The 115,343-nt window shown below is 42.2% G+C and carries 77 protein-coding genes and 1 CRISPR repeat array (1 of these 78 running past the window's edge); of the genes, 26 read left to right on the forward strand and 51 right to left on the reverse strand.

Features of this window, described 5'->3' with window-relative positions:
• Both M23134_RS17685 and M23134_RS38385 read left to right on the forward strand, forming a co-directional pair.
• Positions 1 to 449 (forward strand): adenylate/guanylate cyclase domain-containing protein (locus M23134_RS17685; protein ID WP_045113795.1); only part of this gene is annotated, 449 nt, incomplete at its 5' end.
• Between the two features lie 755 nt (positions 450 to 1,204).
• Positions 1,205 to 4,117 carry a M4 family metallopeptidase gene (locus M23134_RS38385; protein WP_004155921.1) on the forward strand — a complete coding sequence of 971 codons (2,913 nt, stop codon included), beginning with the start codon at positions 1,205 to 1,207 and terminating at the stop codon, positions 4,115 to 4,117.
• A gap of 94 nt (positions 4,118 to 4,211) precedes the next feature.
• Here M23134_RS38385 and M23134_RS38390 read toward each other — a convergent pair whose 3' ends face one another.
• From M23134_RS38390 to M23134_RS17730, 8 genes are all read right to left on the reverse strand, one after another.
• Positions 4,212 to 5,120 carry a CPBP family intramembrane glutamic endopeptidase gene (locus M23134_RS38390; RefSeq protein WP_004155923.1) on the reverse strand — a complete coding sequence of 303 codons (909 nt, stop codon included), beginning with the start codon at positions 5,118 to 5,120 and terminating at the stop codon, positions 4,212 to 4,214.
• 41 nt (positions 5,121 to 5,161) lie between these two features.
• On the reverse strand, positions 5,162 to 6,430 hold the full coding sequence (gene ilvA, locus M23134_RS17700; RefSeq protein WP_004155924.1) for a threonine ammonia-lyase IlvA: 1,269 nt from the start codon (positions 6,428 to 6,430) through the stop codon (positions 5,162 to 5,164).
• Positions 6,431 to 6,528: 98 nt separating this feature from the next.
• Positions 6,529 to 7,599: a ketol-acid reductoisomerase gene (ilvC, locus tag M23134_RS17705; RefSeq protein WP_004155925.1), complete on the reverse strand. Its 1,071-nt coding sequence runs from the start codon at positions 7,597 to 7,599 to the stop codon at positions 6,529 to 6,531.
• A gap of 537 nt (positions 7,600 to 8,136) precedes the next feature.
• Positions 8,137 to 8,667 (reverse strand): acetolactate synthase small subunit, encoded by a 531-nt coding sequence (ilvN, locus tag M23134_RS17710; protein ID WP_004155927.1) that lies wholly within the window; start codon positions 8,665 to 8,667, stop codon positions 8,137 to 8,139.
• A gap of 246 nt (positions 8,668 to 8,913) precedes the next feature.
• Positions 8,914 to 10,659 (reverse strand): biosynthetic-type acetolactate synthase large subunit, encoded by a 1,746-nt coding sequence (gene ilvB / locus M23134_RS17715; protein WP_004155928.1) that lies wholly within the window; start codon positions 10,657 to 10,659, stop codon positions 8,914 to 8,916.
• A gap of 126 nt (positions 10,660 to 10,785) precedes the next feature.
• Entirely contained in the window at positions 10,786 to 12,462 is a 1,677-nt protein-coding gene (ilvD, locus tag M23134_RS17720) for a dihydroxy-acid dehydratase (RefSeq protein ID WP_004155931.1), read from the reverse strand.
• Positions 12,463 to 12,572: 110 nt separating this feature from the next.
• On the reverse strand, positions 12,573 to 13,460 hold the full coding sequence (locus M23134_RS17725; protein ID WP_004155933.1) for a branched-chain amino acid transaminase: 888 nt from the start codon (positions 13,458 to 13,460) through the stop codon (positions 12,573 to 12,575).
• 468 nt (positions 13,461 to 13,928) lie between these two features.
• Positions 13,929 to 15,263: a flavin monoamine oxidase family protein gene (locus tag M23134_RS17730; RefSeq protein ID WP_004155934.1), complete on the reverse strand. Its 1,335-nt coding sequence runs from the start codon at positions 15,261 to 15,263 to the stop codon at positions 13,929 to 13,931.
• Between the two features lie 54 nt (positions 15,264 to 15,317).
• Between M23134_RS17730 and M23134_RS41815 the strand changes: the two genes are divergently transcribed.
• The gene (locus M23134_RS41815) at positions 15,318 to 15,488 is read left to right on the forward strand and encodes a hypothetical protein (protein ID WP_198145040.1); all 171 of its coding nucleotides are present in this window, start codon (positions 15,318 to 15,320) and stop codon (positions 15,486 to 15,488) included.
• Between the two features lie 162 nt (positions 15,489 to 15,650).
• Complete coding sequence (locus M23134_RS17735) at positions 15,651 to 16,217, forward strand: SiaB family protein kinase (protein WP_004155941.1); 567 nt, start codon at positions 15,651 to 15,653, stop codon at positions 16,215 to 16,217.
• A 538-nt stretch (positions 16,218 to 16,755) separates the two neighbouring features.
• Here M23134_RS17735 and M23134_RS17745 read toward each other — a convergent pair.
• The gene (locus M23134_RS17745; protein WP_004155942.1) at positions 16,756 to 17,061 is read right to left on the reverse strand and encodes a hypothetical protein; all 306 of its coding nucleotides are present in this window, start codon (positions 17,059 to 17,061) and stop codon (positions 16,756 to 16,758) included.
• A gap of 36 nt (positions 17,062 to 17,097) precedes the next feature.
• On the reverse strand, positions 17,098 to 18,093 hold the full coding sequence (locus M23134_RS17750) for a CobW family GTP-binding protein (RefSeq protein WP_004155943.1): 996 nt from the start codon (positions 18,091 to 18,093) through the stop codon (positions 17,098 to 17,100).
• Positions 18,094 to 18,514: 421 nt separating this feature from the next.
• On the opposite strand from M23134_RS17750, the gene M23134_RS17755 reads away from it, so the two are divergent.
• Positions 18,515 to 24,307: a T9SS type A sorting domain-containing protein gene (locus M23134_RS17755; protein WP_082226592.1), complete on the forward strand. Its 5,793-nt coding sequence runs from the start codon at positions 18,515 to 18,517 to the stop codon at positions 24,305 to 24,307.
• Positions 24,308 to 24,789: 482 nt separating this feature from the next.
• Complete coding sequence (locus M23134_RS17760; RefSeq protein ID WP_045113797.1) at positions 24,790 to 30,588, forward strand: T9SS type A sorting domain-containing protein; 5,799 nt, start codon at positions 24,790 to 24,792, stop codon at positions 30,586 to 30,588.
• 249 nt (positions 30,589 to 30,837) lie between these two features.
• On the opposite strand, the gene M23134_RS38395 is transcribed toward M23134_RS17760, so the two are convergent.
• The gene (locus tag M23134_RS38395; RefSeq protein WP_053337321.1) at positions 30,838 to 33,423 is read right to left on the reverse strand and encodes a PAS domain-containing protein; all 2,586 of its coding nucleotides are present in this window, start codon (positions 33,421 to 33,423) and stop codon (positions 30,838 to 30,840) included.
• Positions 33,424 to 33,589: 166 nt separating this feature from the next.
• Between M23134_RS38395 and M23134_RS41210 the strand changes: the two genes are divergently transcribed.
• Positions 33,590 to 33,871 (forward strand): hypothetical protein, encoded by a 282-nt coding sequence (locus M23134_RS41210; RefSeq protein ID WP_157558530.1) that lies wholly within the window; start codon positions 33,590 to 33,592, stop codon positions 33,869 to 33,871.
• Between the two features lie 30 nt (positions 33,872 to 33,901).
• Here the strand turns inward: M23134_RS41210 and hemC are convergent, their stop codons facing one another.
• The 6 genes from hemC to M23134_RS17795 form a co-directional block, all read right to left on the reverse strand.
• A complete protein-coding gene (hemC, locus tag M23134_RS17770) occupies positions 33,902 to 34,828 on the reverse strand; it encodes a hydroxymethylbilane synthase (protein WP_004155953.1) in 927 nt (308 codons plus the stop codon).
• 260 nt (positions 34,829 to 35,088) lie between these two features.
• Entirely contained in the window at positions 35,089 to 36,219 is a 1,131-nt protein-coding gene (locus M23134_RS17775) for a DNA polymerase III subunit (RefSeq protein ID WP_004155955.1), read from the reverse strand.
• A 256-nt stretch (positions 36,220 to 36,475) separates the two neighbouring features.
• Positions 36,476 to 37,981 carry an alanine/glycine:cation symporter family protein gene (locus tag M23134_RS17780; protein WP_004155965.1) on the reverse strand — a complete coding sequence of 502 codons (1,506 nt, stop codon included), beginning with the start codon at positions 37,979 to 37,981 and terminating at the stop codon, positions 36,476 to 36,478.
• 479 nt (positions 37,982 to 38,460) lie between these two features.
• Positions 38,461 to 39,762, reverse strand: a complete 1,302-nt coding sequence (locus M23134_RS17785; RefSeq protein ID WP_004155967.1) for a hypothetical protein — start codon at positions 39,760 to 39,762, stop codon at positions 38,461 to 38,463.
• A 1-nt stretch (position 39,763) separates the two neighbouring features.
• Positions 39,764 to 40,537, reverse strand: coding sequence for a hypothetical protein (locus tag M23134_RS17790; protein WP_004155968.1), 774 nt, complete (start codon positions 40,535 to 40,537; stop codon positions 39,764 to 39,766).
• A gap of 263 nt (positions 40,538 to 40,800) precedes the next feature.
• A CRISPR array of direct repeats spans positions 40,801 to 42,824; the repeat unit is 37 nt; unit sequence CTTTAAGAGCTACTTCCATTAAAACAAGGATTGAAAC.
• A 550-nt stretch (positions 42,825 to 43,374) separates the two neighbouring features.
• Positions 43,375 to 43,755 (reverse strand): DUF6787 family protein, encoded by a 381-nt coding sequence (locus tag M23134_RS17795; RefSeq protein ID WP_004155969.1) that lies wholly within the window; start codon positions 43,753 to 43,755, stop codon positions 43,375 to 43,377.
• Positions 43,756 to 44,055: 300 nt separating this feature from the next.
• Between M23134_RS17795 and M23134_RS17800 the strand changes: the two genes are divergently transcribed.
• Positions 44,056 to 44,823 (forward strand): class I SAM-dependent methyltransferase, encoded by a 768-nt coding sequence (locus M23134_RS17800; RefSeq protein WP_004155971.1) that lies wholly within the window; start codon positions 44,056 to 44,058, stop codon positions 44,821 to 44,823.
• A 374-nt stretch (positions 44,824 to 45,197) separates the two neighbouring features.
• Here M23134_RS17800 and M23134_RS17805 read toward each other — a convergent pair whose 3' ends face one another.
• The 4 genes from M23134_RS17805 to M23134_RS39905 all read right to left on the reverse strand — a co-directional run bounded on the left by M23134_RS17805 (position 45,198) and on the right by M23134_RS39905 (position 49,469).
• Positions 45,198 to 45,593, reverse strand: coding sequence for a hypothetical protein (locus M23134_RS17805; protein ID WP_004155972.1), 396 nt, complete (start codon positions 45,591 to 45,593; stop codon positions 45,198 to 45,200).
• A gap of 154 nt (positions 45,594 to 45,747) precedes the next feature.
• Positions 45,748 to 46,899, reverse strand: coding sequence for an eCIS core domain-containing protein (locus tag M23134_RS39900; RefSeq protein WP_004155974.1), 1,152 nt, complete (start codon positions 46,897 to 46,899; stop codon positions 45,748 to 45,750).
• 160 nt (positions 46,900 to 47,059) lie between these two features.
• Positions 47,060 to 47,773 carry a hypothetical protein gene (locus M23134_RS17815; protein WP_157558531.1) on the reverse strand — a complete coding sequence of 238 codons (714 nt, stop codon included), beginning with the start codon at positions 47,771 to 47,773 and terminating at the stop codon, positions 47,060 to 47,062.
• Positions 47,766 to 49,469, reverse strand: coding sequence for an eCIS core domain-containing protein (locus tag M23134_RS39905; RefSeq protein ID WP_004155976.1), 1,704 nt, complete (start codon positions 49,467 to 49,469; stop codon positions 47,766 to 47,768). The genes M23134_RS17815 and M23134_RS39905 overlap by 8 nt, the downstream gene beginning before the upstream one ends.
• A gap of 635 nt (positions 49,470 to 50,104) precedes the next feature.
• Here M23134_RS39905 and crcB point away from each other — a divergent pair.
• Positions 50,105 to 50,476 carry a fluoride efflux transporter CrcB gene (gene crcB / locus M23134_RS17825; RefSeq protein ID WP_004155977.1) on the forward strand — a complete coding sequence of 124 codons (372 nt, stop codon included), beginning with the start codon at positions 50,105 to 50,107 and terminating at the stop codon, positions 50,474 to 50,476.
• Here crcB and M23134_RS17830 read toward each other — a convergent pair whose 3' ends face one another.
• Both M23134_RS17830 and M23134_RS17835 read right to left on the reverse strand, forming a co-directional pair.
• Positions 50,477 to 51,778, reverse strand: coding sequence for a DUF3472 domain-containing protein (locus M23134_RS17830; protein ID WP_004155978.1), 1,302 nt, complete (start codon positions 51,776 to 51,778; stop codon positions 50,477 to 50,479).
• Positions 51,779 to 51,846: 68 nt separating this feature from the next.
• Positions 51,847 to 53,076 carry a hypothetical protein gene (locus tag M23134_RS17835; RefSeq protein WP_045113799.1) on the reverse strand — a complete coding sequence of 410 codons (1,230 nt, stop codon included), beginning with the start codon at positions 53,074 to 53,076 and terminating at the stop codon, positions 51,847 to 51,849.
• Positions 53,077 to 53,814: 738 nt separating this feature from the next.
• Between M23134_RS17835 and M23134_RS17840 the strand changes: the two genes are divergently transcribed.
• Both M23134_RS17840 and M23134_RS17845 read left to right on the forward strand, forming a co-directional pair.
• Positions 53,815 to 54,552 (forward strand): hemerythrin domain-containing protein, encoded by a 738-nt coding sequence (locus M23134_RS17840; RefSeq protein ID WP_004155981.1) that lies wholly within the window; start codon positions 53,815 to 53,817, stop codon positions 54,550 to 54,552.
• Between the two features lie 723 nt (positions 54,553 to 55,275).
• Positions 55,276 to 56,769 (forward strand): M28 family peptidase, encoded by a 1,494-nt coding sequence (locus M23134_RS17845; RefSeq protein ID WP_004155982.1) that lies wholly within the window; start codon positions 55,276 to 55,278, stop codon positions 56,767 to 56,769.
• 87 nt (positions 56,770 to 56,856) lie between these two features.
• Here the strand turns inward: M23134_RS17845 and M23134_RS17850 are convergent, their stop codons facing one another.
• Both M23134_RS17850 and M23134_RS17855 read right to left on the reverse strand, forming a co-directional pair.
• Positions 56,857 to 60,849, reverse strand: coding sequence for a SpoIIE family protein phosphatase (locus M23134_RS17850; protein ID WP_004155983.1), 3,993 nt, complete (start codon positions 60,847 to 60,849; stop codon positions 56,857 to 56,859).
• 561 nt (positions 60,850 to 61,410) lie between these two features.
• A complete protein-coding gene (locus tag M23134_RS17855) occupies positions 61,411 to 61,878 on the reverse strand; it encodes an OB-fold protein (protein ID WP_004155984.1) in 468 nt (155 codons plus the stop codon).
• A gap of 430 nt (positions 61,879 to 62,308) precedes the next feature.
• Here M23134_RS17855 and M23134_RS17860 point away from each other — a divergent pair, with 430 nt between their 5' ends.
• The 3 genes from M23134_RS17860 to M23134_RS17870 all read left to right on the forward strand — a co-directional run bounded on the left by M23134_RS17860 (position 62,309) and on the right by M23134_RS17870 (position 65,803).
• Positions 62,309 to 62,863, forward strand: coding sequence for a YceI family protein (locus M23134_RS17860; RefSeq protein WP_004155986.1), 555 nt, complete (start codon positions 62,309 to 62,311; stop codon positions 62,861 to 62,863).
• Positions 62,864 to 63,336: 473 nt separating this feature from the next.
• A complete protein-coding gene (locus M23134_RS17865; protein ID WP_045113800.1) occupies positions 63,337 to 65,001 on the forward strand; it encodes a formate--tetrahydrofolate ligase in 1,665 nt (554 codons plus the stop codon).
• Between the two features lie 241 nt (positions 65,002 to 65,242).
• Positions 65,243 to 65,803 (forward strand): hypothetical protein, encoded by a 561-nt coding sequence (locus tag M23134_RS17870; protein ID WP_157558532.1) that lies wholly within the window; start codon positions 65,243 to 65,245, stop codon positions 65,801 to 65,803.
• A gap of 16 nt (positions 65,804 to 65,819) precedes the next feature.
• Here M23134_RS17870 and M23134_RS17875 read toward each other — a convergent pair whose 3' ends face one another.
• Positions 65,820 to 66,668 (reverse strand): ADP-ribosylglycohydrolase family protein, encoded by an 849-nt coding sequence (locus tag M23134_RS17875; protein WP_004155989.1) that lies wholly within the window; start codon positions 66,666 to 66,668, stop codon positions 65,820 to 65,822.
• 340 nt (positions 66,669 to 67,008) lie between these two features.
• Here M23134_RS17875 and M23134_RS38400 point away from each other — a divergent pair, with 340 nt between their 5' ends.
• On the forward strand, positions 67,009 to 68,418 hold the full coding sequence (locus M23134_RS38400; RefSeq protein WP_004155990.1) for an AraC family transcriptional regulator: 1,410 nt from the start codon (positions 67,009 to 67,011) through the stop codon (positions 68,416 to 68,418).
• A 103-nt stretch (positions 68,419 to 68,521) separates the two neighbouring features.
• Here M23134_RS38400 and M23134_RS17885 read toward each other — a convergent pair whose 3' ends face one another.
• The 12 genes from M23134_RS17885 to hisG form a co-directional block, all read right to left on the reverse strand.
• Positions 68,522 to 69,487 (reverse strand): alpha/beta fold hydrolase, encoded by a 966-nt coding sequence (locus tag M23134_RS17885; protein ID WP_004155991.1) that lies wholly within the window; start codon positions 69,485 to 69,487, stop codon positions 68,522 to 68,524.
• Between the two features lie 80 nt (positions 69,488 to 69,567).
• Entirely contained in the window at positions 69,568 to 70,257 is a 690-nt protein-coding gene (locus tag M23134_RS17890) for a helix-turn-helix transcriptional regulator (RefSeq protein WP_045113822.1), read from the reverse strand.
• A 189-nt stretch (positions 70,258 to 70,446) separates the two neighbouring features.
• On the reverse strand, positions 70,447 to 73,323 hold the full coding sequence (gene uvrA, locus M23134_RS17895; protein ID WP_004155993.1) for an excinuclease ABC subunit UvrA: 2,877 nt from the start codon (positions 73,321 to 73,323) through the stop codon (positions 70,447 to 70,449).
• Positions 73,324 to 74,082: 759 nt separating this feature from the next.
• On the reverse strand, positions 74,083 to 74,409 hold the full coding sequence (locus M23134_RS17900; RefSeq protein WP_045113802.1) for a DUF6122 family protein: 327 nt from the start codon (positions 74,407 to 74,409) through the stop codon (positions 74,083 to 74,085).
• Between the two features lie 551 nt (positions 74,410 to 74,960).
• Positions 74,961 to 76,067: a serine hydrolase domain-containing protein gene (locus M23134_RS17905; RefSeq protein WP_157558533.1), complete on the reverse strand. Its 1,107-nt coding sequence runs from the start codon at positions 76,065 to 76,067 to the stop codon at positions 74,961 to 74,963.
• A 204-nt stretch (positions 76,068 to 76,271) separates the two neighbouring features.
• Entirely contained in the window at positions 76,272 to 76,610 is a 339-nt protein-coding gene (locus M23134_RS17910) for a hypothetical protein (protein ID WP_045113803.1), read from the reverse strand.
• Between the two features lie 192 nt (positions 76,611 to 76,802).
• Positions 76,803 to 77,144, reverse strand: coding sequence for a hypothetical protein (locus M23134_RS17915; protein ID WP_004155998.1), 342 nt, complete (start codon positions 77,142 to 77,144; stop codon positions 76,803 to 76,805).
• Between the two features lie 50 nt (positions 77,145 to 77,194).
• Positions 77,195 to 77,680 (reverse strand): SixA phosphatase family protein, encoded by a 486-nt coding sequence (locus M23134_RS17920; RefSeq protein WP_004155999.1) that lies wholly within the window; start codon positions 77,678 to 77,680, stop codon positions 77,195 to 77,197.
• Between the two features lie 169 nt (positions 77,681 to 77,849).
• The gene (gene hisB, locus M23134_RS17925; RefSeq protein WP_004156000.1) at positions 77,850 to 78,971 is read right to left on the reverse strand and encodes a bifunctional histidinol-phosphatase/imidazoleglycerol-phosphate dehydratase HisB; all 1,122 of its coding nucleotides are present in this window, start codon (positions 78,969 to 78,971) and stop codon (positions 77,850 to 77,852) included.
• 267 nt (positions 78,972 to 79,238) lie between these two features.
• Positions 79,239 to 80,318 (reverse strand): histidinol-phosphate transaminase, encoded by a 1,080-nt coding sequence (hisC, locus tag M23134_RS17930; RefSeq protein WP_004156001.1) that lies wholly within the window; start codon positions 80,316 to 80,318, stop codon positions 79,239 to 79,241.
• A gap of 520 nt (positions 80,319 to 80,838) precedes the next feature.
• Positions 80,839 to 82,116: a histidinol dehydrogenase gene (gene hisD / locus M23134_RS17935; RefSeq protein ID WP_004156002.1), complete on the reverse strand. Its 1,278-nt coding sequence runs from the start codon at positions 82,114 to 82,116 to the stop codon at positions 80,839 to 80,841.
• A gap of 88 nt (positions 82,117 to 82,204) precedes the next feature.
• On the reverse strand, positions 82,205 to 83,065 hold the full coding sequence (gene hisG, locus M23134_RS17940; protein ID WP_045113804.1) for an ATP phosphoribosyltransferase: 861 nt from the start codon (positions 83,063 to 83,065) through the stop codon (positions 82,205 to 82,207).
• 242 nt (positions 83,066 to 83,307) lie between these two features.
• Between hisG and M23134_RS41215 the strand changes: the two genes are divergently transcribed.
• Positions 83,308 to 83,445 carry a hypothetical protein gene (locus tag M23134_RS41215; protein ID WP_004156004.1) on the forward strand — a complete coding sequence of 46 codons (138 nt, stop codon included), beginning with the start codon at positions 83,308 to 83,310 and terminating at the stop codon, positions 83,443 to 83,445.
• A gap of 835 nt (positions 83,446 to 84,280) precedes the next feature.
• Complete coding sequence (gene rpe / locus M23134_RS17945; protein ID WP_004156005.1) at positions 84,281 to 84,928, forward strand: ribulose-phosphate 3-epimerase; 648 nt, start codon at positions 84,281 to 84,283, stop codon at positions 84,926 to 84,928.
• Positions 84,929 to 85,001: 73 nt separating this feature from the next.
• On the opposite strand, the gene M23134_RS17950 is transcribed toward rpe, so the two are convergent.
• Both M23134_RS17950 and M23134_RS41820 read right to left on the reverse strand, forming a co-directional pair.
• Positions 85,002 to 87,095, reverse strand: coding sequence for a DUF3857 domain-containing protein (locus M23134_RS17950; RefSeq protein WP_004156006.1), 2,094 nt, complete (start codon positions 87,093 to 87,095; stop codon positions 85,002 to 85,004).
• Between the two features lie 24 nt (positions 87,096 to 87,119).
• Positions 87,120 to 87,290: a hypothetical protein gene (locus tag M23134_RS41820; RefSeq protein WP_004156007.1), complete on the reverse strand. Its 171-nt coding sequence runs from the start codon at positions 87,288 to 87,290 to the stop codon at positions 87,120 to 87,122.
• Between the two features lie 1,222 nt (positions 87,291 to 88,512).
• On the opposite strand from M23134_RS41820, the gene M23134_RS38405 reads away from it, so the two are divergent.
• From M23134_RS38405 to M23134_RS17970, 4 genes are all read left to right on the forward strand, one after another.
• The gene (locus M23134_RS38405; protein ID WP_004156010.1) at positions 88,513 to 89,094 is read left to right on the forward strand and encodes a sigma-70 family RNA polymerase sigma factor; all 582 of its coding nucleotides are present in this window, start codon (positions 88,513 to 88,515) and stop codon (positions 89,092 to 89,094) included.
• 122 nt (positions 89,095 to 89,216) lie between these two features.
• Positions 89,217 to 89,462, forward strand: coding sequence for a hypothetical protein (locus M23134_RS17960; protein ID WP_004156011.1), 246 nt, complete (start codon positions 89,217 to 89,219; stop codon positions 89,460 to 89,462).
• 42 nt (positions 89,463 to 89,504) lie between these two features.
• Entirely contained in the window at positions 89,505 to 91,874 is a 2,370-nt protein-coding gene (locus tag M23134_RS38410) for an NHL domain-containing protein (RefSeq protein ID WP_004156012.1), read from the forward strand.
• Between the two features lie 406 nt (positions 91,875 to 92,280).
• Positions 92,281 to 92,688: an NlpC/P60 family protein gene (locus M23134_RS17970; RefSeq protein ID WP_004156014.1), complete on the forward strand. Its 408-nt coding sequence runs from the start codon at positions 92,281 to 92,283 to the stop codon at positions 92,686 to 92,688.
• 331 nt (positions 92,689 to 93,019) lie between these two features.
• Here the strand turns inward: M23134_RS17970 and M23134_RS17975 are convergent, their stop codons facing one another.
• The 4 genes from M23134_RS17975 to M23134_RS17990 form a co-directional block, all read right to left on the reverse strand.
• The gene (locus M23134_RS17975; protein ID WP_002701467.1) at positions 93,020 to 94,207 is read right to left on the reverse strand and encodes an IS4 family transposase; all 1,188 of its coding nucleotides are present in this window, start codon (positions 94,205 to 94,207) and stop codon (positions 93,020 to 93,022) included.
• A gap of 353 nt (positions 94,208 to 94,560) precedes the next feature.
• Complete coding sequence (locus M23134_RS17980; protein ID WP_004156015.1) at positions 94,561 to 96,315, reverse strand: T9SS type A sorting domain-containing protein; 1,755 nt, start codon at positions 96,313 to 96,315, stop codon at positions 94,561 to 94,563.
• A 715-nt stretch (positions 96,316 to 97,030) separates the two neighbouring features.
• A complete protein-coding gene (locus M23134_RS17985; RefSeq protein WP_004156016.1) occupies positions 97,031 to 97,726 on the reverse strand; it encodes a peptidoglycan DD-metalloendopeptidase family protein in 696 nt (231 codons plus the stop codon).
• A 724-nt stretch (positions 97,727 to 98,450) separates the two neighbouring features.
• A complete protein-coding gene (locus M23134_RS17990) occupies positions 98,451 to 98,903 on the reverse strand; it encodes an Lrp/AsnC family transcriptional regulator (RefSeq protein WP_004156017.1) in 453 nt (150 codons plus the stop codon).
• A 159-nt stretch (positions 98,904 to 99,062) separates the two neighbouring features.
• Here M23134_RS17990 and M23134_RS17995 point away from each other — a divergent pair, with 159 nt between their 5' ends.
• Both M23134_RS17995 and M23134_RS18000 read left to right on the forward strand, forming a co-directional pair.
• A complete protein-coding gene (locus M23134_RS17995; protein WP_004156018.1) occupies positions 99,063 to 100,232 on the forward strand; it encodes a histidine decarboxylase in 1,170 nt (389 codons plus the stop codon).
• 250 nt (positions 100,233 to 100,482) lie between these two features.
• Entirely contained in the window at positions 100,483 to 101,277 is a 795-nt protein-coding gene (locus tag M23134_RS18000) for a M949_RS01915 family surface polysaccharide biosynthesis protein (RefSeq protein ID WP_045113807.1), read from the forward strand.
• Between the two features lie 48 nt (positions 101,278 to 101,325).
• Here the strand turns inward: M23134_RS18000 and M23134_RS18005 are convergent, their stop codons facing one another.
• Both M23134_RS18005 and M23134_RS18010 read right to left on the reverse strand, forming a co-directional pair.
• Complete coding sequence (locus tag M23134_RS18005) at positions 101,326 to 102,399, reverse strand: hypothetical protein (RefSeq protein WP_157558534.1); 1,074 nt, start codon at positions 102,397 to 102,399, stop codon at positions 101,326 to 101,328.
• 117 nt (positions 102,400 to 102,516) lie between these two features.
• Positions 102,517 to 103,665, reverse strand: a complete 1,149-nt coding sequence (locus tag M23134_RS18010; protein ID WP_004156021.1) for a hypothetical protein — start codon at positions 103,663 to 103,665, stop codon at positions 102,517 to 102,519.
• Between the two features lie 166 nt (positions 103,666 to 103,831).
• On the opposite strand from M23134_RS18010, the gene M23134_RS18015 reads away from it, so the two are divergent.
• Positions 103,832 to 104,197 (forward strand): cupin domain-containing protein, encoded by a 366-nt coding sequence (locus M23134_RS18015; RefSeq protein WP_045113808.1) that lies wholly within the window; start codon positions 103,832 to 103,834, stop codon positions 104,195 to 104,197.
• 147 nt (positions 104,198 to 104,344) lie between these two features.
• Here M23134_RS18015 and cydB read toward each other — a convergent pair whose 3' ends face one another.
• The gene (gene cydB, locus M23134_RS18020) at positions 104,345 to 105,382 is read right to left on the reverse strand and encodes a cytochrome d ubiquinol oxidase subunit II (protein ID WP_004156023.1); all 1,038 of its coding nucleotides are present in this window, start codon (positions 105,380 to 105,382) and stop codon (positions 104,345 to 104,347) included.
• Positions 105,383 to 105,574: 192 nt separating this feature from the next.
• Positions 105,575 to 106,888, reverse strand: a complete 1,314-nt coding sequence (locus tag M23134_RS18025) for a cytochrome ubiquinol oxidase subunit I (protein WP_004156024.1) — start codon at positions 106,886 to 106,888, stop codon at positions 105,575 to 105,577.
• 459 nt (positions 106,889 to 107,347) lie between these two features.
• Here M23134_RS18025 and M23134_RS38415 point away from each other — a divergent pair, with 459 nt between their 5' ends.
• Complete coding sequence (locus tag M23134_RS38415) at positions 107,348 to 108,469, forward strand: DJ-1/PfpI family protein (RefSeq protein ID WP_004156025.1); 1,122 nt, start codon at positions 107,348 to 107,350, stop codon at positions 108,467 to 108,469.
• A 73-nt stretch (positions 108,470 to 108,542) separates the two neighbouring features.
• Here M23134_RS38415 and M23134_RS18035 read toward each other — a convergent pair whose 3' ends face one another.
• From M23134_RS18035 to M23134_RS18045, 3 genes are all read right to left on the reverse strand, one after another.
• Positions 108,543 to 109,232: a DNA alkylation repair protein gene (locus M23134_RS18035; protein WP_004156026.1), complete on the reverse strand. Its 690-nt coding sequence runs from the start codon at positions 109,230 to 109,232 to the stop codon at positions 108,543 to 108,545.
• Between the two features lie 359 nt (positions 109,233 to 109,591).
• Positions 109,592 to 110,548 carry an MBL fold metallo-hydrolase gene (locus tag M23134_RS18040; RefSeq protein WP_004156027.1) on the reverse strand — a complete coding sequence of 319 codons (957 nt, stop codon included), beginning with the start codon at positions 110,546 to 110,548 and terminating at the stop codon, positions 109,592 to 109,594.
• Between the two features lie 517 nt (positions 110,549 to 111,065).
• Positions 111,066 to 113,840 carry an ATP-binding protein gene (locus M23134_RS18045; RefSeq protein ID WP_004156028.1) on the reverse strand — a complete coding sequence of 925 codons (2,775 nt, stop codon included), beginning with the start codon at positions 113,838 to 113,840 and terminating at the stop codon, positions 111,066 to 111,068.
• Between the two features lie 456 nt (positions 113,841 to 114,296).
• On the opposite strand from M23134_RS18045, the gene M23134_RS18050 reads away from it, so the two are divergent.
• Positions 114,297 to 115,343, forward strand: partial view of a hypothetical protein gene (locus M23134_RS18050; protein ID WP_004156029.1) — the start only. The gene runs 3,792 nt beyond the window's last position; only the first 1,047 of its 4,839 coding nucleotides appear in the window; it begins with the start codon at positions 114,297 to 114,299; its stop codon lies beyond the right edge, outside the window.

Here is a 115,343-nt window from a genome sequence, read left to right on the forward strand (position 1 = left end):
TGGTATACCAGAAAAACCACCGTAACCCGGTAGATGCTATATTGGCTGCCCTGGAGATGACACGTTTTATAGACGCCAAACGCACCGAAAAGGACGCCAAGGGAGAACCTTACTGGAAAGTAAGAATAGGCATCAATACAGGGTATGTAACCGCAGGAGTGGTGGGGCAAAAACGCTTTGCTTACGATGTATGGGGCGAAACTGTAAATACGGCAAAGCTGATAGAGATCAAGAGTGAGTCGGGGCAGGTAGCGGTATCACGCAATACTTATGATCTGGTCAAAGATTTGTTTGATGTAAGAGGCGGGGGAGAAGTAGAAATGAAACACAAAGAAGCTGTAGAGCGATATGTCATTACTGGCATAAAAGCTGAGTTGTCAGAAAACAACGAAGGTATCGTACCCAACGAAGTGTTTAAAGGCAAAGTAGGTGATATGGACCTTGGCTGATATAAGGTAGCAAGCTTCAAGCAACAAGTCGCAAGTCCTGAGATACCGGTGAATATCGGTGTTACACTCTTGAGCTCATCATTTATAAAGCCCTGTTCGTTCATTCGGACAGGGCTTTTTTTTGGGAGTGTTTTTGTTATATTTTCCAGTGGTACTGAGGGATTTTACCTAGGTTTATATGGCATAAAAAAAATAAAAACAATTGACATGTATTGTTAGTTATTCTTTATGTTTTGTGAATATATCTTATTTTTATTACATTTGAGAAAATTAATAAAAGTATTACTATCAAAAACAATGATCTTACTATTACCGCAGTTATTAATTATTTACAAATATATTTTTCAATAAAAATACAAGTTTAGTAATGGGTTTTTAATTGTATTTCAGTATAAAATATGGATATTTATAAGTAAACAATATAAAATTTTATATTGTTTAGCGTGAGACTTTATATTGTTTGTTTTGTGTGTTTCTGATACGGTAAGCTAATATTTGCGCTAATAAATTAAAATGTTATTTTTTAACATGAAGGTTACAAAGCACTATTACTATATTTATAGTTAAATAATTATTAAACTGCATAAAAAATTACATAAACACTCGACTATCTCCTTTGTTTACTTTTTGTATACTTAATATTTGTTCAAAACGGTCAGGTGTATACTTTAAGCTTACCCCTCAAACATTGTATTTTCCCTCTTTTTACTCACCTTTGAGCCATACCTAATTTTATAACACAATTATATTACACGATGACTAAAAAGATACATTTTTGGCTGGCAGCCATGGTTTTGCTGCTGGTTGCACCAATAGGCAATCAAGCCTATGCACAAAAGAACGAACAGCCTCCCAAGTTCAAAACTTTTAACCAACAGGCGTACCGCTCAAGTGGTGGTCAGGTCAAAACTTTGCTAAAAAGCGAGTTACGCATGACCAACAATGACCAGTTGATAAAAACCAACGCCTGGACAGACAACATTGGTTTTCAGCACATCAAATATCAGCAAGCGTACAAAGGCATCAGGGTAGCTAAATCTACTTATGCAGTACACTCGCAGAATGGCTATGTAAAGGTAATCAATGGTGATTTTTTGAAAATAGGAGACCTCAACATCACGCCATCAGTCAACAAAGGCACCGCTTTGCAAAAAGCAGTAGCAGCTACCGGGGTAAAAAACTATACCCAACTGGGCAAAGAAGAATTGGTAGTTTGCCGCGACTATATTGGCAAAGATGGCAAGGCACACTTGGCTTACCGTTTTGTGATCATCGCGCCTGAGTCTCATACTGAGGTATTTGTAGATGCGCACACAGGTAAAACATTGTTGAAAAACCCATTGCTTCGTTCTTGTTTTATCAAAGGACACAAGCACCATAAGAAGCACGCCCACCAAGTAAAAAAGTCGTTGGCTGCTCAGGGTTCTTCTATTACTTTGTATGACGGCAATCAAACCATCTTTACTCAAGCGTATAACAATGGGTATAGATTGTATGACGATGCCCGTGGCAATGGTATTCACGTAAAGAACTCTAACAATAACCAAAACTGGGATTTTAACGGGGCTACCGAGTTTGTTGACAATGACAATAACTGGACAGCGGGCGAGTGGGACAATGCCGCTAAAGATGCCGCAGGTATGTCAGCTTTTTGGGCGTATGAAAAAACTTACGACTATTTTAAAAACAACCACAACCGTAACAGTATTGACGACAATGGGCGACTATTGCGTGCCTTGGTTCATTCTGGCAACAACTGGTTCAATGCCCAATACAGCTCGGCGTATGTAATGATGCGATTTGGCGATGGCAATGGTTCTCCACTGACCACCATTGATATTACCGCCCACGAGCTTGCTCATGGGTTGACTGATTTTACTGCCGACTTGGTTTATTCTTACGAGTCGGGCGCTTTAAATGAATCGTTCAGCGATATTTTTGGGGCAGCAGTAGAGGCGGAGGCGTCTCCGAACAAAAGCCGTTGGTTGATGGGGGAAGACATTGGACACATCCGCGATATGGCGAATCCTAATGCCAAAAATCACCCTGATACTTACAAAGGTACTCATTGGTATACAGGGGCTGGCGACAATGGCGGCGTACACTATAACAGTGGTGTACTAAATCACTGGTTTCATATTTTGTCTGAGGGTAAGTCGGGTACCAACGACAACGGTGACAGCTTTGACGTAAGTGGTATTACCATTGAAAAAGCGGGTAAAGTGGCTTATCGTATGCTTTCTACTTACCTAAGTGCCAACTCTCAATATGCTGATGCCCGTGTTGCTGGTATACAGGCAGTAAAAGATTTGTACGGTGACGGCTCTAACGAAGAAATTCAAGTAACCAACGCTTTTTATGCCGTAGGTGTAGGGGCAGCTTATGACGATGGAACTCCCCCTCCTCCGGCTACTTGTGTAACGGTGTTTCCTTACGGCGAAAGCTTTGAGGCGGGTTTAGGCAAATGGACTCAGGCTACCTCTGACGACCTTAACTGGACGCGTGACAGTGGTGGAACTCCTTCAAGCAATACTGGCCCCAGTGCTGGCAGCGATGGAGACTTTTATATGTTCGTGGAGGCATCCAGCCCTAATTTTCCAAGTAAAACAGCTACTTTGGTGAGTCCTTGCTTTGACATTGCCGCACTCAACAATCCTACTTTTAGTTTCGACTACCACATGTATGGCACTCAGGTAAACAACCTAAAGTTGGAAGTAAGCACCGATGGCACCACCTGGACACAGGTTTTTACTAAGTCGGGCGACCAGGGCGACAATTGGTTGAGCGAATCAATTGACCTGACAGCTTATAAAGGAAGCAGTGTATCGCTTCGTTTTACGGCTACTACCGGTGCAGGTACTGGCAATGGATGGCAAAGCGATATTGCTATAGACAATATCAAAGTAGATGGTGACACTACAACCCCTCCGGCTACTTATTGCGTGTCCAAGGCAAACAGTGTACATTACGAACATATTGGTCAAGTAGTCTTTGGTACTATCAACAACACCTCAGATGGAGGCGATGGTTATTCTGATTTTACTGCTATGAGCACTGGTGTGGCGCTTAACTCAACCACTACCATTACTATTACACCTGCCTGGCCAAATAACATCACCTATAACGAGTCTTATGGAGTATGGATTGACTTGAACCAAGATGGTGATTTTGATGATGCAGGTGAGCAGGTATTTGCTAAGTTATCTACTAAAGATACTCCTGTATCTGGTACGATTACTATTCCAGCTTCGGCCAAACTAGGGGCAACCCGTATGAGGATATCTATGAAATACAATACTGCCCCTTCTGCTTGTGGAGAGTTTCCTTACGGCGAAACCGAAGACTACACCATCAACATTGGCGGGTCTTCTTCGGTAAGTGGTTTTACTAACGTTGCTGCCAAAAGCCTTGAGTTGAACAACGCCACGGTAGTATTTCCTAGTCCTGCTACTGAGTTTACCAACGTAAAAATAACGTTGAACCACCAGACTAAAGTGAGCATAAGTATTGTGAATGCTCAAGGTAGAGAAGTGGCTCGTCGGACTGTGGAAGGACAAGCAGGAGCAATGAATCAAAAGTTTGATGTAAAGCGCTTACCTGCGGGTATTTACCTGATGCGTGTAACCAAAGACGGAATAACAACTACCAAACGATTTATTGTTAAATAAGGTACAACTACTGAATAACTCTCAGTATTGATCAGGTCAGTGGCATTGTCGCTGGCCTGTTTTTTTTGTAATAAAAGTAGCGTACTTACCTTGCTTACCCCTCTTGCCAAAAAGCAAACAGTTCCATCATATACGCCACCCCCAAATGCAAAATGATACCCCCGTAGATAGAGCGGCTATAGTAGCTAAATATGCCTAGCAACATGCCTCCAAAAAATGAACTGGCGGTTTCGGCTACTGGCTTACCTAAATGAAAAAGACAATACAGGCTGGCGGCAAGAATGATGGCTCGAGGCCCTAAATACCTGCCAATAAGAATGATGAGAAAACCCCGAAAAAACACTTCTACAAAGACGAAATCGATGCCGTATAATGCCTCAAAAGACAACATCGGAATCCAAGCATTTATTTTGAGGTAGGCAGCCGCAAAATTAGATTTGTACATAGGGTATTGCAGCAAAAAGCCAGGAGTAGTAGATGCCCAATAAATGAACGGAGCAAAGCTTAACAGCAGTAGTAAGTAGGGCAGGGGACTAAAGTTTTTGGTAGAGAACCCGTATAAACGAGGTTCATTTTTGCGGTCGAAAAAGTACCAAATAAGGCAAACTGGCAGGGCAAAGGTGAGCACACGAAAACTGTAAACTGTCAATTGTTCGGCGATGTACTGCAGGCTAAAGGGCACTTGGGTTTTGATCCATACCCGGTGGTACACAAAGCCTTTACGAATGAGTAACATGGCCAGGGCAAGGGTGATCCAGCGCCAGAATAAATATCTTTGTTGGATGGCTTGGGCGTAAAAAAAACGTTGCCCCCAGGCTGCCAATACGATAGTGATAAAGTAGGCAGTGGCCTGAAAAATAAGCCCTTGTTGGCGCGACATATGACCAAAAGGTAGGTGAAATGCCCACATAACAAAAGCCAGCCAACTGCCCATCATCAAAAGGTAGGGCAGGTTGCCAGCTTCTTGCCAAAATTGCTTGAGATATAAAAACAGCTTTTTCATGAAAAGGTAAAAGTAGAAAAAGCGTTGGTTTGTTCCCTGTTTTACACCGCAAAACTCAATAATTCGGGTTGTTGATTGAGCAATTGGTATTGCACCTTGTTTTTTTCAAAGCGTTTGATGAGTGCAGCATAGTCTTGAGCAGTGGGTACCTCAATGCCTACCACTGCAGCGCCTTTTTCTTTGTTGTGTTTCTTGATGTATTCAAAGTGGGTAATATCGTCTTTTTCGCCCAGGGCATTGAGCAAAAATTCGCGCAAAGCGCCCGCCCGCTGAGGAAAATTGATCAGAAAATAATGTTTGAGCCCTTCGTGTAGTAATGACTTCTCCTTGATTTCTTCCATGCGGGTAATGTCGTTGTTGCTACCACTTACCACACATACCACGGTTTTGCCCTTGATCTGGTCTTTGAGCTGCTCAAGGCTGGCTATAGTGAGTGCGCCAGCAGGTTCTACTACTATAGCTTGTTGGTTATACAGCTCTAGTATGGTGGTGCATACTTTGCCTTCGGGCACCGTTTCTACCCTATCGAGCACTTGCTGGCATATTTCAAAAGTAAGCTTGCCTACTTTTTGCACCGCTGCCCCGTCTACAAACTTGTCTATGTCTGCCAGGGTTACAGGGGCGCCTTGTTCTAGCGAGCGTTGCATGGCAGGAGCACCAGCGGGCTCAATGCCCAGCAATTGGGTGTCAGGGTTGATTTGTTTGATATAACTGCCCACCCCTGAGGCAAGCCCTCCGCCACCTACGGGCATAATTACAAAATCGGGTTTTTCTGGAATATCGGCGAGTATTTCGAGTCCTACTGTGCCTTGTCCAGCTATTACCTTGGGGTCGTCAAAAGGGTGGATAAATACTTGTTTGTTTTGTTCGCAAAACGCGACCGATTCTTGGTAAGCATCATCAAATGTATCGCCACAAAGACGTACTTCTACCCATTCTTTGCCAAACATTTTTACTTGATCTATTTTTTGGCGAGGAGTAGGTGAAGGCATAAAAATAGTGCCTTTTACCTTCAGTTTTTGGCAGGCATAGGCTACTCCCTGGGCGTGATTGCCTGCACTGGCACATACAATTCCCTGCTTAAGTTCTTCTTTGCTCAGGCTACTTATTTTGTGGTAAGCCCCCCTGATTTTATAAGAGCGAACACTTTGTAAATCTTCCCTTTTCAGGTAAATTTTTGCCTGATAACGTTCCGACAGCAAATGGTTAAACATCAGTGGAGTATGGTATACCACCTCTTTGAGTACCTGATGGGCTTTTTGTATGTTTACGACCGATACCATGACATCGGTCGGATTGTCCAGTTCCATAATGGGTAGGTGTTTTTTGTTGATAGTTGATCGCCTTTTTTAAGAGTCAGGGAGGAATTACACCTGCCAGATTTCAAGCATCTGGCAGGTGTAAAAAATTACGCCTCTGTTTCTTCTTTTACCGGCTGATTTTCGGGGCGTAGTTGGCGTACTACTGCACCAGTTTTCCACATTTCCGACTCGTGAATTACAGAAAGTTCTTCTTCCAGTTTTTCTCTATAGTCAGGCTTGCTGTTGGCTTCAATCGTGATCTTTGCCTCATTGCCCGATGCCACACTTTCGTATAATTCTTCGTATACGGGTTCTACTGCTGCTTTGAATTTATCTTTCCAGTCGAGCGCACCACGTTGAGCGGTAGTAGAGCAGTTGGCATACATCCAATCCATGCCGTTTTCGGCCACCAAACGGATCAAACTTTGGGTCAATTCTTCCACTGTTTCGTTAAATGCCTCAGAAGGAGAGTGTCCCTTGCGACGCAATAGCTCGTATTGGGCTTCCATTACACCAGCAAGTGCTCCCATCAATACCCCTCTTTCTCCAGTAAGGTCGCTATATACTTCTTTCTCGAAAGTAGTTTCGAACAAGTAGCCAGAACCAATGCCTATACCCAAAGCCACTACTCTTTCTTTAGCCTTTCCGGTGGCATCCTGGTATATGGCGTAGCTTGAGTTTAAGCCTTTACCTTCTACAAACATGCGACGCAAACTGGTGCCAGAACCTTTAGGTGCCACCAACACAACATCTATATCTTTAGGAGGTACTATGCCCGTTTGTTCATGATAAGTTACCCCAAAGCCGTGCGAAAAGTACAAGGTTTTGCCAGTAGTCAAATACTTTTTAACTGTAGGCCACAAGTCAATTTGCCCGGCGTCTGACAATAAATACTGGATCACTGTACCGCGCTCAAGAGCTTCTTCTATAGAAAATAAATTTACTCCCTCTTCCCAGCCATCGGCCACGGCTTTGTCAAACGACTTAGAAGGCTTGCGTTGTCCTACAATCACATTAAAACCATTGTCGCGCAGGTTCAATGCTTGTCCTGGTCCTTGCACTCCATAGCCTATGATGGCTATAGTGTCATTTTTAAGAGTTTCTACTGCTTTAGATAATGGAAATTCTTCACGGGTAGCTACTGTTTCGTCTACACCGCCAAAATTGATTGTTGCCATAACTTTTGTACTTTATTTAGGAACTTGACAAGCCCCTTAGTTCTAAAAAATAATTTAGTTGATAGTTGATAGTTGATAGTTGATGGTTCGTAGCACCCACAGGGGCAAGTCCTTAGATACCGATGCATATCGGTGCTTCAAGTTGCGCCCTGTTTAACTGCGTTGATCTCATCACAGCAAGCTGCTGCCCCGATAAATTAGAAATATATTCGGTTCACAGGCAACTAACAAATTCATAGTGTGCTTATTTTCAGGGTTTTATGGATTTGTTAGTTAAAAAGACCATAGTTTACCGTTGTTTTCTTAATTTTTACCTAGCCGAAGGTTGAGAATGAATGTGTTGTCAATTTTGCAAATATGATAAAAAAGTCCAAGGTCCGTAGACCGTAGTTTTTAACGCCACTTGCGCTCATTCTTCATTAGCTTCGCAGAGCTCCCTCCGGTCGGTTCGTAATTTAGTCCGGAGTTGGTAGTCCGTAGACTATAGTTGTTTAGTGTCGCTTCGCGCTAATTCGTAATTCTCAAATTCGTAATTCTCTAAAGCGTCTGCCCCAACTCAGCAAGGTAAGAGCTTAGCCGTTTCATGGGCTTGGCTATAGCCACCCTGCCTGAGCGTACAAAGCTCAAAATACCGTAAGGCTTTAGTTGCTCAAACAAATCTTGAGTTTCCGATTCGTGCCCGGTTTTCTCTATTACCATAAACTCTGGCTCTACGGTGAGGATACGGGCATAATTGGCGCGGATGATTTTTTCTACTGCTTTGCTTTGCGCCAATGCCTGGGTAGATATTTTGTATAAGGCTACCTCCTGGAAAATAATATCCTCTTCATCGTAGTAAAAAGCTTTTAATACCTCTACCTGCTTTTCCAATTGTTTTACAATGCGTTTTACATTGGCCAACGTGGTGGATATTACTACCGTAAACCTAAAGATTCCTTCGGTTTCCGAAGCAGAAGTTGTCAGGCTGTCTATGTTTATTTTTCGCCTGGTAAATATGTCAGTGATTCGGTTGAGTAAACCTATATTGTCTTCGGAAAAAACCGTTACAGTAAATTGTTCTTGTTCCATTATTCATATTTAATCTTCTGAAAATCAATGAGTTAATTTTTAGAGATGAATCATTGGTTAAATAGTAGCTTGTCCTTTTACATCTGCTTATGAGCAGTATTTAAATAAATAATATTAAAATGTGCTTGCTTTGAAACAGCTGGATAACAGGAGTAATTCTACATGCTAATTTACAGCTTTTCTGTGTACACAACTGATACAAAATTAACCGTTCATCGTTATAAGTTGAGTGTTTTAAGCAAGCATTTATTCCAAACGAATATTAGATATGCTTTCTCCGGTGGGAACCATCGGAAAAACATTGGTTTCTTTTTCTACCACTACCTCCAGCAAAAATGAGCCTTGGTGCGCCAGCATATTTTGCAAACCATCTGCTAGTTGGTCTCTTTGTTCTACCCGTTGGGCGCCAATGTGAAACGATTTGGCAAGTGCCACAAAATCGGGGTTGACCATTTCGGTAAACGAATATCTTTTGTCGAAAAACAACTCTTGCCACTGGCGAACCATTCCTAAAAAACTATTATTCAGAATGATTATCTTTACGGGTATTTGGTATTGCATCAGCGTACCCAACTCTTGGGCAGTCATCTGAAACCCCCCATCGCCTATAATTGCCACTACCTCACGGTCGGAACGAGCAATTTTAGCACCCATTGCTGCAGGCAGGGCAAACCCCATGGTACCCAAACCCCCCGAAGTAATGTTGCTGTTGGGTTGGTCAAACTGGTAATAGCGACTGGCAATCATCTGATGTTGCCCTACATCGGTTACTATCACAGCTTTGCCTTTAGTTTGGTCAGACAAAGCCTGTACTACTTCCGCCATTTTTAGCTTAGGCGTGCTGGGCTGCATGGTTTTGCTTACCACTTTTTCATTTTCTACCTTTTGGCAATTATCAAACTCTTTGAGCCAATCTTGGTGAGCACGTGTTTTCACCAAAGGTAACAAGGCTTGCAAAGCTTCTTTGGCATCGCCTATGACAGGTACATCTGCTTTTACATTTTTGTCTATTTCGGCAGGGTCTATCTCTATATGTATCACCTTGGCTTGTTGGGCGTAGCGGCTTAAATCACCAGTTACCCGATCGTCAAACCTCATGCCTACAGCAATGAGTAAATCAGCCTCATTGGTCTTTACGTTGGGTCCATAGTTGCCGTGCATGCCCAAAAAGCCCACATACAGAGGATGATGGGTAGAAAACGACGACAGCCCAAGCAAGGTACTGGCTACCGGAATCCCGGTTTTTTCTACAAAAGTTTGCAAATCCTGTTCTGCTTCGGCAAGTGACACTCCCTGACCCATCAATATCATTGGCTTTTGCGCTTGATTGATGAGTTGAGCAGCTTGCAAAATCTGTCCCTGGTTAAGCTGAGGAATGGGGCGGTAGCTCCTTATTTTTTCGCATTTTTTATACTCAAAATCAAGTACACCAAACTGCGCATCTTTGGTAATGTCAATCAATACTGGTCCAGGTCGTCCGTTTTGAGCGATGTAAAATGCCTTGGCTATAGTGGCAGGTATTTCTTCGGCACGAGTCACCTGAAAATTCCACTTAGTCACTGGGTTAGAGATACCTATGATGTCGGTTTCCTGAAAAGCATCACTGCCCAGCAAGTGGCTTGCCACCTGCCCGGTGATACATACCAAAGGTGTGGAGTCTATTTGTGCATCGGCAATACCTGTGATGAGGTTAGTAGCACCTGGGCCAGAGGTAGCAAAGCAAACTCCGGCTTTTTTTGCCAAACGAGCATACCCTTGAGCCGCATGGGTAGCTCCCTGTTCATGGCGGGTCAGTATATGGTTTACCTGGTCGGTATAATGATACAAAGAATCGTATACTGGCATAATGGCGCCTCCCGGATAACCAAAAATGGTATCTACACCTTCGGCAAGCAGCGATAATATGAGCGCTTCGGCTCCGCTTACCTTTCGGGGGCTGGTATGGGATTTTTCTCCTGCTGGAGTAGCTACTTTTTGAGCTTGTGCATTCATGGGGTTTGTTGTTTTAAATTAGTTGATAGTCAGTAGTTAGTAGTCAGGAGCCTCTGAAGTCAAGAGCTATTTCTTCATTCTTAAGTAAACCAGCTCCCGACTACAGGTTATCTACTCCCGACTAGCCTATTCATCCGTTACACAGCCCTCCGAGGCCGACGAAACAGTACGGGCATATTTGCCTAAAATTCCACGGGTAAAGCGCGATTCTGGTGCTTGCCATTGGGCGCGTCGTTGGGCTATTTCTTCCTCTGATAAGTGCGCCACCATTTGGTTGTCTACCGCATCAATCGTGATTCGATCGCCATCCTTAAGCAAGGCAATCAAGCCACCTTCCTGTGCTTCAGGGCACACGTGTCCCACTACAAAACCGTGTGAACCACCCGAAAACCTACCATCTGTAATCAATGCCACGCTATTGCCCAGCCCGGCACCCATTATTGCAGAGGTAGGCTTGAGCATTTCAGGCATTCCCGGACCACCCTTGGGGCCTTCGTACCTAATGACTACCACGTGCCCAGCTTTTACTTCTCCGTCCTGAATACCTTTGATAGCCTCAAACTCTCCGTCGTACACCTTGGCAGTACCTTCAAATTTTTCTCCCTCTTTGCCCGTAATTTTAGCTACTGCCCCTTGTGTGGCCAGGTTGCCAAATAACACTTGTAAATGTCCCTGAGGTTTTAGAGGTTGGCTTATTGGGAACAGCACGTCCTGATCGTCTTTTACCGGAGCAATGTTAGCAAGATTCTCAGCAAGCGTTTTGCCCGTTACCGTCAAACAATCACCGTGTAGCAATCCCTCGTCCAGCAATAGCTTCATTACAGCAGGGGTGCCACCAATGGTGTGCAAGTCTTCCATCAAGTACTTTCCACTAGGCTTGAGATTTGCCAAATAAGGAGTTTTGTCGCTGATACGTTGAAAATCTTCCAGGCTTAGATCCACCTCAGCAGCTTTGGCAATGGCAATCATGTGCAGCACCGCATTGGTAGAGCCTCCCATGACCATGATCATTGTCAAGGCATTTTCAAAAGCTTTTTTGGTCAATATGTCGAGGGGTTTGATGTCCTCTTCGAGCAGCTTTCTCATAGCTTTGCCCGCATCTATACATTCTTGTTGTTTTTCAGGGCTTTGGGCGGGATTAGAGGCTCCATAAGGTAAGCCCAATCCAATAGCTTCTATCACTGTTGCCATCGTGTTGGCAGTATACATACCGCCACAAGCTCCTGCACCAGGGCAAGAGTTTTGGATAATTCCTTGATAATCTTCTTCATTCAAACTTCCGTTAAAACGCTGTCCGAGTGCTTCAAAGGCAGACACAATATTGAGTTTTTGACCTTTGTGACAGCCTGACCTGATGCTTCCGCCGTAAACAAGCAGTCCAGGACGGTTCAAACGCGCCAGAGCCATCATAGCTCCCGGCATGTTTTTGTCGCAACCCACTACAGCAAGTATCCCATCGTACCATTGAGCCTGCACTACAGTCTCTATCGAGTCGGCGATAATGTCGCGTGAAGGCAACGAAAAACGCATTCCTTCGGTACCGTTAGATATTCCGTCGCTTACGCCTATAGTATGGAATACCAACCCTACCAAGTCTGCTTCTTTAGTACCTTTTTTGGTTTCCAAGGCCAGATCATTGAGGTGCATGTTGCAGGTATTGCCCTCATAACCAGTACTTACTATGCCTATTTGAGGCTTGCTCATATCCTCTTTAGTAAGCCCTATGCCATACAGCATTGCTTGAGAGGCTGGTTGGGTTACATCCTGAGTAATTCGTCGGCTGTATTTGTTCAAAACTGTCATAACTCTTCGTTTGAAACTATCTGTTAGCGTGTGTTTTTTGTTAGCTGCAAGGAGCGAGCTACTGGGCATCACAGAGCCCCGGTAGCTTGAAACTTGTCCCTTGTAGCCTTTTATATAATCGTATAAGTTTGGAAGTTTTCTTTTCTTACGTGTTGTTGGTATTCTTGCTGTAGTTGATAGCCCAGCGAATCTTCCCAATGTACTGGAAAGTGATAGTCATCGATAGACTTGATGCCAGCTACTTCGCTTGCGGTTCCTGTAAAAAATGCGCTATCGGCTTGTTGGAGTGTTTCAGGTTTGCAGTGTTGTTCGAAAACTTCTATGCCGTTTTCGCGGGCAAGGTCTATGATGGTGGCGCGGGTGATGCCAGGTAAAATATTGCCCAAAGGAGGAGTGTATAATTTGCCGTCTTTTTCGTAGAAGAAATTTTGCCCTGACCCTTCGGCAACAAAACCGTTCATATCACAAAGCAAGGCTTCATCAAACCCTTTTTGTTTGGCTTCCTGGGTGGCAAGTATTGAGTTGGCGTACATTCCGCTCAATTTTACTTCCATCGGAAAAGCTTTGGGGTTGGGGCGTTGATACGACGATAACATTACGCGGCAGGTATCATCTCCAAGGTACTTTTCCCAAGCCCAAGCCATCATTACCAAGTGAGAGGTTTTGGCAGGAGCCAATGACATTTCGTCGCCCATAAATACCAGTGGACGTATATAAGCATCTTTTAACTCGTTTTTTTCTAACAAAAGATAAGCAATGTTAGTAAGCTCTTCTGTAGAATAATTGAAAGGCATGTGCATGCGTTCGGCAGATCGCTTGAGGCGCTCAAAGTGAGCTTTTGCCTTAAATATGGCGGTGCTACCTTCCAGGGTTTTATAAGCCCTTATGCCTTCGAAAACTCCATTGCCATAATGCAATGTTTGACTCTTGATACTACATTGACTATTACGGGAATTGATAAACTCACCATCGTGGAATATTATTTTGTGCCTGTTCATTTTTACGGTATTTTGTAGTGTATTATTTCTGACTTACTTATAAAAAAAAGCCTTTCTCTTCGTGAGAAAGGCTTCGTATTTTATATACGAATGCTGCTTCCTCAATTAAAGTAGAGAATAATAATAATGACTAGAATTAGTAGAGAAATACAGACGCAGTGTATCATTATATTATAATATTTTTAATATATAGTTTAAATCTATGTGATATAAAAAAAGCTGTTTTTACGTGGGTAAAAACAGCTCTTTGTTAATTTTTTGTATGTTTACAATTGACAAAGCCATTTCACCCCTGGTCGGTTAATAATGACCAGGATAATAATCAGGTTAACAATGACTAAGTAATTTTGCATTTTTCTTTGTTTGTTAAAATTTGATAGTTCTAATAACAGGGAAAAGATTCCAAGGATCAAACTTTAGTCGTAATTTTTTTTGAGAATATCAATATAGTGCAAGCGTGTGTTAATATCATTCAAAAAGTTCTATCGATTCTACGACTTCCTTCACGGCACGGTAGCCGGTTTCTAATGCCCCATGAACAGTCCCTAAATGCCCCCAGGCGTTGGTAGCTTCTCCGGCAAAGAATATTTTATCATCTATGGGTTCTGCCAAACTAATACGTTCAGGTTCGGAGTTGAGGGCAGGATAGGAGTAAGCCCCTTTAATGTATGGTTCTTTGCTCCAGTCCATAATATAGCTATCCACCAGGTTGTCGGTGGCTTTGCGTTCACCATAAAACTCGTCCAGTTCGTGCAGTGCTACATATACCGCTTGTTCGCCCAGACTACTTAGGTATTCGGCATTTTCGCCGTTGACAAAAGCAGTCAATACGTGGTCTTGTGTGTCTTTGCCTATGCCAGTAGCCCAAAACTCAGGCACTTGCCCTCCCGGAAATATAGAAACCATATCTTCTTGCCAAAACCTTTCTTTAAACTTTAGAATAATTTTCATCCCTGCATCCATGCCTATAGTATCTATAGCTTTTTGTTTTTCTTTGTCGAAGGCGGGCAAAAAAGCAATATCACCTGCCTTGAGCACGCTTAGAGGCACTGTTACAATTACTTTATTGGCTGTATACTGTCCTTTCTTGGTGTCTATCTCTATGAGTTCTTTGGTAGTATCTACCATTACCACCGGGCTATTGAGCTGCACCTTGGGCAGTACATCGGCAAAAGTGGCTTTGAGTACTTCGTTGTAACAACCATTCTTCATGGCAAAATTAGACTCACCCGAAGACCACTTTCTGTCGGCCTGTGCCATACTTAGTACTCCCAGGCGTTGGTTAGAGGTGCCATATTCGTTGCCATACCAGGCGTTGATTACGTGGTGGTATTGTTCGGGTACTTTGAGGCGTTTTATATAATCAGCCACTGACACTTCTTCGTGGTCGTACTCTTCCCAGTTTAGAGTAAATTTATCTACCCTTTCGTAGCTCTCGGCGTTTTGCATTTCTTTGAGACTAAGTACTTTATCTTCTATCTTGTAGAAGGTAGTACCGTATTTGATGGGGCTAATTACTTCTTTTTGCTGGGCTTGTATTAGTTCGTACCAGGCAGATTTTCGCCCGTGAATTTCTTCTGCCCCCAGTTCTATCGGAAAGTCTGCAAAACCCTCAAGGGCTCTTATTCGTCCGCCTATCACCTGCGAAGCTTCCAATATGGTGTATTCAATGCCGCTTTTTCCTAAGATATGCCCGGCAGTAAGTCCTGCTATTCCGGCGCCAATAATAATCACGCGTCCATCCCAGGGTTTTTCCAGTGAGAACCCGTTTTTGATGGCAGGCAAAATTTCATTTCTGTACATATATGAGTTTTTGATTACTGTTCCCAAGCTTGCCCTGAGTGCATGGATTAACCAATGACAAATGGTGACAAGCCTTGGTATTTCAATTTAAAAAATGATCATCAAAATCATAAATTATATAACAAAAACATCCTGCTGACCAGACAAGAGAGAAATCTGGTGATGTTTACTTTTCATATAAAAGATGGATGTTACGCTGCCTTAAAGTTTGGTGAGGGTGGTTAAAAAAAACATATTATATTGAATTCTTTGCTCGATCAGGAGTGGTTTGATAATTTTTTAAGGCATATTTGTTTAGAAATCGAGTCATTTTTTTTATTTTAGGAGCAACAGATACTTTCAGCTAGTTTTTTATTTACCTTAACTTTCAAGAGATACATCATACTCATGAGTTCAGAACAGGTTAAACAATACAACGAAGACCAGGATTTTGATTTTTTTGCTTATCAGGCGCAGCTTGAGCGGGAGAACCTAATGCTTTCTTACAAAGGACCTTTAACAGATGTGTTGTTGGCAGAGCTAAGCCGCGATATTAGAGAAAAACTCAAGGATAGCCGCAGGGTAGGAAAAAAAGTGTTTTCTGTTTTTATGGAGTTGACCCAAAACGTACTATATTATTCTAAAGAAGTCAACCACTTTGGCGATCGTGATAGAGTAGGTACAGTGGTTATTTTGCAATATGATGATCACTATCAGGTGATTACCGGAAACATGGTGAGGCGTGAGGCAGCTCCTTTGTTGCTCGATAAATGGAAAACAGTAACTTCTCTTGATCGTGAAGCGTTGCGTGAGTATAAACGCAAATTACGCGATGCCCCCTCAGAGGGAGAAAGCAAAGGTGCAGGTATTGGGTTGGTTCAAGTAGCGCTCACCTCCGATGATCTGGAAATGAAAATAAAACACTTAAGCAATGAGTATTCGTTTTTTGCCTTGTTTGTAAATATAAAGAAATAGATGCGTTGAATGTACTTAGGAACATGTTCGCCCCGTAAACGGGATTTCGGGCATAGCCCTCAACAATAACCCCGATAAGAAATCGGGACTTTGAAGCTGTCCGGTTTAGAATAAATTAGCTTCGCAGAGCTTGAACTTCGTTCTGCGGTTCTCATTACTGCCTTTTGTTATTTTTATTGCCCATAGCGATGCTATGGACGCAAAAATCGATGGCTAAAGCTTCGCTTTGCCGAGCTCTGCCAAAGGCTAAATGCCGCAGTCAGCTTTGAGCCTTTAACCAAAATCTGGACACCTATTTTGAACACGTTCCTTAGTGATCTTTCATAAATAATTTGAGCCATTAAAGTGTATCTATTGCCCTCATTCTTCTCAAAAAAAAAAGCTTCATAGCTTTGGCTATGCACCGTTTTTTTTGAATCGTCTGAGAACAATATATTTTCTTGAATTGGCACATCTTATTTTTTCCAGATCACTTATATAAAAGCAGGTGATGGTGTCAAAAGACTCTTTCACCTACTTTTGTATCTTTTAGTCATTTCTAAGCGTTTGTTTGTTCAGCAGGCACCAACACTTCTGTCAGTTCGCTGATATCAATCTCTTCCAACATTTCTTCTTCGTCAAATATACCTAAAGAAATAGCAAAACGGCTCAGCCTAAAATATTGGTAAGGCGCCAGGTCGTCATTGTCTATTTCGGCAAGCTTACAACCATATACTCCCCCTTGAGCCATCATTTTGGCAATTTCTACAATATGGTATTTTTTTCCCTTTTTAACCCAACGGCTGGTAGGAACTTCGTTTGGTCGGTTAGTATCATCTATACAAACCACTTCAATATTGGTCATAGCGTATGTATTATTTTTTTGCGAAACTATCTATAATTAAATTTTTGCAAAATACGACTTATCTAAGCAAGAATTGAGTCTTCGCTGCAGAATTTTTTCGTTCAAACTATTTCCTATAAAGACTATTTTACTTGTAGGTGTTTGGTTTTCATCCCAAGTGCTCCCTTCCTCAAAAACAAATTGGTTCTTCACCGATTGAAACACTACTTTTTTCTCCTTGTTGGCAAAGTGCAACACTCCCTTGATGCGATAAATACCTTTGCTTTGTACGTGCAGTAATTGATAAATCCACATTTTAAACTTGTCTTCATCAAAGGGGGCATCAAAAGAAAAACTATGTGACACCAACTGGGCATGGTGGTGCAAAAGAGGGCGTATTTGTTGGGTTTTTTGTTCTATGGTAGCAGTTTGGTGTGCTTTGATTGTCAGTAGGTCAATGCCCTCAAATTGGGCAAAAGCCCCCGCTACTACTTGGGCATACGGGTTAATTTGATTGGCAGTTTGTTGTATTTGGCTCAGCTGAGTTTCTGAGACCTGGTCTGCCTTGTTGAGCAATAATACATCAGCAAAAGCAATTTGTTGAGCGGCTACGTCATCATTACTTGCCAGGGTTGCTTCAAGGTGAGCCGCATCTACCAAACAAAGGGTGCTATCGAGCTCAAAGCGGTTTTGTACTTTCATGTCAGACACAAAAGCGGCCGCTACCCCGGCAGGATCAGCCACGCCAGTGGTCTCGATAATTAAATGGTCAAAGTCCTGAAATTTGTCTACCAAATGGCGCAACACTTTGCCTAGTTCTACATTGAGCGTACAACAAATACAACCATTGGCGAGTTCAAAAATACCGTCTCCGGCACCCACCACCAACTCATGGTCTATAGGTACTTTTCCAAACTCATTTTCTATAATAGCAAATTTGGTTTGGGGGTGTTGGGCTATCAAACGGTTGAGCAAGGTGGTTTTACCCGCTCCCAAAAATCCGGTAATAATGGTGACAGGTGTTTTGGCGTGTGTATGGTCTTTTGTAGTCATGTTTTTTGTTGTTGGTGAGTGTAAAACTACATAAACACGAGAATAGTTCATTCAATGCATTGGTTGATATAAAATGTAAGCATTGCATTAATAAGGGCTAATACTCTACTGGTTTTTGCAGGTTTTACTGTTATATTCTATTGTAAATATTACATGGTACTATTTTGTGTTATGCTTTTTCTGTGTTTAGATAAGGAAATGCTTGGTCAAAGCAGTGATTTTGGGCTTTAGTCACACCTACTTTTGTTGATTATTTATTGAATAATGAAAAAATAAATTGAATATGTAATGTGTTGATAGATAGTTTTTTATGGCTTGGATATGCCTTGGTTTTAAAATTTGTTTTCCGTTCAGAAAACCAAAGAAGTATGTATAACCAGAAGGTTTGAATAATTACATCCATTCATAACAAAACAAGAGTATGACTCAACTACAATACAATAATTCTAAGATAAGGCACAAGCATCTTTGGTTAATGCTTGCTTTTTCTTTATTTTTTGCTGCCAATACCTTTGGTCAAGTTACCTACCGCTGGACAGGAGCAGGTGATGATACGAGGTGGCATAATAAAAACAACTGGGAGGTTGTAGGACAACCAGGTTTACCTACTACCATACCCAAAGGCGATGATGATGTGATATTTGATGCCTTGCCCGGTGATGTAACCGTTTACTTTGATGAGGTAGCCACTTGTAAGACGCTCAATACACAAAACCTGGATCCGGCAAAGAAGCTGTCTTTTGCTTTTACGAGTTCATCTCCTAAAAAGATTATCATCAACGGTTCGCTGTTGTTGAATGATAACACGGTGTTTATTGACAATAATGGCACAGGTTTAGGAACAGTAGAGTTTTCTTCACAAAGCAGTGGCAACCAAATTTATTTAGGGGCAAACACCCACCATGAGGTCTCTCTTAATTTTGTTGACATAGGTACCTGGACAGTGATCAGTAATGTTCACACTACTGCTAACATTAAGGTAACCCAGGGGACTTTGAATATAGAGAGTAAAAATATTCAATGTAATGATTTTAGGTCATACTATGGAGACTCTCGTACCATCAATATGAAGAACTCGACCGTTGTTGTGAACTATTGGGTGGTGGGAAATACCCCTCAGTTGACACTGGATACTGAAGGGTCTGATCTTCATATCTTGAAGGGAGACGTTGTCAGGGTTTATATGGGGAACCATAATTATGATAAGGTCACTTTTGGAACCACACCTGATCACACGCTCCTTATTGAGATAAATTATCCTAACTTGGGGTCTGCTAAAATTAAGCAGGCAATTATGAAGTCTACGATTACTCATAGACCAGCCATCGAGTACGAAAACCTTACCCTTGAGCCAGGCGTGAGCCTTTTCCTGACTAGTAAAGCTACTTGTACCAATAGTTTTACTGCCAATGGTACTTGCGACCAACCAATCAAAGTGTACACCTATCAAGGAACCGCAGCTATTAGCACCAATGGGTTGTTTTTAAACTTGCCTAATAGTGCGGCTTTCCAGAGCAACTATATGCAAGTAGAAAAAGTAGTAGCAAGGAGCACCACCCCAGGACTGTTACCCTTTACTTTACAAAACGGGTTGAACCTTGATGAGCCTGCCAATACAGGTGCCAACGGCTGGACTTTTGTACCTCCCGTGAACAGGGACTTGCTATGGGTTGGTGGTCGAGGAAGCTCTGCAACCTATAATTGGTCGGATGTAAATAACTGGGTCTTGAAAAATAATCCTTCGCAAGCGGCGGGATGCTTACCCGGACCTACTGATCGGGTTCACTTTGATCAATCTTCTTTTGTAAATGGAGGAGATGTAGTAGTTGATTTAAACAATGCTTACTGTAGCGATATGTTATGGGACGCCAATGTAGCCAGTGCTGTCCACCGTCCAGTGTTGACACAAAGCATTAAAGACAAGAATTTATATATCTATGGGTCGTTGCAATTGGCAGCTGCTATGGATGTAGCCTTTACCAATATCATAGAGTTAAAGGGAGGAGTAGGGGCGCATACCCTTACTACCGCAGGGCTTGCCCTGAAATGTCCCATAAGAATTCATGCCGAAGGAGTGTATACTTTGCAAGACAACCTTACTTCAGAAAGCACTTTGTATTTCCGACAGGGAACCTTAAACGCGATTAATAAAACGATCAGTGTAGAAAGCATTTCGGACGGGGGAGCACAGGATCGTTTTTTGATTTCAGGTCCTCGTGCTTTCAATTTTTCGGGCTCGACCTTGAACATTAAAGATTTTCTGATTCTAGGTGGAGCAGTGAGTCCTACTACAGTAAATGCAGCTAACTCTACAATCAATATGTTCGCAACAACTGGCGCAGCAGTAGTGGGATCAGCAGTAGATGCTTTTCACGATATAATATTTCATAGCACTACCGATATTAATGCAAGTATACATGCCAAAAATACCACCACGTTTCATGACGTAACCATTCACTCTGCTAAAACTGAAATTACTGGTACCGGGTCCTATAATATCCTTGACCTTAAGGGTTCGGTAGAATTTGGTCAGAATGATGATCGTACCTATGGTGATCTGATGTTGACCAAGGGAAAGGCTTATCAGTTTGACAATACCAAAGGCAATTATAAGATTATGTCTACACACACGATCCAACGAAAGTTGACCGCTGTGGGTACTTGTGGCAGTCCTATCATTCTTGAGTCGTTGACTGATGGTACACCGATAAATTTACACTTTGCTACAGGCAGTACTTATGATGCCAGTTATTTGTCTATCAACGAAATAAATGCTACCGGCGATCAGGCTGGTTTTTTAGTGGCCACTGAAGGCTCGCTGGATGCAGATAATACTTACCCTTCTACTGGTTGGGATTTTACTAACAGCCAACCCGCCCGTACCCTGTATTGGGTAGGCGATGGAGGGAATTGGGGCGACGAGAGCCACTGGGTCACCCGCGATGCCAATGGTGCTATTAAAACCACCAATGAGTGTACACCTACGCCAAAAGATATTGTGATATTTGATGCGAACTCGTTTACAACTGCGGATCAAAAAGTAAATATGGACTTGGTGGTGGCTACTTGTCACTCCATTATTTGGAAAGATGACGTAAAGTTTCAACCTGAATGGGCAGGCGAAAATCATAACCACATCCTGAGAGTGTATGGTTCTTTTACTACTGCCGATGCCAGCAAAATGAGTGTGTCTTATACAGGATATGTATACATGTTAGGCAATGGTAGCATAGACACCAAAGGCAACGAGTTAATGATGGGCAGGTGGGTTTTTGAAAACGAACAAGCTACCTGGAATCTAAACAGTGATTGGCATGCAACCCATGTGTATTTAAATGGGGGTAGCCTCAAATCTAACAATTATGCTATGAATTTAGGGGTTTTTACTGCTGTTAGTGAAAAAAATGTGTCGTTTGACTTAGGTACATCTATGGTGACAATAAGAGGGAACTCTGGGAGCCATAGTTGGAAAATTAACAATACACAAAATAAGTTTACCCTCAAGGCTGCTCAATCTACAATAGAGCTTGCCGAAGGTGCTATAGAGATGCATGCAGGTACTGGCTTGGTGTACAACAACCTTACCTTTAGTAATAATAGAAACAACGGTGTTAAGCTATCGGCTAATCAGTCAAGTTTTAATGATGTATTATTTAAAAGCAGCACCATAACCGTTGCGGGCAATAACAATACGTTTAGATCATTGACATTGATGAAAGGTGGAACTATTGAAGGCGAGAATATATTTGACTATTTGACCCTGATAGTACAAGCAAACAGTTACTTTTTAGAAGGGGGTAAAACTCACACTGTGAACAAACGCTTGATGGTAAGAGGAAATAATTGTACGCCCATTCATTGGGAGTCTACTAGTGCTTCGCAGGCTGCATCAATCGTAATGGGTACCGATGCCATTGCCATTGTAAGGTATGTAAACATGCAAGGCTTGCATATTACCGAAAAGACCCCAAAGTTTGAGGCAATACAATGCGCCGATAATGGAATGAATGCGGGTTGGAACTTTGTGCCTTTGAGTCAGGCGATAGGTCATGGATTTGCCGACTCACAAACGATTAACCCTGGTGAAGAGGTGTGTTTATCGGTAGAAAATTTTGCCGTCATGGAAGGCGATGATTTTGTCTGGTTAAAAGATGGGGTAGAAATCAATAGTACTTCTCGCACCCTTTGTATCACCGAAGCGGGCACCTATGCTTTAAAAATAACTTATGACAATGGTTGTGAAACACAAGACGAAATTGTTATAAGTTACCCAGTAAGCCAATGCCCTTACCAAATTGGCAACGCTACTTTTAGTTGTGTAGGCGACACAGTATGTGTGTGGCTCAAGGCAAAAACCAAGGTAACTGCGGGCATCATTGGCATGGACTATTGCTTGCAATATGATGCCAGCGTAGTAGAACCCATCACCGATTTGAACTTGCCCAAAGATCGCCGTTATGAATTTGGTGAAGTGGTGACCACCAACGGTCAAGGTTTTGAGCGGGTATATATCAACTATGAAGCTGGGCAAAACCGCGTATATAGTAGTATTTATTACGAAGATATCCAAAGTTCTACTACTTCCCGTTATTTTACTGGTTCAGGCAATGTATTTTGTATCAAGTTCCGGCTAAAAACAGCGGTGACTGGACAGTTCCCGATCACAGCCTGTCAGGTGTCAGAGTCTTACGCCTTGGGCGAAGAAGATAAATGTGCCGACCCTGGAATGGTAGAAGTAACCCCAGATGTCAACAAGTTAAAAGCCCGTATTATTTACTGGAACCAGGAAGGCGGTATTCGCCCATTGGCTTACGACAACAGCGGCAACCACCTGATTACCAACATTCAAGGCAATGTAGCTACTTGTGATGCTTTATCGGTTACTGCGGTAAACACAGATATTCAAGGGTATTTTGTCTACGATAAAACTCAAGGAAGTCATGTGACGATTAAGCGAGATATTCCTGGAGATTATAATGGCCAAACTGGTACTGCCCCTGATATGATGAATATAGTGAATGGGATGGATTGTTATTATGCTGGGCTGATCACTACGTTTGACCAAAATAACACGAAAAATGGCAATAGTAATTGGACGCCAAATGCTTTCCAGATGTTGGCAGCCGATGTAAACATGAACGACAAGGTAAGAGCCAATGACATTACTTTGATTCAAAACCGCATTGTGTTGAAAATGCAGGAATACCCTCAGGTATGGAACTATGCCTATACTGCAGGCAACACTGAACAACAACCTACGCAAGCTGGGGTGTATTCGTTAGACTGGCGTTTTGTAGACGAGGCAACAGTAAATACTGCGACCGACTTTAATGCCACAGCAAACTATCCAGTATATGTAGGTAATATGGCAAGCGATGCTGGTTTTTGGCGCGACAATGCCCCTGACTTGACTACTTGCCGCCCGGTACAAGAGGGCTCAGTATGTGATGCTGGCAATACCAACAACTTGTTTTATGGCATTATGTTAGGTGATGTAGACGGAAGTTGGACTACTGGGGTGAGCAACCATTTGCGTACTACCAAAAGCGAAGGAACGCTTGCCATTGACTTGTTCAATGCTGAGGACATGGGCGATGGTGGGTATCGTATTCCGGTATATTACCGTGGAGAAGGTAAATTGCACGCGATTGACTTTAGCTTTGAGTATGATCATAGCAAAGTGCAGGTTCAGAAGGCAGATTATGCCACAGCTGGTACTAGCGCAGAGCTAAATATGCGATGGAATGCTTACCAAAACCAAAAGTTTTTGCTTACTTCTTATACTATGAAAGGGGTAAATACCCAAGATAAAGTATACTATATAGAGGTGAAAACCACTGATGGTAACTTAGACGCAAGCGCTTTCCAAAATGTAAAAGCTTACTTAAACGGTAAAGCAAGCCAAAGCAAGGTGATCGCTACGGCAGCACAACAAAATGCGTTTGCGATGGCAAACAATACCACTGTAGTTACTATGTACCCCAACCCGGCAAGCAATGTGGTTACTTTAAGCTATAGCCACCTCAGTCAAGGCATACCTCAGGTAGTGTTGAGCGACTTGAACGGGCAAAAGGTAAACATACAACCTACGGTAGACCAAAGTGGTAAAATTCAGTTTGGAGTGTCGCACGTAGTAAGAGGCCTGTACCTGGTAACGCTTTATGATGAGGCAGGTGGGGTGATTTCACGCCAGAAGCTGATGATTAAACGATAATTTACTTTGGGTAAAGAGTAATGCCAGATAAAGGCATTGATAAAAAAGGTCAGGAACTTTATGTTGCTGACCTTTTTTTGTTGACTTTTCTCTGAAAACTCCCCTTTCAACAAAAGCAATTATTTTCGCAAACATTCAAAAAGGCGAGTTCTAGGAAGAAGTTGGGGGCTTAGCAATCAACTTATTTGCAAAATACGATTTATCAAGGCAACTGTTGAGCCTTCTTCTGAGTATTTTTTTTTCCTGAATACTTTGGGGTAAGAATGGCTACCTGTGTTGTTAGCTTGAGCTTATAAGGTAAATTTAGAAGGGTAATACGGCACCTTTAAAATGCATTGGTTAGTTGTAGTAATGATTTATTATGCTGTAAATCAGTTACTTATGTTTTTGTATGTAATTTTGTCCATCGAAGAGGCAAAGAGCGGTACTATAGCTACTGAGAATACTTCTCAAGTTTTACAACAATAAAAGCTAGATTTTATATGATGCAAACTTCTAAGATTAAATTTAGGCAAAGTATAGTAATTATACTAAGCCTTGTTTGTTTTACTGTGTTCCAGGCAAACGCTCAAAGTGTCTTTTATTGGACAGGTGCTGGCAGTAATACAGCGTGGTCAAACAATCAGAACTGGTTGGAAGATGCCGATGGAGGTGGTGCTCCACAGGCAACCGCTAACGTTCCTTCACCTTTAACAGATGTAGTTTTTGATGCTGCTTATATGGTGAATAACTCTGTTGCTATTGTTAGTGGGGATATTTGTAATAGTTTAACAGCATCAGCTAATGTTAGCCTAAATATAGCTTATGCAAATTCATTGGTGATTTATGGTGATTTGATCTTAAGTGACCAGGCCATTGCTGGTGGGCAAGGAACTTTTGAGCTAAACGGCTCAGGTACTCAAGTTATCAACTTAGGTACTATCTCTCGGTCTAATCTCAATTTACAGTTAAAGAACATTGGTATAAGGCAAGTAGTTAGTGATCTTGATGTTGGGTTCATTACGCTTACAGGAGGCGCATTTATTGCGAAAAATAAAAATATCCAGTGTCGTCGCTTTTCAATATCTGGTGCAGATGGTGACATTGCCAAAACATTGAACATTGAAAATTCAAATATTACATTAAGTAATTTACACCCTGATAAAAATGCTTGGTTGGTGGGGAGCTCTAATGTGACTTTTACTTCTACTGGCTCTGTTATTACTATTGATGCTGCAACTGCTGGTGTAGGCGTAGGTAACTTGACTTACAATGAATTGGTATTGGGTAATCCAGCCAAAACAGGGGGAGTAGTAAATATAGGTGGTAATGCGACTATTAATAAAACCACTTTCAATACAAATGGGTATTTTGCTGATGGAGGTACCAATACTTTTACAAATCTTATTTTAACAGCAGGCAAAAAGTATGAAATGGCTTACTACATCAGTGGTGTGGTTATAGATAACCTTACCGCCAATGGAGTTTGTGGTGCGCCTATTAGTTGGTTAGGACAGAACAAAACAATTACTATCAATAATATTGTTTCGGCAGATTATTTTGAAGTATATAACCTGAAAGTAGATGGTACCGCAAATTTTGCTGCTATCCCTAATGTAGCGAGCCTTAATGATATTACTTTTACAGGCACTGATGTAGCTAAATATGGAAGTTGGGTATTTTCTCCCAATGCCTCTAAAAATTACCGTTGGCAAAATGCCGGGGTAAACAACCTTTGGTCAAACTCGGCTAACTGGGTTAATGTAGCCAGTGGATCATCTGACGGTTGCATACCTGATTATAATGATGTGGTTGTTTTTGATGCAACCAGTTTTCCTGGGGGTAACAATCAGGTAGAAATGGATTTGTCTGCTGCCAGTATTGGAAGCATGACCTGGAACGACAATATTACAGCCAATCCTGTATTTACAAATCCTTTGACTGAAAAGCTATTTATTAATGGCTCTTTGAAGTTTACTTCGAATATGACCATGAGTTATGGTGGAGAGATATATTTTAGTGGTGACAATACCCATACTATTGATATGGCAGGCAAGGCTTTTGACAATAGGGTATATTTTATAGGAGGAGGAACATATACATTAGAAAGTGATTTTAGTGTGGGCAATGCCAGCATTAAAAACCAAATCTATTTTAACAATGGCACCTTGAATACCAATACTGCTGGAAACTATAGCATAACTGCTTATCAGTTTTCAAGCGGTTCTTACGATTACCCACGTAACCTTTACTTAAATAATTCTCATGTGTATGTACGTAACTGGAGTGTATATGGTGGTGAAGCTAATTTACCTGCCAAGTTAACTATATACCCAGGCAATTCAACAATTCATGTAGTGAGCATGAATGCGAGTGGATCGCTTACTCGCAGGCTTGACTATCACGATGTAATACTCGAAAACTATAGCCCAGCAGATTTAACTGGCTACTCTAATTTCAATAATATTACTTCTACTGTTGAACTGGCTAAAATTTCAGGGCAAAATATCATTAATGGTACCGCTCATTTTCAACATTCAGGTGAGTTGAATGGAAGCCAAGAATTTAATCATTTGATTGTTACTAAAGGCAAAACCTATACTTTTACTAATGCTACCAGTCAAAAAATTACTGGAACATTTTCAGCATTGGGCGATTGTAGTAATCCCATTACTTTTCAATCAACAGGCACTGCTGAGATAGACTTTCAAAGCAGTACCATAAATGTTGATTATCTGCAAATTAGCCAGGTAAACGCTACCAATACGGCAAATACTGATATAGTAGTAAATAATGGGCAAAACTTAAGCGGGAGCACAGGTTGGGCATTTGCTGCTGCTACAACACGTACTTTGTATTGGGTAGGAGGCACTGGTAATTGGGGAGACAAAGACCACTGGTCATTAACTTCTGGTGGTACTTTTGGTGAATGTATTCCTACCCCTTTTGATAATGTAATATTCGATAACAACTCGTTTAGTGCTGCAGGACAGGTAGTTACACTTGACCAATCTGTGGCAAGTGTTCGTGATATTACTTGGGCTAACACAGTTACTAATCAACCTGATTGGGCAGGGGTAGCAGGTAACCAACTTACTATTTATGGGTCACTACATTTGCCAAGTCAAACTTTGATGACCTCTTCTTTTGAAAGTAAACTTATCTTTAGGGCAAGAACTGAGAACGGAGGTTTTACTCCTTCTACCATTGATATTGCTGACCAAATATTAGAAAGCAGGTTTGTAGAGTTTGAAGATGTAAATGGTGTTTGGAATTTACAAAGCGATTTTAGATTGAGCACAGCATTTCGTGCTAATACCATCATTGGTTTGTATGCAGGTGAACTCAACGTAAATACTCATACCATTAGTGCTTTTTATTTGTGGTTGTCTGAGAAAACAGTAAGTGAGCCCAAAAAATTAGACATTACCAATTCACAGGTAGAGTTAGCAGGAGTAATCAATGGGTTTTTAAGAACTCTAATTATTGCACCTAGTAATGTTACTTTAGTTACTACAGGCTCTACCATCACTTTTACAAGTGATGGAGCGGCTATGTCGCCTCGAAATCATACTTATAATATTGTTCATTTTAAAGGTAGTGGAAGCATTATTGAGAATGAGAATTCATTAATTAATGAGTTAATATTTGATGGAGGAGGCAATTTAACGGGGAAAGGTACTATTAATAAAGCTACATTTAATGGACCTGGTGCATTCACTAATCTGGCTGCACCAATACTTTATCCTGTTGATAAATATACTATTGGTGATTTGATTTTCACACCAGGCAATGATTACACATTTCAGGTGAAGTCGGGTTCCCCTGTATCTGTTACTAATAGCTGGATAGTAGCAGGATTTCCTTGTAAACGCATTATTTTGCGTTCTACTGCTACTGGGCAGCAGGCAAGCATAGAAACTGTACCCAACGTAGCAATAGTGGATGGGGAATATCTAAATATCCAAGACATTGCCGTTACTGGAAGCGCTACTTATTATGCAGGTAATTTTAGCCAGAGTGCTTTTGACCCTGCCAAAAATAACACTGGCTGGACGCAAGGCAATAGCACCAATACTAATAACAGTAATGGTGGCCTCGTTACTGGCTTGGGAGATGACCTTTTACTCAAAGCTGGTGAATTTCCTCGATGTTTAGATGCTACCTTGGCTTTTCCTCAGTTGGCAAACCAAAATATTAGTGTAAACTACCAGTGGCAAAAAGATGGGGTGGACATTGTTGCTCCTGGGGGCACTGCCTCTGCTTATTGTGTTACCGAAGCTGGGACTTACAATGTAGTAGTTACTTATACTTACAATGGTGACGAGTGTGTGGTAAATGATGAAATTGTAATTACTCTCGATGATTCTTGCCCTTACCAAATTGGCAACGCTACTTTTAGTTGTGTAGGCGACACAGTATGTGTGTGGCTCAAGGCCAAAACCAATGTAACTGCGGGTATCATTGGCATGGACTATTGCTTGCAGTACGATGCCAGCGTAGTAGAACCTATCACCGATTTGAACTTGCCCAAAGATCGCCGTTATGAATTTGGTGAAGTGGTGACTACCAACGGTCAAGGTTTTGAAGATGTATATATCAACTATGAAGCCGGGCAAAATAGAGTATACAGCAGTATTTTTTATAGAGATGCTCAAAACGCCACCAACCCCCGTTACTTTACTGGTTCGGGTAATGTCATTTGTATCAAGTTCCGACTAAAAACAGCGGTGACTGGACAGTTCCCGATTACAGCCTGTCAGGTGTCAGAGTCTTACGCCTTGGGCGAAGAAGATAAATGTGCCGACCCCGGAATGGTAGAAGTAACCCCAGATGTCAATAAGTTAAAAGCCCGTATTATTTACTGGAACCAGGAAGGCGGCATTCGTCCATTGGCTTACGACAACAGCGGCAACCACTTGATTACCAATATTCACGGCAATGTAGCCACTTGTGATACTTTATCAGCTACTACAGTAAATACCGATGCGAACGGATATTTTGTGTATGACAAAACTCAGGGAAGCCACGTGACTATCAAACGAGATATTCCGGGAGATTATAATGGCCAAACTGGTACCGCTCCTGATATGATGAATGTGGTAAATGGGATGGATTGTTATTATGCCGGGCTGATTACCACCTTTGATCAGAACAATACTGGCAATGGAAACAGCAACTGGACACCGAATGCTTTCCAGATGTTGGCAGCAGATGTAAATATGAACGACAAGGTAAGAGCCAATGACATTACTTTGATTCAAAACCGCATTGTGTTGAAAATGCAGGAATACCCTCAGGTATGGAATTATGCCTATACTGCGGGTAACACTGGGCAGCAACCCACCCAAGCCGGAGTGTATTCGTTAGACTGGCGCTTTGTAGACCAAACAACGGTAAATACGGCTGTAGATTTTAATGCCACAAATAATTATCCGGTGTATGTAGGCAATACGGCAAGTGATGCTGGTTTTTGGCGCGACAATGCCCCTGACTTGACTACTTGCCGCCCGGTACAAGAGGGTTCAGTATGTGATACTGGCAATACCAATAATTTGTTTTATGGTATTATGTTAGGCGATGTAGACGGAAGCTGGATTACCGGGGTGAGCAACCATTTGCGCACCACTAAAAGCGAAGGAACGCTTGCCATTGACTTGTTCAATTCTGAGGACATGGGTGATGGTGGGTATCGTATTCCGGTATATTACCGGGGAGAAGGTAAACTACATGCCATTGATTTTAGCTTTGAGTATGACCACCGCAAGGTGCAGGTGCAGAAAGCAGACTATGCGACCGCTGGTACCAATGCCGAAATGAAAATGCGTTGGAATGCTTACCAAAACCAAAAGTTTTTGCTTACTTCTTATACTATGAAAGGGGTAAATACCCAAGATAAAGTATACTACATAGAAGTAAAAACTACTGATGGTGACTTAGACGCAAGCGCTTTCCAAAATGTAAAAGCTTACTTAAACGGTAAAGCAAGCCAAAGCAGGGTGATCGCTACGGCAGCACAACAAAATGCGTTTGCGATGGCAAACAATACCACTGTAGTTACTATGTACCCCAACCCGGCAAGCAATGTGGTTACTTTAAGCTATAGCCACATCAGTCAAGGCACACCTCAGGTAGTGTTGAGCGACTTGAACGGGCAAAAGGTAAACATACAACCTACGGTAGACCAAAGTGGTAAAATTCAGTTTGGAGTGTCGCACATAGTAAGAGGCCTGTACCTGGTAACGCTTTATGACGGAGCAGGTGGGGTCATTTCACGTCAAAAGCTGATGATTAAGCGATAAGTGATCTTTCATAAATAATTTGAGCCATTAAAGTGTATCTATAGCCCTCATTCTTCTCAAAAAAAAGTTTCATAGCTTTGGCTATGCACCGTTTTTTTTGAATCGCCTGAGAACAATATATTTTCTTGAATTGGCACACCTTATTTTTTCCAGATCACTAATCAGCTGATTATTTAATTGTAGAGTCAAAACAAAAAAAGTCGGGCACTGTCAGTGTCCGACTTTTTTGCTTTTGAGATCTTGCACATTTTATTGAATACCTGGTTCATTGCCCAGGTTGTCCAGTATTTTTATTTGTTCTTCGAGTTCTTGAATGCGTTTTTCATAATTTACAATGCGCTTTTGCATATCGTTTTCGTGCCTTCTTAGTTTTTCTTCCGACTCTAACGACTCCAGCAACAATTGTCTTACTTTTCTTTCTGAGCTTCGAGCTTCGCTCACATCGCGCGAAAATATAGATACTCCAGTTACTTCTTGTCCTTCATCATAAATAGGGTTAAACCAGTACTCTAAATAACGGGGTTTAAAACCAAAGATCGTTTCATCTCGCAGCTCCATAAAGCTTTCGCCACCCAATGCCCTCTCATAGTACACTTTCCATTCTTCTTCGTGGCCTTTTTCTAAAAAATCGAGTATATGGGCTCCGGCTTCCAGCCTTAGTGGATGGTCTTTAAACTTTTCTTTGTATTTATCATTTACCACCAGTATTTCATAGTCTTGATTAAAAGCTACAATGGCATCTTCAGTGTTGTTAATCAGTGATTTAAGGTTACGCTCGGTTTCTTTCAACGACATTTGTGCCCGTTGTTGCTGTGAAATATCTTCTATAAAGAGCGAGGCGCCTATCACCTTGCCTTTGTGATCTTTGATAGGGTTGTAATTGAGCAAATAGAAAAACTCTTGGTTGTTCTTGATAGATTGATGCATCACCACAAATTTTTCACCCGATAACACCCGTTTGTATTCGTGCTGGTGTTTTTCAATTTCTTCTTTAGCCATGGCATCCAGCATATTGTTGCCAATATCGAGGTTTACCCCGGTTTCTATGTAGCGTTGCCGCATAGACTTGTTAATAGCGGTTACCCGGTAGCTTAGGTCAAAGGCAATCATGGCGTGGGGCGTACTATTGATGAGGGCATCGAGGTTGGCTTCTTTAGTAGCAAGCTCTTTTTGCGCTTGACGCATCACGTTTTGAGTGTCTTGCAGTTGTCGCACATTTTTACGCATAATCTCCTCTTGACGCTCCATCGTCTCTGTTTTTTCTTGCGATTCGGTCAGCAACAAACGAGTTTGTTCGTTGGCACGGGTGGCAGCAATAGAGGAGGCTATATCCTTGGCTATTTTTTCTATAAACTCTACTTTATAAGGTGCAATATCATGAAAAGCGCCTAACTCTATAACCCCCAGCACCATTCCGTTTACATGCAATGGCACAATTACGATACAGGTAGGCGTAGCTTCGCCCATTCCAGAGGTGATAATGGCATAGTCTTTAGGAATATCTTTCAGGTAAATGGTGTTTTTTTCTACCCAGGCTTGTCCTATGAGCCCTTGTCCTCTCAGTACCTTTTTTTCAAGGTATTTTTGGCTATTGTAAGCATACGAAGCAGTAAGCTGCAAATACTCTTCTTTGCCTTCCGGGTCGTGCTCTACCGTGAAAAAGCCACCTTGATTGATTTCAAGGTACTTCACCAGGTTCGATATCAGGTCATTCCCCATGTTCAACAAGTTGTCAACATTAGAGCGTAATATATCACTGAATTTGGCAATTCCGGCATTGCTCCAGTAGCGTTCCTTGTTTTCGTCAGATACTTGCTTGAGTCCATCCCGCATTTTTGCCAGGGCTGCACCTAAATCTCCCGAGTCTTTAAACAGCGCTTCGTCATTGTCAAACTTGTTATCATTCACTCTTAATGCAAATCTTCTGAGGCTTACCAAATCTTTGATTAAAGCATTGAGGTGGTGTGCCAAGGTCATGAACTCATGGCTTTTGGTGAAGGGGCGTTTGGGAATTTCGCCATTCAAAAGCTTTTTTATGTAGAGAACGATCACCTCTAGGTCGTTGTTGAGGTATTTCATGAGCAACTGGATGGCAAAAAATATAATAATACAGAGAATAGCCACCATTAAAAACTCCATGATCAATAACATGTGCAGGTTGTCGTTGAGCAGGTGGTTGGTTTCTTTGATCACAATGTTATTTTTAAAAATAAACTCTTTGACCAGGCTATGGAGCTCTGCTTCCAGTGGCACGAGTTTTACTTCTAGCAAGTTGGCAAGCTCTTCGTTATGCAGCAGAAGAATGGTGTCTTGAGTTGTGGGAGCAGTGAGGTGTTGGTATCGCCAAATTTTTTGATTGATTTTCTCAGAGTTACGTACAACAAAGCGACATTTGTCAATCTCAGCGTTGATTTTTTTTAAGTTACCTTGAATATTCTGAAAAATATCTTTGAGTTCTGTTCGGTTGTATTGGGCAAACACTGCATTGAGTTTTTCTAAATGCTTGACTTGCGCCCTTTTTAGTTTGTTAATTGTCCGGAGGTCTCGGTACAAATTTTTGATAAACTCTTCCTGGGAATCATAATAAACATTTACTCGTTTTTGAATGGCTCTGATGGTTTGGCTAATGTCGATTTGTAATGCCTGAACCGATTGATTGGTGGGCTGATAAATCGACATTACCTGATCGTTTTGCCGAATGGTGCTGCTGGTAGCAAGGTAGGCTACTAGTATAATAAGCAGTACAAACAAGCCAATCAGTGCAAAACTCGCGATCAACCGGGTTTTGATTGCACCAAAATTTAGATTAATTTCTTTACCAAAGAGTTTTGCCATTTTTTTTGGGTGAATATTTTCAGCAGGAATGCTCAATAATTACTTCAAACTGCTTCGTATAATAATATTTTAGACATAGCGATTTAATCAAAAACAAGATAGTGATTAATTGGAACGAAGCCTTTTAAATTATTATATTTTACAATTTTGATGCCTTAAGAAAAACGTGGTACAGTACCAATATACGAAGAAGCAACAGTTTGGTGGCTACTTATCTATTTCAAAAGTTGGCATTACTTGTTCCTTAAAGAGCCGTTACATAGTCAGCAATCTTCCAGTAAACCTGATGGTTATGCCAATAAAAGGTGCTACTCTTGAAAGCAAAGTAGGGGTTGTCACACCATTCAAAGATTATCAAATTTTATTAGGGAAAACCGATTTTTTTGAGAAATATCCTACCTGCCAGGTTTTCAAAACCTGGCAGGTAGGATTAATGTTTGGGAAATAACCTTGGTATTCTAAGTTTTGTAGCAAAGGCCTAAAGGTTCGCTTTGATTTCACTTAAAATCTCCTCGCCACCATCTTGCAAAATACGTTCAGCCAATTGTTTTCCAATACTAACGCCGTCATCTAGTACTCCTTTAGCTTGCTGTTTTACCAGGTCTTGCCCGTTGAGGCTTATAATGCCTCCTTTGAGCTCTATTTGGTTTTTTTTGATGCGGGCAAGCCCAAATACTGGAATACTACAGCCACCTTCGAGGGTTTTCAGAAACGATCTTTCGGCACGCAGGCACTGCTCGGTTTTTTTGTCGTTTACACATTGCCTGATCATAGCCACTTTATCGTTATTGAGGTCTTTGGCAGCTTCTATAGCCACGCAGCCTTGCCCTACTGCAGGTATAAACTTGTTGGGAGAGAGGTCTTCTACAATGTATTTTGAGAAGCCCATGCGGTGAACCCCGGCATACGCCAAAATCAACGCATCATAATTGCCCTTTTCCAGCTTTTTCATCCGGGTTTGCAGGTTGCCCCTTACGTCAGCGGTGCGAATTTTGGGGTAATAATGCTTGAGTTGAGCTACTCGTCGGGTAGAAGATGTGCCTATAATGTAGGAACTGTTGAAGGTGTCGAGGCGGGCATCGGTATTAAAGCTGATTAAAACATCGTGCACCTCCTCCCGTTCAGAAAAAGCAATCAGTTCCAGGTCGTCAGGCAAGGTCGATTGAACATCTTTGGCACTGTGCACGGCAATGTCTACCTCTTTTTGACGCAAATGCTCTTCCAGCTCTTCGGTAAAAACCCCCTTGCTGCCTATTTTAGAGAGTGCCTTATTCAGAATCTTATCTCCCTTTGTTTCAACCATTACCAACTCTGTGGTAGCTCCTCCTTTTTGTAATAAATCGGCTACGTAATTTGCCTGCCAAAGAGCCAGTTTGCTGCCCCTGGTTCCAATTCTGATGTGCATGGAAACAATCCTTTCTTTTTGTTGAGATTATATGAAACACAAAAGGATCATAGTGTAGGTGGTTGACAGTATAATATTTCATCAAGTGTTTTAAAGCCTGTAAATCAAGGAAAAATCAGGGTTTTCTATCTATGCCTGACAGGTTTTTAAAACCTGTCAGGCATTAAACACTTTATTTTATTAAAAAACTACCAACTGCACTAATGCCGTTTTTGTGATAATTAACTAGCAAATATGTGAATAATTTTACTCAAAATCAATTATTTACGAGTGGGGTTGATGATTTGAATGATATGGAGCGAGGTATCCATAAATACAATTTTTGGGCTGGCGTTGCGCTCCAGATGAAAAATGGCGTCGTTGAACTGTTCGTACAATAAACTACTATTGTGTATTTGCAGTACTCTTGAGAAGTTTTGCACAAACTGATATTCTTTGCCTGCCAAGCGCACTAGCTGCTCGTCGCCTTGTTTCCATACCAATGCTTCGCGGCAGATGTGTAGCCCGTATTGAAACAAGTTTTTTTGTTGGTCTTTGCTCAACTTGGCAAAAGTATCGGTGAGACTTACCAATGCTTCCATGTCTTTTTTAAAACAAGTACGCATCCACTCTACAAAAAGCTCGTGTTGAGTGTGGTGGGTATTGTCGAGTAAGTGAATGGCGGCATTGATGCTACCATCTGCCATATAAGCTACTTGTTGGGCTTTTTCGGGGGGGAGTTGTTGATGAGCCACGAGGTAGTTGGCTACTTCTTCGTCGGTAATAGGGGCGGTTTGCACAGCCTGCACCCGTGATATAATAGTGGCAAGTAGCTGGTTAGGGTTTTGGCTTACCAACAAAAACAGCGTCTTGGGCGAAGGCTCTTCCAGTATTTTCAATATGGCGTTGGCAGCACTGATGTTCATAAATTCGGGCAACCAAAGCAGTAAAATTTTATATTCGCTTTCAAATGGTTTTAGTGAAAGCTGTTGAATAATATGACGGCTCTCGTCTACCGAAATATTGGCTTGTTTGCTTTCGGCATCAATAAAACTCAACCAATCGCTGAGGCTTACATAGGGGTGCTTGGTCAAAAACTGCCGCCATTCTTCCATAAAATCTTTGCTGACAGGTTTGGAACTTATTTTTTTGGTAGTAGCCACCGGAAACACAAACGAAAGATCAGGATGAATAAGCTTTTGGCTTTTGATACAGGCAGCACAAGTACCACAAGCGTCAGTGGCTTGTTTGTTTTCGCAATGTATGTATTGGGCATAAGCCAAAGCCAACGGCAGAGCAGCTCCTCCTTCGGCCCCCCAAAACATTTGGGCGTGTGCCACGTGGTTGCTCTGAATGGCATGAATAAGTTGTTGTTTGATTTCAGTTTGTCCTATGATATCTTTAAAGAGCATATATTTGCTTGATTTTATTGTTTGGTGACTCTTTTGGTTTTTAAAGTTAAGGATATTTCATGATAAGTAGTAGCAAGCGATAAGCTATGAGCTACAAGTCGATGTAAATTGCTTATAATCAGTATGTTATTTGGTTGAAACTCCTTGAGTCTGTACTAACAGGGTCAAACAAAAAAAACACACTGTGCATCATAAAAAAAGACAACCCCAAAAGAGGTTGTCTTCTATATATGTTTACAGGTTTTAAGAACCTAACTTATGCTTTTCTCATTGTTTTTATTTTACCCATATAGGTAGCAAGGTCTTTCTTGATTTCGGGTGCCAGCAAGTAAAGCCCCAATATATTGGGAAAGCTCATAGCAAAGATCATAGCATCGCCAAAATCAAACACACTTTGTGCACTTACGGCTGAACCAACTACAATAAAAGAACAAAACAATACTTTGTAGCTAATGCTTGCCACTTGTCCTTCGCCAAACAGGTAAGCCCAGGATTTGGTACCATAATAAGACCAAGAGAGCATGGTAGACAAAGCAAACAGGATAACTGCAATAGACAACACCGTAGGGAAGAAAGGCATCACCGAACCAAAGGCCTTAGAGGTAAGCGCAATGGCTTCAGAGTTGTTGCTGGTGGGCACCGAGTAAGATTGAGTGATAATGATGACCAGGGCAGTCATTGTACAAATTACTACAGTATCGATAAAAGGCTCAAGCAAAGCTACTATTCCTTCGCTTACTGGTTCGTCGGTTTTGGCTGCCGAGTGCGCAATAGATGCCGAGCCAATACCGGCTTCGTTGGAGAATGCCGCACGTTTGAAACCCATAATCAACACCCCAATAAAACCACCGTAGGCAGCTTTTGCTGAAAACGCTCCGTTGACGATGATACCAAATGCTTTGGGGATTTCTGAGAAGTGGCTCAAGATGACAAACAAGGCGGCAGCTACATAAATACCTACCATAAAAGGCACCACTTTGTCGGTTACATTGGCAATACTCTTGATTCCTCCAATAATGATAATGGCTACTACAATTGCCATAGCTACCCCAAAAATCCATCCTTGACCATACAGGTAACTATCGGTGCCTCCAGTGGCAATGATGAGTTGTTGGGTAGCCTGGTTGATTTGTACCATATTGCCACCACCAAAGGAACCTCCTACGCAGAACACGGCAAAAATGATAGCAAGTATTTTTCCTAGTTTCTTTTTGTTTTGCAATGCCAATCCTTTGCTTAGGTAGTACATAGGACCACCCGACACCGAGCCATCGGCGTGCTTGTCGCGGTATTTTACCCCCAGGGTACATTCTACAAACTTGGATGACATCCCTAGGAATCCGGCAAGAATCATCCAAAAAGTAGCGCCAGGTCCTCCCAGCGAAATGGCTACGGCTACCCCGGCAATGTTACCTACCCCCACAGTGCCCGAAAGAGCTGCAGTAAGTGCTTGAAAGTGAGATACTTCTCCTACATCATTTGGGTCATCATATTTACCTCTTACCACATCAATGGCGTGTTTGAATCCGGTGAGGTTGATAAACTTCATGTAAAAGGTGAAAAATATGGCTCCAGCCAGCAGCCACATCAATACTACGGGTATTTTGGCACCACCAATGTTGATGCTGAAAAAAACAGCGTTGCTTATTTCATTGAGTATATTGTCCATGGTGGAGGGCTTAGGGGTGGGTGCTTTGCCCTGTGCTAAAACTTGAGTAATGCTAAATAAAGCGAGCCCCAGCAGGCTAATGATCTTTTTCATTCTTTGTTTATGGTCTGTCTATGATTATAAGGAGTGCTTGAAAATAAGTTATTTCTCTGGAGTCAGAGACTTTATGTTGGCACGAGGCATTTTTGTATACCCTGGCTAAAGCCAGAAAAAATCATCAACCTATCAACATAAAGTATCACCTCGGAAACGAAAAGTTATTTTTGCCCATTCCTAAAGAGGGCGCAATTATAAAAAAATGATTGCACTTCAGCATTAAAAAACAGAAGATATCTTTGAAAAAACCAGTATTTATAGGTGAGTTGCTATGTGTTGGGGCAAAATACTATGTATGAAAGCTAAAAAAAGTTGTATTCGTTTGGTAACAGTATTTGTCTTCTCTTGAGGGCTTTTTTTTAATAAATCATCTTTATTTAACATAATTAAATGTTATAAAACTTGCAAGCAAAAAACAACTTCCGGCGAGCAAAGTACACAAGTGGGAGGGGAACCATCAGGAGTATACCCAAACCTCATGACTTAATATTGGCAAATCCTTCTTTGAACCCCTTCCAGTCTACTTCAAGCCCCATAGGTTGGGCAATGAGTCGGGCAAGGCGCATACTTCGCTGGTAGGTACTGTCACGCACCAATGGAGTATCTAGTTTTTCTGAACGACCAGAGTCTACAATTAATAAAATAATAGGTTGAGGGGCACTTTCGTGATTGACTACCAGGCTTAGCCTCCCCATGACTGTGGTATACCTGCCTTGGCTAATAATGCCTTGTAATCTCAAACCTTGTATTTGATGGGCAGGGTAGCGCTGTTCTTTTTTTCTTTTTTTTATGTAAAACTCCTCAGGGCTTACCCTCAGGCAAAATGCTTCGGTGGCATTGCTGTAAAATAACGCCACAAATATGATCCAAAGTAGCCCTATACAGCCTAAAAAAACATATACTCCTCCGTCGTTTTTGCCAGGGTGGTATACAAGCATATAAATAAGCCCAAAAATGATGACTGCGCCAATGACGAGACTTAGCCAAAAGCCCCACCACATTTTTTTTGTGTAGTTTTTTGGTCGACTTACCTGCAATGTTTCTCCTTGTTGTTGTACCAGGTACTTAACCACTACTTCGGGTGCATTACCTATTTTGAGTTGGTGCTCTTTAGAGGCTTGTTGTAGTGCTGTCAGTGACAAATTGGGGGCAAAAGTAGTTTTGCCAGCGCGTTGAAAAACCCAACTGCCTGATTGGGCGGAGCTTTGAGCGGGAATGTCAATATGGCTAAAACCCCAGGCGATAAAATAAGGTTTAAGTTGCTCGAACAAGTCGTGGGCATTGCTGGCAAAGTGACTCAGGTAAGCGTTGACAAAATAGACTTTGCGATGGTTGCTCCATAACTGTATTTGTACTACCTCTGCCTGGCTAAAATCATAGCGTAGGGTAAAAGCTTTGAGTTTATGAGCATAGAGGGTGTGTTTGATGCCCACACTATTGATCGTTTGCAGGTAGTTGGGGGTAAAGGTGAGTTGATTTTTGTGTAGCCAAAAAGGTTGATAAGCCATGGTAATAACGCCTAAGCAAAAGGCAATAAATCCTGCCAGTAACAAAATAATAGCAGTGATCACCAGTAGAGGATGTCTGTTTTCCAGCCAAACCATAGGCACAGTAGGCAGTGAAATGGCCGCCAAAGATAAGGTGCTGTTGAGCACCAGTCGTTGAAAAGCCCGGCTTTTGCCTTTAAACGTGAGTTGTTGGTTAGCAACCCCGGAGTGATAACTGAGCAGGTTTCCCTGAAACAACCATTGGATGTATTGTTTGAGTTTTTTGAGCATATCATCGTATTTTTTGGTAATCGTACCATTTCCACGGGATTTGGGTGAGCTCTTGTAGCTTTTCGCATACCTCTTTGCCTCTTTGGTAAGCACTCTCACGGGTTTTGGGGCTATCATTCATTCCCAGGCCACTGGGCAAAAACGTAAATAAAGTAAGGTATTGTTTGCCCGCTACCTGGGCTTGAGGGCTGGCAAGTATCAAATACAACTTGGCGTGGACATACTTACCTCTGGAGTGTTGGTAAATTTCACCCCTGAGTTGCCATTGGGTCACCTCGGCAAATGAAAAGTGATAGCGTTTTTTTCTGCCAAACCTGAAACCCACTGTTTTTTGGGCAAGGTCGAGAGTCAATACTTCTTTACTGAAAATATAGTTGCGTAAAAGAAAAAACATGCTGATGTCAATGATCAGAAACAACGCTACTCCTCCAAGGTAAGCCGGACGACCTTCGGCAAAAGCTAGGTAAGCAATCATTAAAGTAAAAAAGATCAGGGTAATGGACATTATCCCCAACACGCTTACATAAAGCCAGCGGTATTTGTACAGACGTTGTATGCTGACCGTCTTCTTGTCTTGCAACAGGCGCAAGTTGCGGGAGAGAGAGAAAGTACCAATAGTTGGGGTTGTCATCATGCTGAGTGAGTTGCGGCAAAATTCCAAAATAAACATTTTTTGGTGAAAGTACTTGCCCGTAATCAAATAGTTTTTGTGTACTGCTTTGCCTTTCAGAAAAAGTAGGTGAGGTGCTCCCTCATTGAATAAAAAAAATTGCACAATGCTACTAAATCTAAAAAAAGATGTGCATCTTGTACGCATCAAAGCGGATGCCTTCCCTCAACAAAAACCTTTGCCGGAGGGTAATTTATTTGGGATAGTCCCAAATACACCTTTAACAAGCTGACTATAAGTAGGTTACCTGTTCGGAAAACTTGCTAAAATGGGCTTAAAAAGCTCTTTGACTTATTGATTTTTTTGATTTTGGGCTATAGTAAATTTGCTATAACACATTGTAAATCAGTGAGAAACATCAAAAGACACTTTAAGAGCTACTTCCACTAAAACAAGGATTGAAACGCCGGAATGTTTTTGTAGATGAGGCGAATGTTTCAGCCTTTAAGAGCTACTTCCACTAAAACAAGGATTGAAACGAAGTTGAATTATCCAATGCAAAAACAGTAGTTGGCTTTAAGAGCTACTTCCACTAAAACAAGGATTGAAACCTTTTAAGGGTCATACAACAACACCTGCTCCGGTTATCTTTAAGAGCTACTTCCACTAAAACAAGGATTGAAACTTTCTGCTCGATCTGCAAATGCCTCAAAGCTGGCTTTCTTTAAGAGCTACTTCCACTAAAACAAGGATTGAAACAAGTAAGATGGGACCTGGTAGAGAAGTGGAGCTTTGACTTTAAGAGCTACTTCCACTAAAACAAGGATTGAAACTCTGATGGCACCTATTACCTACACACCCGCAAATACAACTTTAAGAGCTACTTCCACTAAAACAAGGATTGAAACCACGACTGTTAGCACTAAGTGCACTATTAAGATTGCGCCTTTAAGAGCTACTTCCATTAAAACAAGGATTGAAACCGGGTGCCACTTTGACCTATCCACCTCATACCCTTATCCTTTAAGAGCTACTTCCATTAAAACAAGGATTGAAACCCCTTACATCAGGATAAACTGATGAAAAACTGTAGGCTTTAAGAGCTACTTCCATTAAAACAAGGATTGAAACAAAATCTCATTCCATTGAAACTCATTTTCTTTTTCAGCACCCTTTAAGAGCTACTTCCATTAAAACAAGGATTGAAACAGGTTACTTAAGTTACCTATACTTTCTGGTAAAGTAGCTTTAAGAGCTACTTCCATTAAAACAAGGATTGAAACATTCTCCATTTGCTCTGGACAGATGACCAATTAAAATCTTTAAGAGCTACTTCCATTAAAACAAGGATTGAAACCAGGCAGATTCAGCGATTGTCTCGCCAAAAGACTTCTTTAAGAGCTACTTCCATTAAAACAAGGATTGAAACCAGCTTCTATATGTCTGTTTCTCTTGTCTGCTATAGCTTTAAGAGCTACTTCCATTAAAACAAGGATTGAAACTATCGAAGCTAACGTTGTGCCCGATTATAAACGACTTCTTTAAGAGCTACTTCCATTAAAACAAGGATTGAAACTAAAGCAATCAATACGCCTTATTAATTCCTTTATGCTTTAAGAGCTACTTCCATTAAAACAAGGATTGAAACCAGTCTACCTTCTACATATACTTGGTTCCCTTTCTTCTTTAAGAGCTACTTCCATTAAAACAAGGATTGAAACCAGTATCAGAGAAAGGGTTAAATTCGAACACTTTACACTTTAAGAGCTACTTCCATTAAAACAAGGATTGAAACATAAGTACATAACTGACAACGAAAAAGAGGCAAAAGCTTTAAGAGCTACTTCCATTAAAACAAGGATTGAAACACTTAACAAGAACAACTTCACCAACAAAAAGACTCTCTTTAAGAGCTACTTCCATTAAAACAAGGATTGAAACTCGTCGTAATAAGTAGCGTGTGCGGGGTATTTATACTTTAAGAGCTACTTCCATTAAAACAAGGATTGAAACTTTGCACCTATAAACTGACGCTTAGGCATTGTTGCCTTTAAGAGCTACTTCCATTAAAACAAGGATTGAAACCAGTTTGCCCGCCTAATGTTCTAGTGAACACCACACTTTAAGAGCTACTTCCATTAAAACAAGGATTGAAACTTTATATTTTCGTCGCTTCCCCATATCCTATTACTCTTTAAGAGCTACTTCCATTAAAACAAGGATTGAAACACTCCGAAAGCGCCTCTTCTGCTCTTTCCCCATACACTTTAAGAGCTACTTCCATTAAAACAAGGATTGAAACTTTCACTATTGACGACCCTAATCGCTTCCTTATAAATCTCTTTAAGAGCTACTTCCATTAAAACAAGGATTGAAACAGATTAGTATTGAAATGGCACACCCTGAAAGCAGTAACTTTAAGAGCTACTTCCACTAAAACAAGGATTGAAACATGAGGGTAGGTATCTTTCCGCCGTCGCTTGTGTCTTCACAAGAGACCAGACTGTCTTTGGGCGCTTTTTTTTAGAGGCTCAATCAGCGAGTGGAGACACTCGCTGAGGCGGTGGCGGTATTTTTAGGGTGAATTTTCTACACTTGTTTGCTTAGCCTGACGGCTATGGTGTCTTTACCAACCGATCGAAACCCTAAAATAAGTTATTTTTTAGGTACCGATATGTATCGGCATCTAAGGATTTGTGGGTGGTTTGATTTAGCTGCGCAGAGCTCGTAAACTCGGTTGTGGAGACACAAATCAGGGCGAAAAATAGTAGGGTAGAGTAGGAATGGACAGCCCGCTTTAAGAGCTATTTCCACTAAAACAAGGGTTTAAACTCGTAATTTAGTCTGGAGTCCTTAGACCATAGTTTTTAGCCTCACTTGGCGAACATTCGTAATTGACTATATAGTGTTGTTAAGATGAGTTGGCCAATATGCACATTGACCAACTTATATTGGGGGATAATCAAGTAGCCTTTCTCAAAAAAACGGTGTATCATCCATCATTATTTACTTGACTTTTTGCCACCAAACAAACGTTTGATGCCTTTGCCCATTTTTTTCATCTTTGCCCAGAAGAAATCAAACTGACCAAAAATAAAAGCATATATCAACAGTAAAGCTTGGTAGGCAGGAAAAATAAATAATAGATAGGTCACCGTTTTTATCCAACCTGGCGTGGCGGCATCAAACCCTATGATTTGGAAAAAAAAGCCTTTGACATATACTACGGTAGATCCAGTAAGGCCAAATACTACAAAAATCAAAAATACTTGAAAATCACTGCTTACTCCCCATCTTTCTTTTAGCTTAAGGTACCAATGTTTTTTCTCAGTAGAGTTGTTGTTTGCGTCTGTTTTTTTAGCCTCGGCTACATTGTGCTCCATTATGCTTACTCTTTTTAATATTATATTAATCAGTCCCCAAAATTACTCGATAAATATGAATATACTTTATGATTGGGCAAAAACTCTGAGGAAGTATTGTACAACCTTTCTTTTTTTAAGTTTAAGTATAACAATTTAAGGTTTTGTAGAAGCCTCTTTACTGTGGTGTCTGCCAATTTGTAAAAATATGCCTGCCGTATAGTTATTCATTGCCTTTTGATGATATATTTGTGCCCTACCTGGTAGTGTGTCTATTGGGTTGTAACTCAATTAATTAAGCGACAATAGCATTTTTTTACTATGAACTTTAAAGATAATTTTTCAAAACAAGCCAGCATCTATGCCAAGTATCGCCCCAGTTACCCTGAAGGTCTATACGATTTTTTATTACAGCAAGTACCCAATAAAACTCAAGCCTGGGATTGTGCTACAGGCAACGGACAAGTGGCCAAAGCATTGGCAAGTCATTTTGACCAGGTAATGGCCACTGATGCCAGCAAAGCACAAATAGACCACGCCGTACAAATGCCCAATATTCACTATCATGTGGCTACTGCCGAAGATTCAGGGCTTGCCAACGACTCGGTCGATTTTATTGCGGTAGGGCAGGCGGCTCATTGGTTTAGGATGGAACGTTTTTATGAAGAAGTGCAACGAGTGGCGCGTCCGGGAGCTATGCTGGCGCTTTGGGGTTATGGTTTGGGGTATTTTGAAGCGCAAATAGCCAATGCTTCGGCACTTAATACCCTTATTCGTCATTTTTATACTCAGGTAGTGGGCAAATACTGGGATGCTGAACGCAAACACATTGACAATGCCTACGAAAGCATTGTGTTTCCTTATGAGCCTATAGCCACCCCTGATTTTAAAATGAAATTGAACTGGAGTCTCGACGATTTATTGGGTTACCTGAAAACCTGGTCGAGTGTGCAAAAATACATTGTACAAAACGGGGTGAACCCAGTAGAAACACTCCGCCCTGAACTTACCAAAGTCTGGGGCGAAGAAGTTCGTCAGCGTACCATTACCTGGGATATATACCTGAAGTTTGGAAAGGTGCAGCTCTAAGGAATGGTGAGCAATTAAATTTCTATAGTAACACCAAAATATTTTGTTGGCAGGAGAGGCAGGGCAATATCCTGTGGATGTTGAGCCAGCCCTGCGGGACGGCAAGTTTTTTTAACGAATTCTGTCAGCGAAAGATGACGTTAAAAATGTAAATTTATTTTGGTACTATTCCTGAGTACACTGTAAATTAAGTAAGTTGTCATTTAGTTCGAGTTTATTTTGTTTGCTGGCGATCTTTACAAATAGAGCATAGCCAAAGCTACGCGATTTTTGTAAAGAGAAGTCAGAGGGCAAAAGAAGCCGAAAAAAGCATAAGATATTTATTTTACAGTGTACTAAGCCACAGGTGGGTAAATGATGCTGAAAAAAGTCATTTATTGCTCCTGTATCGATGATTTTACTACCTCCCATTTGCCTTGAGAATTGCTCAGGCTTACCTGTCCGTCAATGCCCTCAATGGGGTAGGTAAATTCTACTGTAGCTTTTTTTGTTTGAGCATCTATATCCAATTTGGTAATGACAAGGTAGGCTTTTGTGTTTTGTGCCACAATACCGGCTCTGTCTAAGAAAACCACAGGCTGGTCAAATTTCTTGAGCGATGACTTGGCTAACACATACTGGTTTTTTTCTACCACCAGGGGCACCCTTTCGGGCAAATTGCTATGATAGTAGGGCTGTAGTTTGGGCAGGTCAATCACTTGCCGAAGCATTTGCGTAGTGTCGTTGCTTGTGCTGCTGGTATTATGAGAAGTTTTGTTAGCTGTTGGCATATTTGATTCTGTAGGTTTTTTGCTTGAACTTTGGCATTGTGCAAACAGTAAAAGGGTGAATAGCAGGTATATATATTTCATCAGGGTAAATATTTAAAGTCATTGGTTTTTTTATACCTGGCAGGCTGCAAAACCTGCCAGGGTATAAGAAATATTAGTTTTGTTTTTTCTTTTTATAGGCTTCCACTACTTTTTTGGCCGAATCATAGCCACTAATGTCTTGCCCGTAAACCTCTTTCTCGAACAAGTCTCCTTCCTCACCAGGATAATCGACTCCATCCTGATCGTCTCCATAGTGGATGTACTCGTGCAAAATAGTTTCTCCTACGAGAAAAAGGTAAATATCCCGGTCGTTTCCTTTAGCATTTTCCAGCTCTTTTACTGTATCTTCGTCAATATTCAGCACTTGTGAGCCTATTCCAGGCGAAAATGATCCAATGGCGCCTGCCAAAGGTTTGATGACGAGCGACGGTCCTTTGCCCCACGTAAGCCCTTCTTCAAGGTTGGCTTTGGTAAGTTGCCCATACTTTTTCATCGCTTTTACAATTGCAGGAACATTTAACACGTCCTTAATGCCATGCTTCAAATAATGAGTAAGTCTGGGGTAGAGTTTGGCATACTTGGCATCAGAGTATTTAAAACGTTGTACCACCGCATTTTTCATTTGTACAGTAGACGGTGTATTACTATTTGTTTGTCCAGTTTTGGCAACATCTTGTGTTCCCTGCTTGGCTTTTTCTCCCATTACATCGGCTTCGTGCTCCAATGCTTGGTTGTCATTGATGCCTACTTTGCCATCACTGTTTTTCATTTGGGTAGTGGCTTGCACCCGTCCTTGCTTTTGCTGTACTACGTGCCAGGCTTCGTGGGGCAAGTGTTTGTCTTGTCCAGGGGCAAGGTGAATGTCAGAGCCTTGAGCATAGGCATGTGCGTTGAGTTGCACTGGTTTGTCAGAGTTTTTGTGTACTTTCACATCCGACAAATCCACTCCACCCATATTTTCCATATTGCTTTGTAGCTGATGGGGCAGCCCATGAGGGTTACTTTTGCGTTGTATGGGTTGTTGTTTTGCCTGAATGGGTGATTGACTCGCCTGTTTGGTGGGTATGGGTTGCAATGGTTTTCCGTCAAACCCTTTTGCCTGAATCGGAGGCTGACCCTTTTGTTTGGTTTGTATAGGCTGTAGTGGTTTGCCACCAAAACTTTTTGCTTGAATAGCAGCTTTCTTTTTGTTTGATTTGCTTTCTTTTCTTTGTGCAACTTCAGGTTGCTGAGCAGCTTCTTCGTTTTTGATTTTCTTTTGCATAATGTTGTATTTGTGGGTAATTATGTTAGGTATTTTTTACATAAAAATTCATCTCGTTCCTTTTAAATTTAAAAATCGAGACACGTTCCTTAATCTATTAAAAACTTACAGGGTTAACCAGTGGGGAAAAATTACTCGCTAAGATTTGTCAGTACTTGGCTTAGTTTTTTGCCAACTCCTTTTTAAATCGTTCAATTTCAGCATCGCGTTTGGCCATATCTTGATAAAAAGTAATGGGAGTAAGGGTGATTTTAGACAAATAAAAAGCGGCAAAATCTTTGACCCGGTATTGGTAGGCATTGCCTATGGTGGCTTCTTTGCTGCCAGCATATAGCAAGGTACGCTGATTGTTGTCGAGCAAAGCCTCTAAATAGGGCACACTGCTTTTGCCTATCATCGAAAAACGAATGCCAGTAGGCCCGGCATCGTCTTGTTCATACAAAAAACCCCACGAGTTGGCTACTCCAGTCTGGTTGTTTACCAGCGCATCGGCGTATATTTTAGCTACCAATGCCCCTCCTACATCAGCTACAAATATAAAATGTTTTTCAAACAGTACTTCACAGGCTAAAAAACGAGCCTTAAGTGGCAGGCTTGGGTCGCTTACTATGTTTTTGAGCTTTTTTAAGCTATTAGATTCACCCCAAGCCCTATTGACGGCTTGGTCTCGCTCTAGATAGTTAAAAAAGTCGCCATAAGCATTGTTCATCAACTTATGAACCATAGGGTTTTGAGGTGATTGAGCCATGGTATGAGTGATTTTGTTTGTTGTAGTTTGGGATTGGCACGCCATAGAAGGCAGCAAGCAAGTGCTGCCTATCATGAGCATAATAATATATTTGACCCAATAGCTTTGTGCGGAATAATTATTCATCTTTGATTTTATTTTTTTCCAAATAACCAGTTTTGGTGGTATTCGTTCCATCTACAATTTCTACCTTATGCAGCCCTTTTTCCTCCCCTGTTACTTTAAGCCTGGTATTGATAGGCAAGTCCATGGCTTTATTTTTTTTATCAGCGTCAACATACAGAGGAACATTGGCTTCTTTGGTGAGTTTTACTGCTACCAACGGTAAGTCAATGGTGTTTTTACCATCTCCCTTATCTTTCAGGTCGCTTGACTTAATGTACCCTTTTTTGGTGTTTTGGGTACCACTGGTTACTTTGCCATACGTGTAAATGATTCCACCAGCTTCAGCAGCTTTTTCTTGAATAAAAGTGTCATCCTTTTTTAGTTTGCCCAATTCTTTGAGTGTGCCATCATATAAAGGGGTATTATCTGCCTTGGCTGCGTAAGTGCCGCGGGTTGTACCATCATTCCACGCTTTAACGGCTTTTAGAAAGTTTTTGGAAGGAGTGCCCTTAGATACAGCATCAAAAGTAGTTTTGGTCACTTTTCCAGCGCCATCTTTTTTCCATCCCCACTTTATCGATCCATAATATGTTCCCTTATCGTTGCCTTCTAAGGCAATGGCCGCCGTTTCAAACTCTGTGCTTGAGTTATTGCTGGTGCTTACAGTAGGCGTATCTTTTAATATGGCATCTGTCCATACCTTGGTATGTGGGTCTTTGTCTCCATGTTGCCCCCAACTTGCGCTGGTAGAATAACTTTCAAGTTTATCTTTATTTGTCACGGGTTCGCTACCAGTAGCATAGAGAGGGTTTCTATACTTGGAATGCTGGTCTATTCTATGTCCATCGGGAGCCATTTTGGTGCTGGCATTGGGGTCAATGGTGGCTTTTTTTCCTGCTTTTATGGCTTTTACAGTTTGGGTGAGCCCTACTTTAGTAGAATCAGCATTGGCATTTGGTTTAAAATTGAGCACCATACGAAGTTTTGTGTCTCCTGACTGTAGGGCATAGGTAGTGTCAGTAAATGTACCATAGTGGCTATTTTTGGGTACACGTTGTATTACCGCGTTTTTCATCTGTACAGTAGATGATGTATTGCCGTTGGTTTGCTCAGTTTTGGTAGTTCCTTGGGTTCCTTGCCGGGCTTTTTCTCCCATGACATCGGCTTCGCGTTCCAGGGCTGGATTGTCGTTAACGCCTACCTTGCCATTGCTGTTTTTCATTTGGGTAGTGGCTTGCACCCGTCCTTGCTTTTGCTGTACTACGTGCCAGGCTTCATGGGGCAAGTGTTTGTCTTGTCCAGGGGCAAGGTGAATGTCAGAGCCTTGAGCATAGGCGTGTGCGTTGAGTTGCACTGGTTTGTCAGAGTTTTTGTGTACTTTCACATCCGACAAATCCACTCCACCCATATTTTCCATATTGCTTTGTAGCTGATGGGGCAGCCCATGAGGGTTACTTTTGCGTTGTATGGGTTGTTGTTTTACCTGAATGGGTGATTGACTCGCCTGTTTGGTGGGTATGGGTTGCAATGGTTTTCCGTCAAATCCTTTTGCCTGAATCGGAGGCTGACCCTTTTGTTTGGTTTGTATAGGCTGTAGTGGTTTGCCACCAAAACTTTTTGCTTGAATAGCAGCTTTCTTTTTGTTTGATTTGCTTTCTTTTCTTTGTGCAACTTCAGGTTGCTGAGCAGCTTCTTCGTTTTTGATTTTCTTTTGCATGATGTTGTATTTGTGGGTAATTATGTTAGGTTTCTTGTGTAAGAAATGATGCAAAAATTTATCTCAATGCTTTTAAGTAAAATGGAAAAATAAAATAATTCCACTTGTGAAGTTTTTGATTGAACGATGAAAAACCTATTCCAAAGGGAGTTTATGTAGCCTAAGCCTAAAAGGCGAGATACATTTCTAAACCTTAATCTAATAAAATCTTATAAGGTTAACTAACAGGAAAAATTAATTATTAATTAGAGGTAAGATATGTTACAACTTGGTTAATTAGTGATCTGGAAAAAATAAGATGTGCCAATTCAAGAAAATATATTGTTCTCAGAGCCGAAGCTATGAAGCTTTTTTTTTGAGAAGAATGAGGGCAATAGATACACTTTAATGGCTCAAATTATTTATGAAAGATCACTTAGGAATGGTGAGCAATTAAATTGCTATTCTTGAGGTAGAGGTTTTGTTTTGAGACGAGGCTATTTTTTGCGCCCATAGCAGCGCTACGGGCAAAAACCGATGGCTACAGCTACGCTGTGCCGAGCTCTGCCAACGGCTAAAAATAACGAAGTATCAAGGCGAAAAATCACCTCTCAGAGTGTAAATTTATTTTTGAACAATTCCTTAGAGATAGATAAATGACTTATTTATACATTTTTATCGGAGGAGGTTTAGGAGCCTTGAGTAGGTTTGCGGTAAGCAACCTGGTCAATAAATTATCGCAGGTTTCTTTTCCTTATGGCACCCTTACTGCCAACGTACTAGGCTCGTTTTTGATTGGGCTGGTCGTCGCTTGGTTTGAGTCAAAAACCCAGACCTTTACCCATTGGAAACCCTTGTTGGTTACAGGTTTTTTGGGCGGCTTTACTACCTTTTCGTCCTTTAGCTACGAAACCATGCAGTTGTTCAAAACCCAAGGCATAGCCCAGGGGTTGGCAAATGCTGGAGGCAATGTAGTGCTATGCATTGTATGTGTGTACTTGGGGTATAGCCTTGCAAAGGCGGCCTAGTCAGTGTTTGGGCAAGGCATCGAGCTGAAGCATAGGGCGATGGTGTGTAGCAGCTCTTTTCAATAGCACATTGGGGGCTTTGTCAGGATTGAAAAAACCACAGTTTTTGAGGTAAAAATAACCTCCACTTACTCCACCTGTGTAATCTTTCCGGGCGTTTTTGCGTGCGGTGGCATCTACCGTAAATTTGGCCTGAGTCAGTTCGTGCCAATTTCCTGCGGTATCACCTATCCACTGATTGCCAAAATATACCTGACGGCTTTGGGCACCAGTATCTTCTATAAAATTTTCTAAAAATGAATAATAGCCCTTGAGGTAGGTATTGGTTTTGGGGCGTTGAAATGAAGCAATCAAATGCCAATGTTTTTTTACTGGATCAAAGAAATAAGCGGTAAAGATAGTAGTCTGATTGCCAGAAGGTTCGCCCTTTAGTAAAAACCTGTACTTGATACCTGCCTGCCAGTCGAACACCTTGTAGCTTTGCCCACCCGAACCTTCATTGCCAAATTTGCCCGTGTGCACTCCTTTACCTTTGTTCAATAGCTTGACCCGGTATTCAGGAGGAATGGTTTGAGGGTTGTCAGTTTTATAAGGGCTCCATACCGAAAATAATACCCTGCGTTCAGTGGGCGAATTTACCTGAATGCCAAAATACCCTTGTTGAAACCCTATAGCCATAAAATAAGATCCTTGCACGTCCTGTGTACGGGGCACCAGAATTTCGTTGTAAAACCAGCGAATGTTTTTTTGGGGAGGCAGGGTGTAAGCCAGGTGTACCGAAGGACCCCTGCGGCCGAAGTGAAAATCGTTTTTGACGTGTAACACCGACAAAGGTTGAGTAGGGTTGACAAACTGTAACACCAGGTGGCTAATTTGGGCATAGCTCGAAGATGCTTTGCTTAAACCCTTGATAGTGAGTTTTTGGTAACCTTTTTTTATCAATTCATATTCGCCAACGAACACCTCTTGAAAAGAGGAGCCAGAGAGTTTGATGGTGTGGTAATGCCCCTCAAAAATGGTGGCAATGGTAGAGCTGCCATTGTTTACCTTGCTGGTCAGCCAAAGCTTAATCTTCCCCGTTTTTGGGGCATAAAAATAAAAATCAATGGTTTGATCAGGTTTTTGCCATTGGGTAATTCCTTGACGGCTAATGACTTGATGAGAGTCAAAAACATTGGGCGAAACCCAAGCATTGCCCGCGGCCGGAATGCGCACTTTGGGTTGGGCAACTGCCTGCAGCGAAAGCAGACAAAATACGCTTATAATGAGTCTTATTTTTGTATACATTGTGATCTTGGGCATAATATTTTAATCAAATAGCCTGTGGCAGATGGCTCACCCGCCTGTTTTTTTTAATGCTCAATCCAAGTCTATGCCTTTGGGCGTCCACTGTTTGTTAAAGGCATAATGACTGCATAACGAATGGTTTGTCCCAATTCATCGCTTTTTACCTGCTCGTTTTTGTTAGTAAAATCCATTTCGTCTTCATACAACAACGCCACCTTGCAAAAAAGCTGTACCCGTTCTTCGGCATTGAGCGCAGGGGTAAAAGGATATTGCCAGATAAAGTCAAATAAATTTTGTTTGCTTTCTACAAACTTTTGCTTGACCTGAGCATAATTAATGCGCTTTTCCTGAATGGGTTGCGTATTTACCTGACCCGCCTTAAGCGTGCGTGCTTCCAGTATTTCTTTTTGCTTGGTTTTGTGTTGACGCTTGCGTACCAGTTTGCTTATCAAGTCGTAGCCATGGTCGGTTTGCAGCCATTCCAGCGAGGGGCGGGCAGGAAAAGTAAGGCGATTTTGGAAAAACAAGTCTTGGTTTTCGGCAAACAAATCCAACACATTGGTCTTTTTTTCCAGTTCATAATGGTCTTTGAGTCTTTTGATTGCCTGGAGCTTCTTAAATACCTGTACCTGGTTTTCTACCCGGTTAAGGCAATTGACAATTTCCTGGTGTAGCTCTATCAGGTTTATTTTAGTGTCGCGTAAGTCATATTTTAGCTCAATGCGGTAACGGCGGAGCAGTTCGTCGTTGGCAAGCATAAAAAACGCATCATTGGCAAGAATACCCTCTACCACTGCTACTAATTGCGATAGGCGCTGACTTTTTTGGTTATGTTGCTCAATTTTGAGAATCTTATTGGTAAAATTAGTCTCCGTCTTATAATCATGCTGAATTTGTTTACCTAAGTCAATCACATTACGGCGAATGATCTTGCCGAGCCCCTGTAGGTTTTGTTTGATCTTGTGCAGGTATTCCTCACGTTGACGGGTGTTTTTCTCATTCTGGAAATACTCCATGTTGCTTTTCAGCAAGGTAATTCGCTCGTCTATTTTATAATTTTGAACCTCCTCGTTTACCTCCAGAAAGTCCTCTAAAAAGCCCAGGATACGTTCATCCAAAAAGACTGTTTCGCCATCGCGTACCAAAATATTTTTAGCCACCAGGCTCTGAATCAGCCGTTCATCGCCGTTTACCAGCGTCAAAGCCATCTCCAGGGTGGTTTCGCCCATTCGGTTCAAAAACAAATTGTGAAGTAAGCCCCGGTGCCGACTCAAGGTAGTCATCAGTTCTTGTACAGATCGAAATGCAGACATAAATTGTAGTTTGTAGTAAATAGAGCAAAGTCAGAAATTGGCAGTCCTGAAAGGGGCAAGGTTTAAGCGATAAACCTCAAGTTTGCCCTTCACTGTGTTGAGCCCATCACAGCAAGCTGCTGCCCCGATAAATTAGAAATAGATTCAGTTGATGTTACGCAGTAATTTCCAAGTCTGCTTATTTATATTGTTTGATAGCTTTATTGTTTTATGGTTGCGCGATGCGTAGCCCAATCATTTAGCAATAAAGCCATATAACCATTAAAATAAGTAGGTCTGCGTAACTTCAGTTAGTAAGTGATGAATTTGTTGGTTGAAATATTTTTTATATTTATCTTCAGCGGCTGCCAATCAACTTACAAGTATACGACCTTCAGGATTTTAATCGAAAATTAAGAATTAAAAATTGCTAAGTGATCTGGAAAAAATAAGATGTGCCAATTTAAGAAAATATATTGTTCTCAGACAATTCAAAAAAAACGGTGCATAGCCAAAGCTATGAGGCTTTTTTTTTGAGAAGAATGAGGGCAATAGATACACTTTAATGGCTCAAATTATTTATGAAAGATCACTAATTGTTAAAAACCGTGGGGTGCTGCCTGATTGTGGCAAAAAAAACAAAAAATGATCAATGTCATTGTTTGACTGTAACCCCCGTCCTACCTTTACTTATACATTCTCAGACAATGTGCAAACAAGTGAGCAAAAATTGAACATACAAAACCTTGGAACAATATTATGGATAAAATAAACACAAAAATCACTGATTTGGTGAGCAATAACCCCGAATCAGCCTCGGTACTACACTTTCTAGGAATTCACTTCTTTAACTATACCGAAAAAACCCTGGGCGAAGTATGCCAAGAACACGACGTAGATGCAGCTTTGGTTATTCGCCGTTTAAACGAAAGTGCCCTTGTCAAAGACAAAGCCCAAATCAATCTGGAAGAGTACCCTATAGAGCTTATTGTAGAATACCTCAAGCACAGCCATTATGTGTTTATCAAACAACGTTTGTCTTATATTGCCAGTTTGCTCGAAAGCTACCAAGACTCTTCGGGAGTAGTAAAAGACCTTAAGCTGATATTTCCTCATTTTTTCAAAGACTTCATTGAGCATATTTACGAGGAAGAAGACACCTTGTTTGCGTACATTCTCACCCTTAATAAAGTAAAAAAACACGCAGGAGGTAAGCCTGTCAGCAAAGAGATTATAGAAAAGCTTCAGCAAAAATCGCAGGGCAAGACTGTGGCCGATTATGAAAAAGAACACCGAGAAGAGGACAACGAAATGAGCGGCATGCGTGAGCTTACCAATCAATACGCTCAGGCTTCGTCAGAAGATTTGCACGCTAAAGTAATTTTAGATGCATTGAAATCGTTTGAAGGTGAATTGAAGATTCATGCAAAAATAGAAAACGATATTTTGTTTCCTAAAGCTATTCAGTTAGAAACAGAGGTGTTGGCAGTATCATAGCCAAGACCTAGTGCATTAGGGACTAAGTAGTTTATACACGCATAGCCTACTAGTAAAAGACAGTGATTTTTTATAAACCCGTGGGAATGAATTGACATATCCACGGGTTTTTTGTTTCTAAATGTGAAACATATATCTGATTTATGCCATAAATCTATAACTTTGGAAGTTTAAGTACAAATAGTCCATAGCGCCCACAGGCAACTAACAAATTCATAGTATACTTATTTTCAGCGGTTTATGAATTTGTTAGTTAGAAGTGATTTTGTTTACTAAATTCTCTTTTAAAGTGTTTGTACCACAAACACTCCTATAAATAGAGTTTAAATGTTTAACTGGCTGATTATCTGTAAGTACACTACGGAGTATTTCAAGTACTTACTCATAATAAATCAATACTGTTGTAGGTACAATTGATTATTATGAGTAAATTAATTTTACTACTCTACCCAGCTTTTTTTTAAAAGTACCTTCCTCGCCTTGGTTGTGTGTCTTCACCAATTGATAAATCCCGCCATTCGGGGGCGATCGAAACCCTAAAATAAGCCGTTTTTTAAGCTTGTGGGTGAGGTGATTTAGCTTTGCTGAGCACCGATTTAAGGACTCGTAAACTCGGTTGTGAAGACACAAATCAGGGCGAAAAATAGTAGGGTAGAGTATAATTTTACTTGTAGCCTATGGCTACTTATAGGTATACAACCAACCTTAATTTAAATGATAACTATGAGAAATTTCACCCTTATCTTACTGGCGTGTTTTGTAAGTGCTACCGTATGGAGCCAGAAAAAAGACGAAACTGCCGTAAAATATGCTAAAACTGTTACCAAAAAAGACCTTAAAAAGCATTTGACCGTGATAGCGTCTGACGAAATGGAAGGACGTGACACTGGGTCGCCAGGGCAAAAAAAAGCGGCTAAATACATTGCCGATCATTTCAAAACATTGGGTTTGTTGCCTCCAGTAAAAACTGCCAAGGGCAAAAGCTATTTTCAAAAGTTTGATTTGGTAAAATCTAAATGGAAAGATGTGAGTATTACCACCAAAAAAGGAGGTAAAACTACTTACTTGACCGACGTATACGCCCTGGGGTCTATCAACGCAAAAGTTAAAAAATCCTACAAAATAGTTTACATGGGCGATGGCAACAAAGCCAACTATGAAAAGGTAAAGGTAAAAGGCAAACCAGTAGCGTTTTTTATAGATGGGGTAAGTGAACTAAGAAAAAAACGCAGCATTGCCCAGAATGCCGGGGCCAGTCAGGTTTTTATGATTGTGGGCACCAACCAAAAAAAGTACGATGAAGTTCTCAAATACCTATCTTACTATGTAAAACGCTGGACAAGAGGCGAACTAAAAAGTAAAAAAGATAAATTTATTGTGATGCTGTCGCCTAAAACAGCTGCCAATATATTTAAAACTACCCAAGAGCAGTTTGTAAAAAAAGAGACCAAGATAGGAACTAAATCAATTAAATTTAAACTGACTGCCGAGCAAGAAGTAAAAACCGGCGTTTCGTCTGAAAACGTTTTGGGGTTTTTGGAAGGTCGCGACAAAAAGAAAGAAGTATTGGTGATTACAGCACACTACGACCATATTGGCAAACGTGGCGATGAAATATACAATGGGGCAGACGATGATGGTTCGGGTACGGTAACGGTACTGGAGCTTGCGGAGGCTTTTGCTAAAGCCAAAAAAGAGGGAAAGACTCCCCTCCGTAGTATTTTGTTTATGACGGTTTCGGGCGAAGAAAAAGGTTTGCTGGGTTCTAGTTATTATACCGACTTTGACCCTGTATTTCCATTAAAAAACACTGTAGCCAACCTCAACATTGACATGGTAGGGCGCATAGACAATCGTTATAAAGACAACCCCGATTATGTATATGTAATTGGTTCTGATAAGCTCTCTTCTGAATTGCACAACCTCAACGAAGAAGCCAATAAACAATACACGAACATTAAGCTTGACTACAAATACAACGACGAAAAAGACCCTAACCGTTTTTACTATCGCTCAGATCATTACAACTTTGCCAAGAATAATATTCCTATTATATTTTACTTCAATGGTACCCACGCCGATTACCACAAGCCTACCGATACTATTGAGAAAATACACTTTGGTAAGATGCAAAAAATCGGACGTTTGGTGTTTCATACTGCCTGGAAGATTGCCAACCGCGAAAATCGCCTTAAGGTAGATAAAGCCAATAAATGATTTTGCGAAAGAAAGGTACATTTAATTTTTAAACCAAAAAGGCAAGCGATTTACCGCTTGCCTTTTTGGTTGTGTACCAGGTAAAACTCACAACTTTAGTCCCAGCAACAAAATGTCGTCTCTTTGTTTGGCATCTTCCTGAAAAGCAGCCTTTGCCGCCAGTAGCCTTTCTTTTTGGGTGTTTAACTCCAGTGGCATTATTTCTTCCAGGGTATCTAACAATCGTTTTTCACCAAACGACCTCCTCTTAGGGTTGGGAGTATCAGCAAAACCATCGCTGCTTAGGTAAAGTATGTCCCCTTTTTCAAGCAACAACTTGTAATTGACAGGGTGGGCTACATCAGCGTTGTATGTTATGCCACCTATCATTACACTGTCTCGTTTTATTTTGTTGAGTTGTTGTTGATGTGTATAATACAGGGGACGTTTGGCATTGGAGTATACCACTTCTACTGTGTCATTGTCCATATACTTGATGCGGCACAAGCCCATGTCCATTCCATCTTTATTTTCTGACTCTTCCTGACGCAAAGCTTTCCAGATGTTTTGTTGAATCTCCGCAATGATCTGTTCTGGGTCAAAAATTTGTTTTTCGTTCACTATTTCATTCAACAAACGACTGCCTACCATACTCATAAATGCCCCTGGAACCCCGTGCCCGGTACAGTCTACCCCTGCCACAAAAATATAATCTTCTACCTGACTTAGCCAATAAAAATCACCCGAAACAATGTCTTTGGGTTCATAAATTACAAAGTGATCAGCAAAAATGCGTTCAAACGATTTATTGCTGGGCAATATGGCGTTTTGAATAGTTTGTGCATAACGAATACTGGCGTTAATGTTTTTGTTTTGCGTTTCTATCTGTGATTTTTGATGCTGTATTTGGTTATAACTCTCGGTATTTACCAAAGCAATGGTGATGTATACCGCCAGGTTACGGAGCAAGTTAAGGTGGTAAGGTTTGTATGCGTGCCTTTCGGCGCTTTGTATGCTAATCAAGCCAATGACATCATCTACTACTTTGAGTGGAATACAAATAAAAGAGTTCAACAGTTCATTTTCTCCATAACCATCCAAAGAGTCAATATATTTTGAGTACTCTTGTTGTACATCACCTACCACAATTTCTGTTGGCCCGGTAATACACAATACCGTAAATCGATTTCTATCTTCAGCGGAGATAGTTATTTTAGGCATTTTTTTACCCTGATAAATGTAGTCTTCATAAGTAATTTGTTGTTTAGCAGGGTTGTATAAGCCAATGCCAAACTCACTCACAGGCATCAGCTCTGCCACATTTTGGTATACTACCTCTACTATTTGATCCACCGACAGTTTAGACGTTACATTTTGCCCTATTTCACTCAATAACTTTATGTTTTCGTAGGCAGTTTCTATTTGTTTACCCTTGTCTACCAAATCGTTGTTAATAGCCCTCAACTCTTCGGCTTGTGCCGATATTTCTTCTTTTTGTTGTACAATAGAGATGTTGGCTTCGCGTAAGTTTTCGGCTTGTACAATAATTTCCTCTTTTTGGTTTATCAGTTCAGCGTTTTTTAACATTACTTCTTCGGTACGCTCTTTTACTGTTTCTTCCAGTTTTTCTTTTTGCCTACGCAAACGTCTGGTATACAGGTGAATAGTAATCAACACTAAGAGTAAACCTATCACTACATACCCTATATACGCCCACACTGAACGGTACCAGGGTGGTTGTATCTCAAAACGGTACACCACTTCGGGGCTGGTGCTCAAGTACAAGTTGCGGGTTTGTATACGTAGTTTGTATTTGCCTTCTCTAAGGTTGGGGTATTCTTTAAAGGTTTCTTTAGTCCAGACAGACCAACCTTTGTCGCTACCTTCCAGGTAATACCTGAATTCGTTTTGTTCTATATCGGTATAGTTGGTACTTCCTACCCTAAACCTTAGGCTGTTGTGTTGGTAAGACAACGTAGGAAACACATAGTGAGCAGCGGGTGTAGCTTGCATTTCTCCCTGGGGGCTCAAAAAAGTACCTCCAAAAATCACTGAGTCTTTGGTGCCCGTAAGCGCTACCTCGCGCAGTAGTACTTGAAAAACAGGTGGTTTTACCGCTTGAGTTGGATCATAGTGTATGATCCCTTCTTTGGCCGTAATCAATACATTACGATCATCTACCAGGTTAAACTGCCCATTGCCATCATTGGTCACCGAAGCCCTGAGTTTTCTTAATGGTTGCACTATTTTTTTATAACTTCCGTTGGCTTGTTTTTGCAAAATCCCCACCTCGGCATACTTATCTTCTATGTCGTTTACCACCTTGCGGCAAGCATACCAAATATTTTGTTTGGCATCTGCTTTCAACAACCAAATTTGTTTATTGTACCCAATCAAAGCATTGAGCTTTTGCTCCCTTACAAATTGATCCTGGGTAGCATTGTACTCATATACGCCATTTTCGGTCAGGCATAGCATCTTTTTATGCAAGGTGATCACTTGATTACCCGCATTAGAGGGCAACCCTCCCTTGGCTTTATCATAATGTGTTACTTTCACCACACTGTCGAGTATACTATTTAACTGCACCTTAAAAACGCCTTGGATACCATTGCTTACCCAGTAGGTGTTTTTTGACTTGCCCTGTATCACACGCCTTGAGTCTCTGGAAAATCCTTTGATTTGATGCTTGACCTGCCAATGGTTATTTTGCCACTCTAGCAGGTACAACCCCGATTTTCGCCCAGCCATGAGCAAGTCAGGGTTATCTTTCAAAGCAGTAATTCTCCATACACTGCCCGACCCTTCAAAGGCTTTTAGTTTGGCGGTCTTTATTCCCCCAGGCGTATTTTCTAAGCGTAAAATAGTAGGGTTAATGGCTGCCAGAAGTTCTCCCCTAAATTTGTTAATTTCCCATATTTGATGGTCTTTGGTTTCGGGCAGCAGCTTAAAAAACCTTTGCTTATCCATTGGGTTTTCGTAAGGCTTCCAGGGTTTGTAATAAATGCCCACCGAAGTGCCCGCCAATAGTTGGTTTTGATGAATAAAAGTATTTTGCATAGAGCCTTCTATGCGGTAAGATTCGTTCCAGAGGGTAAAAGGAGAGTTGAGTTCGATAAAGGCAATGCCTCGCGACAAACCCACCCAAAGGTTGTTGTTTTGATCGGGGTGTAAAAAATAAACCTGGTTGTCGGGCAAGCCATTGCCCTTGTGGATGTGTTGAATAATTTTGCCTTGCCTGTCGGTAATTAAAACCCCCTTGTTTTTGGTGCCAAACCCCAGGTATTTTTTGCCAATGGGGGCAGCGTGGTATAGCCCGGTTTCACTGAGCACTTTTTCTAGCTGAGGGCTAAAAGGCTTCAGTGTTTTGCCATCGTATACTCTCAGCTCTTCGGCAAGGTTAGAGAAAAGGTATTTGTTGTTGCCCAGCGGGTGCACAAAGTTGACCCTCATTTTGCCAAAAGTAGGTTCAGGAATGAGCTTCCCTTTCTCTATTCTAAAGCTTCCCTTCTTGCGTTGGTATACATACGCTTTGCCTTGAAGGCTGATCAGGTAAAAAGTAAAAGCGGTTTCGGGGCGGATGATGTGCTGTATTTTTTTGTCTTTGGCTACAAACAAGGCTTCTTTGGTTTGCATGACCACTCCTTCGTCGGTTACGGTCGACTCCCACACGTCTTTAAACTGAATGTCTTTGGGTATTTGATCCATCAAAGATGCCAGGTAGGTGTGCCCGGTCGAGTCGGTGGCTACATAACCAACAAAACTTTTACACCCCACATATATTACTCCGTCTACACCTCGTCTCAATGAGCGTACCGTAGATTTGTTGGGTACTGAAATCAATCTCCAGCGTACCCCGTCAAACTCAAGTAGTCCCTTAGAGTTGGCCACATAAAGTACCCCACGCTTGTCTTGAGCCATCCACCAATTTTGATTTTGTGCCCCATACTCGTCAGCAGTGTAGGTTTTTATAAATGGAATGCCTTTGTTTTTAATGATAACGGTGGGTTTTTGAGAGGCATTGGTTAAAGTTTGAGCATACGAAAAATAAGAAGCATAAATGGTAAAAAAGAATACACATATCGAAATATGTAATTTCATAGAAGTAACAGTTTTGGTATAAATGATGATGCTGATTGCTTATTATGTATTATGTGATATATACAAACTTTGACAAGTCAGGTAGTGATTAGGGCAAGGCCAGGCAAAGGGAATAGGGTAGATAATAAAGAAGGCTGTAAGGTAGTTTTTATACGTAAATGAGTCGTTGAGGTAAAGAAATACCCATATTTTTATTCTTTTATTTTTATAAGTGATCTGGAAAAAATAAGATGTGCCAATTCAAGAAAATATATTGTTCTCAGACGATTCAAAAAAAACGGTGCATAGCGCAGCTATGAAGCTTTTTTTTGAGAAGAATGAGGGAAATAGATACACTTTAATGGCTCAAATTATTTATGAAAGATCACTAAGTAACCCTTTTCAGAATAAACATACAACAGGTTCATTATCTGTGATGTGTGGTTACAAAACTTGTTCCATAAAATCAAATAAGTGACCACTTTGAGTGGTTTAGTAGCTCTGCTTGAAGGGATATCATCAAAAATAGAAAAAGTAAAGAGATACAGACAAAAGTTTTGTCTGTATCGGCATCAGCATTCATTATTTTTTTGCGGGTTTTAGTGCACAATCTCTCATAGTGGCATCTGTGGGCAAATCTGGGTCAAAGTCGGGGCCTGAGGCAATGGCTCCCTTGACCGTCACCATATCACCTACTTTGAGTTTTTGGGTAGCCGGATCTTTCGAGGCTTCTGCGGTAAAGGTGCAGGCAACCCCAATCTCCTTACCTTCTTCTCGTAAGGTAACCACTTTTTCTTTGTTGCTGTTTTCGGTGATTTCTGCAATTTTTCCTGAAACCGCAAAAATCTTTGATTCTCCATTGGCTGCCAGATACTTGGCATTGGCAGAGTCGGCACTTGCTTTATACTCGGCCACCAAGCCTTTGACTGTAATCACCACGTCTACTTTAGATGCTTGTACATCGCGGTGGGGTTGAAAATACAAATAAGCCACGTAAGCACCTGCAGCTGCACCTATAATCACAATAATGATTAAAATCTTTTTTAACATAATTTGCTTTGGTTTAGAGTTGAGTATAAATAAGAAGTAGTGACCTATAAAACAAAAAAGATGTTGATTATCAGATGTTTGAATGAATCTTGAATTTGAACAACACCCACTCGTTGTTTATTGCTCACCACGTAAATAATTGAATATAATTTAAATATTAGAGAATAATTTCCTGATTGTCAAACAAACTTTTAATTTCTTCAGTTCACACCATTTTCTTAAAAAATTGTTATCAAACAAGGCAAAAGAAATTCTTTGTTAAATACCTGTTAAACGTGAACTTATTGTTTGTTTTTGAGGTATTTGTAACCGAAACAGACAAGGCAATCATCAATACTTCATCGCTTATGTATTTTGGTCATTAATTGTTTGATTCACCATTGATTTTTAATAATTTAAACAATAGTCTTAGCTAAACTAAATAAAAACAATGAAAAAATTTTCACTCATAATTTTAGCCGTCTTGTTTGCATTCTCGGCGGTACAAGCGCAAAAGAAAAAAGCCAAAAATGGTAAATCTACCTTATTTTCTCACACTGCCGCTGAAGACATCAAGGCAGAAAGCAACAGTGTCACGAGCTTGCTAAACACTGCTACTGGAGACTTGATCTTTGTAGTACCTGTACAAACCTACAAGTTTAAAAAGTCATTGATGCAAAAGCACTTCAATCAATCACGTTTTATGGACTCTAAAAACCACCCTAAGATCAAGTTCAAAGGTAAAATAACCAACCTAAGCGCAGTAAACTTTAGCAAGGATGGCAAGTACAATGTCAATGTATCGGGTAACATCACCATTCGTGGCACTACCAAGCCACAAAATACCACCGCTACTTTGACTGTGAAAGGAGGTACCGTCAAAGGTTATTCTTCCTTTACTGTAAAAAATATTGGACAGTTTGGTGTAGGTAAACCCAAAAACAGGAAGAAAAAGGGCAACGTTGCCGATAATATAGATTGTAAAGTTTGGGTAACTTATAAATAATTACCTGCTTAACCTTCCCCCCTAAGTGATCTGGAAAAAATAAGATGTGCCAATTTAAGAAAATATATTGTTCTCAGACGATTCAAAAAAAACGGTGCATAGCCAAAGCTATGAGGCTTTTTTTTTGAGAAGAATGAGGGCAATAGATACACTTTAATGGCTCAAATTATTTATGAAAGATCACTAAAAAAAGAGTTTTAAAAACGTCTTTAAAAAGCCTTGTGTTGCTTCATTGTTACACAGGGCTTTTTTATGTATTTACTCAAAGCAGGTATTGATTAATGCTGCACGTTTCAGGAGTTATTTAATCGCTCCCAATCTCTTGGTATTTCGTCAATATTTGGGTTATTTAGCATATTAAGTAGCAGCTAAGAGTAATGTGTTCATAATATGACAGTTACACCTACTCATTAGACATATTGAATTCCGCTTTGGTATTTACAATCAATTATACAACATCAGAAAATCAAACAATGAAGAGTGATATAGAAATTGCCCGCGAAATAGCTTTAAAACCCATTGGCAAAATAGCCCAACATATAGGCTTGCCCGAAGACGAATTGATGCCTTATGGCAAGTATAAAGCAAAAGTTCCTTACCAGCTGATCAATGCCGATGACTCAAAAGCCTGCCTGATATTGGTTACTGCAATTACCCCCACCAAAGCCGGTATTGGTAAAACTACCACCTCGGTAGGTTTGGCATTGGGGCTCGAAAAATTAGGCAAAAAAACGGTGGTTGCTTTGCGCGAACCTTCACTGGGTCCTTGTTTTGGAATGAAAGGGGGCGCTGCCGGAGGAGGATACGCCCAGGTATTGCCTATGGAAGACATCAACCTGCACTTTACGGGCGATTTTCACGCCATTACTTCTGCCCATAATATGATTTCGGCATTGTTGGACAACTACCAGTTTCAGCACCGCAACACCGATCAGCAACTCAAGCAAATTTTATGGAAACGGGTGTTAGACGTAAACGACCGTTCGCTGCGCCAGATTACCACCGGGTTGGGTGGTTCGGGCAATGGAGTAGTGGCAGAGTCGGGTTTTGACATTACGCCTGCCTCAGAGATTATGGCTATTTTGTGCCTTGCCAACGACTTAGACGACTTGAGGGCACGCCTGGAGCGCATTATTCTAGGCTATACTTACGACAATGCCCCCTTTACGGTCAAAGATTTGGGTGTTTCGGGTGCCATTACAGTGCTACTCAAAGATGCCATCCATCCCAACCTGGTGCAAACCACCGAACACACGGCCTCTTTTATTCATGGTGGGCCTTTTGCCAACATTGCCCACGGCTGCAACTCGGTAGTGGCCACTAAAATATCGCTCACCTTTGGCGATTATGTCATTACTGAAGCTGGTTTTGGGGCAGACCTGGGCGCCGAAAAATTCTTTAATATCAAATGCCGTCAGGCAGGGCTGCAGCCCAAAGCTACAGTGATTGTAGTGACTTCACAAGCCTTGAAGTTGCACGGTGGAGTAGACAAAAGTGATATATCGAAACCTCACCTCGAAGGACTCAAGACGGGGCTGGCGAATCTCGAAAAGCACATTGCCAATGTACAAGGTTTTGGGCAATCGGTAGTGATTGGGTTTAACCAATATGGTTTTGACACCGACGAAGAAATGGACTATATGCGTCAATGGAGCGAAGAGCGAGGGGCTACGTTTGCCATTAACAATGGTTTTATCAAAGGGGGAGAGGGTGCCACACCTTTGGCGCAAGCCGTAATAGATACTATAGAGAAAAACCCTTCCAAACCTTTGCAGCTTACCTATGAAAACGAAGACAGCATAGAAACTAAAATTGAGAAAGTAGCCACTAAAATTTATGGCGCCAAAGAGGTGAGTTTGGGCAAAAAAGCCCACACAATGCTTAAGCGTATCAAGAAGTTTGGCCTGGAGCATTTGCCTATATGCATTGCCAAAACCCAATATTCTTTCTCTGACGACGCCAAGGCTTTAGGGGTTCCCAAAGATTTTGTGTTTTCGGTAGAAGACATGGTCATCAATGCCGGGGCTGGTTTTATTGTGGTAATCGCGGGTAACATTATGCGTATGCCAGGCTTGCCCAAGGCACCACAGGCGCAAAATATTGACCTGGTAAATGGCGATATTGTAGGGTTGAGCTAAGGTTGGGTTGATACACAGTATTGACAGGGTGTTAGGTACACCCTGTTAACTTTGTTGTAGATTCAGTTCATAGATCGCTAAAAAATATGTAATATCTTTTTTTTCAGCGAGTTACGTGTTTATTAATTAAAAATATGTAGATGATTGTGGGCTATTCAAAATTTTATAAAACTGTGTAACAAAGGCAGTATTATGCGCTGTTTTGTTGTACCAGCCAACCAAACAACTAAGGAACCAAAAAATGAGCTACTTCAAAAAAATAGCATTGATTGTATGTATGGTGTGGAGCCTGGGGTGTCTTATGCAGTGTACTTCTACTCCCGAACAAACTGTAAAAAACAAGAACCCAGAGCCTCCAGCATCGTCGCGCAGGGTAGTAGCGCCCGATACCAGCCAATACAAGCTGAACCACCTGGAGGGCAGCGAGTATATCTGGGGCAAAAAACCTTGTACTGGGGTCAACCGCTCTACTTTTAGGGCAGTGTTGGTGTTTTTGCCCCAACAGGTAGTAAGGTATGTATACACCAATGTGACAGTGGGTGACGAAGGCAAAGGTTATGAAGAACAAAAAGTATGGAAGGGCACTTACCAGCGACAAGGAAGCGAACTTACTTTGCACTTTACCCAAATTACCCAGTGGCAAAAAGGCTTTGATGATGTCAATGCTCGCCAAACCCAACAAGAAAAAATAGATAAGAAACTTGCCTTCAAAGCCGTAATGTGCCACCAAAAACGTTCGGCGCTGCAAAACCTGTCAACTGCGCTTGACCCGGAAAAAGGGGGCAATTGGGTGAAAAAGTAAATGACATATTTAGCGGTCAATTGCTAAAGTATTTCTCCTTCAACTGGGCATCCAGTGTCTCGATGTATGCCTTGCCATAAGTACCATTTTCCATATCGCCATACAACCAATAAGGTAAGTCTTGTTTGATTTCTTTACACATACTTGCCCCTGCCAATGCTATAGCGGCTACGGTGTCTACATCGCCCGTATAAGCAATACAGTTTTTGAGCAAGTTGCTCATAGTATCGGCTTGGGCAATGGCAGTAATGGCTGCCCGTACGCTCATCCAGCCTTTAGAACGTACTTTGCCCGTCCATCTGCTTAGCCAATCGCCTTTTACGTTGGCTTTTAGGTAGGGGGCCAGGTCTTGCTTTTTACCACCTTCCCAAGCAAAAAAGTGTACAATCAGCGCTGACGCTTGGGCAGCATTGATTCCGTCTTTGGTACAATGAGTGATAGCAGCCTGTATTTCGGCTTTTTCGAGTACTTCTTGTTTGTCGGCAAGTAAGCCAATGACAGGTGCCCGCATTGCGGCTCCGCTTTTGTCGCTGGTAGGGTTGATGTGGGCGAGAAACTCTTCACCACCTCCCGTATTTTTTCTCAAAAAATGGTAAAAGCCTTCTGCGTAACCTTCTCTGGGGTCGCGCTTAAAAACCTCTACAAATCTATGGGCAATATTCAATGGAGTCCACGCATCGCCCGATAGCATCAGCTCGGCTATGGCAAGACTCATTTGGGTATCGTCAGTATACATTCCAGGCAAAGTGCCCGTATGTTTGGGGTGTTGGCGGTAGCTCAAATTGTTGTGGCGCACCACCTCTTGGCGGTCTACATATTCAAAGCCCGCCCCGTAAGCGTCGCCTATGGCAAGTTCTATGAGCATGAGGGTATTGTATTTTGTGATTGTGTAACGAAACCTTGGGCTTATTATACAAATTTGTTTAAGTCACCGCTACGCTTAAAGCTAAATCAGCTGGTGTGTCATTAATAAAAATGAAATAATCGTGTACGAAGTTTTAAAATCTTTGATATACAGGTATTTACGTATAAATCAAGGGGTGAATTCGTAGGGGCTACCCCTGTGGTTGCCCTAACGAAGAGCAAACATGAGCGTATAAAACGTCTTTTAAAACTAAAAATGACCTTATTTTTGCTCTCATTAATCTTACAAAATACTTATTACCAGTTAATTATAAGACTTCGTACAGCTCTAAAAATAAAATATGAATGCCGATAAAGCAAGAACAGAGTACATTAGACGAGTAAATTTTGTTTTAGATTTTATTGAGAAGAATCTTGAAGCAGATTTGTCACTTGAGTCTTTGTCAAAAAAAGCCTATTATTCCCCTTACCACTTTCATAGAGTTTTTTCGACAATTGTAGGAGAAAATCTGAATCAGTACGTCAATAGAAAACGAATAGAACGTATCGCCTCCATCTTATTGATACGTTCAGATACGCCTATCAAAGAACTTGCATATATCTACGGATTTAATAGCGAAAGTTCTTTTTCAAGAGCATTTAAAAAGTATTATGGCATTAGCCCAACAAGATTCAAATTAGAAGGAAAAAATACACTTCGCAAGATTGGTATAGAGTTTTTCACAACTGAGAAATACATTTGTAGCATTGATCATATTAAAAAATGGATTGAAATGAATGCACAAATTGTTATAACAGAACTACAAGAAATAAAGCTTGCTGGTGTGATGCATATCGGAGAATTTGACAAGGCTGGCAATATGTTTCAAAGGTTGATGGAATGGGGCGCTAAAAAAAGAGTATTGGCCACTTCGGATTTTAAAGCCATTACCATTTATCACGATAACCCCAACGTTACTCAAACCTCAAAATTGAGATTCAGCACGTGTATAACCATTAGTGAGGACATAAATGCAGATGGAGAGATTAGACCTATCAACTTAAAGAAAGGCATTTATGCTGTTGGTCATTTTGAAATTAAGGCAGACGAAATTCCAACAGCCTGGAAAAATATGTGCATCTGGGTCATTGAAAATGGTTATGAGTTTAGAGATGGCGACTATTTTGAAATGTATCATAATGACCACAAAACTCATCCCGATCAAAAATTCATATTAGACATTTGTATTCCACTCGAAAGAACAGGAAACCTAAAACTTGAGAGAAAAAACAGGGTAGATTTCTCAGATTACAAAGAACAAAACAATCGAGGTGAAAAACATTTAGATTACCATCAACTGATAGGTTACATGAAAGAGTTGAGAGGGTTTTTACATAAAGAATACGACGTTAATTTTAAATTTGGAAATATTTATCAAGGAAACCCTGATTTTTCTTATTTCTCATTCACAACTGAGGAGTTGAAAAAACAAAAACTGAAATTTGTTATTGTATTAAATCACCAAGATTTGTTTTTTTCGATTTGTTTATCTGGTCAAAACAAAAGTATCCGAAAAAAATACTGGGAAATATTTAAAGGCAGTGATTGGGACAAATATCATTTGGCAGAATCAATTAATGACAGTCTGTCAATTGTTGACCACACCATTGTGAAAGAACCCGATTTTAGTAATCGAAGGTGTTTAACGGAACAGATTGAAAAAGAATCATTCAAATTCATAAACGAGATTAAAGGCATACTTGAATCATAAAAAACGATCGCGGTATTTGCCAAATGCCCTTTTTAATGAAAAAACAAAAAAACGGTACATCAACCCAAACTGATGTACCGTTTTTTATTATTTGTACCTGTAGTTAAGAGGCTTCCTGTTGCTCCAGCCATTTCAAAATCGCTCGGTTTGTTTCTTCTGGAAGCTCTTGTTGAATCCAATGACCGCAATCCAGGCTAATAACTTCTACCTTAGGTACAAACTCAGGTAGTCTTTCAAACTTCGGAATCAAATCATGATTGCCATAGATCATGAGTGTGGGTTGTTGGATGACAGGGTCTACATCTGCCAATAATTGCCAGTTGCGGTCAAGGTTTCTGTACCAATTGATACTGCCTGTGAACCCCGAAGTTTCGAAGGCGGAGACGAAAACAGCCAGTTCACTGTTATTCATGATGGGCTCACCGAGCGGTGTTTTTGCTTTGGCAAGATTGATCATCTCCATGCCTGGCTGAGGAGCTCTGAGGGGTTTATTCTTCCGGTATAAGTTGCGAAGGAATTGAGACGTATTTTCTTCTAGTACAGCGTCTGCAATGCCTGGCTGTCGATTGAAGTGCACAAAGTAGTAGTCGTTGCCCAGTACATCTTCCATGAACTCGATCCAGGGTTTTTCTCCGCGCTCCTGGTAAGGCAAGCTCAGGTTGATCACTTTATTGACGCGGTTTGGATGCAATAAGGTCATTCCCCAAACAACCATTGCCCCCCAATCATGGCCAATAAATGTAGCCTCTTGGTATCCGTAGTGATCGAGAAGTGCCACAAGGTCACCAGTCAAGTGTTCTAGGTCATAATCGGTTACTTCGGTCGGACAGGATGAATTGCCATAACCCCGCTGGTTTGGAACGATGACCTGGTAACCTGCTGCAACAAGGGCGGGTACCTGATGACGCCAGGAAAAGGCATGCTCTGGCCAGCCATGACAGAGTACAATAGGCTTTCCTGCATTTTGTCGGCCTGCTTCAAAAACTTCGAGTGCTATACCGTTGACTGAAATAAGAGTGGGCTTGGGAAAGTTGATGGGGTGAAATGCCGAGTTTATTACGTTTGTCATTTGTACAAATTTTAAAGGTGAATCAATGCTGCAAACGTATACCTGGCGGGTGACAACCTTATGTCAAGGGTCAGCAAAAATTAATGGTATTGATCAAAATACTCTTGTAAGGTTAAGTTGTGAGGCTTAAAATTTTCTGATAGAACTTCCATTTTTTGAATTCTGTCTAACCGAAAAAAGCGAAATTCCTTACGTAAACGACACCAGGCAATCAAATACCAGTTTTCGCTATTCACTATGGCAAACGGCTCTATTAATCTGTTGGTTGTGCCTCCCTCTTTATTGATATATTGCATCCTGACCAGGTTGTAATTGGTAAGTGCATTTTGCAAATCTGACAAATTGTTGCTATTTCTTTCTTGCTCTAAGACTTCGTTAAACTGAGTTCTATTAGCCAATAAATTTGCTTTGTCCTTGAGATTATATCTTAAAATTGATTTTATTTTATCAATTGCTTCCGAATAATCCTTTACAAAGGAGGCATCCTTGTTTTTCAACACCAACTGTTCTGCAAGTATCAAGGCATTTGCTTGCTTTTCGGTAAACATAACGGGTGGTATTCTGTAACCCTCCATGAGTGTATACCCTTTCCCTTCTTCGGTCAAAATAGGGACGCCTGCTTTCTCCAATGCTTTTATATCCCGGTAGATGGTTCTTTTGCTCACTTGAAATTTTTGGGATAATTCAGAAGCAGTAACAACTCTCTTCGCCTGGAATTGAGTTAAGATAGCGGTTAAACGAGATAATCTATTTACTTCGTTATACTCCATTTTTTTTTGATTGTCGGACGTTTGCAACCTTTCCTGCTCTTTAGAAGCAATATACATTCTCTATACAAATTTGCAGCGCAAGCACAAACTGTTCATAATCATTGGGTTTAAGTTACCGCTGCGCTCAAACTTAAACCAGCGGTGACCTCACTTTGCACACCATAAAACCATATAGCAATAGAACTGCTATCACTCCCCCTTCATCTCCATCTTCAAATACTTACCCGTAAAACCTTTTTTCTTTTTGATGAGTTGTTCGGGGGTACCCTCAAAAATGATCTCACCACCTTTTTCGCCTCCATCGGGTCCCAGGTCTACCACGTGGTCAGCTACCTTGATTACATCCAGGTTGTGCTCGATAATGAGTACCGTGTTGCCTTTGTCTACCAGTTTTTGCAACACTTGCAGTAGGATGCGAATGTCTTCGAAGTGTAGCCCCGTGGTGGGTTCGTCCAAAATGTACAAGGTTTTACCCGTGTCGCGTTTCGAGAGTTCCTTGGCAAGTTTAATCCGTTGGGCTTCGCCGCCCGAAAGGGTAGTGGCTTGTTGCCCCAGGGTAATGTAGCCTAGCCCTACTTCTTGCAAAAAACTAATTTTACGCAAGATAGAAGGCTGATGTTCAAAAAAACCTACGGCTTGCTCTACGGTCATGTCCAGTATGTCGGCAATAGACTTGCTCTTGAAACGTATCTCTAGGGTTTCACGGTTGTAGCGTTTGCCTTTGCAGGTTTCACACTCGATGTATACATTGGGCAAAAAATCCATTTCTACCAACTTCATTCCTCCCCCTTGGCAAGTTTCACAGCGCCCACCCTTTACATTAAACGAAAAACGTCCTGGTTTATAGCCCCTTATCTTGGCTTCGGGCAATTGGGTAAACAAGTCGCGGATGTTGGAGAAAAATCCCACATAAGTGGCAGGGTTTGAGCGGGGCGTGCGTCCAATCGGCGATTGATCTACCTCTATTACTTTGTCTATGTGTTCAAGCCCTTCTATTTTTTTGTAGGCAAGGGGTTTGCGCTTGGCGCGGAAAAAGTGGGTATTGAGAATAGGGTAGAGGGTGTCGTGAATAAGGCTCGACTTGCCACTACCACTCACCCCGGTAATGCACACCATTTTGCCCAAAGGCAACTTAAGTGTCACATTTTTTAGGTTGTGCCCGGTGGCTCCCTTTAGCACCAATTGGTTGCCGTTGCCTTTGCGTCGTTTTTTGGGTACCTCAATGGTTTTGCGGTTGCTTAGGTAGTCTACCGTCATGCTTTGCTGCTGCATAATCTCTTGGGGCGTGCCTTGCGCCACCACCTTGCCCCCGTGAATACCTGCCCCTGGCCCTACGTCCAGAATATGGTCGGCTTCCATCATCATATCTTTGTCGTGCTCTACCACTATGATGGTATTGCCCAGGTCGCGTAGTTCTTGTAGTGACTGAATCAGTTTTACATTGTCGCGGGCGTGCAAGCCAATGCTTGGCTCGTCTAAAATATACAGGACACCTACCAACTGAGTACCTATTTGGGTAGCAAGTCTAATGCGTTGGGCTTCTCCTCCCGACAGGGTGCGCAATGAGCGGTTGAGGGTAAGGTAACCCAACCCAATATTGAGCAATAGACTTACCCGTTTTCTTATTTCTTTGAGTATTTCGTGGGCAATTTGGTTTTGCTTTTTGCTCAATCGCTCTTCCAGGTTTTCCAACCAGTCGCCCAGGTGGTTGATGTCCATTTCGCTGAGTTGAAAAATGTTATGGTCGTCTATTTTAAAATGCAATGACTCCTTTTTCAGGCGGGCACCCTCGCAAGTAGGGCAAGTGTTGATCTGGACAAAGTCTTTAGCCCAGCTTTGCAGCTTTTCGGTGCCCTCTTCATAATTCTTTTTCATGTACGTCTTGATGCCATCGAAGGTGGTCTCGTAGGTACGCTTGTATTTGGGCGAATACACTTTGAGGAGTTCATCCGAGCCATTCAAAATAACATCAAGCAGGTCTTGGGGGAGTTTTTCTATAGGAGTGCTCAGGCTCAGCTTGTGGTTTTTGAGCATTTTTTCCAATTGCTTAAACATCCACGTGTCACGGTATTCGCCCAAAGGCGCAATCCCTCCCCGGCTAATGCTCAGCGATTTGTCAGGCATCAGGGTTTCTTCGGTAAACTCTTCTATTACTCCCAAGCCCTTGCAGTCGGGGCAGTACCCATAAGGCGAATTAAACGAGAAGGCATTGGGGGCGGGTTCGTCATACGAAATACCCGAAGTAGGGCATACCAGGTTGCGCGAAAAATGAATGGGTTTGTCGTTGCTATCGTGGAGCTGTAGCATCAACGAACCTTTGCCTTCTTTTAGGGCAGTGGCCACCGATTGGGCAATGCGCATGCGTTGTTCTGCTTTGATGGCCAGTCGGTCGACTACTACTTCTATATCGTGAATTTTGTAACGGTCTACCTGCATTTTAGGCTCCAGGTCGAGCACTTTGCCATCTACCCTCACCTTGGCATAACCAGCCTTGCGTATTTGGACAAAAAGTTCGCGGTAATGCCCCTTCCGTCCTTTGACCACGGGAGCAAGCAATAATACCTTTTGTCCTTCAAATTTGGCAATGATTTGGTCTATGATCTGATCTTCTGACTGCTTGATCATTTTTTCACCCGTTACGTAAGAAAAAGCTTCTCCGGCGCGGGCAAACAGTAAACGCAAAAAGTCATAAATTTCGGTGGTAGTGCCCACTGTAGAGCGTGGGTTGCGTGACGTCGTTTTTTGTTCGATGGCAATGACCGGACTCAAGCCGTTGATCTTGTCTACATCGGGGCGTTCCATGTCGCCGATAAAAGAACGGGCATACGCCGAAAAACTCTCCATGTAGCGTCGTTGCCCTTCGGCGTAGATGGTATCGAAGGCAAGCGATGACTTACCACTGCCACTTACCCCGGTCACCACGATCAGTTCGTTGCGGGGAAAAGTAACATCTATGTCTTTGAGGTTGTGTTCGCGTGCGCCAAAAATCTCCAGGTTATCAGTATAACCAGTTGATAGGTCTTGAGCTTCGTTATTGGTAGTTGTCTCAGTATTAAGGGTGTCCATCTTATTTACAAGGCTTGGGGAGTTCCCGGTTTGTACAATTGCATTTTTAACCAACTACAAACTTACAGTTTTTTTGTCGATTGTGTACACATAAAATGAGTAATCCAACCGGATTGTTCATTTTTTTAGCAATTTTTATGTAGAAGGTGAATAGAGGCAAGTATTAGTCCGGAGTTGGTAGTCTAATAGTAATTACGAATGATTTAATTACGAATTACGAATTGGGCGAGGCCATTCGTAGTTTAGTCCGGAATCAGTTTGAGAATTACGAGTTAGTCAATTACGAATTGTTCAATTACGAACCGACCGAAGGGAGCTCTGCTTTAGCGAATTACGAATTGTTCAATTACGAATTACGAATGGGCGCAAGGCGATGCTATGGTCTACGGACTACTAACTCTGGACTAGACTTTACGAACCGACCGAAGGGAGCTCTGCTTTAGCTAATGAGCGCGACTACGGTCTACGGACTAAATTACGAATGGCTTCGCCTCATTCGTAATTCGTAATTCGTAATTCTCAAATTCCTAATGGGCACGAGGCGACTACGGTCTACCGACTCCCAACTCTGGACTAGACTTTACGAACCGACCGAAGGGAGCTCTGCGTAAGCTAATTACGAATTGGGCGAAGCCATTCATAAATTAGTCTGGAGTTGGTAGTCCGTAGACCATAGGGTCGCTTTGCGCCCATTCGTAATTTCCTCATTCGTAATTCGTAATTAATCAATTCGTAATTCACCCATTCGTAATTAAAAATCTATATCCAACAATCCAACCAATCAGTTACTATGTGAAACAGCAAACCCACCGCTACAATGCGGGTGCGGCGAGGCAGCAACAAGCAGCTATATACCACTATAGCTGTGTAAGAATGCAATGGGTGAAAACCCACGCTGCAACGGGTGGGGTCAAAAACAGGTGTAGCCAGCAGGTGGTCAAGATCTATCAACATAGTGGCAAGCAATATGCCCCATATACTGCGCCAGTCTAAGGTAGACCAGCGAGTGTGGGCAATGCCCCAGGCAATGAGGGCGGGTGCCAAAAAGTGTAAGCTATAGTGAACCAAGGGTTTAAGTAAAAACATTACAGTTTGTTTGGGGTTACCAGTATGCACTAATACGCAGTGATCATAGCTAAATTAATACTTAAATAGTTTGATGATAAAGTGTTTATAATAAGGTGTTTATGTTGTCTCAAGTTTAGCATAGCCCCAATGGACTTCCATCTACCGATTTGATAAACCGCTAAAAATCAACGTCCTATAAAATCGGTAAGTTGCTTGTAGAGCAGCCTCAAACTTGAAGCACCGATATGCCTCGGCATCTAAGGACTTGTCTCTAAAAGCTTGCGGCTGTAGAGGCTATCAACCAATGCTGTTTAAGCATTAAAAAAACAGATGCGTGAGCCATCTGTGACAGGCTAAAGCTAAAAGCTTTGTTAAGGAACCGAGCTCAGCGGAGCTACGCCAGCATTGGACCATCGACTTCCATCTACCGATTTGATAAACCGCTAAAAATCAGTATTCTATGAAATCGGTAAGTTGCTTGAAGAGCAGCCTCAAACTTGAAGCACCGATATGCATCGGCATCTAAGGACTTGTCGCTAAAAGCTTGCGGCTGTAGAAGCTATGGACAATCAATCCAGCCAACCATAAATGACCCGCGCAATGTTTTCATACCTGCCATCCTGGTTGTTAGAGAGTAAAATTACGCAGTTGTTTTGGTGCAAGTTGCGCAAGATAATGCTGCGAAACCCCCCACTGCTTCCCGAATGATACACCGTTTGTCCGTCTTTATCGATGTGCCAGCCAAATCCATAGTTTTTGCTGAACATATTATTGTAATATTTAGTAGGCGAAAAAGCTTCTTTGAGGGTCGTTCTTTTTACCAGTCGGTTGGTGCGCAGTGCCTGGTCCCACTTATACAAATCTGCCGCTGAAGCGTATATGCCACCATCGCCATAAATGCGGTTGAACAAGTGGTCATCATACAATTTTTTGTTGTTTCTGAAGCCATACACCCTGTAAGGTAACTTGTGTTGGTAGTCAAACACTTCGCTGTTGCGCATGTCGAGGCGATTGAAGATGCGTTCCTGAAGGTAGTTGGGGTACGATTGCCGCGACACCTTCTCTATGATCAACGCCAACAGTACATATCCGGTATTGGTATATAGCCAGCTTTCGCCACATTTAAAATAGGGTTTGGGTTGTTCATTGATCAACCAGAGCAAAATGTCGCGATTGGTGGGGTAGGTAAACTTGTATTTAGAGCGTAGCACTACCTGAGCAAAGTATTCGCCATAGTTGGGCAAGCCTGAAGTATGAGTGAGCAAGTGACGAATGGTAATATGAGGGTAGGGAAACCCTCGAAGGTGCTTGTCTACAGTATCGTTATACGAGAGTTTGCCCGCTTCTTTAAGCATCATGATGGCCATAGCAGTAAACTGTTTGCTTACCGAAGAAAGTCTGAAGCTAGACTGGCTCTTAAGCGGGGCTTGGTTTCTGAAGTCGGCATAACCGTAGCTTTTTTCCAAAATTTTGAGCCCATTGTGGTTAATCAGCACATTGCCGTTAAAGTTTCGGTTTTTGTGCAAGTAGTGAAGCAGTGAGTCTGCTCTTCCGGCTATTTCGCTCAGGTAAATCTTTTCAGTAGTGGGTGGGGTTTGGGGTGACTTGTCTGACTTACAGGCAGCGGGCAGGATCAGTGCAGAAAAAAGTACCATGTATAACCTGATGATGTTCATAAATTGAGGGTTGTATATACTTTGGGTGCCGTGGGTGGGTTGCCCCAAAAAACGCTTTAGGCAATCAGATATTTTGAGTGGCTAACAAAAACAACAAACAGCCATATATAAAAAGAATGCTGCCAAAAATTATTTTGGCAGCATCGCAATATTTTTAGAAATCAAACGAACCTGTGCAGAGGTTGCGTAAGTTTAGCAGTTGGCTTAGTTGGCTTTGCTGCTATCTGCCTGGGTAGAGTCGGCTTTGATTTGCTCAGTAGAGTCAACCGTGTTGGTTTCCTCGGTTTTAGCAGCTTTAGGCTTACCGTATAATTTGTCTTTTATTTTGTTTACTCTATCACCTGCGTCTTCAGGGGTAGGGTAAGTTTGTTTGGTTTGGCGTGCCTTGGCATCTTTTCCGTCACCGTATACTCTGTTGTTGTCGTAGTCTACTTTTTGGTCAGGCACCGATGACGACGCATTGTATTTGCCGTATCCGCAAGACACTAAAGAGAACATGAACGAGATAATAATTAAATGATAAATTTTTTTAGTAAAAGTCATTGTCATTCTGATTTTATGCAAACCACGTATTTATATAAGTATATCCAGGACTATGCCTGTGTAATTTCTATCAGGTTGTAGAGTGTTTTTGTTTGAAAATGCTCAAAAAACCCTCATTTACCTGCCTCCATATTTACAACATGTGGCGCAAAAGTAGCTAAATTTATTAAAACAAATCAAAAAAAAACTTCTTTATTTTTTGCTCCATATTGCCTTTAAACTGTAGCCTGTCCAGGCAGCAAATGCTCCTACCAAGCCTCCGATTACCCCAGTTACTATAAGCAACCAATCGCCGGAAGGCAAAGCAAAAAACTGTGCTATTTTGCCAGAGAGTAAGCCATCGTTTGCCTGGTTGATAAAGTATGCGCGCGCCACCCATACACAGGCAACCCCAAAAAAACCCGATAAAAATGCTTCGAGGTTAGACCGCCCCACCAGTACAGCAGCTACAAAAGCTACTACAGCTATCCACCACCAGGCAGCAAACAACGATTGGGTAATAAATACCAAAAGAGCAATAATAATAAAGAGCATATACTATATTTTTGTAAATATAATTTTTTTCGTGACAATGAAGGCAAATTTTATGGATGTTTTAGCCAGGCCAAAACTCCAGTATCGGCAGACACGTGTGCCCACTCGGCCACTTCAAACATAATCGAAGCAACGCCACAGTTAGGCAGGCCGGCTACCGACTGCCCCGTGAGGTATTCGGTGAGGTAACTAATGGTAGGATTGTGCCCTATCATTAGCACGTTTTGGTGTTGGGGGGCTGTTTTATTAATTGCGTCCAGCATTACCTCTAGCGTGGTTTCATAAATAGACGGATCAAATATGATGTTTTTAGTGGGATAATTCAATTTTTGAGCAAAAATTTCGGCAGTAGAGGTGGTTCTTTGGGCGTTGCTGGAGTACACCAGGTCAGGCACAAAACCCTGGGTATGGAGCAGTTCACTCATAGTGTAGGCTTGTTGGGTGCCACGTGGGGTCAATGGACGCTGATGATCGGTTTTGCCAGCAGCGTAGGCCACCGCTTCGGCGTGGCGTAAAAGTAAGAGGTTTTTTTTCATTGCGTTTTACTATTTGTGCAAAAAAACTAATTATTTAGCGTGATTTCAAATACTGAGCGCAAAGACCGCATTAAATATAACCAACAAGTAGGGGTAATTATGTAAGAATGAATGAATTACCCCCGCTTGTGGCAAGACTTAATGTGATGTGTCTCTAACAGCCCCTTGGCTAAATCACCCCTTTAGTACTTGGAATCTCAACCCCAGTAATTTGTTTGGCAGCCTTTACCGCACGGGCAAACGCCTTGAATATAGCCTCTATCATGTGGTGCTCGTTGTTGCCCTCACACCTTACGTGAATATTGCATTGGGCGTGGTCGCTGAGCGATTTAAAGAAATGTTCAAACATTTCGGTAGGCATACCACCCACTCGTTCGCGTTTAAACATAGGTTGCCACACCAACCAATTTCTCCCCGAAAAATCCAAGGCAACTTGTGCCAGGCATTCGTCCATCACCAGGTTAAAAAAACCATAGCGTTCAATGCCTTTTTTGTTGCCCAAGGCTATTTTAAAGGCTTCGCCCAAAGCAATGGCGACATCCTCTATAGTATGGTGTTCGTCTATGTGCAAGTCGCCCTTTACCTTTACGCTCAAATCAAGTTTGCCGTGGTGCGCCAATTGATCCAGCATGTGATCAAAAAAACCAATGCCCGTATCCATGGCTTTTTTGCCGCTCCCGTCCAGGTTGAGCGCTATAGCAATGTCAGTTTCTTTGGTAGCACGTTGCACAGTGGCAGTACGCCCTTGGGCAGCGCGGTTTGCCTCCGTCAAAAATACCGTAATTTTGTCCCAGTCAATGGTAGTAAGCACCACAGGCAAATCGTGTGCGGCTAGTGTTGGCTGCAGCAAAATTCCCTGGCAACCCAGGTTTTGAGCCAATTGCATATCGCTTAGGCGGTCGCCCAGCACAAACGAGTTGGCAAGGTCATAGGCAGGGTTATCAATGTATTTTGTCATTAGCCCGGTGCGCGGCTTGCGGGTAGGGGCATTCTCTTCCTCAAAAGTGCGGTCGATCAATATTTCATCAAACACAATTCCCTCTTGTTCCAGGGTTTTGAGCATTTTGTTGTGGGCTGGCCAGAAGGTATCTTCCGGAAAACTATCCGTACCCAGCCCGTCCTGATTGGTCACCATCACCAGCTCATAATCCAGCTCCTGGGCTATTTGATACATATTTCTGATTACCTTGGGATACATCTCTAGTTTTTCGAGCGAATCTACCTGATAATCAACCGGAGGCTCTACAATAAGCGTCCCGTCACGATCTATAAAAAGTACACGTTTTTTCATAATATTTTAGTTTAGAGTTGATAATTTCTACAGCCTAAAGCTATTAGCCTTTAGCTTTAGGCTAGTTTGCAAGCCTGTTGCCGATTTTATAAATCACTGATTATTAGTGGTTTATAAAATCGGTAGATAGAAGTCTGTGGTTCACTGTAGCCTTTAATTAGTCGCCATGGCTTTTGTTATATAAAGATCGCCCAAACTGTAAGCGTTCAAAACCTGTGTTTTGCTGCAATTAAAAATTAACAGGCTTGCAAACCTATAGGCTTGAGGCTACAAAAGCTCCCAACTCTTCAATAATTCAATGAAACGTTTATTTTCTGCCTCCGCACCCACCGATACCCGCAAACAACCCTCGCAAAGGGGTTGAGTAGAGCGGTTGCGTACAATCACCTGATGTTGCACCAGGTAATTGTACAATTCGTTGGGCTGTTGGGTACGAAACAAGATAAAATTAGTTTGAGAAGGAAATATTTTCTCGATAAAGTCAAACAAAGGCAGTTGCGTATACAACCACGCTCTTTGAGCTCGAATGCTTGCCACAAAAGCGTCTTTTTGGGCGACATTTTGTACTGCTTGCAGCCCCAACTCCTGTGTCACCCCGTTGAGGTTGTAAGGCGGCTTTACCTTATTAAGTAAATCAATGATCGGAGCGGAGGCAAAAGCCATCCCCAGGCGCAAATTTGCCAGTCCCCAGGCTTTCGAAAAAGTCTGCAACACCACCAGGTTGGGGTAACGGTCGATCAGGGCAGTCATAGAAGCGAAATCAGCAAAATCTATGTACGCCTCATCTACCACCACCACGCCCTCAAAAGCCTGTAAGATTTGCTCAAACTCAGCCGTTGAAGCAATGGCGTTGCCCGTAGGGTTGTTGGGGTTACACAAAATCAGCAATTTATACGCATGTTGCCCAACTGTGTCTAACAGCTGAGCCACTGGCAAGGTGAAATCTTCGTTGAGCCTGACCTGATCTACTGCCACATGGTTAATGTCGGCACTGACTTGGTACATACCATAAGTAGGCGGAGTAACCAGTACCCGGTCTTGCCCTGGGGTACAAAAAATTCGAAACAATAAATCTATAGCCTCATCACTGCCATTGCCCAGAAAGATGTTTTCTGGGGCAACGTTTTTTAGGGCACTTAGTGCCTCTTTTAGCTTTCGCTGATAAGGGTCAGGGTAACGGTTATTTGCCCCGTTACTGCCCACCGACCCCAGCGGGTTTTCGTTGGCATCTAAAAACACCAAGGGTTGTTCATTGCCCTCATCGTCTACCACAAACTCATCGCGTGCTGACGAATAAGGCTTCAAAGCCCAAATGTTGGGTCGTACCAGTTTTTCAATATTTTTCATTTTTTTTTTTAGTCCAGAGTTGGTAGTCGGTAGACCGTAGTCGCCTCGTGCCCATTAGGAATTTGAGAATTACGAATTACGAATGAGGCGAAGCCATTCGTAATTTAGTCCGTAGACCGTAGTTGCCTCGTGCCTATTAGGAATTTGAGAATTACGAATTACGAATGAGGCGAAGCCATTCGTAATTTAGTCCATAGACCGTAGTCGCCTCGTGCCTATTAGGAATTTGAGAATTACGAATTACGAATTACGAATGAGGCGAAGCCATTCGTAATTTAGTCCGTAGACCGTAGTCGCGCTCATTAGCTAAAGCAGAGCTCCCTTCGGTCGGCTTGTAATTGACCAATTCGTAATTAGCTTACGCAGAGCTCCCTCTGGTCGGCTTGTAATTGACCCATTCGTAATTTAGTCCGTAGACCGTAGTCGCGCTCATTAGCTAAAGCAGAGCTCCCTTCGGTCGGCTTGTAATTGACCCATTCGTAATTCGTAATTTCCTCATTCGTAATTAAACCATTCGTAATTACTCAAACCTTATACTTACCGCCCGTTGGTGCGCCGTCAGCGATTCGGCAGTAGCCATTGTTTCAATAGTTTGAGCAATGCTTTGTAAGCCCGGTTTGGTCAAGTGCTGGAAAGTGATTTTTTTATAAAAACTGTCCAAAGACACCCCACTAAATGCACGGGCAAAACTATTGGTAGGCAAGGTGTGGTTGGTGCCTGAGGCATAATCTCCAGCCGATTCGGGGGTGAAATTGCCCAAAAACACCGACCCGGCATTGGTCACTTGTTCGGCTACCTGTTCAAAATCCTGCGTGGCAATGATGAGGTGTTCGGGGGCATAAAAGTTACTAAAGGCTATAGCTTCCGCTAATTGGTCAAACACGATGGCTTTGCTGTTTTTCAAAGCCTTTTCGGCAATGTCACGACGCGGCAACGTAGCCACTTGTTTTTCTACCTCCTTCATTACCTTTTCGGCCACCTGGCTATTTGTAGCAATCAATACTACCTGGCTATCGGCGCCGTGTTCGGCTTGCGACAACAAGTCGGCAGCCACAAAAGCAGGCACACAGGCATCATCGGCAATCACGGCAAGTTCTGACGGACCTGCGGGCATATCTATTGCCATACCGCTTTTAGCCAATAAGGTTTTTGCTGTGGTAACATATTGATTCCCAGGTCCAAATATCTTGTAGGTTTGAGCAATGGTTTCAGTGCCATAGCCCATAGCCGCAATTGCCTGGGCGCCTCCCACTTTGTATATTTGGCGAATGCCCACCAAGTCGGCCGCAAACAAAATGGCAGGGTGAATTTTACCCTCGGCATTGGGTGGAGAGCAAAGTATGGCTTGTGGGCAACCGGCTATTTGGGCGGGCGCCCCCAACATTAGCACCGTAGAAAACAAAGGGGCGGTGCCTCCTGGTATATAGAGCCCCACCTTGTCTATAGGCACACTTTTGCGCCAGCAAGTAACCCCCTCTATGGTTTCTATTTTCTTGAGGGGTTCTTTTTGTGCCTCATGAAACACCTTGATGTTGTGGTATGCCTGACGAATGGCTTGTTTGAGTTCCTCACTCAAGGCAGTACTTGCCTGCGCTATTTCTTCGGGGCTTACCGCCAGGGCATCTACTTTGCTTTGGTCAAATTTTTCGTTGAAAAACTTCAGCGCAGCATCTCCTTCTTTTGCCACCTTGTCTAAAATTGCCTGTACTTGCTCTTCTATCACATCGGCTTGTATCACAGCGCGCGTGCATAGCTCACCCCATTGGCTACGGGCGGGGTTTTTTATGATATTTTTCATATAGGTTCTTAAGAGCGGCAAGCCACCAGCGACAAGCAGCAAGCAGAAGTACATCCCTTGTGGCTTGTGGCTCGAAGCCTGCGGCTAATTACACAATCATTTTCTCAATAGGTACAATCAAAATTCCGCCAGCGCCTTTCTCCTGAAGCTGGTCAATAATGTCCCAGAAGTCATCTTCATTGATGACCGAATGTACCGAGCTCCAGCCTTCTTCGGCAAGGGGCAAAATGGTGGGGCTTTTCATTCCAGGGATAATCGCTGTGATCTCGTCCAGCTTATCGTTGGGGGCATTCATCAAAATATACTTGGTGTGTTTGGCTTTTTTGTATGCCTTTACCCTAAACATCAACTTGTTGAGCAGGGCGCGCTTGTCAGGGCTTAGGTTTTGGTTGGCCACTATTACTGCCTGCGACTTTAAGATAGTTTCTACCTCTTTCAAGCCATTGCTCAACAAAGTACTGCCCGTGCTCACAATGTCGCACACGGCATCGGCAAGCCCAATACTGGGGGCAATTTCTACCGAGCCATTGATGAGGTGCACTTCTGCCTGAATGTTCTTTTTCTCAAAAAAACTTTTCAGCGTGTGTGGGTAAGAGGTCGCTACTTTTTTGCCCTGAAAATACTCCAGTCCTCCGTAGTCGGCTTCGCGGGGCACTGCCAAAGACACCCGGCATTTAGAAAAACCAAGGTAGTCTACCACATCTATAAACTTGTTTTTTTCGATGTGTACATTTTCGCCAATAATGCCTATGTCCACCACGCCATCTTCTACATACGCCGGAATATCAGACACCCGCAAAAACAGGATTTCACAGGGAAAATTGGTGGCTTCTGCCTTGAGGCGGTTGCCGTAGGTGTTAAACCTGATGCCGCATTCTTTGAGCAATTCTACCGATTTGTCGTATAACCGCCCTGATTTTTGGATAGCAATGGTAATTTTATCTTGCATGAGTATTGTGATGTTTAGATAGTTTTTGTCAAATAAAAAGAAAATCAAGCCATTAGCTACAAGCCACAAGTGTTAGTGCCTAAAAGAAGTTTGAAACTAAGGCAGGCTTGCGCCAAATGTCTAATATTATATCATACCAAGCCACTAGCGAATTGATCAACCCAAACACGGATTTGATCAAAAAATAGGCGTGTGTTTAGCATACGAAGCAGTACAAAGCGCCTGACTCTATTCTAAACTGTATGAAAGTTAACAAGAAAAATAAATGTGAAACTGTTTTGTATGCCTGTGGGTTTTTGAGAAAAAAGGCAAGACAAGAATTAATGGCAATGATGATGCGCCAAATGATGGGGGTGGTGATGGATGTTAGCGGTGGCTAAAGGGGCAATGAATGTAACAGCAGACGGGGTGTTGGTGTCTGGGTCCTGGGAGTAACCACAGGAGAGTTGAGCAAATAGGAAATTTGTTGTTTTCATTGGTCTAATTACAATTATCTGTGTTGTAATGTTGAGCAAATATAAAATAAAAGAAGTGGGATTTCCTATATTTGCGCCAATAAAAACGAGCTACTACAGGTCAAATGGTATTTTGTGAATACATAAATGATTGGCTTGTAGTGCTTTATCTCGTTGTTATCAAAAGGTTAATTTATGGGGGGAGTTAGTAGCTTTTACAGCCTCAAGCTTTTAGCGACAAGGTTCTAGTGCATTGGGGATTAAATAAGTTGCCTATTAATTTGGATGAATTTTGTTTTCTGACGAGTCGTGAAAATGGCGGATAGCCATAGCTATCTAACTTTTTTACGAGGAAGTTAGGGGGCAAAAGTCGCCAAAGAATATGTGAGTAACTTAGTTCCCAATGTACTAGGTATTAGGCACACTCACTATGTTCTGATCCTTAGGGATAGAGCATAAAAAAAACACGCGTGAGCTATTTGCGACAGGCTAAAGGCTTTGTTAAGGAAACAGCATTGGGCTATCGACCATTGACTGAATGCTTTTAATTACGCTTTTTGTAAGTCACTGAAAATCAGGGTAATAAAAAAGTGTGGTTACCTGTGAACCGAATCTACAGCAATTTGCTGTGATGAGCTCAACGCAGTTAAACAGGGTCTAGCTAAGGACTTGCGACTTGTCGCTTGAAGCTTGCCCCTGCAGGCGCTATAGACTATTTATCCCCCCAACATCATCATTAAATTTTATATAATATATTATTATGGCACCTATTATTGCCCCCTCTATTTTGGCAGCAGACTTTGCCAATATTCAAAAAGAAGTAGAAATGTTGAACGAAAGTTCGGCAGATTGGATCCATATCGATATTATGGATGGTATGTTTGTGCCTAACATTTCGTTTGGTATGCCAGTGTTAGCGGCTATTCAGAAACACGCCAAGAAACCGTTGGATGTGCACCTGATGATAGAGCAACCCGAACGCTACGTAGAAACTTTTAAAAAACTGGGTGCCGACACTATTTCGGTGCATTATGAGGCTTGCCCACACTTGCACCGCAACCTGCAGCAGCTGCGCGACTTGGACTGTAGGGTAGGGGTGGCGCTCAACCCACATACCTCGGTAGAGCTGTTGGCAGACACCCTACAAGACATAGACCTGGTGTGTATGATGTCGGTAAACCCTGGGTTTGGCGGACAAAAGTTTATTGAGCAAACTTACCAAAAAGTACGCAAGTTGCGGGCGATGGCAGAGGCACAAAACACCCCTTTGCACATAGAAATAGATGGAGGTGTAAACAGTGAGAATGCTCCCAAGTTGATTGAGGCAGGCGCCGATGTATTGGTAGCGGGTAGTTTTGTGTTTCGCGCCGAAGACCCCATAGCAACCATTGCCGGGCTTAAGGGGTAGTTTTTGAGCAATAAGTAATGAGCGACAAGCCGTGAAGTTCTTCTAACGGCTTGTCGTTTTCTTTTAAAATTGCTCATTGCTTTTTCAGCAAAAGCTTTTGTTGGGTAAACTGATGCGCTGCCTTGAGAAAAGCCCTTATTTTGTCCCATTGTGTTACTGGCTCATAATAGCGTGTGTAGTATTTGTAGGTAGTAATTACCAATCGTTGAGCTTGTAGTGTTGCCGAGCTCTCGAACCCTCCTGTTTCGTTGGTTACCTTTTTTTGTAGCTTGTCTATCCCCTGTATAGTATAGCCTTTTGGCAAATGGATGATTAATTCGTTTTTAAACGATCTGGCGTAAGGCATATACACATCATACACTCGTTTTTTCTTAAGTATTTTGATGTCTACCTGCTTGCCAATGAGCCTGCCTGCCTCAAAAATATAGTTTTGTCCCACTTTTTTGGCTAGGTTAGGCATCACAAACTCGCTTTCAAACCTGAGCCGTGGCTTGTGGTGCCAAATGCCGTTTTCGATGACGTTGAGTTGGTGGAGTGCTACCAGTTCATTGTTGTACTCTGCCTTAAGTGTGAGTTTGAAGCCTGCGTTGCGTTCTTCGTTCATGCGTTGACGTATGCGCTGGTTTTTGGCGTTGTTGCTTTGTATTTTGGTGCCATATTTAGGAAAACTCTCTTCAATAATTTCGTAAGGATTCACCATTAGGGTTTGGTATCCGCTTCGGCTGGCGCCCGCCAACACCGTTTTTTGTTTTATCCTCAACGTTTGCAGGGCTTCTTCCATCCATACCTCGGTGCGGTAGTAGGTAGTGTGGTAAGGGTGCCCCGGCAGAGGCAGACGTATCTTGCTTACTTTGCGCTGGGGGTGGGGTTTGTGTAGGGGCAAGCTGTAGCCTTGTACTCCCTGTAGCTCAGGTCTTATTTCGCCAAAGTAGTCATACAACACAGGGTTTTGCAAATAATAGCTTTGTTTGCCGTTGACTTTCAACAGCAAAGAGGCTTCCTGAGGAATGATCCAGTCGGCGAGGCGGGCAATCTTGCGCGACACCGCCACCACTACTTCGTATTCAAACTTGTACTTGTTTAGCCAATATGCCATGATGTTTACAAAGTCCTTGTCTGTTTTGATACGGCTCAAGTCTACCTTCTGAAACACAATGGCTTGCTCAAGCATGCTTATTTGGTATTGGTGCCTAAAGAAATAATAAGCCTCTTTTAGTTTTTCTTCATTGCTTAGCTTTCGCTTGTTGCTGGCTTTTAGGTAAGCCTTAAATTTTTTGTAGAAATCAACCGCTGCCTTGCTTTTTTTGGGGTACTCTTGCATAGAGTTGAGCACATCTGCCGGGGTAATGCTAAACTTAGGCTTGCCCTTTTTGCCAGTAAATTTCTGAGGGCTAAAAAATACCTGAAACCTGACCGTGGGCACCGATCGCTGCTCTATAAACCACAGCGACTTGCTCAACTTTTCGCGGTTGCCATCGCGCAGCAAATACAAATCTTCCTCCTCATTATACACAAAGTCAGGGGCATTGTTCAAAGCCCGCACATTCAGGTAAATGTTGGGGTCTATAGCCAGCACTACTTTTTGGCGCACCGTAGGGTAGTCGCCCGCCAGCAAAATAGACATTTCGGGCAGTTGGGTAGTAGTGGCAGCGCTTAGAATCTCTTTCGAGAAAATGTAATAATCTATGACATCGCCCGGCACCAGGTCAGGAATCGCCAGTTTTTGGTAAGACACCGTCTCACTGCCTTTTTGGGTTTGCATCTTGACCGATTCGCTCAGCGGAATTTCTTTTTCTACCCCACTGGGTTTGATCACCTTGATGCCAAAATAGAGTTTGTCGCCCCAGGTATGGTCTATTTGTTTAAAAGTAAACTCAGAATATTCTTCTACTGCGGCTTTATCTATCAGTTGGATGCGTTCGCGCAAATAAATGCGCTTATAAATTTTTTGTGAACCACTTTTTCTGCCATACTCAAACCTAAAACTCTTACCCAATATTACCGCCGATTCTTTGCTCCATTTGGTGGGCGCGGCAGTGGCGGTAAAATCAGCGTCAGGCGTGCCCCATATTTCCTGCCTTACTTCTTTTGCCGCAAACGACAATTGTTGGGCGTGCAAAGCGGGCAAAGCAAGCCAGAGCAAAACAAATAAAACCTTGTACTTCATTATGAATAGTTATCTGGTGGTCATTCAGTGAGTAATGTTTTCAATATAAAAGATATGAGGGGAAAAAGGAAATTTTATGGAGAGGGGTTTATAAGTAGCAGCATGCCCCATGTATTTTTGACGCAGGCTGTTATAGGCAAAAGGTCTCCAATGCCTTAAGTGTACCGTCATTGCCTCAGCTCGTGTCTTCACCATAGCCGTCAGGTTAGCCTCTTTTTTCCGCCGTCGCTTGTGTCTTCACAAGAGACCAGACTGTCTTTGGGCGCTTTTTTTAGAGACTCAATCGGCGAGTGGAGACACTCGCTGAGGTAATGGCGGTATTTTTAGGGTGAATTTTCTACACTTGTTTGCTTAACCTGACGGCTATGGTGTCTTCACGAGCTGATCGAAAATCGCCAAAACTTGGGTACTAGTAAAAAAATAGTAGCCTGACGGCTATGGTAGAGACACAAACCGAGGCGAAAAAATAGTGGGGTAGAGTAGGCATAATGATATGTATAGTGCCAAGATTTTCTCTTGTTTTTAAACGAAAGTTAACGCTTAAGTTGCAAAAAACTTAGACCAGTGGAGACAATGTACAGGATTTTTTCGTCAAAGGACTATTTTTTTTCATTTTTAATGACTTGAAAATCAGCAATAGTAACATCTGTGTAACTAATGGCTACAAATGTAACTACTTTCATTTACAGATGATACGCTGTTTCTTTGTGGCGTAATAGTAACACAATAATAAATAGACCATTGTCCAAAAAGATACAATGAAAATCAGGTTTTCTCATATATGCAAAAAAAGAAATAAGTGGTGGATTTTTGCTTCAAAACTTACTTATCATATTTGAGAATGCTCCCCAGTCAGTTTCCGGCAAGGTTTCCAATGAGTCTACACTTCAGACCGCCAAACTCACCAAAGGCAATTTCTTAACACCAACAAGTGGTAGTAGGTGAGTAGTAGTGTATGGAGTTATATAGTTGTATAGTACTACTTTTAGCAAAATAACCGTCTGCAAAAGCTTGTCTAACCGCCGTATTGGTATAAAACCTTTGCGGCTTGCTATAAAACTACTTGCGTATATTGAGGCATTTCTCATAGATTTGACCATTAAAAAATATCAATAAAAGATTACACTATAACACAATTGAATGCTAAAAAACACCCACAAATCATCATTTATTTTTAATGTTTGTGGGTTTATTATTGCCCTTAGTGACCACCATTTTCACCGATTTGCGCTTAAGTTTATCCACAAATGACCACCTGCTCTTAGGGTTTGTTGGTTTCTTTTTGTCTTCATAAACAACCAGCTTTGCTGTCTTTTTTATTTACACTTATCAGGTAAGTTGTATTATACATATAATATAGAAATGCGATTTAATAATTGTATAATACAACTATGCTTTAACCAAAAATACAATCAGGATGAAATTTGAAAAAATCTGGAATCAGAATGAACATTTATTGTTAAGCCTTATCAAAAAAAAGGTGCATAACGATGTCTTGTGCAAAGACATATTGCAGGAAGTAGGCATTAAACTTCACCAGGGATTGGTGCAACAATACCCAATAAAAAACTACCAGACCTGGCTTTTTCAGGTAGCCCGGTACACCATCATAGATTTTTACCGCAAAGATGAGGTACACGCACGATTGACTACCCACGACATACCCGAGGGTATACTGGAAGCACCAACCATTACCCCTCTTTACAAATTGTCTGAGTTTATTATTGAACACTATTTGCCCAAAGAATATGGTACTCCGTTGTTGTTGAGCGACTTGGAGCAAATACCCCAAAAAGAGGTAGCCCAAAGGCTTGGTTTAACCCTTACGGCCACCAAGTCACGCATCCAGCGGGCGCGAAAAAAATTTAAAGAAGCATTCAGTAATTTTTTTGAAGTAGAACAAAACGATAAGGGGCAGATAGTGGACTATCACCTGAGAATGGATGTAAAACAGCCGCAGGAATTACTCAGGGAGTTGGAAAAATTAAAATTATTTTGAAAAAGGTTGCGTCTTTTGCCGCCCTTGATCCGACTAAACAAATACAGCACACAAATCAGGTATCAGGTGGTGTTGTTAAAAATCTAAATTGAATCAATCATTATTTAAATCAATCACTGCTCATGAAACAAGTATATATCGGAGATTATCATAAGCGCCAGTTGCGCAAGGCGTCTGCCCAAACGGGCGTGGTGGACACCAGTGTAGCCACAGATACTCTGGATGACGATAGAAACAAACGGATAGTCAACCATGCCAGGTTTTTTAGCCCGGCTCACTTGGCTACAGGCGCCCACAACAAAAAGCAGGTAACAGAAGCCAGACCCACTCGAATTCGTGAAATCACCCGGACAACTGTTCGAAAATAACCATTTTATACAAAGCTTGGCTTGACAACAAAACATCATACAATGAAACAAATATACTATTTTTTTATTACACTTTTGTGTATCGTTAGCCTTGAGGCATCGGGGCAAAACCAGTACAAAATCAACACGGTTTTATCTAATTACGACAATATTTGGGGGGTAGCGGTAGATGCCCAGAACAATGTATACGTAACCGATGCGGAGCGAAATCGGATATACCGTTTGGATGCCATTACAGGCGTACGTACCATCATAGCGGGCACGGGCACCGAGGGCTATAGCGGAGACGGAGGACCCGCCACCGCTGCCATGTTAGATTATCCAACGGGCATCACAGTAGATGCTGCCGGAAACGTTTATTTTGCTGATGGGAGCAATGATGTGGTGCGTAAAATAGATGCCACTACCCACGTGATTAGCACCATTGCCGGAAATGGCAATCGAGGGTTTGCCGGAGACGGGGGGCAGGCAACTGCTGCTCAACTACATTTTCCAAGCGATGTTGCCCTGGATACTGCGGGCAATATCTATATAGTAGATCATAGAAATGACCGCATTAGAAAGGTAGACATCACCACTGGGGTAATCTCTACCAAAAAAATCATGGGCGATGTCTACGATATAGCTTTGGATGCCAACAACAATATTTATGCCGTCAATGATGTTGATAAGTACGTTCGTAAAATAGATGCTACTACAGGCAGTATCACCATTTTTGCGGGCGATGGCAACGCACTCAATGACGGAGGACCTGCCCACTTGGCAAGCCTTCGCAATCCGAAAGGCCTGGCGATTGATGCCGCAGGCAATGTATACATCGCCGATGTTTTGGATGACCGCATACGCAAGGTAGACGCCCGCACGGGCATCATTACTACCATTGCGGGTACGGGCGCAGGCGGTTACAGCGGCGACGGAGGAGTGGCGACAAGTGCCAGAATTAACTACCCATTCAGAGTAGCAGTAGATGCATTAGGGAATGTATATTTTACAGATTGGGATAATGATGCCCTACGTAAACTTACTCCTTTGCTTCCCCCTTTGGAGGTAAAGCAAGGGGTGGCGGTGGTGGCCAACAAAAGCAAGGTTGATTTTGGCAGCCAGGTGTTGAATGCTACCAAAAAGCTGGAGTTTGTCATCAAAAATAAGGGGAAAGACACCCTTTTACTCACCAACCTAAAGGTAACAGGCGACTTCAGCACTGCCGATGCTTCTTCGCTGACAGTGCCCGGCCAAGACAGTATTGTGATCCAGGTGGCTATGAATACCAGCAGTCCGGGCGACAAAGCCGGGGCTTTGAGCTTTTTGAGCAACAACTTGGTGCACGCTAGTTTTGGGCTTCAACTGACCGGAAAAGTAAGGAACGATCAAACGATTAGCTTTGGCTTGGGCAGCGATGCCACCAAAAAGGTGGGCGAGGCTGCTTTTGCCCTTACTGGCACTGCCAGTTCAGGTTTGGCGGTCAGCTTTAGTAGTAGCAATACTTCGGTGGCCACCATTTCCGGAAACCTTGTTACCATTGTAGGGGCAGGCACTGCCACCATTACGGCAACCCAGGCAGGCAACGACAATTATGCCCCCGCCCCCGCAGTAGCCCGTACATTGACCGTAAACAAACACGCCCAGGTAGTGAGCTTTGATCTGGGCAGCGATGCCAGCAAAAAGGTGGGGGCTCCTGTGTTTACCCTTACTGGCACCGCCAGCTCAGGTTTGGCAGTAAGCTTTAGTAGCAGCAATGCTTCGGTGGTGATTGTGTCGGGGAACCTGGCAGTCATTGTAGGGGCAGGCACCGCCACCGTTACGGCAAATCAGGCAGGCAATGAAAAGTATGCGTCTGCGCCCGCCATTGCCCGTACATTGACAGTGACCAAAAAAACTCAGACGATTAGCTTTAGCCTGGGCGACCATGCCATTAAAAACATGGGTGACCCCCCTTTTGAGCTGATGGCCACCGGGAGTGCTTCGGGCAATCCTGTCACCTTTACGAGTAGCAATACCGAGGTAGTGACTATTTCGGGAAATATGGCCACTATTGTAGGAGGAGGCACTGCCACCATTACGGCAAGCCAGGCTGGAGATGCCGCCCATGAAGCTGCCCCGGATGTGGCGCATACCCTGACGGTGAACCTGGTGTCTGCTTTGTCCGAAGATCCTACCCAGGAGCGGGTGGTGATGTTTCCTAACCCGGTGTCGGGCAGTGCTTTTTTGACGGTATTGTTGGGCACCAGGGCAAAGCACGAGAAAGTAAGCCTGCAAATGTTTGACCGACAGGGCAAAAAAGTACAGGAGCTAACCCCCGCCTTACAAAATGGCAAAGTTCGGGTGCCGGTGGGTGGTCTGGTAGCGGGTGTTTATACCCTAAAAATAAAAATAGGAAAAGAGTTGATTACTCGTCGATTAATAGTTTACTAGCCTGATAACTTACGGCGAGTTTCAAAAAGCTCCTTTGTGTTTACAAAGGAGCTTTTTTTTATTTAATGAGGTGAATTACGAATGGGCGCAAAGCTTTTTAATTACGAATTACGAATTGGCTCAAGCGACGCTAAAAGCCCCCTACAAACAGCCAAACAAAAGCTAAAGGCTCATCGTAGCTCAAGAAAAAACTATCGTTTACCGACTTTTAACTACGCTTTTCATAAGTCAATGAAAATCAACGTGATAAAAAAGTGTAGTTACCTGTGAACCGAATCTACAGCAATTTGCTGTGATGAGCTCAACGCAGTTAAACAGGGTACCTAGAACCTAGCACCTAGCCGCTAGAACCCTGCAGGCGCTATGGACTATTGTTTTAAGAAAACATACACCTATACTCTATACTATGATAGACATTCCTCCTCATTTTTTTGAGGTTACCTACCAAGGTGCTCACTACCCTGGGTCGCCCAAAGTAAACGGCTTGCAGGGTGGTGCCAATTGCCAGGTGTTTGCCTACGAGCTGTTGCGTCACCACGGGCTGAAAGTGCCCGATTTTCGCTCAAGCGATTTGTGGGAAGACACCATACATACCCAGCAAGTAACTCATCTACAGCCATTAGACATTTTGTTATGGAACAAAACTCCTAACTCGTGGGGTGCCCACGTAGGCGTATATATAGGCAACAATCAAGCAGTGCACTTGTCTAAAGTCAACCATACGGCGGTTATCTGGACACTGGAGCATTTTCTGGAACAACCTGCTTACAAGGTGTTTATTGGTGCCAAACGAATATTAAACAATGATGCATAGCCTCGATAGGGGCAAATCCTTAGGTGCCGATGTATATTGGTGTGAGTGATCTTTCATAAATAATTTGAGCCATTAAAGTGTATCTATTGCCCTCATTCTTCTCAAAAAAAAAGCTTCATAGCTTTGGCTATGCACCGTTTTTTTTGAATCGTCTGAGAACAATATATTTTCTTGAATTGGCACATCTTATTTTTTCCAGATCACTTAGATATAAGCGGGCTATCAAACTGGGTTTTAGGGGGTGAATAAAAACGCCCCGCATTTCAACCTTAAATCCGTATAGCCTTATTATTTTTCAATGTTGAATTAGGGCTGTTCAGAGAAATATTATCTATTCTCTTTTCAGTCTTTTTTTTGCTTTTTTTAGAAACCATTGACTCAGGTCTGGACTTTCCATCATTTCTACTATAATCAAAAGATAGATGTCTTCCAAAAAGAGTTTTTTGGCTCTTTTATATGTTTTGATGGCATTTTTTTGTTTAAAAATAAGGATCATCATTGCTGCAATAAGCTTTACATAAATCATTACTTTTATAGCATTCAGATCATTACAAACAAAGTGTGTAAGGTTCATTTCTTGTTTTAAAAACCTGAAAATCACTTCTATATCCCATCTCATCAAGTAAACCTGAGCCACCACTTCTGCGGGTAAATCCCAAAGATTGCTCAGGATAAAAAGGTGCTTCCCCGTTTCCTTAACTCTAAACTCTATCAACCTAAACTCATGCTCCATTGAATTGGTAGGTTGTCCACGCTCAAATAATTGTACAACACTGTCTTGTATAAAGTCTAAATCAGGGTGGTGGCGATCTAGGAGCTGATGAGGACGATTCACCTGATAACGGGGCTTTTTACCTATATTGGTCACAAACTGTATAGATGCTTCATCAAAATCTTTAAACTTACGACGCCCTTTCAAACCATTATCAAAAACTATAATATCTTGGGAACTGTGTTTTCCCAGATTAATTTGTTCTTGCAAGGCGGTTTCTTCACTTAAATGAGCCTGATCTTGATGGAAACTCACACGGAGACCAAAACCATCAGTGTGCTCAGTAGTCAGTTTTACTTGAAATTTATTTTTAGATGTATTACCTACTTTCATTCCTTGTAATAAATGACCAAATACCTTAATCAAAGTAGAGTCGTAACGTTTGATATGGTAATCAAGAAGCTTTTTCTCTCCATATAAAGCATGAGCTTCTGCAAAAAAATGTTCATATACCTGCTCGATAAAAGGAAGCTTGATATGCCGCAAACGTTCCCGAATACCAGTCCAACCAGCCATTTGTTCGACCATCTCAGATGAAAAACTTTGAAATATAGGATTGCTCATCTCAGATGATATTTCCCGAAGGCTAAGACGCTCATTGTTTAACACGCTGTATAGCAGTAGCTTAATAAATAGTTTGCCTGGTAATTTGCTTACCCACTTATCTACATCAGTAGACTGACTTAAGTTATCAAGCAAATCATCAGGTAGAAGGGAAAATAAATCCGAAACGCTAACTTTACCCATAAATTTAGATATAAGGAGAATGAAGATGAACCAATCAATATATGTTAAAAAATTTCTCTGAACACTCCTAATGTTGAATAATTGATTATCAGCACCCCTGCCTTGGGCAGTGTATCCACGCCCGATCGAAACCTCGAACTTTGCAAGCTTCAGAGGGGGTTCTCAAAAAAAAATGATGTTTTATACCTGCCAGGTATGACAAGCTTGCTCCGAGGACAAGCTTGGAGTTTTGAAACTTTCTCAATAAAAGGGCATAAGTTTATAAATACCGATGCTTTCGGTACGAGAGACGCTTGCGCCAGATAGTGTAGAAAATTGGCACGCATTGCCAATGCGCGCCAAAAGAGTTTTGATTAGTTGATCGCAAAGCGCACTGTATATTGTTGTTTGTTGGCACCCACTACCCGCAATACATACAACCCTGGCTGACAATGGCTCACATCTAGTTGCCATACATTGGCACTGCTGCTTTTGCTTACCTGAGGGGTAAATGTTGTCCCCAACACACTGACTACTTCAAAATACACGTTTTTTTGCAGGCTATTCGGTAGTTTTACCTGCAAACGACCTTTATGTTGGATAGGGTTAGGAAACACTTCTATAGCTACTGCGTCTATTGCCTGCTGAACAACTTGTTGGGTGGCTCGTTGGTGAGCCGCTGTGCCCACTATAGGCGTTGCTACTGCCTGTGGAATCGCCCCATCCAATGCCCTGTTTTTTTGCCCTGCTACTTCATTGTACACAAAGCGCCCATACACTGGGTAATGATCAGACAAGTCGGCAAACACATCTCGCCACTCGGTATTTTCACCTTGGTTGGCATTGTTTACCATGGTAGCCCTGGGACAAAAGGTGCGTTGAAAATGAGTTACTGGCTCATACAGTTGAGCATCGGCAGCGTTGGTATAGTCCCAAAACAAAGCGTAATCTAACTTCTGTTTGTCGCCACCATACACATTTTCTGCCCCAATGGTATAAGGCATGGGGCCTTCCCTTGCCGGGATAAAAGCTTGCAAAAATGTGCGCAAATCGTTTTGCTTGTCCTCTCCTATATTAAAGTCACCCAACATAATGATTCTGCCTTTGCCCCCGGTTTTGCGTAAAACAAAGGCTTTCATGACTGTAAGTTGGTCGCGGCGTACCTCCTGGCAGGTGTTCGTTGAGCCTGCATACAGGTGGGTGTTAAACACATGGTACATTACCCCGTGTTTATTGATTTTAGCATAGTTGATTCCCTTTGCCGCAAACAAGTTTGCCTGGGTAAAGTTGCAAGAGTTGTTAGAGCTAAACACTACCTGGTCTTGGGCAATGATAGGGTACCTTGAGGCAATAAAACTACCGCCATCTTCAGGAAAACCCGACGCGTCGGTTACCTTGGTAGTGCTCCAGCCGCTGGCTTGTAAGTTGTTTTTCAGTTGTTGACGACACTCGTTGTCAAAAGCCTCTTGAAAACCTACCACCTCAAAGTTTTGGAGGCGTTTTGCGGCAAAGGCGTGTCGATTGCAAATGCTTCCGGCAAACAAGCCATACAAGTTATAAGACACCACATTGAGCGTATGTGGATTGGCATAGTCTGCCCCAGGTACTGGGTTATAGTCTAACTCATCCAATACATACACAATGTCGTCGTAGCCACCCGTGTATACCATACGCATAGAAAGCTGGTAACGCTTGCCCTGCATCATAAAAGTACGGCGATGGATGCTACGATTGCTTTGCAGCCCGGTTTGAGTGCTTGCTTGGTTGCTTCCTGCGGCAAACACGGCAAATTCAGACCACATAGTGCTTCCTATCCAGTTGCCATTAAGCTTGACCCCCAACCGTAGCCGATGGTTGCCGGTGGTAACCGTCAGGTAATGCCAAAAATCTACTCCATTAGAAATGCCAGAGTTACGATTGGTCCACAAAAGCTCACGTTTGCGCCCGTAAGCAGGCACATACTTCACTGGCAAACCATACTGTTTATTGAGCGTCAGCGTTCGTCCCGCGCTTTGGTAAGTGATGTTTAGCTCCAGCTCAGTATTGTTTTGTAAATACACGCTGGTTGCTGCCATTGCCCCCAGGCAAGTCAGGCAAACCAGACAAAGGGTTAAGAAATGTTTTTTCATTTTGTTTAGAAGATGTTTAATTTTTAATTGATGACTAAAAGTAACATTTCCTAGAACAAATAGTAACTTTTTGACTGATAGTATAATTGTTTATTAATAAATGATAACAATTCCTTCATACTAAGCTAAAGACACCCCACCACATCTTGCTTTAAGGTTTACCTTCACCCAATAAAAAAAACCTGCCCATATTAAAATGGACAGGCTTTAACAATCTAAACTTAAAAACTAAACCCTATTTGATAGATAGTCGCCTAAAAAAGCGATCAACTACTACACGCACAAATACATGGGAATGGCTCAAACCAAGGAAGTTTTTTTGGTGGAGTCCTTAGGTTCTGATGTTAAGTTGGGAGCTTCTATAGCCTAAAGCTATTAGCCTTTCCGTGCTGCGGAGTGGGGTAAAGCTTCACCAACTTAACTTCTCTGAATCAAGTTTGGCTCACAACTACGAGCTTGCTCTCGGAGAACTATAGGCTTGTGCCTGATGTAGTAAATTCAAGATTGTCTATTTGTTTTTTGCAAAAACGTGAAAGCGGTACGCTTTCTCAATAAAAAGGCACAAGCCTGCTATCTGTTTTATAATACATTGATTTTTAAATACTTATAAAATCGGTATATAGAAGTTGGGAGCTTCTATCGCCTCGGGCGGTGTCTCCACGCCCGATCGAAGTTAAATTAACATAAAGTCTGGAGACTTGCGCCAGATAAGCAACTAAAAAGGAATGTTGAGCACCAAATTAGGATCGGGGCATACCTCCAGGTAATAATCGCGCTCCGACTTGTTGGCTACCCCAATAAAATCTCCCTTTTTGCCCAACATATCGGTAATGAGTTGAAAGTGCAAATGGGGTGTCCAACTGCCGTTGATTTCAGCCACTCCCAGAGTAGCTATTTGTTCGCCTTGCGCTACCTTCTGATCTTCGTATTTGCCATCCAACGACTCCAGGCTCAAGTGCCCATACAAGGTATAAAAAGTAAGTCCTTCTAATTGATGCTCTAAAATAATGGTAGGCCCATAGTCAGCAAAATTGTTGTTGTTCTTAAAACTGTGTACCCTACCCTCGAGCGGCGCAAAAACCGGGGTGTTGGCAGGCATCCAAATATCTATACCGAGGTGAATAGAGCGTACCTCGTCGGTAGAGTGGTACTGCTCGCCTCGTTGGTATATCACCCGCTCTTCGTTGTAGCCTCCGGCGGCTACCCTTACATTGGCTTCTTTGAGTTTGCCCCATACATAATCGTCCATTTTTTTTACCGTACTAAAGTCAGCATTTTTAAGTTCAGGGTTGTTTGCCGAAAAATCAAAAGTAAGAAAGTCTTCTTTCTGAAAGTCTACCGGCACCGTAGAGGCAAAGTTGTGTTGGTGTTTTTTTAGGGTTTCAATGAGTTCTTTTCTTGAGTATGTCATATTTATTTTGGTTTAATTGAATGTTTTTTGTGTGGTTTAGCCTTTTTTTGAACTACGATTAGCTTTAGCCATTAGCCTTTTCTTGAGCTACGATGGGTTTTAGCCTTTAGCTTTTGTTTGGCTGTTTGTAGTGGGCTTTTAGCCTTTTCTTGAGCTACGATTGGCATTTAGCCTTTAGCTTTTGTTTAACTGTTTGTAGTGGGCCTTTAGCCTTTTGAGCCTTTAGCTTTAAATTATCATATTTGCGAATTAGTTAGGAATCGGTAATCTGTAGTTTTAGCTGCGCTTTGCGCTCATTCGTAATTTAGTCCAGAGTCGGGAGTCCGTAGACCATAGTTTTTTAGTGTCGCTTCGCGCCCATTCGTAATTGATTCATTCGTAATTCGTAATTAGCTTCGCAGAGCTCCCAGCGGTCGGTTCGTAATTGATGCATTCGTAATTGATGCATTCGTAATTCGTAATTGACCAATTCGTAATTAGCTTCGCAGAGCTCCCAGCGGTCGGTTCGTAATTGATTCATTCGTAATTGATGCATTCGTAATTCGTAATTGACCAATTCGTAATTAGCTTCGCAGAGCTCCCTGCGGTCGGTTCGTAATTGTTCAACTCGTAATTAACTACGCTTGCACCCATTCGTAATTAGCCAAGGCAGAGCTCCCTCTGGTCGGTTCGTAATTAAACCATTCGTAATTGATTCATTCGTAATTAAAAAGCTCTTGTTGCTTTACAGCTGATACATTGTATCGTTTTTTATTTCCTCCATCACAAATGAGCTTTGTACGTTGGATATGCCCTCTATCACCGACAACTTGTCTATCACAAAGCGTTGGTACTCGTTCATGTCGCTCACTGCCACTTTAAGCAAAAAATCATAGTTACCCGATACATGCTGACATCCCATAATTTCGGGTAACCGGGCAATTGCCTGTTTAAAGTTTTCTATCAGAGGGCGGGCGTGATTTGCCAGCGAAATTTGACAATATACCTTGATGGGTTTGCCTACCTTCTGACCGTCCAAAATAGCCACATATTGTTTGACATACCCTTGTTGCTCTAGTTTTTTTATTCTTTCGTAAGTAGGCGATACTGAAAGCCCTACCTTATCGGCAATTTCTTTGTTGTTTTGCTTAGCGTTTTGCTGTAGTTGCATCAGTATTTTTTTATCAATTGCATCCATGGCAGAATATTTTTCTAAGATTGAAATTTAAATATAATAAATCAATAAACAAAAATGGCTAAAATCCATTTTAACAGATTTATTTTTCAACTTTCAATATTATAATAATTTTTAAACCTGTAATAACTAAATTTGTAGAAAAATAAATGGTTTAAAGGTATGACTACTACATTCACTAAAAAAGATTTAACTATTGCCGATCAGCAACGTCTGCAAACATTAGAGCAACACATAGAACTGGCACGCGACTATTTTTTGGGCTATCCGGTGTCCAAGGATTTTGATTTTTCTGAAATTAACCACTTTTTAAACTTTCCGATCAACAACATAGGCGACCCCTACGAACAAGGCAGCACCTACCGGGTACAAACCCACGAACTGGAGCGCGAAGTCATACGCTTTTTTGCCAAGTTGTTTCGTGCCAACCCTCAAGACTACTGGGGGTATGTAACCAATGGTAGCTCAGAGAGTAATTTGTATGGTTTGTACCTGGCGCGCGAAATGTACCCCAAAGGAATGGTCTATTATTCAGGGTCTACCCATTACAGTGTACGAAAAAATATTCACTTACTCAACATTCCAAGCATTGTTATCCGCTCGCAAGACAACGGAGAAATAGATTACGAAGATTTTGAAAACACCGTGAGAATGAATCGCCATAAGCCCGCCATTGTGCTTGCTACGTTTGGCACTACCATGCACGAAGCCAAAGATGATGTAACAAGGCTTAAGGGTATTCTTAAAAAACTGGCAATTCAAGATCACTACATTCACTGCGACGGAGCCTTGGCGGGTACTTTTGGGGCTTTTATAGAGCCTCGCTTACCGTTTGATTTTAAAGACGGTGCTGACAGTATCTCTATTAGTGGGCACAAGTTTGTAGGCTCGCCCATTCCGTGTGGAGTCATTGTTACCAAAAAATCTAATCGCGACCGCATAGCCAAGGGCATTTCTTATATAGGCTCGCTAGACACTACCATTACTGGGTCGCGCAATGGGCACAGTCCATTGTTTTTGTGGTATGGTCTCAAAAAAATGGGAGAAGAAGGACTCAGGGCACGCTACCTGTACAGCCTCGACATTGCCCGCTATTGCGAAAACAAATTGAAGGAAGCTGGCATCACTGCCTGGCGCAACCCCGAAGCAATTACGGTGGTGCTACCCAAAACTACAGAAAGCATCAAGCAAAAATGGCAACTTGCCACCGAAGGCGACATGTCACACATTATATGTATGCCTAATGTAACCAGAGCACAAATAGATGAGTTTGTCGAAGACATTGTAAATAGTGAAGAGGAGGCAGAAGAGGAGTTTGAATTTGAGTTTTAGCCAGTAAGTACCGAGGCAGAATTAAATATACCTAATGAGTAGGCGTAACAGCCATATTATGAATTACCCTTACTTGTAGCTTATGGCTAATTACTTGCTGCTACTTACCTCGCCGCTTTTTAGTTGGTCTACTATTGCCTTCTCAGATGGGGCGATCAACTAAATAAAACGAGCACATTTTTGGATTTAATAACCGAAGGACAATATATTAGGTCTTTCGGTTTTTTTATTACCAAATATGGATACACCTATGAAGAAACTTGCAATGATTGTATTACTGTTGGCAGGTGGGCTAACCGCAGGCTGCGACAATGGCAAAAAAAAGAAAAAAACAACTACCAACGATACAGTGGCCACTAAGCCCAAAACAGACAAGACAGATGAGTCTCAAACGACGAAGGAGGAAGCCTTGTTTCAGGACGTAAAAGGAGACAATCCTTCGATAAAACTGGAGATACTGCCTTTTGATAAAAACAAACTCCCCAAGCTCATGCAAAAGTATAAGGGTAAACTGGTAAACGGCGGGCATTGGCGCGACAAAGGGGGCGAGCATTGGGTACTATTGACCGAGACAGGCAAAATAGAAGAGAAAAAAGGTAAAACTGATACCAGCGGGCACCTGATAGAGGAGCCCATGGTAAGCGCAGAAGCCCACGCTTATTTTTGGGTAAAAAAACACGACTCTTATATCAATTATCGTCGAGATTATTGGATTGAAAAGTGTGGTCCTTTTGATGTGTTGGCTGAGTTTCTGCCCCAAGGTTTTAGCATTACCGATGTAAACAATAACGGAAAAGCCGAGGTAACTCTTACCTACAAGCACTATTGCAGAAGCGACGTAAGCCCCGCTAACCTGACACTACGGATGATAGAAGCAAAGAAAATGTATGAAATGCATGGGACTACCAGGCTACGCACGGGTACCCAAGAAGATGCTTATGTAATAAAAAGTACTCGTAAGGCAGGTACTTTTATTCAAGCACCTGCTACCTTCCATACACACGTAAATGAGGTGTGGGAAAAAGTAGAGGAAGAGAAGCTTTAGGAAGCTTTCGCAAAAGCTTTTGGCTGGCATGCATACTTTTTTAAACTGTTAAAGTCCCCAAAATTTAAGCATCGGAAAAACATCAGACAATGTAAAGGTTTCTTCGGTTTTTTGGGGTTTTTCGTGGCGCATGCCGCGCAAATAACGTCGCAGTGCATAACGGTCTTCTATCTGCCTCAAAAAAACTACATGATGATGCAAATCCTCTAACCAAACAGCCCGTTGTTCGGCAAATTTTTGTGCCACCTCTTCGGCAGAGCTCCCGCAATAGTCAGCATATATATTGAGCATGGGTTCGGGCGGATTTTTCAACATTTTAAGCTGAATTTCCTGCTCCATTACCTGCCGCCTAAGTGTTTCATTATATGCTTCTAACTGCTCTTTGTCTAGTTTTAGGGTGGCTGCTTTGCCTGCATATTGGGTTTGCATGCGCAGTAATTCAAAAAAATCGTTTGCCTTGTATGCCTTGGTGAGTTGTTGCATCAGCTCGTTTTTTTCTTCCTTCCTGGTCACATCAGCTTCTGCATCGGGGTGCAGTGTTTTGGCCAGGTGTGTATACAAGGTACGGCTTTGTTTTTTCAGGTCGGCACCCGCCAAAAAAACCTCCGATTCGCTGACTGCTTTGGGCAATTTTTTACTCAATTCTTTAAAACTATCCCAATCCTCCAGGTCTAGTTCGTCTGCGTCTACCCCAAAACTATCTTTTACAAAATCTCTGATAAACTCATTGGCAGCTTGGTTAGCTTCTTGTTCCTGGGCATCATAAGGGGTAGAGGCATATTTGTCATACACGGGCTTTAGTTGTTTGCGTCCTGCCTGACTAATCAGAGCAAAACCTTCCTCTAAAATCATTGCCGTCATCTGGCGTTTTTCATACATACTATAGTAAAACATCTCACAGGCTTCGTCCAGTCGCTCTACATACGCCTGGCGGCAATCTATCACCTGCTCTTGCAGTGGCGTTATTTCTTGGTCTATGCGTACTTTAGCTGCTTCAATCTGTCGTTCTACCTCGGCTATTTCGGTCTTTAGTTCACTTATTTTCAAAATGTACGCATTAAAAGTAGCCTGAGCGTCGTTCAACTTTGCCTGTTGGCTAATAATAGGTAGTGTTTTGTCCATAATTTTAATCCATATTTCTCCGCCCACCAAAGATGAACAAATGCACCAGGCATGCGCTTTTTTTTGAGGTGTATTAACCGCCAAATAGTATACTTATTGAAAGACTAAGGCACGAGGTTATACCTCAAAAAAACCATCAAAACCAAAAAAATCTTCTTCAGGGGTGGGCTGTTGTACAAAGTCCTTGAGGTATTTGCGTAACTTCTTCTTATCGCTCACATACTTGTTGGTGTTCTTATACATTTTCAACTCATTGTTTGCCCTGAGCACTCCTACCATAAACTGATCTTTCAAATAAGTTTTGGTCATATCTATGCTCTGAAAAATCTGGTTGAGTGGTGGAGGTGGGTACATCAGCATGTATTCTTCTTGCTGCAAGTCACGCACTTGCTCCATCAAAATCTGGTTGTAATATACCAGCTGATCATTTTGTAGGTTTTCTATGTTAGTCTCGCCTTGCTTGTATTCAATTTGCAAGCGCAATAATTCAAAAAAATCGTTGTTTTTATAAGCCTCCGTCACCTTTTTCATAATCTCGGTTTTACGGGCTTTCTCGGTTTCGTCTTGCTCTGCATCAGGGTGCAACTCTTTGACCAAACTGGTATAAATAGTACGACTGGTTTTGCTCAGATTTTGTGCTTCTTCCTTCATCTTTTGCTCCCGTTCGTCTTCTTTTTTTTGCTGAGTTGTAGTTTTTTTGCGTTGCTTTCGTTGCGCTCGATACGCTTGCTCCCGCTCTTCCATTTGTTTCATCACCTCTTCTTGCAGGATAAAAAAAGCTTCGGGATTATCCAGGTCACCCACATCGTCTACTTTTACACCAAACATTTCTTCAATAAATGTTTTGGCGAACACCTCGCCAGACTCCTTATCATTTTGTATACTAGTGGCATAGTCTACTTCAGCATGTTTATCGTGCAACGCTATCAGTTCGTCCATACCCAACTGTTGAATGAGCTCAAAAGCTTCTTGTTCAATAATTTGGCTGATGATTTTTTTTTCTTTTTTCTTAAAAAATGAATCTGTGTATGACTCGTCGAGTATTTTCAAAAACGCCACTTTTTCTTCTACCATCTGGTCTTCGATGGGCATAATTTCTTTGTGAAAACGCACAGTATAAGTATCGATGCGTTCCTTGAACAAGTCAATTTTCTTTTTTAGGTTTTTGATCCGTTTGGTGCGATAATTAAATTGTTTTTGTAGCTTAGATAAAGGGCTTTGGTCTTTCTTGCTAATTACTGGTACAATCTCTTTATTATTGCTCATGGGTAAAAAGGAGTTAATTTATTAAATGCAGCACAAAACTAACTAAAAAAACCATCTTTTAGAGGAGTTAAAAAGCTTTTTAACCAAACACAGAGGTAATGGTCGTACTTTTTGGTTTTTGTTTAAAGCCAATTATGAAAGCCCACCACCAACGATCAACCAAACAATGATGATAAACTTAAAAGAAGCATTTCAAGAGGTAGAAAAGTATTTTTCACCCAAAATTATAGGTGAGGTAAATGATGTATATATAAAACTTGCCAAGATCAAAGGAGAAGAAGTTCCCTGGCATGCCCACGAGCATGAAGACGAGCTTTTTTATATTGTAGAAGGCTCCCTTTTGATGCAAATTGAAGGCGAAACGCCTTTTACTATGCACCAAGGCGATATGCACATTGTAAGCCAAGGGCTACAACACCGGGTATCGTCTCAGAACGAGTGTTTGGTCATGTTGATCGAGAACAAAACGACAGCACACACTGGTAAAGTACAAGCGGCTATTACCAAGTCGGTAGAGGAACAACAGTATTAAGGGCTTGTAGCTTGCTTGTTGTTTGGTTCTTTTAACTATGTTTTTTATAAGTTTCTGAAAATCAGTATTATACAAAAGTGTAGCTCCCTATGGAATAGGGAATAGCACCGATATTCATCGGCATCTAGGGACTTGCCCCTGTCGGGGCTAATAACTATGCTCATCCAGTTTCACTTTCCCTTTAAATGTTTTATAGACAAATATAGTATACCCCAACACAAGCGGAGCGCCAATGGCTACAAAAATAAGCATAATGCCCATCGATTTGGTTGATGAGGCAGCTTTGTATACATCTATATTATATTGAGGATTGAGGGTAGAAATTAACAAGGTGGGGTACAACTCTATGGCCACCAGTACCAACAGAAAACCTATAGTAAGCGAAGAAAAAAAGAAGGCATATCCGTAGTTTTTTTTGCTGGCAAGCCGGGGTACATTGGCTATGCTCAAAAAAGTAAGTACAGGTACGATAAACAAACCAGGGGAAGATTTAAAATCATCGGACAAGTGAGGAATGTAAAGCAAAGTATAAAGTGAGGTAATGCCAAATATGACCATAAAGCCTATGATGGCACGTTTGAGCAAAAGGGTAAGTTTGGCGTACAAGCGCCCTTCTGTTTTGAGCAAAAGATAAATAGCCCCGTGTACCATAAACAACGCCAGCGTAGTGCAGCCTGTCATCAAGGCATAAGGATTGAGAAACTCAAAGAAACCTGTGCCCTGGTATTGGTATTTTTCATCTATGGCAATGCCTTGCAATACATTGCCCAGTACTACCCCCAACAAAAAAGCAAGCATAATACTGGACACACTGTAGCATATATCCCAGGTTTTACGCCAAAGTTTGCCTTCTTCTTTGCTGCGAAATTCAATGGCAATTGCCCTAAATATAATAAAAACCAAAAACAGCATAAAAGGGGTATACATGGCCGAAAGTAAGGTAGCATACAATACCGGAAATCCAGCAAACAGGGCGCCACCCCCAATCACGAGCCATACCTCGTTGCCGTCCCATACTGGCCCAATGGCATTGAGGGCAATGCGTCGGCTTTGTTCTTTTTTGAAAAATAAATGCCAGGCACCCGCTCCAAAATCAAAGCCGTCAAGAATGGCATACCCTGAAAAAAGCCCCCCTACTACCAAAAACCACCAGGTGGGATAATCTATACCTAAAAAAGTTTCCATAGTTGTTTATTGATCTTTGTTGTTTGTAAAAGCGTTGCCCACTACCTGAGTAAAAGGCCTTTGTTCGGTTGTGCTTTTGTCGTACGTAAAACGGAACAAATAAAATGAGCCAAATTTGGTGCAATATTTTAGTTTCAAGAAGTCTGGAGCTAGAAGGTTAGTCAAATGGCTCAGGTTATTTTGGTACTATTCCTAAGGCCCATGTTTGATCTTTTTGGTAAGCAAATAGATAAACAAAAAGAAGAGTAAAGCATACACCATAAGAAATAAAATGAGTGAAAAAAGGATTTGATTGTCAGACACTGCCTGAGAAAATGCGTCGGAGGTACGCAATAAACCATAGACTACCCAAGGTTGGCGCCCCATTTCGGCAGCAAACCAACCCACCTGATTGGCTACCTGGGGCAAAAACACGGCAAATACAAATGCCCAAAGCATCCATTTTTTATTGTATAATTGACCCCGCCACAACAAAAAACTCCCCCATACTGTAAGCCCGATCAAAGTCATACCAATGGCTACCATCAAATGGTAAAACTGGAAAATAGCATTGACTTGTGAAGGACGGTCTTTTTCGGGAAAGGCATTGAGCCCCACCACAGGAGCTTTGGTGTCATAATGAAGCAGCCAAGACAGGCCTCCCGGAATTTTGAGCCCGGTTACTTCTTGTTTTTCTTTGTTTACCCAACCCAACAAATACATGTCGGCGGGTGCCTTGGCGTCAAAGTGCCCCTCCAGGGCGGCAAGTTTGGCAGGTTGGTTTTTTGCTACCCCCTCGGCAGAGTGGTGCCCGGTAAAAAGTTGTCCCAAAGAAAACACCATGGCAACGATCAAAGCTATTTTGAAAGCCCGTTTCGAGATGGCTACATGCTTGCCCTTTACCAGGTAGTAGGCGTGTACGCTGAGTACTAAAAACGACCCCGCCAAAAAAGCTCCCAACCATACGTGCAACAAACGGTCTACACTTGAAGGGTTGAACACCATTGCCCAAAAGTCGGTGATTTCGGCACGGGCGTGCATGCCTTTGCCTACGATGTGGTAACCCGCCGGAGTTTGTTGCCAGCTGTTAGCCACTACTATCCAAATGGCCGAGAACATAGAACCCAAAAACACGCCTATAGTAGATACTAAATGTACCCAGGGCTTGACTCGGTTCCAGCCAAAAAGCAAAACACCCAAAAAACCGCTTTCGAGGGCAAAAGCAAAAATGCCCTCTGCCGCCAAAGCGCTGCCAAATACATCGCCTACATATCGGGAGTATACCGCCCAGTTGGTGCCAAACTCAAACTCCATGACAATTCCGGTAACTACCCCAATACCAAAAGTAAGGGCAAATATTTTGGTCCAAAATTTAGCAAGTTGATGATATTCTTCATTTTTGGTTTTGAGGTAAAGCGACTCAAACACCACAAGGAGCAAGCCTAGCCCAATGCTTAGAGGTGGGTAGATATAATGGAACGATACCGTAAAAGCAAATTGGATTCTTGCCAGTATTTCTGTATCCATAAAACAATTATTTTTTTGGATGGTGCATCATAATAATTGCTAATGAAGCTAGTGGTTTTCGGGTAAAAAACATGCACAAAGCCCACAAAAAACTTCCACTTATTTGATCAATATTGAGCGTATGTCATTAATGGGTGAAGAGGTTGTATTCTTAAAAGTTTTGTAGCCAAACAAAAGTCTCATTTGACTGCTTTTTAGTCCCAAATTCGGTTTTTGGGTATTTCAGGTGCTTTTTAAGACGATTATGCCAAAGGGTTTACCGTGATTTGGGTCATTGTTTTATTAAGGAACGTGATCGCAATAACTGTCCGGTTTAGAACATATCCTCTTTACTGACTTTCGTTACTTTTTTCGCCGTAGCTATGGCTACGCCTGCAAAAAGTGCCTCAGCCAGCCTTGAGTTTATGTCCTCAATCTCGACACTTATTTTGAACATGTTCCTAAAGCCCCTCATTACCCATGAAAAACTTCTGGATACTTTTAATTACTGGCATTTGTTTATGCCTCGCCACCGCCTGCATTGAGGCACAACCAGCCAATGTACAGGCTGAAAAATACAAGTGCCCTCCTTGTGGCATGGACTGCGACAGGCTACACTTTGACAAGCCAGGCAGTTGCCCTCATTGCCAAATGCCTTTGCAAAAAGCCAGCACCATCAAGCCCCGCACCAAAGTAGGTATTTTGTTGTTCGACGGAGTACAAATTATAGATTATACCGGCCCTTATGAAATATTTGGGCAAGCCGGATATGACGTGTATACAGTATCGAAAACCGGACAGATGGTAAGCACTGCTTTTAAAATGAAGGTACAACCCAACTATAGCTTTGCCAATGTACCCCAACCCGATATTTTGGTAGTGCCGGGTGGTCAGGTAAACGCTGCGCGCAAAGACAAAGCAACCCTTGCCTGGCTCAACAGTGTTTACCCTCAAACCCAAAACCTGATGAGCGTATGCACAGGCGCTTTTATATTGGCTGAGGCTCACTTGCTCGATGGTAAAACAGCTACCACATTTCATCGTTCGCTTGCCAAGCTCCGCAAGCAGTTTCCTAAGGTAAAAGTAGTGACAGACAAACGCTTTGTAGACAACGGCAAGATCATTACTTCGGCGGGGTTGTCGGCAGGAATGGACGCGGCGCTTGCGGTGGTGGCTAAAAAACAAGGTGTAGGCAATGCCCAAAGAATTGCGTTGCATATAGAGTACATCTGGCAACCCGAAAAAAAGTTTGCCCGTGGCGAGTTTGCCGATGTCAAGTACCTCAGGGGAACCCATAGACTGATCAGGCAGCTACGCAAGTTAAGCAGTCACATTACTTTTAAACAAACTCAGGGGGATGTATCACAGTGGGATGCCCGCTGGCAACTCACCACTCGCCAGGTAGACAAGGTGTGGGAAACAATTGCTGCCCACTATGATACACACCACACTTTGTCTATAGATAAGCAAACGGCAAAGTGGCGCTTTAAGGGCAACGATCAGTCTGACTGGAGCGGGCAAGCAAAGCTTGAGCCAGTGGCGGGCAAGGCAAATGACTACCAGTTGATTGTAAAAGTATGGCAAGTGAGCAAGGGTAAGTAAAGTACCTCAGGTGGCTAAAATGCCTAAAAAGCGCTTTTGGGGCAGGTTTTCGCGAAGCAATGCCTGCCCTCGCTTAATCCTTCATCAATCGCAATGCCTCGCGGCGACTTAACGAATGCAAGCCCTTGGTATCTTGTACAAATTGGGTTACCCAATCAGGTGCTATACGACTATAGTCGCGCAAAATCCAGCCAATGGCCTTGTTGATAAAGAACTCTTGCGACCCCAGGAGTTTACCAATGACATATTCTAAAAAATCAGTATCAAGGTCTTTTTTATACTTAAGCTGAAACAATACGCAAGCACGTTGCAACCAAATATTACCGGAAGCCAGCCATTGGTCTATGCATACCTGGCGCTGGTTGGGGTACATTTTCATATACCCTCCCACCAACCGGGGCGCAATAAAGTCTATGGTGTCCCACCACGACTGGCGCACAATGAGCCATTCCAGTAGTTCGATGTCTGTTGCCTCAAAAGTTTTGATGTACTTTTTAAGCAATTCCTGAGCGATATGATGAAACTCCCGTTGGGGCTTTTGCCATAATGCCTTTACTATTTCTATAGCCTCGGCTTTGGAGGGCAGGTGGGCTTTCGCCAAAAATGGTTTTTGTACCGCTCGCCTTTGGGGCGCCTTAAGCCCAAAAAACTCAAAATTATCTTTCATGTATGCCTTTTGTTGGGCGGCTATCTCCATATTGGCGTGGCGCTGCAACTCGGCTTCGAGGGTAGTAATAAATTCGTCTGTTTTTTTAGTCATCATGTATAGTTTTTTTGGCTATTGGGAATGGTGTAACTTATCTTTCCCACATCAAAAAGTTGTCTAAAAGAATACAATGCAATGCGAGTCATCAACGGTTCAAAACTCCGAGCTTGTCTTCAGAGAGTGCAAGCACCTGAGCTGTATGTTGTTTTGTCTAGGGTATAGCGGAGGCTATGCCGACATCCCGCTTGCGGGGCACCTAGAGCTTAGTCCCTAAAACCTTTTCGGGGTTTTTATCTGGAATTCATAAATGAACCGAATCTATTTCTAAATCCCGATTTATATTTATCAGGGCAGCAGCTTGCTGTGATAAGCTCAACAAAGTTACACAGGGTGGTACACCTAGCACCTTATCGGGGCTATGCCCATTTCGCTTCTGCGTAAAAATCTGCCACTAGCTGCTCAATCTCTTTTGCCCCATACTTGCGCGAAAAGTGTACAGGTATGGCCGATTTCACCCTACAGGCACGCATGATCCTACCCGATGCTTGTGCATAACTATGATGGTTGAGGGTTGCCAGGTCTTTTTCTTCGGTTTTGTAAAAACATTCGATAAAAACCTGGTGACAAGCCGTAAACAGGTTTTTGATTTTCTGATGGTTGGCTTCGTTTGCTGCGTGATCCATGATTACTCCCAGTGAATCGCCCGCTTTTACCTCAAGCAAATGATACAATGCTTCGGCACGATAACTTTTGCCCGCTACAACTACAGCCTGGTCGTTTTGCTCCGCCTCAAAAGCTTGCTTGAGCACTCGCACCCAGGCGCCCCCTTTCAAGCCTGCTCGCTCCAGGTTGATTTTTACGCTGTCAGCCTCTTTAAAAAGGTAAGCTACCGTGGGCAACTTGTGGTCTAGCAAGGTAAAATTGACCTTAAAACGCGCATTCTCATACACTGGATTGCGGCTGCTTTGCAGGGTGTGTACCTGCTTCAGTGTCCATACCGGGGGCTCTAGTTCATATACTTGTATTTCGCTTTCGTTGGTGATCTCCCTTATTTCATACACAATGGCTCCTGGCTTGATCAGGTTCCAACTATAGCCCCGTATTTTGGCTTGCACCTGCAGGTGAATATCTTTAGGCCCCACAATGACCACCCGTTTTTCTATGCCTATTTGATGACGCAGTATCTGATCAAAATTGATAAAATGATCGATGTGGGTATGGCTAATAAATATAGCTTCAGTGTTTTGGCATTCTTTTACAGTAAGCCCGCCGGCATCGCCACAATCTACTATATAGTTGGGCGAATGATTGTCAAGTTTGAATAAGATAGAAATATCTTCGTGAGGCAGGCTTTTTATTTCGGGTAAAAACATAAAGCAAAAAAAGGTTTTGGTTTAGTGATCTTTCATAAATAATTTGAGCCATTAAAGTGTATCTATTGCCCTCCTTCTTCTCAAAAAAAAAGCTTCATAGCTTCGGCTATGCACCGTTTTTTTTGAATTGTCTGAGAACAATATATTTTCTTAAATTGGCACATCTTATTTTTTCCAGATCACTTAGCGCTTGTTTAAATTTTGTCTGCGAAGTTAAAACAGATGACTTTTACGTGCGCGAAAAAGGTGCTTTTTCTCGCCTGCTCTTCACACCCAATCGAGCCCTCTAACTTTGTAAACTTCAGAGAAATTTCTCATTTCTTATAAGAAACCCCTGTCACTGGCTAATTTGCAAATATGCGAAAGTGTTGCCTGGAAAATGCGCACCACCGCAAGAACCAAAAGCAGGCAGTAGAACAGAGGGTGGGTGTGTTTTTTGTCCAAAAAAGCTTTGCTTACCCCCCCCAAAAAAAATGTGCGTCCGCCACCGCAAGAGCCAAAAGCTAAAGGCTAAAACCTACTGCAGCCCATACTTTTCAATCGCCTTCAGAATATGTTCAGAGTAGGCAATGAGCGGGGGTTGGTCTTTGCCAATAAACTCAGTAGCTTGCTTGAGAATATCTTCCATTGCCCCTACCGAAATGTTGGGGTAGAACTTGGCAAGATTGCTCGACAAGTCGCGGCGGGAGTAAGCATACCCCTCCGGAACCGCATTTGCCCAATAACGCGGGGCAGTCTTCCAGCCAGGCACCACATCGCGGCGTTTTGCCTCTTTTGCTTTCTCTTTTTGGCGTTGTTCTTTCAAGTCCTGGCGCAGAAAATGATCCCGGTCCAGCTTTTCGCCCTTTGCCTTGCCTAGCTCAGCCGCCACCACATCCATGGCCCCCTGTAGGTGGCTTGCCCTGATCTCTATATCGCCGTTTGCCTTGGTTTCATGCGACTCATCCGCTTTCGCTAATTCGGCGGCCTTTTCTACAATTTGTATAATGTACCACTTGCTCAAGGTATAAATCTGCGCCATGTTTTTCACCATATCTTTGCGGGCAAAGGCAAAACCCTGGGGCAAAGGCGTTGCCCAAAATTTTTCGGCCTCGGAGGGTGATAATATTTTCTTGAGCTTTCTCTCTTCCTCTTCTTTTGCCGCAGCTTTTTTTGCCTTTTCTTCGGCAGCTTTGCGCAATTTTTCCTGTGCTGCCTGCTCTTCTTTAGTTAACTTCTTTTTGGGTAACTTCTTTTGGGTTGACTTCTTTTGGGGCGCCTCTTCTTTCTCGGCGGCTTCCTTCTCCTCCTTCTTTTTGCCCATATCTTTGAGCTTGCTCAGGTCTACCAACTGCACCGTGCGGCTGCTTTTTTGCTCCGCTTCTTTGTTGCTTTTTGCTTTCTCTTCTTCCAGCAATTGATAAATCTTTGCCTGAATCTCGTTCCAGTTCAGGTTTTTTACCGCGCACAAATCGCGCAATACTACCTCTATGCCTTCCTTAAAGGGAATGTCGTGGTAGGGGCCTCCTTCCCAGCGGCGCTTGACCTTCTTTACCAACGCCTTGATGTCTTCTTCGGTAAGCACCACCGCCTGGCTCAAAATACGGGGCATATACAAAGGGTTGTACTGCCACTTGGGGGGCAGGGCGCGTTCCCACAGCAACTGTTGCAAGTACTCCTCCTCGTCTACCTGTGCCTCGTTCATCAGGTCGCGGGGGCGCACATACACTTCATCAAACTTGATCAACTCGCTCTTGATGGCGGGCTCCATGTGCAAGTCGTAATCGAGCACCTTTACCTTGGTGCCATACACCGCCAGCGCCACCTGTTTCATTATATTGTTGATTTGCGCCCCGGTCAGCCTAAACTTTTCGCCCAGAATGCGGGCAAAATTATCGGTGGGGTACTCCAGGTTGGCGGGGCGGTAGTTTTTCCACAATTGGGTACGCTCGTCGGCTTCGGGGGGTGGCACCAATATGGTAGCCCCAATCCGGCGTTGAATCGCCGAGTCGAGGTTTTGCTGAAAGTTAGACGCCAGGATAATGAGCCCCGGAAAACTCTCAATTTTTTGTAACAAGTTGCTCACGTCAAAGTTGGCGTAACGGTCTTTGCTGTCGTTTACCTCAGAGCGTTTGCCAATGAGGGCATCGGCTTCATCGATAAACAAAATACTGGGTTCGCCCTTGAGGTGGTCAATGGCGCGGGTGAGCTCTTCAAACACCTTGTTGATGTTTTTAGAAGTTTCGCCAATGTATTTAGACACCACCTGCGCCAGCTCCAGCTGATAGGTAACCAAGCCCACCTCTTTGCCAATCACGGTGGCAATGAGGGTTTTACCCGTGCCCGGAGGGCCTTGCAACAAGCTAATGTAGCCGCTCTTGAAATGACCGCTCGCTTCGGCATCGTTGAAAAAGTCTTTGCCATTGCGGGCGTAATTGAGCAAAGGAGTCAAGGCGTTTTTGGTTTCGTCGTTGAGCACCAAATCGTCAAAAGTAAGCGGGGTGTCGAGCTTGGTAATGGGCAAGTCTTTGTTTTCTTCGGGCAAGGGCATATTGCCGCCCAAAAAGTATTGCCAGATGTTGGGGTTGAGCGAGATGAGGAGGTTTTTCCATTCGTCGGCAAGGTCAGGTCTCCCGGTCATTTTTGCCTGGGCGCTTCCCAGTTCTATGCCCCATTTGCCCAAGTGGTGGTTTTGCTTACGGAAACGTAACTGGTACGCTGCCTGATTTTTGAGGTCTACTCCGGCAAGCAAATAAAACAAGGTTTGCATAGTAGGCATAAAGCGCCGCTCGCTGTCTTTGGTTTGCCCCCCTACAAACACCGCAACGATGGGTTGCTGGAGCAATTCGATAAAAGCAAAAAACAAAGCGTCGTTGAGGCTCAGCGCCATCACCATTGCCATCAGCAGGCGCTCGGGTGCTTTTTCGGTCAGCTGGTGTTTTTGTAGCCAGGCTTTGTAGTGACTTTTGGCGGGGAGCTCAGGCAATTTTACTGCCACCCCCTTGAAGTCTGGCTGAGCAAAAAAACTTTTGAAATCGACTTTGCTATCTTTGTTTACATACCGCAGCCACAATACCTGCAAAAACCAGTTGAGTTCTTTGTAAACTGCCTCAAGGCTGGCTTCCTTTACTCCTTCAGTATCCATCACCATGTGCCCAAAATACGTTTGAATTTGCCCAAGTCGTTTTTCTTCTGCCTTGGAGGGGCTTCCCTGCTGAATGATTTCTCTGAATATTTTTTGCTGAAGCGCTTCTTCGCTTAAGTTTTCATTGTCATTTTCAAAGTCGTCTGAAGGAAAATCAAGTTCTGCCATACCAATGTTTGTTTTAATGTTCAATGTTTTAGCTTTTAGCCTCTCCGTACGGCGGAGTGGAGCAAAGCTCTCATTCGCTTTAGCTTGTCGCAGGTGGCGTGCGCGTTTGTTTTTTTTAATGTTTGATATTTTAGCTTTTAGCCGTTAGACATTCTCCGCCTCGGGCAGTGTCTTCACGCCCGATCGAAACTTCGTGTTTCGCAAGCTTCAGAGAGGTTTCTCATTTTTTATAAGAAAACCCTATTTTTATTTGCGAGCTTTTTCGCATATTTGCAAATATGGTTGTTTTCAGTGACGAATTTTATCACAAGCCTTTACTGTTACCACACACCACGCAAATTTGCAAATATTTAGTCAAACTTTGTGCATGTTTTGTATAAAAGCCCTCAAAATAGTATTTTGCCTCCTACTTTTAGATACACGGAAAATCAGGCGATAAAACGAACAACACACACAATGGACGACGAAGAGCTTTTACAACTACTTTTACAACAACAACAAGGTACTGACACAGTAGACAACAAAGAAGGAGCCCATCAACAGCGTTGGAAAAATTTGTTGCAGGAACAACAAATTCCAACCCTTTCGAGAGATAGTTTTACCTGGACAATTGATGCCGATGGTGATCAACAAGAGAAAGAACTCCAGCTTAAATTTGACCGGAGCGACGGCTTGGTATTGCTCACGGCTACCTACCGACCCCAAAGAACCGACAAAACACCTGAATCTAAACCCATTGGTTTTTTTCAGGTAAAAAAGCCCGAACTGTTTTATGTATGGCATGAGATCTCGTCTAATGGAATGGAGCCTTATCAATTGTTTTTTTCTTTGGATTCGTTCGAACGGGCGTTTTTAGATGGTTATGCCAAATTGCCTTTGCATATAAGGGCTGCGTTGATCAAAGAAATTAATGAAAACAGGCATGAAAACTTGTTTGAAGAAGTGGTAGACCATTTTGAAAGCGACGATCAATACATTGTGGGACACGATAACCATTGGTCTAAGGAGTTAATTACGCCGCTCAACCTGGCAAAAGCGTCTGAACAGGATGTGTTGGAAATAAAACCCGTAAAAACCGGAGATACCATTACTTATGTGTTTAGCAAAGACGAGAAAGTAATTGGGAGCTTTAGTGTGCTAAACGAAGAAAGCCAGGAGCCTTTGCTTACCAAGGGCAACTATTCTAAAAAAGACAAAGACGGCAAGATTGACCCGGTAGCAGAAAAAGAAGCGGAGGCAGCCGACCTTAAATTTGGTACTTTTACTATCCCCGTCAAAGCGGGAGATGGCAACCATTCGGGAGACCACGATTACCAACTGTTGTTTGTGCCCGGCGAGCACCCCCAAACCGCCAAGGTATATGTGTCGGCAGATGGTCGCTTGTCGTGGCCGGGGGCTTTTACTATTCCTATGCCTTACAGCAATCAGCGAGACATTGCCTATACCCCAGTGGTGGCTTCTGACCATTTAGACATCTATTTTCACCCGCCGGGGCTCTTGCCA

Origin of the sequence: Microscilla marina ATCC 23134 (assembly GCF_000169175.1) — a bacterium.
GTDB lineage: Bacteria > Bacteroidota > Bacteroidia > Cytophagales > Microscillaceae > Microscilla > Microscilla marina.

Bases quoted from the DNA above. Each gene is read 5' to 3' on its own strand.
- M23134_RS38385 (WP_004155921.1), top strand. From the start codon at position 1,205: ATGACTAAAAAGATACATTTTTGGCTGGCAGCCATGGTTTTGCTGCTG.
- M23134_RS38390 (WP_004155923.1), bottom strand. From the start codon at position 5,120: ATGAAAAAGCTGTTTTTATATCTCAAGCAATTTTGGCAAGAAGCTGGC.
- ilvA (WP_004155924.1), bottom strand. From the start codon at position 6,430: ATGGAACTGGACAATCCGACCGATGTCATGGTATCGGTCGTAAACATA.
- ilvC (WP_004155925.1), bottom strand. From the start codon at position 7,599: ATGGCAACAATCAATTTTGGCGGTGTAGACGAAACAGTAGCTACCCGT.
- ilvN (WP_004155927.1), bottom strand. From the start codon at position 8,667: ATGGAACAAGAACAATTTACTGTAACGGTTTTTTCCGAAGACAATATA.
- ilvB (WP_004155928.1), bottom strand. From the start codon at position 10,659: ATGAATGCACAAGCTCAAAAAGTAGCTACTCCAGCAGGAGAAAAATCC.
- ilvD (WP_004155931.1), bottom strand. From the start codon at position 12,462: ATGACAGTTTTGAACAAATACAGCCGACGAATTACTCAGGATGTAACC.
- M23134_RS17725 (WP_004155933.1), bottom strand. From the start codon at position 13,460: ATGAACAGGCACAAAATAATATTCCACGATGGTGAGTTTATCAATTCC.
- M23134_RS17730 (WP_004155934.1), bottom strand. From the start codon at position 15,263: ATGTACAGAAATGAAATTTTGCCTGCCATCAAAAACGGGTTCTCACTG.
- M23134_RS41815 (WP_198145040.1), top strand. From the start codon at position 15,318: ATGACAAATGGTGACAAGCCTTGGTATTTCAATTTAAAAAATGATCAT.
- M23134_RS17735 (WP_004155941.1), top strand. From the start codon at position 15,651: ATGAGTTCAGAACAGGTTAAACAATACAACGAAGACCAGGATTTTGAT.
- M23134_RS17745 (WP_004155942.1), bottom strand. From the start codon at position 17,061: ATGACCAATATTGAAGTGGTTTGTATAGATGATACTAACCGACCAAAC.
- M23134_RS17750 (WP_004155943.1), bottom strand. From the start codon at position 18,093: ATGACTACAAAAGACCATACACACGCCAAAACACCTGTCACCATTATT.
- M23134_RS17755 (WP_082226592.1), top strand. From the start codon at position 18,515: ATGACTCAACTACAATACAATAATTCTAAGATAAGGCACAAGCATCTT.
- M23134_RS17760 (WP_045113797.1), top strand. From the start codon at position 24,790: ATGATGCAAACTTCTAAGATTAAATTTAGGCAAAGTATAGTAATTATA.
- M23134_RS38395 (WP_053337321.1), bottom strand. From the start codon at position 33,423: ATGGCAAAACTCTTTGGTAAAGAAATTAATCTAAATTTTGGTGCAATC.
- hemC (WP_004155953.1), bottom strand. From the start codon at position 34,828: ATGCACATCAGAATTGGAACCAGGGGCAGCAAACTGGCTCTTTGGCAG.
- M23134_RS17775 (WP_004155955.1), bottom strand. From the start codon at position 36,219: ATGCTCTTTAAAGATATCATAGGACAAACTGAAATCAAACAACAACTT.
- M23134_RS17780 (WP_004155965.1), bottom strand. From the start codon at position 37,981: ATGAAAAAGATCATTAGCCTGCTGGGGCTCGCTTTATTTAGCATTACT.
- M23134_RS17785 (WP_004155967.1), bottom strand. From the start codon at position 39,762: ATGCTCAAAAAACTCAAACAATACATCCAATGGTTGTTTCAGGGAAAC.
- M23134_RS17795 (WP_004155969.1), bottom strand. From the start codon at position 43,755: ATGGAGCACAATGTAGCCGAGGCTAAAAAAACAGACGCAAACAACAAC.
- M23134_RS17800 (WP_004155971.1), top strand. From the start codon at position 44,056: ATGAACTTTAAAGATAATTTTTCAAAACAAGCCAGCATCTATGCCAAG.
- M23134_RS17805 (WP_004155972.1), bottom strand. From the start codon at position 45,593: ATGCCAACAGCTAACAAAACTTCTCATAATACCAGCAGCACAAGCAAC.
- M23134_RS39900 (WP_004155974.1), bottom strand. From the start codon at position 46,899: ATGCAAAAGAAAATCAAAAACGAAGAAGCTGCTCAGCAACCTGAAGTT.
- M23134_RS17815 (WP_157558531.1), bottom strand. From the start codon at position 47,773: ATGAATAATTATTCCGCACAAAGCTATTGGGTCAAATATATTATTATG.
- M23134_RS39905 (WP_004155976.1), bottom strand. From the start codon at position 49,469: ATGCAAAAGAAAATCAAAAACGAAGAAGCTGCTCAGCAACCTGAAGTT.
- crcB (WP_004155977.1), top strand. From the start codon at position 50,105: ATGACTTATTTATACATTTTTATCGGAGGAGGTTTAGGAGCCTTGAGT.
- M23134_RS17830 (WP_004155978.1), bottom strand. From the start codon at position 51,778: ATGCCCAAGATCACAATGTATACAAAAATAAGACTCATTATAAGCGTA.
- M23134_RS17835 (WP_045113799.1), bottom strand. From the start codon at position 53,076: ATGTCTGCATTTCGATCTGTACAAGAACTGATGACTACCTTGAGTCGG.
- M23134_RS17840 (WP_004155981.1), top strand. From the start codon at position 53,815: ATGGATAAAATAAACACAAAAATCACTGATTTGGTGAGCAATAACCCC.
- M23134_RS17845 (WP_004155982.1), top strand. From the start codon at position 55,276: ATGAGAAATTTCACCCTTATCTTACTGGCGTGTTTTGTAAGTGCTACC.
- M23134_RS17850 (WP_004155983.1), bottom strand. From the start codon at position 60,849: ATGAAATTACATATTTCGATATGTGTATTCTTTTTTACCATTTATGCT.
- M23134_RS17855 (WP_004155984.1), bottom strand. From the start codon at position 61,878: ATGTTAAAAAAGATTTTAATCATTATTGTGATTATAGGTGCAGCTGCA.
- M23134_RS17860 (WP_004155986.1), top strand. From the start codon at position 62,309: ATGAAAAAATTTTCACTCATAATTTTAGCCGTCTTGTTTGCATTCTCG.
- M23134_RS17865 (WP_045113800.1), top strand. From the start codon at position 63,337: ATGAAGAGTGATATAGAAATTGCCCGCGAAATAGCTTTAAAACCCATT.
- M23134_RS17870 (WP_157558532.1), top strand. From the start codon at position 65,243: ATGAGCTACTTCAAAAAAATAGCATTGATTGTATGTATGGTGTGGAGC.
- M23134_RS17875 (WP_004155989.1), bottom strand. From the start codon at position 66,668: ATGCTCATAGAACTTGCCATAGGCGACGCTTACGGGGCGGGCTTTGAA.
- M23134_RS38400 (WP_004155990.1), top strand. From the start codon at position 67,009: ATGAATGCCGATAAAGCAAGAACAGAGTACATTAGACGAGTAAATTTT.
- M23134_RS17885 (WP_004155991.1), bottom strand. From the start codon at position 69,487: ATGACAAACGTAATAAACTCGGCATTTCACCCCATCAACTTTCCCAAG.
- M23134_RS17890 (WP_045113822.1), bottom strand. From the start codon at position 70,257: ATGGAGTATAACGAAGTAAATAGATTATCTCGTTTAACCGCTATCTTA.
- uvrA (WP_004155993.1), bottom strand. From the start codon at position 73,323: ATGGACACCCTTAATACTGAGACAACTACCAATAACGAAGCTCAAGAC.
- M23134_RS17900 (WP_045113802.1), bottom strand. From the start codon at position 74,409: ATGTTTTTACTTAAACCCTTGGTTCACTATAGCTTACACTTTTTGGCA.
- M23134_RS17905 (WP_157558533.1), bottom strand. From the start codon at position 76,067: ATGAACATCATCAGGTTATACATGGTACTTTTTTCTGCACTGATCCTG.
- M23134_RS17910 (WP_045113803.1), bottom strand. From the start codon at position 76,610: ATGACTTTTACTAAAAAAATTTATCATTTAATTATTATCTCGTTCATG.
- M23134_RS17915 (WP_004155998.1), bottom strand. From the start codon at position 77,144: ATGCTCTTTATTATTATTGCTCTTTTGGTATTTATTACCCAATCGTTG.
- M23134_RS17920 (WP_004155999.1), bottom strand. From the start codon at position 77,680: ATGAAAAAAAACCTCTTACTTTTACGCCACGCCGAAGCGGTGGCCTAC.
- hisB (WP_004156000.1), bottom strand. From the start codon at position 78,971: ATGAAAAAACGTGTACTTTTTATAGATCGTGACGGGACGCTTATTGTA.
- hisC (WP_004156001.1), bottom strand. From the start codon at position 80,318: ATGAAAAATATTGAAAAACTGGTACGACCCAACATTTGGGCTTTGAAG.
- hisD (WP_004156002.1), bottom strand. From the start codon at position 82,116: ATGAAAAATATCATAAAAAACCCCGCCCGTAGCCAATGGGGTGAGCTA.
- hisG (WP_045113804.1), bottom strand. From the start codon at position 83,065: ATGCAAGATAAAATTACCATTGCTATCCAAAAATCAGGGCGGTTATAC.
- M23134_RS41215 (WP_004156004.1), top strand. From the start codon at position 83,308: ATGAAAGTTAACAAGAAAAATAAATGTGAAACTGTTTTGTATGCCTGT.
- rpe (WP_004156005.1), top strand. From the start codon at position 84,281: ATGGCACCTATTATTGCCCCCTCTATTTTGGCAGCAGACTTTGCCAAT.
- M23134_RS17950 (WP_004156006.1), bottom strand. From the start codon at position 87,095: ATGAAGTACAAGGTTTTATTTGTTTTGCTCTGGCTTGCTTTGCCCGCT.
- M23134_RS41820 (WP_004156007.1), bottom strand. From the start codon at position 87,290: ATGGTGAAGACACGAGCTGAGGCAATGACGGTACACTTAAGGCATTGG.
- M23134_RS38405 (WP_004156010.1), top strand. From the start codon at position 88,513: ATGAAATTTGAAAAAATCTGGAATCAGAATGAACATTTATTGTTAAGC.
- M23134_RS17960 (WP_004156011.1), top strand. From the start codon at position 89,217: ATGAAACAAGTATATATCGGAGATTATCATAAGCGCCAGTTGCGCAAG.
- M23134_RS38410 (WP_004156012.1), top strand. From the start codon at position 89,505: ATGAAACAAATATACTATTTTTTTATTACACTTTTGTGTATCGTTAGC.
- M23134_RS17970 (WP_004156014.1), top strand. From the start codon at position 92,281: ATGATAGACATTCCTCCTCATTTTTTTGAGGTTACCTACCAAGGTGCT.
- M23134_RS17975 (WP_002701467.1), bottom strand. From the start codon at position 94,207: ATGGGTAAAGTTAGCGTTTCGGATTTATTTTCCCTTCTACCTGATGAT.
- M23134_RS17980 (WP_004156015.1), bottom strand. From the start codon at position 96,315: ATGAAAAAACATTTCTTAACCCTTTGTCTGGTTTGCCTGACTTGCCTG.
- M23134_RS17985 (WP_004156016.1), bottom strand. From the start codon at position 97,726: ATGACATACTCAAGAAAAGAACTCATTGAAACCCTAAAAAAACACCAA.
- M23134_RS17990 (WP_004156017.1), bottom strand. From the start codon at position 98,903: ATGGATGCAATTGATAAAAAAATACTGATGCAACTACAGCAAAACGCT.
- M23134_RS17995 (WP_004156018.1), top strand. From the start codon at position 99,063: ATGACTACTACATTCACTAAAAAAGATTTAACTATTGCCGATCAGCAA.
- M23134_RS18000 (WP_045113807.1), top strand. From the start codon at position 100,483: ATGAAGAAACTTGCAATGATTGTATTACTGTTGGCAGGTGGGCTAACC.
- M23134_RS18005 (WP_157558534.1), bottom strand. From the start codon at position 102,399: ATGGACAAAACACTACCTATTATTAGCCAACAGGCAAAGTTGAACGAC.
- M23134_RS18010 (WP_004156021.1), bottom strand. From the start codon at position 103,665: ATGAGCAATAATAAAGAGATTGTACCAGTAATTAGCAAGAAAGACCAA.
- M23134_RS18015 (WP_045113808.1), top strand. From the start codon at position 103,832: ATGATGATAAACTTAAAAGAAGCATTTCAAGAGGTAGAAAAGTATTTT.
- cydB (WP_004156023.1), bottom strand. From the start codon at position 105,382: ATGGAAACTTTTTTAGGTATAGATTATCCCACCTGGTGGTTTTTGGTA.
- M23134_RS18025 (WP_004156024.1), bottom strand. From the start codon at position 106,888: ATGGATACAGAAATACTGGCAAGAATCCAATTTGCTTTTACGGTATCG.
- M23134_RS38415 (WP_004156025.1), top strand. From the start codon at position 107,348: ATGAAAAACTTCTGGATACTTTTAATTACTGGCATTTGTTTATGCCTC.
- M23134_RS18035 (WP_004156026.1), bottom strand. From the start codon at position 109,232: ATGATGACTAAAAAAACAGACGAATTTATTACTACCCTCGAAGCCGAG.
- M23134_RS18040 (WP_004156027.1), bottom strand. From the start codon at position 110,548: ATGTTTTTACCCGAAATAAAAAGCCTGCCTCACGAAGATATTTCTATC.
- M23134_RS18045 (WP_004156028.1), bottom strand. From the start codon at position 113,840: ATGGCAGAACTTGATTTTCCTTCAGACGACTTTGAAAATGACAATGAA.